This window comes from Sessilibacter sp. MAH1 (genome assembly GCF_054658315.1).
Genome location: NZ_BAAGIC010000007.1, coordinates 115672 through 208135, shown reverse-complemented (window position 1 = coordinate 208135; position 92464 = coordinate 115672). Strand labels below are relative to the sequence as shown.

Sequence of the window (92464 nt, the reverse complement as noted above, 5' to 3'; positions counted from 1 at the left end):
TTGTGAGGCGTTGAGCTAACCAGTACTAATTGCCCGTGAGGCTTGACCATATAACTGAAGACATTGGTTGAGCGACATGCTTAGGAAACTAAGCAAACGATACATCGACAGAGCTTAGACAACTGTCACCGATTCAGACTCAACCTTAATGCAAAGCATTAAGTTAAAGAGTCAAACAACAAAGCAACTTCTATTACTTAAATACTTCTACCACCCTATTGCGTGATTGTGTTGACACTTGAACGCTATGTACTCTTAAAAGTTTAAAAGAGTGAATAGCAATAAAAAGCTCAAGAGAACGGAAAAACACAGACACCTACAGAATTGCTTGACGACCATAGAGCATTGGAACCACCTGATCCCATCCCGAACTCAGTAGTGAAACGATGCATCGCCGATGGTAGTGTGGGGTCTCCCCATGTGAGAGTAGGTCATCGTCAAGCTCTTAACTCTAAAAGGGCCATCCTAACGGATGGCCCTTTTTTTATGTCTATTTTATGTCTATTCCACGCGTTGAAGCTTTGTTCATTGGGATCAATGCTTTCAATCCTCTTTAGCTTTTAACATCTACCTTTGTAGTTGAGCTTAAATTTATTCTTATTTCGTTTTCTTGTTTTTCCATTCCCTGCTTGCTGATAACCTATTACTCTACAAAGCATTAATTAAGTTTGAGTAAACAATGAAATACCTTTTTGATTTGGCGGCCAACCCGATTTTTGTCAGTGGAGGTTGTGAGCAACTGCCCGATCACCTTTCAGATTTCCACTTTTCTAAGTTGCCAATGTTGCTGAGGATATTTTTATCAACTGACGGCACTGTATCCAAAGCCATTGAGGCCGCTTTTAACGAATCACTAAACGTTTCGTTAATCTCTGAGAGTACGTTAACAGTGGCGCCCAACGCGGAATCATTACTTCACCGAGAAATTAATTTAATCGGAAAGAAAAGCGGCCAGATATATACCTATGCGAGTTCCTATTTAAACCTATCTTATGTTCCTGATAATTTGTTGGATGAATTAAAAAATTCCGGCCATGGAGTTGGTTGGCTGTTGAGGAAAATGAATAAAGAGCAATATCGGGAAATATTTGATTTAGGATATTCTGAAGATCTTCCCGAACAATTCCGTCCCAAAGGTTTTTCGAAGGGTGTTTATAGAATTTACTGTATTCGCGTTGGTGGTGAGCGGTTTATGGAAATAACTGAGCACTATCCTTTAGATTTTTATACGAATTCAAGAGTTGTGTGACCGATTTTGTACTCTTATCAACCTTTGCTTAATATCGATTTAAATGCCATCGCAAAAAATTGGCGTTATATTCAAAGCATCTCTCACGGCGCTGAAGTATCCGCTGTTGTAAAAGCTGACGCTTATGGCTTGGGGGCTATACCTATTGCTTCGGAGCTAGAAAAGCATGGGTGTCGATCTTTTTTTGTCGCAACCTTAGACGAAGCAATAGAATTAAGTTCTGAGCTTCGTAAAAGCTCGGATATTTTTGTCTTTGATGGTTACCATAAGAATTTTGTAGGTGAATATAGCCATCACAATTTCATTCCTGTCTTGAACTCGATTGAGCAGATGCATCATTGGGTGGATTCCATTCGCTCAAACAGGTGCGCAGTCATGATCGATACGGGCATGAATCGACTCGGGTTGTCTACGTCTCAGGTATTAACCGCATTAACTAAGTATGCGGTTAAACCACGGTATTTTTTAAGCCATCTTGCTTGCGCCGACCAACCTGAAAATCCTATGAACCGCCAGCAGTTAAGTACCTTTAGCTCTCTGCTTAAAGAAGTTCCTCGGGATTATCCTTTGAAAATTAGTTTATCCAGTTCCTCAGGCGTTTTTCTTGGTAAATCATACTGTATGGACATGGTTCGTCCGGGTATAGCCCTTTATGGCTCTCAGACCTTTGCGGCAGAAAATTCACGGCTAATCAATCCGGTAGTCGAATTAAATGCACCAATTATCCAGTTGAGGGAGCTTGAAGAAGATGTCCCGGTGGGTTATGGAGCGACTGAAACGGTAGCTAAGGGGTCGTTATTGGCGACGGTCAGGATTGGTTATGCAGATGGTATCTGGAGACATCTACAGGGAAGATTGAAAGGGTATATTCAAGGAGTTGCTGTTTCTTTGGTGGGGCGTGTTTCCATGGATTATTGTACTTTCGATCTAACGCCACTGAAAATTCAATATCCTCATTTCCCAGTTAGGGTGGGCGATTTTCTTTCGATTTTAAATAATCAACAAACAATAGATGATGTTGCAGCTATGGCGAATACCATTCCATATGAGGTTCTGACAAGTTTAGGAAACCGGTGTCGAAGAATCTACGCATCTGAGTCTGCAGAAGGTTGTTTATAAAATGTCTAGTGATCACACGATAGAACATTTAATTCCTGTGCTTAACCTCTTGAGCGATGGGGAATACCACTCAGGTGAAGAAATTGGATCTATTCTTGGAGTTAGTCGCGCTGCAGTCTGGAAACAATTGAAAAAACTCGAGACGTTCGGCTGTAATATCGAATCCAATAAGGGCGTAGGTTATCGAATTAAACATCCAATATTTTGTTTGGACGTAGAAAAACTTAAATCTTTAGCAGACCGTCATCCGTTGGTTTCCAGTGTAGAAGTGATGAGCTCTATCGAATCCACCAACTCTTACCTTTTGAGCCAAAAAGCCTCTAGCCTGTTTGCAGGAAAAATTGTGATAGCCGAAATGCAAACCTCTGGGAAGGGCCGTCGTGGACGTACCTGGCAGAGTCCATTTGGTCGCAATATTTATTTGTCGTTGGGTTGGAGAGTCACCGAGGGTATTTCTGCCCTTGAAGGCCTAAGTTTGGCGGTAGGCGTTGTTATTGTGCAGATTTTGAATAATTTAGCCGTTCGTGATATTGAGCTTAAGTGGCCTAATGATCTGATTTGGCGGGGAAGAAAGCTTGGCGGAATATTGATAGAGCTGGACGGAGATTTATCGGGTGATTGTAATGTGGTGGTTGGCGTTGGGCTAAATGTCGACATGTCAGACCAAGATTATCAAGCAATTGATCAACCCTGGGTGGATTTAAAAGAAATCGCTCTGGAGTCCGGGTGTAATCCACTTGATCGTACTGACTTGGCGAACCAATTAATTGTGGCGTTGGTAGATGCAGTGTCTACCTACTCAGAAAAGGGCTTTGAAGAATATCAGGATGCATGGAATGCGCATAATTATTCAAAGAACAAAGAAATAACTATAACAAGTGGGCAATCTTCCGTTTCCGGTATTCATAGAGGTGTGTCAGAGACTGGCGCGTTAATTCTAGAGACTAAAGGCCAGATTACTTTGCATAATGGTGGAGAGCTATCTTTGAGGCTTGTAGATGCTGCTACTCATTGATCAAGGAAACACTCGGGCGAAATTTCAGTTGCGCGATAAGAAAGGTGCTATTGCTGCTTCATTTAATTTGAATAACCTAGAGATCCCAGAGGCACGTTTTAGCGATAATCTGAAAAATATATCTCGCATCGTGATTGCCAGTGTCGCGAACACAGCCAATAAGTTATGGTTAACTTCCTTCTTACAGACTTTCATTCCCGACGTAAAAATCGATTTCGCGGTAACAGGTAAATCATTTGATCTGGTCCATAAGGTTGTAACAAACAGCTACACTGAAGTTAGTCAAATGGGAGTTGATCGCTGGTTGGCAACAATTGCTGCAGCGGATTACTGTCGTGCAGAAAATTGTGTAGTTGTAGATCTAGGTAGTGCAATTACCGTAGAGTTAATTAACGCAAACGGCGCACACGAAGGCGGATATATTATTCCCGGAATGCAAATGATGTTGAAAAGCTTATTTGCTGATACTGCGCAAGTTAAAGTACCAAACTTAACTGCTCAGCAAAATTTAAATCCCGGTAAAAACACGGCGTCTTGCGTTAGTAGCGGGATTTTGAATGCAGTCGTGGGAATTATTCATCGATCAGTAGCACAATTAGTTGAACTAAGCCCAAACAGTCCAACCCGGGTACTATTGACGGGTGGTGATGTAGCTTTAATAGAGAGCAATATCGATATCGCCGAGAAAGAAGAAAATCTGGTTTTCGATGGGCTTTATTTGTGGCAAAACTCCGCGATTAATGGTCGGGGAGTTTAATAGAATCGACCGGTAAATATTCAGCTCACGACAAGCTGGAGTGACTATGAAAGCAATTTTTATTTTGCTATTGATTATCAATGCAGTTTTTCTTTCTTTAAATGTCTTAGCTGCCTACGGAAATAAAAACAATTCCACGGCTACTACACCTATAGGTAAGGTTCATGGCAGTGATTTGCCTCGACTGAAATTGCTTAATGAATTGTCAACGGTAAATGATGACGATAACTCTCCTGTTGTGAGTCAAATTCAAAAAACATCTCAACCTCAAAATACGAATGCAGATTTATGTTCTCTTATTGGCCCTTATAAAAATTTGGCACGGGCAGATATTTTGGTTGAAAAGTTAGCCGCTCTGGATGTGAGTGCTAGTCTCAGAGAAGTTCTTGTCCCAGGAAAGACCTCGTATTGGGTTTACTTACCGTCATTGGGCTCTAGTGATGCCGCTTTCAGGAAGTTGAAAGAGCTACAGGCGAAATCGATAGACAGCTATGTAATTCCAAACGGAAATCTGCAGTATGGAATTTCATTAGGGTTGTTCAATGAAAAAAATGGCGCTGAGATTAAGCAAAAAGAGCTCGCAGCCAAAGGCTACGAAGTAAAAATCCACGAGGAAGTTAGAAAAATATCTCAAAATTGGGTCGTGGCATCCGCACAAAATGCATCCAAAATCAGTTCTGAGCGATGGAATAGTTTAATTGGTGACCAAGAAGGCATTGTTTATCAACAAAATTTCTGTCCAGATGTTGCATCTCGCGAATAGTTTCTCTAGAATCGCGCCTCCACTGACACAGGTAGTAATAATTACCTGTAATCGTAAAGCTGGCGTAGCTCAGTAGGTAGAGCAGCTGACTTGTAATCAGCCGGTCGGGGGTTCAATTCCTCTCGCCAGCTCCATATTTACAGTAAAGTTAGTGGTTTTGATTGACATTAAATTATTTGAGGTGGAAAATACGCGCCTCAAAATTAGGGCAGGGGTTCCCGAGTGGCCAAAGGGATCAGACTGTAAATCTGACGCGCAAGCTTCGGTGGTTCGAATCCACCCCCCTGCACCATGCTCTCGACAATGTTTGTCTGAAGAGAAAAATTCTGATGTCTTGATTGTGTTGTCATCAAGGTATCTGGGCGTGACTCAAGCTTCTCTGGTGAGTAATTAGTCTCACTAACCTCGCTATAGAATAGGTGGTTTGCTGTATTGAGTTATAGCCTGTTTTTGCGGGCATAGTTCAATGGTAGAACCTCAGCCTTCCAAGCTGATGATGCGGGTTCGATTCCCGCTGCCCGCTCCATGTTTATTTCGCTCAAGTAGCTCAGTTGGTAGAGCACACCCTTGGTAAGGGTGAGGTCGGCAGTTCAAGTCTGCTCTTGAGCTCCATTTTTTTGGCCTCTATTTAGTAGAGGTTGTATTTGAGATCTAAGTAATTGTACTTGGGGCTCGTTAATGCGGTAGGTGTCAAGGTTGTTACCTTGAAATGATCTGTCCCACGTCCCTGTTTAGGAGAGTTTGCAATGGCAAAGGCGACATTTGAACGTAGTAAACCCCACGTAAACGTGGGCACCATCGGTCACGTTGACCATGGTAAAACCACTTTGACAGCAGCTTTGACACGCGTATGTGCAGAAGTATGGGGCGGTACCGCTGTTGCTTTCGACGGTATCGATAACGCTCCAGAAGAACGTGAGCGCGGTATCACCATCGCAACTTCACACGTTGAGTACGATTCTCCAAACCGTCACTACGCGCACGTTGACTGCCCAGGGCACGCCGACTACGTTAAAAACATGATTACCGGTGCGGCACAAATGGATGGCGCTATCCTTGTTTGTGGCGCAACCGACGGTCCAATGCCACAAACTCGTGAGCACATCTTGTTGTCACGCCAAGTAGGTGTACCTTACATCGTCGTATTCCTAAACAAAGCAGACCTTCTTGCAGAAGACTGTGGCGGCTTCGGTACCGAAGAATACAACGAAATGTTGGAATTGGTTGAAATGGAATTGCGTGAGCTTCTAGACACTTACGAATTCCCAGGCGACGACACCCCAATCATTGCCGGTTCTGCATTGATGGCTCTTAATGGCGTTGACACCGACGGTCTTGGTACTTCAGCTGTTAAGAAATTGGTTGAAACTCTAGACTCATACATCCCTGAGCCAGAGCGTGCAATCGACGGCGCATTCATTATGCCAATCGAAGACGTATTCTCAATTCAAGGCCGTGGTACCGTTGTTACCGGTCGTGTTGAGCGCGGTATCGTGAAAGTGGGTGAAGAAGTTGCCATTATTGGTATCAAAGACACCATCAAAACCACCTGTACCGGTGTAGAAATGTTCCGTAAGCTTCTAGACGAAGGTCGTGCAGGTGAGAACGTTGGTGTTCTTCTACGTGGTACCAAGCGTGAAGAAGTAGAGCGTGGTCAAGTATTGGCGAAACCAGGTTCAATCACTCCGCACACCAAGTTCGAAGGCGAAGTGTACGTATTGTCAAAAGACGAAGGTGGTCGTCACACACCATTCTTCAAAGGCTACCGTCCACAATTCTACTTCCGCACTACCGACGTAACTGGCGCTTGTGAGCTTCCAGAAGGCGTAGAAATGGTAATGCCAGGTGACAACATTCAAATGACCGTTACCCTAATCTGCCCAATCGCGATGGACGAAGGTCTACGCTTCGCAATCCGCGAAGGTGGCCGTACCGTTGGTGCCGGTGTTGTTGCTAAAATTATCGAGTAATTTGTAATTTTTTGTAGTGCGCCTCGCTGTTGCGAGGCGTTTGTGTTTATCTCTCCAGATTTAGGCCAGTAGTTCAATTGGTAGAGCATCGGTCTCCAAAACCGAAAGTTGGGGGTTCGAGTCCCTCCTGGCCTGCCATTATTCTCTCAATTAGAGCAAGGCGTGTTTATGAGCAGCAAGGCGGAAGCGCAAGAACCTCGTTTTGATGCGCTCAAGTGGATAGTTGTTATAGCTATCGTTGCTCTTTGTGTGGTAGGAAATTCTTACTATTCAGAAGCTTCCCTATTATTAAGGGTCGTAGCTATTTCTGTTGCGGCTGCTATTGCAGTATTTGTTGCCGTACAGACTGAAAAGGGAGCTGCGATTTGGGGTTTATTGAAAGACGCTCAAACAGAAGTTAAGAAAGTTGTCTGGCCGACACCAAAAGAGACAAATCAGACGACTTTGATCGTAGTTGCAGTGGTGCTAATCATGTCTCTTGTATTATGGGGATTGGATTCATTATTTGGTTGGATTGCATCTCTAATAATTGGCTAGGGGTCAAGCATGGCTAAGCGATGGTATGTTGTACATGCCTATTCTGGTTATGAAAAGAAGGTTGCTAACTCTCTAAGAGAGCGAGTTGAGCTTCACCAGATGCAAGATTTGTTCGGTGAGATCTTGGTTCCAACTGAAGAAGTTGTTGAAATGAGAGCCGGGCAAAAACGTAAGAGTGAAAGAAAATTTTTCCCAGGTTACGTTCTGGTTCAAATGGAACTTAATGACGATACTTGGCACTTGGTTAAAGACACACCTCGTGTGATGGGCTTTATCGGAGGCAAGGCAGATAAGCCGGCCCCAATTACAGAGAAAGAAGCTCAAGCTATTTTACAGCGAGTTGATGATTCAACTGAAAAACCGAAACCAAAAACAGTGTTTGAGCCAGGTGAAATGGTTCGAGTTGTGGACGGTCCATTCAATGACTTTAATGGTGTCGTTGAGTCAGTTGATTACGATAAGAATCGTCTTCAGGTCGCAGTGTTGATTTTTGGTCGTTCTACTCCGGTTGAGTTAGAGTTCGGTCAAGTCGAAAAGATTTAATCTTTAACGTCATACAGACATTAAAGTTTTACGAAACCGGCTTTGTTTGCTCATCGCCGGTTTCTACTTATATACCCGTTAGTGTTTCTAACAAATAGTAATCTCGGGGAGCCTGTGATCGCATATGTGCGTGAGGCGTTTGTACCCATAATCGGAGTCAATCATGGCTAAGAAAATAGAAGCTTATGTAAAGCTACAGGTTTCTGCCGGTCAGGCAAACCCAAGTCCTCCAGTTGGTCCAGCTTTGGGTCAACGTGGTGTTAACATCATGGAATTCTGTAAAGCGTTTAATGCCCAAACTCAGGGTATGGAGCCAGGTTCACCGGTACCAGTTGTGATTTCTGTATACAGTGACCGTAGCTTTACTTTCACGATGAAAACTCCTCCAGCTTCTTTCTTGTTGAAGAAAGCTGCGAAAATCAAGTCTGGTAGTGCGCGTCCAAATACTCAAAAGGTTGGTAAATTGACTCGTGAGCAATTAGAAGAAATTGCGACAGTTAAAATGCCAGACTTAACAGCGGCCGATATGGATGCTGCGGTTAGAACAATTGCGGGCTCTGCTCGAGCAATGGGACTTGAGACGGAGATCTAAGGCAATGGCAAAATTATCTAAGCGTCAAAAATTAATTCGTGAAAAAGTAGATAGCACAAAAGCATACTCAATTGATGAAGCTATTGCTTTGTTGAAAGAATTGTCTACTGTTAAGTTTCCAGAGACTGTAGATGCTGCTATTAACTTAGGTATCGATCCTCGTAAATCTGATCAAGCGGTTCGTGGTGCTTCAAGTTTGCCCCATGGTACTGGTAAAGATGTACGCGTCGCAGTATTTACACAAGGTGCTGCTGCAGAAGCGGCTAAAGAAGCCGGTGCAGATATCGTTGGTATGGAAGATCTAGCCGCTGAAGTAAAAGCTGGCAAGATGGACTTCGATGTAGTTATTGCAGATCCTGCAGCAATGCGCGTTGTTGGCCAATTGGGTCAAATTCTTGGTCCACGTGGTCTTATGCCAAACCCTAAGACTGGTACTGTGACTCCAGACGTTGCAACTGCCGTTCGCAATGCTAAAGCTGGTCAGGTTCGTTACCGTGCCGACAAAGGCGGTATCATTCATGGCGGCATCGGTCGTATTTCTTTTGAACCAAATGCAATTAAAGAGAACCTAGAAGCATTAGTGGCTGACCTTAAAAAGGCCAAACCATCTACTTCTAAAGGTGTTTACTTGAAGAAAATTTCTTTGAGCACCACTATGGGTCCTGGTATTACTTTGGATCAGTCTACTCTAGACATTTAATTCCTTTTATTGGGTGCTGATTTTAGTACCCAATAAAAAACTTTGGAGTCTTGGGTAAAACCTTGGCTATCAAAGACCGTAGGTACTTTGTCGTTTCAGGATGACGGGTTTAATTTCAGAGTTAGATATTAATTTAATTCTGAGACCTACGCAGATGGTGACTCCTGAATCGCTTATTTAACTTCGTGTTAGGCAAGCCTGGTTCGGTCACCGAAAAGTTTTCGGAATTTCTTCACCTCGGTGATTAATCCGAAAATATCGAAACCAAGAAAGTTGAGTTCGCTCTCTTTCTAATCCAGGAGATATATCGTGGCATTAGGACTCGAAGACAAAAAGGCTATTGTTGCCGATGTTAACGAGACCGCTATGAGCGCCCTGTCTTTGGTTGTTGCAGATGCACGTGGTGTAGATGTAGCGAGCATGACAGCTTTGCGTAAATTGGCCCGCGAAAATAATGTCAGCCTGAGAGTTGTTCGAAACACCTTAGCTCGTCGTGCCTTTCAAGGTACTGAGTATGAGTGTGTTAACGATTCGCTTGTTGGTCCTTCTTTGTTTGGATTTTCTATGGAAGATCCAGGCGCAGCAGCACGAATCTTCAAAGATTTTGCTAAGGCAAATGATAAATTTGAAGTGAAAGTGCTGTCTGTAGGTGGAAAACAGCTTGCTGCTTCTCAGTTAGACGTATTGGCGAAATTGCCAACTCGCGACCAAGCATTGGCGACTTTGGCGGCAACTCTTATCGCACCTGTTACCAAGTTGGCTCGTACTTTCAACGAGATTCCGACAAAAGTTACTCGTGTGGTTGCTGCAGTTCGCGATCAAAAGCAAGACGCAGCTTAATATTAAGCTCGTTCTTAGCTGCGTAATTAGTGGTTTTTTAAAGATTTATTTTATTGGAGATTTGAGTCATGGCTCTGTCTAACGAAGACATTTTAAATGCAATCGCAGAAATGAGTGTAATGGATGTTGTTGCACTTGTTGAAGCAATGGAAGAAAAATTTGGCGTTTCTGCCGCTGCTGCAGTAGCTGTTGCTGCTCCTGCTGGCGATGCAGGCCCAGCTGCTGAAGAGAAAACTGATTTCGACGTTATCTTAAGCAGTGCTGGCGACAAGAAAGTTAACGTAATCAAGGTTGTTCGTGCAATCACTGGTCTTGGCTTGAAAGAAGCTAAAGAATTGGTTGAAAGCGCTCCTAAAGCAATCAAAGAAGGCGTTGCTAAAGACGAAGCTGAAGATCTTAAGAAGCAGCTTGAAGAAGCTGGTGCTATTGTCGAAGTTAAGTAATTACTTACTTGCAAAACTTCGCAATCAACTAGCAATAGTTGATGCAAGGCTGGCGGGTTTAACTCGCCGGCCTTTTTCCGTTTTCGGTTGACGGAACAATATCTGCTTGTGCGAGTCGTTATTCGCACAGTTGTATCTACAAGGCTGGCAGAGGCCGCTCTGATAAAACCGACCCGATCGATGGGTGAAACGAAATTTCGTGAACCACACGCAAGAGCGCGTCCCGTGCGTAAAGGCTGAGACTGCCCTCTCCGAAGACAAGCTGGGGTATATAGATGGCTTACTCATATACTGAGAAAAAACGCATCCGTAAGGATTTTAGCAAGCTGCCGCAGGTAATGGATGTACCTTATCTTCTAGCAATCCAACTAGATTCCTATCAGAAGTTTACACAAGCGAATAAATCGCCAGAAGACCGTTTGGATATGGGCCTTCATGCGGCATTTAAATCGGTATTTCCGATTGTAAGCTACTCTGGAAACGCAGCTTTAGAGTACGTGAGCTACCAATTAGGTAAAGCTGTATTTGATGTAAATGAATGTATTCTGCGTGGTGTTACCTATGCGGTACCCCTACGTGTGAAAGTTCGGTTGATTATTTACGATAAAGAATCATCGAACAAAACGATTAAAGATATTAAAGAACAAGAAGTTTACATGGGCGAAATTCCGCTCATGACCGACAACGGTACATTTGTTATCAACGGTACCGAGCGGGTTATCGTGTCTCAGTTACACCGTTCACCTGGTGTGTTCTTTGATCATGACAAAGGTAAAACGCACTCTTCCGGTAAGCTACTTTATTCTGCTCGAGTTATTCCTTACCGTGGTTCATGGTTGGATTTCGAATTCGATCCAAAAGACTTGGTATACGTACGTATCGATCGTCGTCGTAAATTACCTGCGACCATTTTGCTTCGCGCGTTAGGCTATAGCTCACAAGAAATGTTGTCGATGTTCTTTGACACCGACATGTTCTCCATGCTTTACGATGGTCAGTACAAGCTGAAGCTGATCCCTTCACGTCTGCGTGGTGATATTTCTTCATTCGACATTAAAGACGCTAGCGGCAAAGTTATTGTTGAAGAAGGTCGTCGTATTACCGCTCGTCACATTCGACAATTGGAAAAAGCTAACGTTGAAGAGTTGACCGTTCCAGCAGAATATTTAATGGGACGTTCGTTAGCGACTGATATTGTTAATGAGATCACCGGCGAAATCATTTTTGAATGTAATACCGAGATTACAGCTGAAGTTTTAACCAAGTTAGCTGAGAACAAAATCTCTGATTTCACGACGCTTTACACCAACGAACTAGACTGTGGTGCATTCGTTTCTGACACTCTACGTGCCGATCCAACTCGCACCGAACTTGAGGCGCTTGTTGAAATTTATCGCATGATGCGTCCTGGTGAACCGCCAACCAAAGAGTCTGCGGAAGGTCTATTCCAGAACTTGTTCTTCAGCCAAGAACGTTACGATCTTTCTGCAGTTGGCCGCATGAAGTTCAACCGTCGTTTAGGTCGTGATGAAGATACTGGCGAAGGCACTCTTTCTCCAGAAGATATCGTTGATGTATTAAAAACATTGATTGATATTCGAAACGGTAATGGTGTCGTCGATGATATCGACCACTTGGGTAACCGCCGTATTCGTTCCGTGGGTGAAATGGCAGAAAACCAATTCCGTGTGGGCTTGGTTCGTGTTGAGCGTGCAGTAAAAGAACGCCTATCGATGGCAGAAAGTGAAGGTTTGATGCCTCAAGACTTGATTAACGCTAAGCCTGTTGCGGCGGCGGTTAAAGAGTTCTTCGGTTCATCTCAGCTTTCTCAGTTTATGGATCAAAACAACCCGCTTTCTGAGGTAACTCACAAGCGTCGTGTTTCTGCATTAGGCCCAGGCGGTTTAACCCGTGAGCGTGCAGGTTTCGAGGTTCGAGACGTGCATCCGACACATTACGGTCGCGTATGTCCTATCGAAACGCCTGAAGGTCCAAACATTGGTTTGATTAACTCACTAGCAACCTACGCTCGTACTAACAGCTACGGTTTCCTAGAGAGCCCATATCGAAGAGTTATCGACGGTAAGGTTACTGATCAAATCGAATACTTGTCTGCAATTAATGAATCGCAACACATCATTGCACAGGCAGCGGCCAAAGTAGGTGACAACGGTGAGTTAACCGAAGATCTAGTTTCGGTTCGAGCCGGTGGCGACTTTACATTGAAGCCAAAAGAAGACGTTCAGTACATGGACGTTTCGCCTCGCCAAGTTGTATCGGTTGCAGCTTCTTTGATTCCATTCCTTGAGCACGATGACGCTAACCGTGCATTGATGGGATCGAACATGCAACGACAGGCCGTACCAACCTTGCGTGCTCAAAAGCCGCTCGTAGGTACTGGTATGGAGCGTTTTGTTGCGCGCGACTCCGGCGTGTGTGTGGTTGCTACCCGCGGTGGTGTTGTTGATCGCGTTGACGCAGGCCGCATCGTTGTTAAAGTCAGTAACGATGAAGTGGTTGCTGGTGAAGCTGGTGTGGATATTTACAACCTCATCAAATACACCCGTTCTAACCAAAATACCTGTATTAACCAGCGTCCAATTGTGACTCCTGGAGCAAAAATTCAACGTGGTGATATCCTAGCGGATGGCCCATCGGTTGATTTGGGCGAACTTGCGCTTGGTCAAAATATGCGCATCGCCTTTATGCCTTGGAATGGTTATAACTTCGAAGACTCGATCCTTGTTTCTGAACGTGTTGTACAAGAAGACCGTTTCACCACCATCCACATTCAAGAGCTAACCTGCATCGCTCGTGATACTAAGTTAGGTAGCGAAGAAATCAGTGCGGACATCCCGAACGTAGGTGAAAGTGCTCTTTCTAAATTGGATGAGTCGGGCATTGTGTACATTGGCGCCGAAGTTGGTCCCGGTGACATTCTGGTTGGTAAGGTAACTCCGAAAGGTGAAACCCAATTAACTCCAGAAGAAAAATTGCTTCGCGCTATCTTTGGTGAAAAAGCGTCTGACGTTAAAGATACTTCTTTACGCGTACCGACCAGCACCAAGGGGACGGTTATCGACGTTCAGGTGTTCACTCGCGATGGTCTTGAAAAAGATCAACGTTCACGTGAAATTGAAACTGAACAACTTAACCAAGTTCGTAAAGACCTTAACGAAGAGTTCCGTATCGTTGAAACCGCTACCTTCGAGCGTTTACGTCATGCGTTGGTTGGTCAAGTTGTTTCGGGTGGCAAGGCCGTTAAGAAAGGCGAGGTAATTACCAACGAGATTCTGGACGAGCTCGACAAGGGCGATTGGTTCAAAATTCGTATGGATATCGATGCCCTTAACGAACAGATCGACGCCGCTGAAACTCAATTGATTGAACGTCGTAAAGAGCTTGATGAGCGCTTTGAAGACAAAAAACGCAAGTTACAAACTGGCGACGATTTGGCTCCTGGTGTTCTTAAGATTGTTAAGGTCTATCTAGCGATCAAACGTCGTATCCAGCCAGGTGACAAGATGGCGGGTCGTCACGGTAACAAGGGTGTAATTTCCGTAATTATGCCTGTTGAAGATATGCCATACGACGACAACGGCGAGCCTGTAGATATCGTACTAAACCCATTGGGCGTACCTTCGCGGATGAACGTAGGTCAGATCCTTGAAATGCACTTGGGTATGGCTGCGAAAGGTCTTGGCGACAAGATCGACGCAATGATGAAACAGCAAAAAGCCGTTGCAGAATTGCGTAACTTCCTTGAAGAAGTCTACAACGTTACCGGTGAGTCTTATAACAAAGAAGCACTTGATACTTTCTCTGATCAAGAAATCATCGATCTCGCTAACAATCTTCGCGATGGTGTGCCTATGGCAACACAGGTATTCGACGGTGCGAAAGAAAGTGAAATCAAGGCGCTATTAAGACTTGCTGATCTCGACGACTCTGGTCAAAGAACTTTACATGACGGCCGTACCGGTGATGCCTTCCAGCGTCCTGTGACTGTTGGTTACATGTACATGCTCAAACTCAACCACTTGGTTGATGACAAAATGCATGCTCGTTCGACCGGTTCTTACAGTCTAGTTACGCAACAGCCGCTGGGTGGTAAAGCTCAGTTCGGTGGTCAGCGATTCGGTGAGATGGAGGTGTGGGCACTTGAAGCATACGGTGCTGCATACACACTTCAAGAAATGCTTACCGTTAAATCCGATGACGTTGCCGGTCGTACCAAACTGTATAAAAACATCGTTGACGGTGACCACCGTATGGAGCCGGGAATGCCAGAATCCTTTAACGTATTGTTAAAAGAGATTCGCTCACTCGGTATCAATATGGAATTGGATCACGACGCCTAGTAACTGGGTTCCCAGGTGGAGGTTCGCCTCCACCACGAGCGACAAGCATCAGCTTGTAACAGGTGCAAAAAGCGTAACTCGCGGACGCGCTGGAGGAAAACTTGAAAGACTTACTCAATTTACTTAAGTCCCAGGGTCAAAGTGAAGAATTTGACTCGATTCGCATCGGTTTGGCGTCGCCAGACATGATCCGGTCTTGGTCGTTTGGCGAAGTGAAAAAGCCAGAGACCATCAACTACCGAACTTTCAAACCAGAACGCGAAGGCTTGTTCTGTGCGAAGATTTTCGGCCCAGTAAAAGATTACGAATGCTTGTGTGGCAAATACAAGCGCATGAAACACCGCGGCATTATCTGCGAAAAATGCGGCGTTGAAGTTACCTTGGCAAAAGTTCGTCGTGAGCGTATGGGTCACATCGAGCTTGCCAGTCCTGTTGCGCATATTTGGTTCTTAAAATCGCTACCAAGTCGTATCGGTTTGTTGCTTGATATGACTTTGCGTAACATCGAGCGCGTTTTGTACTTTGAATCATATGTCGTAACCGATCCAGGTATGACCACCCTTGAGCGTGGTCAGCTGTTGACCGACGAGCAATACTTCGAAGCGATGGAAGAGTTCGGTGACGAGTTCGACGCGAAGATGGGTGCTGAAGCAATTCAGGAACTCATGCGCGATATCGACATCGAGCAAGAAGTGCAAACGTTGCGTGAAGAGATTCCAACCACCAACTCTGAAACCAAAGTTAAGAAGCTTTCTAAGCGCTTGAAATTGTTAGAGGCTTTCTACAACTCAGGTAACAAGCCTGAGTGGATGGTGTTGGAAGCTCTACCAGTATTGCCGCCAGATTTGCGTCCTTTGGTGCCACTTGAAGGTGGTCGCTTCGCAACGTCTGACCTCAACGATTTATACCGTCGCGTTATCAACCGTAACAACCGTTTGAAGCGTCTTCTCGACTTAAATGCGCCAGATATTATTGTGCGTAATGAGAAGCGTATGCTTCAAGAATCTGTTGATGCGTTACTTGATAACGGTCGTCGTGGTCGTGCGATTACCGGTTCTAACAAGCGTCCTCTAAAATCTTTGGCAGATATGATCAAAGGTAAGCAAGGTCGTTTCCGTCAAAACCTTTTGGGTAAGCGCGTTGACTACTCGGGTCGTTCGGTGATTGTGACCGGTCCAACGTTAAAACTGCATCAATGTGGTTTGCCTAAGAAAATGGCGTTGGAACTGTTCAAACCGTTTATTTTCAGCAAGCTTGAATTGCGTGGTTTAGCGACCACCATTAAAGCCGCTAAAAAAATGGTCGAGCGTGAAGAACCAGTGGTTTGGGATATCCTAGACGACGTTATTCGCGAGCATCCCGTTTTACTTAACCGTGCTCCAACCCTTCACCGTTTGGGTATTCAAGCGTTTGAACCTGTATTGATTGAAGGTAAGGCCATTCAGCTTCACCCGTTGGTTTGTGCGGCGTACAACGCCGACTTCGACGGTGACCAGATGGCGGTGCACGTTCCATTGACTATCGAAGCTCAGCTTGAAGCTCGTGCTTTAATGATGTCAACCAACAACATCTTATCGCCTGCCTCTGGTGAGCCGATCATCGTTCCATCTCAGGACGTGGTATTGGGTCTTTACTGGATGTCGCGTGAGCGTATTAACGCCGAAGGTGAAGGCATGATCTTCGCCGATGCTTCAGAAGTGAACCGTGCTTACAACGCTGGCAAAGTAGATTTGCAAGCGCGCATTAAGTGCCGTATCACAGAAGCGTCCATTCGCGAAGATGGCGAAAAGGAATACACAACATTCATCGCTGATACCACCGTTGGTCGTGTACTTCTTTGGGAAATCGTTCCAGAAGGTATGCCATTTGAGTCTGTTAACCGCTCAATGGTTAAAAAAGCCATTTCTGGTTTGATTAACCACTGTTACCGCGCTGTTGGTTTGAAAGCGAGTGTTATTTTCGCCGACAAATTGATGTACACCGGTTATGCGTACTCAACGCGTTCAGGTTCATCTATCGGTGTAAACGATTTCGAAATTCCTGCTGAGAAGGCCATCATTGTAGGTAAGGCCGAATCTGAAGTTGCTGAAATTGAAGCGCAATACGCTTCTGGTTTGGTAACTCAAGGTGAGAAATACAACAAGGTTATCGATATTTGGTCTCGCGCCAACGACTTGGTTGCGAAATCGATGATGGAAGGTATTTCTAAAGAAACCGTTATCAACCGCGATGGTGTTGAAGAACAACAAGCGTCATTTAACTCAGTTTACATGTACGCCGATTCCGGTGCTCGTGGTAGCCCGGCGCAGATTCGCCAGCTTGCGGGTATGCGTGGTTTGATGGCCAAGCCTGACGGCTCGATCATCGAGACGCCGATTACCGCAAACTTCCGTGAAGGTTTGAACGTTGGTCAGTACTTCATCTCAACCCACGGTGCGCGTAAAGGTCTTGCGGACACCGCATTGAAAACTGCGAACTCGGGTTATCTAACTCGTCGTTTGGTGGACGTTGCGCAAGACGTGGTAATTACCGAGGTCGACTGTGGTACAGACAATGGCTTGACCATGTCTCCGGTGATCGAAGGTGGTGACATTATTGAATCTCTGGGTGATCGTATTCTCGGTCGTGTAGTTGCGCAGGATGTATTGCGTGAAGGCGCCGACGAGATATTGATTCCAGCGGGTACCATGATGGACGAAGCGTGGATCGTTCGCATCGAAGAGCTTGGTATCGACGAAATTTTGGTTCGCTCGCCAATTACCTGTGAAACTCGTCATGGTATTTGTGCTCAGTGTTACGGCCGTGATTTGGCTCGTGGTCACCGTGCTAACAAAGGCGAATCCGTGGGTGTTATTGCGGCACAGTCTATTGGTGAGCCTGGTACTCAGCTTACCATGCGTACTTTCCACATCGGTGGTGCGGCGAGCCGTGCGTCTGCGGCCGACAGTATTCAAGTTAAGCAAGAAGGTACTGTTCGTCTACACAATGTGAAGGTGGTTGAGCGTGAAGACGGCGTACTGGTAGCGGCTTCTCGTTCCGGTGAACTTGCTGTTGCAGATGCCAATGGCCGTGAGCGTGAGCGCTATAAGATTCCATACGGCGCCAACATTACTGTATCTGATGGCAATAAAGTTAATGGCGGTCAGATCGTAGCGAAATGGGATCCGCATACGCACCCAATTATTACTGAAGTGGGTGGTACAGCAAGATTTTCGGGCATGGAAGATGGTCTTTCAATCCGTCGCCAAACAGACGATCTTACTGGTTTGACTTCTATCGAAGTTCTAGACCCAGCAGAGCGTCCTGCGGCAGGTAAAGATTTGAAACCAGCCATTACGCTTTACGACGCACAAGGTAACGAAGTTTTATTACCGAACTCTAATCAGCCAGCTCATTACATGTTGCCACCAAAGGCCTTGTTGAGCATGAATGATAATGAGGTCGTTAAAGCGGGTGATGTAATCGCGCGTATTCCTCAAGAATCTGGTGGTACTAAGGATATTACCGGTGGTCTTCCACGAGTTGCTGACTTGTTCGAAGCCCGTAAGCCAAAAGAGCCGTCAATTCTTGCAGAAATCAGCGGTACGATTTCGTTTGGTAAAGAAACAAAAGGCAAGCGTCGCCTGATCATCACACCAAAAGATGGTCAAGTTCTGCCAAATGGTGAGACACACTACGAAGAGTTGATTCCAAAACACCGTCAATTGACTGTGTTCGAAGGTGAGAGTGTGGCTAAGGGTGAGGTTGTTTCCGACGGCCCAAGTAACCCGCACGACATTCTTCGTCTTCAAGGTGTGGAGATGTTAGCTCGCTACATCACCGCAGAGATTCAAGACGTTTACCGTTTACAAGGTGTAAAAATCAACGATAAGCACATTGAGACCATTGTTCGTCAAATGTTGCGTAAAGTTGAAATTCTCGAAATGGGCGACTCTTCATTCGTGAAGGGCGAACAAGTCGAATACACCGCGGTGCTTGAAGAGAACGAGCGTTTACGTGCCGAAGGTTTGCAGCCTGCAACCTACGAGCGTCAATTGCTGGGTATCACTAAAGCATCATTGGCTACTGAATCGTTTATTTCAGCTGCGTCGTTCCAGGAAACCACTCGTGTTCTTACCGAAGCGGCGGTTACTGGTAAAGTCGATACTTTACGTGGTCTGAAAGAAAACGTTGTTGTGGGTCGTTTGATCCCAGCCGGTACCGGCCTTGCTTATCACGATGATCGTCGTCGTAAGCGCGCCAAAGAAACCGTTGAAGTAGAAGGGCCAAGTGCAGCAGAAGTTGAAGCGGCACTTACCGAAGCTCTTAAATCTAGCGCAAGCTAAGATTAATTACTTCAAGAAAAAAGCCTCCCTTGGGAGGCTTTTTTTATGCTTGCCGTTTGCTCAATAGCAGGTTTGATCCGCGAATGAGTTAGGCCTTTTGTAGGTTTGCCTCTTCAGTGTGACGAGACGAAGGTTTTTTTAAGTACAAGGCGAGAGCGAAAGTTGTAATAAAAACGAGTATAGAACCAAAGACAACGCCTTCCCAGAACCGCCATTCCCAGAAATAACTCAAATAAATACCGCCGGTACTGGCCCCAACATAATAGAACAGCAAATATAAAGAGCTGGCCGCACCTTTGGAATGTTGTGCATTGCGACTTACCCAACTGCTGGCACTTGAATGTGCCAAGAAGAATCCGAAAGCATTTATAAAAAAGCCCAATACGATCAGTATTAAAGAGTCGAACAAGGTAACCAAAGTGCCAAAAATAAGAATGATTGATCCTGCCATCATGCATTGTGGCTGACCAAATTTTTTACCGAATTTCCCAGAAAACGTAGAGCCTAATGTTCCGGTTAAATAGGTTAAAAACAGCAAACCAAGAAACTTAGGGGTGAGCGAATAAGGTTCAGCTTCTAATACAAAGGTGATATAGCTGTATTGATTAACGAAGGCGAAAAAATTCAAACCACCCAAAAGATAGGCCGGAATTAATTTGCGATTACCAAGATGGCCGACCATGCTTTTGGCAATTTCGTTAAAGTTGAGACTTCTGGGTAGAAAGTATTGTTGTTTTGGCAGCAGTACAAACACAACCAAAGTGAGTACGGCGCTTAATATCGCCACCACCAGAAACGATTTTTCCCAGCCGAGTTGCTCGGCGGTAATTCCGCTAATCAAGCGACCAGAGATTCCCCCTAAAGAGTTGGCGGCAATATACAAACCTACCGCAGACATCAGTGCTTCGGGCGTAAATTCGTCTGCCATATAGGCAACTGCAATGGCAGGAAGGCCAGCTAATAAAATACCCTGCAAAGCTCTTAAAATAAGCAGCGTGCTGTAGTCGCTCACAAACGACAAGGCAAAACCAACGGCTACAACACCACACATGCTCAGAAGAATGAGTGCGCGTCGTCCAATCGCGTCAGAAATCGAGCCATAAAAAATTAACGCAATTCCTAGGGTCAAGGTGCTGATGGTTAATGTGTAGCTGGCCTGAAGTGGGCTGACCGAAAATTCAGCAGCGAGGGTAGGTAACAGAGGCTGGGTGACATAAAGATTTGAGAAAATCATAAACGAACCCAAGCACAGCGCTAGAGTGATTTTCCACCAACTTGCAGAGCCATAAGAAATCATAATCAACTCGATACGTACAGATATAAAACAATGCTAAATCCAGGCTATGAATAATAAAAATATATATGTAGTATCTAACTCATAATTTTTATTGATGCTAAGAAGCACCATTTGGACGTTGTTGTGGATTACAAAGCTCTTAAATATTTTCACGAAGTTGCCAAGCTGCAAAGCTTCACCCGCGCAGCTGAATCCTTGAAGATTGCCCAGCCAGCGGTGAGTATGGCCATTAAGCGTCTAGAGCAAGACTTAGGATTAATGCTGTTTCACCGTCGAGATCGACAAATCACGCTTACCGATGAAGGTAGTCGTTTGTACGAGCAAGCCCAGAAGATTCTGCAAACTATGGCCGACGCCGAATTGGAAATGGCAGAGTTACGTGGTTTAGAAAAAGGCGTTGTACAGTTGGGAACACCAAGCATGCTGGGCTCTTATCACTTCCCACCACTGATCATGGCCTTTAAACATCGCTACCCCAGTTTGAATCTGTCGGTTCACGAAGGTGGTGCCTGGCAGCTTCAACAAATGCTAGAGCGTGGCGAGTTAGATCTTGCGATCATTGAGTCTGGAGATATTCCCTCAAGCTTAGAGGCAAGACCCATTCTAAGAGAAGAAATGCTCGTTGTGGTGGGGTCAGAGCATCCCTTTGCGGAAAAACCCACTGTTAACGCCGAAGAGTTTTTTTCAGAAGAACTGGTGATTTTCAGACCCGGTTATTTTCACCGCAGGATATTGGATCAAATCGCCGAGCGTGCTGGTATCGAACCTAAAATAAGCTTTGAGACCAACTTGTTGCCGTTGATTCGCGCAATTGTGAAGCAAGGATTTGGTATTTCGACGCTACTGAAGATGGCGGTTGAAAACGATCCCGATCTAAGAACTCTATCATTCGAACCGCCTATCATGCTGGAGTTGTGTATTGCCTGGCGTAAAGACGGTTATCTCTCAAAAGCCAATCAAGCGTTTGTAGACTTTATTCTGGAAAATTCTACGCTGTAATAAAAAGTATTTATCAGTGTTGTTGCCTCATCTCGCTAAAATAACCAATTGGCCGTGTTGTTTTAACATCACTCGCTATAGAATTAACGCATTAATTTTAACCATTTTTTGCTTAAACGCCGACGTGGATTTTCGATTTTGTTGATTAAGTTAAAAAAAATAATCGCTTTTTTGTGTTTTAGCTGTTTTTGTTTTTCGAACTTTTCCTACTCTGAAACCGAGTTGGCAATGTTGCATTCTCCCGAGGTTGCTCAAAAGCATTTATGGCCATCGGCGGTTATCGATTTATCCGAGCGAGATAAATACATACTGGTTGCTGCGCTAACCGACGGTACCCTACAGTTGTTCGAAAACACCGGTAACTCTCTAGATTTAGTACTCGAATTTCCGATGTCTATTGGTAAAGCGGGTTTTGGTAAACAAATCGAAGGCGACAAAAAGACACCAGTTGGTGTGTACCGAATTACGAGTTTCTTAAATGACAACCAGCTCGATGCCTTTTACGGTCGAGCAGCTTATCCGGTGGATTACCCCAACGTTTGGGATCGGTTGCAAAACCGTACCGGCAGTGGAATATGGCTGCACGCCATGCCCGAAGGTGTAACCAGTCGACCGCCACTTGACAGCGATGGTTGCCTAGTAATTAACAACGAACAAATCGACGTATTAAAACCCTATTTGGACGTCGGTCGAACACGCATAGTTATGACCGATAGTAACCAACGTGTTGATCCTTCCGTGATTTCTCAAAAGCGTGAATTATTAACAAATCAGTTGATGGCTTGGAAAAGTTCTTGGGAATCGCTCAGTCATAAACAATATCTCGATTTTTACAGCACCGAATTTAATAATTTCGATTACGACAAAGCTGCTTGGGACACCTATAAAAAACGCGTTAATGGTAAAAAGAAATTCATTAATATCGGAATTTCTGACCTCGCAATTTTTGAATATCCCGGTGTTGATAACCTAGTGATGGTTGAGTTTTACCAAAGCTACAAAAGTAATGATTACAAATCCAACGGCTGGAAAAAACAGCTGTGGAAAGAAGAGCAAAATGGCTGGAAAATTATTTATGAAGCCGGTGGTTAAACATAATTCGTGATTTATCTACGGCCACTTCTACTGCTGTTAACCTTTGTGGTGCTAGCGCCAATAACCTGCGCGCTGGTGTTAGCCTCAATTTTCAACGGTTTTGAATGGTTGATAAGACTGAGCGACGTATTCGCCGGGGGCGACTTTTTTTCTGTTTTAAATAGCGATTTTCTTCTACTTTTATCCGCAAACGTTGCGTCTATTTACACAGTGTTTTATCTCTGGGCGATGGTAATTAAAACGCTTAATAAACAAGTGATTTGTCTTTCTGCCAAATTTTATTACGCAATTGGCCTTGGCATATACTGCGTGTGTGTATTATTACTTTTTACGAAAAATTCAAACGGTATTGAATTCATACCTATTATCGGAATTGTTCTTTGCTTTGTGATTTGTGCGCGATTGCAGCTTAGTTTTGGCGCACGATTAGAATTGGGTCATTCGATGACTCGTACTGCAATTCATGCCATCGAAAATCAATCCGACTCTTAATAATCTTTAAGCGTCTCCAATATTTCTTAATGCCCGTTCTTTTTGATGGAATCTCAGTATTGGCCTTATTGAGATTCTTCACTTCTCGCCAAGCGTTGTTTTGGCACTTCGGTTTTTAACCACTGAACCAAGTCGGTCCACATCGCCGATATTTCCGAATCCGAAGGCATAATTCCGGCGGAGGCCAGTTCGATGGTAACCACGGGAATATTTTTGCTGACACCGGCGTAATTACCGAGAGATCCGGGGTAGATTCCCAACTCCTGAAAATACAGCTTGCCCAATTTATGCGGTGGTTTTTGTGGGCCGTCGTAATCGACCAATCGATGTGGCGCGTGAACCGCAACAATCGCGTCTGGATTTATTAATTCGATCTGCTCCATAAACCAGCGTGTTTCGGGTTCACTTGCTGCTTCGGGGCCGGGATAACGTCTGGGATTTTCGTAGGTGCGATTGCGCCAATAATCGTGCGCATCCGACGACCAATCGGGAGTGGGAAAATTTCGATTCAAATCCACACCGGCGCTGTTTTGGCGTTGCGATTGCGCCATTAACAATCCGTCTGGATTTAACAAGGGGACTACCGTCCACTCAAACAGTCCTGAATGATGTTTATCTAGCGTTGAAAGCCATTTAAAGACAATTGATACCGATGAGTATTCATCGCCATGAATGCCCCCCATCAAGAGAACCTTTCCTAAAGAGGTTTGCTCGGGAATTGAGTCAAAGTTTTTGAAGACAATCGCACGATTTTCCCGTGAACGACCGCCAGAATCGATAAGGCCGACGTCTAGGCAGTCCCCTATGCTGACACTGCCGAGCTTTTTACCGATCTCTTCACAGAGAAATTCCACCGAACCATTTGAGGTTGGCTTTGTAACTTCTTGTTCATGCTCCGTATTCAAAGAATTGTTGAGTACCGCAGAGGTTGAATCTTGCGCTTGGCTTGCAATGCCTGTGTTACCGGTTTTTATGTCGCTTTCTTCGATACTCGAAACATCATCAACAGGCTCAATTGCCTTGCTCTGCTCGCTAGTGAGAGGGGCTGATTGGTTAGCCGCATGATCCGATTCTTCTATTGCAGATACCTCGGAGTCTTCAAAATTCGCCGTGTCTAAGTGAGCTTGGATTTCCGTTGGATTACTGGATTCAGAGGATTTTTCATCAACTGTTGGATTGGTGATAACACCTACATCGGTGTCTTCGACGGGCGGTTGAGCGTGTTTATTAGGTTCAATTTGTGGTTCGGTGCTGAAACAAGCCGTCAAAGCAAGAAGAGCCGAAAGGGCGGCGACACGTCTTAGTGGTCGTAACAGTGAGCGAGTAACAGATGTTTTAGTGAGATTTATCTTCGAGAGCATTTGAACAAGCTTAATGAATCGTGAGCGGTAGTCACAGCAATTAATCGGAATGATTGACAGTTTAAACTCAGATCCAATGACTTTGAAAAGCATTCCTGCAAAGTGGAACACCTTTGATGAAAATTTGCGAGCGCACTGTGTGTTTTTTCGAAGAAAGCAGTTCGATTAGCCGATGCCAAGAGAAGGGCTTGGCTCATTAATATTCGGTATTCAAAGGCATCTAGAAATATTTTAGAAATATCTCGTTGCTTTGCTTGAAATGCGAACAGTAGATCAATATAATTGCGCACCCATTTTTTGTGGGCCTTACAAAAAGGTCAATAAATACAAAAAATTGGGCCTAAAGACTATACGCTTCTAATCAAAGCGTTCATTTATTTGGAGTTATTTTTCATGGCAACGATCAACCAGTTGGTTCGTAAGCCGAGAAAACGTAAAGCAGTTGCAAGCGACGTTCGTGCGCTAGAAGCCTGTCCACAACGGCGTGGCGTTTGTACTCGCGTTTATACGACTACCCCGAAAAAACCTAACTCAGCACTTCGTAAAGTGTGCCGTGTTCGTTTAACCAACGGTTTTGAGGTTTCCTCATACATCGGCGGTGAAGGCCATAACCTTCAAGAGCATAGCGTGGTTTTGATTCGTGGTGGACGTGTAAAAGATTTGCCGGGTGTGCGTTACCACACCGTTCGCGGCGCACTTGATACATCAGGTGTTAATAATCGTAAGCAAGGCCGTTCTAAGTACGGTACCAAGCGACCTAAGTAATTGCTTGAGTGGAAACACTCTGTTTTTTCGGTTGAACCGAGTAAGGCTAAGCGCGCTCATAGTGTACGTCGGCGAATGCAGAAATAAGTTGTGAGAGCGTTGTCTTAGAAATCCCTGAAGAGAGGCTAAAAATGCCAAGAAGACGCGTAGTCGCCAAGCGTGAAGTATTGCCAGATCCTAAGTACGGCAATGTTACTTTGGCGAAATTTATGAATATCGTGATGGTCAGCGGCAAAAAAGCTGTTGCAGAGCGAATCGTATACGGTGCGTTGGATATCGTTGAGCAAAAGCTTAACAAGAATCCGCTAGAAATTTTCGAAGAAGCACTCGAAAATGTTGCACCGTTGGTAGAAGTTAAGTCACGCCGTGTTGGTGGTGCTACTTACCAAGTCCCTGTTGATGTTCGTCCAGCTCGTCGTAATGCGTTAGCAATGCGTTGGTTGGTTGAATACGCTCGTGGTCGTGGTGAGAAGTCAATGGTTCAGCGTTTAGCTGGTGAAATCGTTGACGCATCACAAAGCAAAGGCTCTGCGGTTAAGAAGCGTGAAGACGTTCACCGTATGGCCGAAGCGAACAAAGCGTTCTCGCACTACCGCTTCTAAGTTTAATGTCATTGTTAAACTAGAGCTAAAAAAGGCAGCGTTAAGCTGCCTTTTTTTTATGCTTCACTGATCGATTGCATGGTGTTTCCTCATCCATTCACAAAGCGATTTCTTAGAAAATATTCATCGCTTGTTTTGACGTTTTCTTTTTATTGAAAAGAATTAGTTCAGACCTTTTCAGAACCTACCGGTTAACAACTATTTTCCTATATTGCGTCGAGCTAAACGTATTCGGAACCCTGAGTAAGCTGGCGGTAGGGAGGCAAATTAAGTATTAGGATGAGTGCTCAGTAAAATTGTTGATCAACACCTGAGCCAAAACATGCTAAAGGCTGACAACTTGGCGCGACAATCGTTGAGTTTCAGTGAGCAGATTTTGTATTTGTAAGAACTTGTTTTTTTCACGCTAAGTGATCCTGTAATTTTCCATCAAATTACGCCAAACCCGTGTCAGACTTGAAATTCCTCTTAGAATATGGCTTGACGCTCTATGGACGAGTGCTTAAAATTTCGCACCCTTTAGTTTTGGTTAGTATTCAGCTCGTCAAGCATCGCGAAGTTCAGGCTTCGCATATATCTATGATTCTTTCTAGCCTGAGAAAGTTTGGCGAGAACACCTGTGACGGTATTAAGTAGTGAAAGCAGTTTAATGGCTGCGTATAAATGACATAAGTACTTTTTGCGTAATTAATACGCCTTCTTAATGACTCCACGTTCACATGGTTTTAGAAAAGGCAGCGATACTCGCTGCCTTTTGTGGTTTATAAGAACATAAATATTTTAGAGGAGGTAGCCAGTGGCTCGTAAAACGCCGATTGCACGCTATCGTAATATAGGAATTTGTGCCCATGTGGATGCAGGTAAGACTACAACCACAGAACGCGTACTCTTCTATACAGGTATGTCTCATAAGATTGGTGAGGTGCACGATGGTGCAGCCACCATGGACTGGATGGAACAGGAGCAGGAGCGAGGTATCACCATTACTTCAGCTGCGACAACTTGTTTCTGGGCTGGAATGCAGCAACAGTTCGATCAGCACCGAATTAATATTATTGATACACCCGGACACGTTGATTTCACCATCGAAGTAGAACGCTCTTTACGAGTATTAGATGGGGCCGTTGTGGTTTTGTGTGGCTCTTCGGGTGTGCAACCACAAACTGAAACTGTTTGGCGTCAAGCCAACAAATACGAAGTTCCGCGCATTGTCTTTGTGAATAAAATGGATCGCGCCGGTGCTAACTTCCGAAGTGTGGTTGATCAATTAAAATCGCGTTTGGGGGCGACTCCAGTGCCCTTGCAAATGACCATCGGCGCCGAGGACGAATTCAAAGGCGTTGTTGACCTCGTTAAAATGAAGTCCATTCTCTGGAACGAAGCAGATATGGGCATGACCTTCGAGTACGGTGAAATCCCGGAAGAAATACTCGATGAATGTCAGTCTATGCGCGAAGAATTGGTTGAAGCTGCCGCTGAATCCAACGATGCGTTAATGAATAAATACTTAGAAGGCGAAGAGCTTTCGGAAGAAGAAATTAAAGCCGGAATTCGTGCTCGTACTTTGGCGAATGAAATTGTACCGGTTATTGGTGGCTCGGCGTTTAAAAACAAAGGTGTGCAAGCCATGCTTGACGCCGTTGTAGAGTACTTGCCGTCACCCACAGAAGTTAAAGCCATTGAAGGTCATCGCGAAGATAGCGAAGACGTTGAAACTCGCGAAGCCGACGACAACGCACCCTTTGCAGCACTTGCTTTTAAAATTGCTACCGACCCGTTTGTTGGTACCTTAACGTTCTTCCGAGTGTACTCGGGTAAGTTAGAAAGCGGCTCTGCGGTTTACAATTCTGTAAAAGGCAAGCGCGAGCGCATTGGTCGTATGGTGCAAATGCATGCGAACTCACGCGAAGAAATCAAAGAAGTATTAGCCGGTGATATTGCCGCTGCAATTGGTCTTAAAGACGTAACTACCGGTGATACCCTTTGTGCCGAGAACAGCAAAATTGTTCTTGAGCGTATGGAGTTCCCAGAACCCGTAATTTCTGTTGCTGTTGAGCCAAGAACCAAAGCCGACCAAGAAAAAATGGGTGTGGCATTGGGCAAACTTGCTCAAGAAGATCCTTCATTCCGTGTTAACACTGATGAAGAAACCGGACAAACCATCATTTCTGGTATGGGTGAATTACATCTCGATATCATTGTTGATCGTATGCGCCGTGAATTCAGTGTTGAAGCAAATATTGGTAAACCTCAGGTAGCGTATCGCGAGCGTATTACCAATACTTGTGAAATTGAAGGCAAGTTTGTTCGTCAATCTGGCGGTCGTGGTCAGTTTGGTCACGTTTGGATTCGATTCGAACCGGCTGAAGACGAAGGTGCAGAAGGTCTAGAATTTGTTAACGAAATTGTTGGTGGTGTGGTTCCTAAAGAATACATCCCGGCAGTTGAAAAAGGTATTTCCGAACAGATTCGCAACGGTGTACTTGCTGGCTATCCATTGTTGGGGTTAAAAGCAACTGTGTACGACGGTTCTTACCACGATGTCGATTCCAGCGAAATGGCGTTTAAAATCGCTGCATCTATGGCGACCAAAGATCTCGCTAAATTTGGTGGCGCAGTGCTTCTTGAGCCCATCATGGACGTAGAAGTTGTTACACCGGAAGAAAACATGGGTGACGTAGTCGGTGACCTTAACCGACGTCGCGGCATGATTTTAAGTATGGAAGAAAATCCCTCAGGTAAAGTTGTAAAAGCTGAAGTGCCACTGGCAGAAATGTTTGGCTATGCGACTGACCTGCGTTCGGCAACTCAAGGTCGTGCGACATTTACTATGGAATTCTCGAAGTATGCAGAAGCTCCAAAAAATGTCTCTGACGAAATTGTTGCTAAAAACACAACTGGCTGATTAAAGCCACACATTTTTAAATTAACTAGCTAAAAGATAGAGGATATTCCCAGTGGCTAAGGCGACATTTGAACGTAGTAAACCCCACGTAAACGTGGGCACCATCGGTCACGTTGACCATGGTAAAACCACTTTGACAGCAGCTTTGACACGCGTATGTGCAGAAGTATGGGGCGGTACCGCTGTTGCTTTCGACGGTATCGATAATGCTCCAGAAGAACGTGAGCGCGGTATCACCATCGCAACTTCACACGTTGAATACGATTCTCCAAACCGTCACTACGCGCACGTTGACTGCCCAGGGCACGCCGACTACGTTAAAAACATGATTACCGGTGCGGCACAAATGGATGGCGCTATCCTTGTTTGTGGCGCAACCGACGGTCCAATGCCACAAACTCGTGAGCACATCTTGTTGTCTCGCCAAGTAGGTGTACCTTACATCGTGGTATTCCTAAACAAAGCAGACCTTCTTGCAGAAGACTGTGGCGGCTTCGGTACCGAAGAATACAACGAAATGTTGGAATTGGTTGAAATGGAATTGCGTGAGCTTCTAGACACTTACGAATTCCCAGGCGACGACACCCCAATCATTGCCGGTTCTGCATTGATGGCTCTTAATGGCGAAGACACCGACAGCCTTGGTACCTCAGCCGTTAAGAAACTGGTTGAAACTCTAGACTCATACATTCCTGAGCCAGAGCGTGCGATCGACGGCGCATTCATTATGCCAATCGAAGACGTATTCTCAATCCAAGGCCGTGGTACCGTTGTTACCGGTCGTGTTGAGCGCGGCATCGTGAAAGTGGGTGAAGAAGTTGCCATTATTGGTATCAAAGACACCATCAAAACCACCTGTACCGGTGTAGAGATGTTCCGCAAGCTGCTAGACGAAGGTCGTGCAGGTGAGAACGTTGGTGTTCTTCTACGTGGTACCAAGCGTGAAGAAGTTGAGCGTGGCCAAGTATTGGCGAAACCAGGTTCAATCACTCCGCACACCAAGTTCGAAGGCGAAGTGTACGTATTGTCAAAAGATGAAGGTGGTCGTCACACGCCATTCTTCAAAGGCTACCGTCCACAATTCTACTTCCGTACTACCGACGTAACGGGCGCTTGCGAGCTTCCAGAAGGCGTAGAAATGGTAATGCCAGGTGACAACATTCAAATGACCGTTACCCTAATCTGCCCAATCGCGATGGACGAAGGTCTACGCTTCGCAATCCGCGAAGGTGGCCGTACCGTTGGTGCCGGTGTTGTTGCTAAAATTATCGAGTAATTTGACTGGATCAAATTAGAGCAGCCGGAGGCTGACCCCGAAGGGGTGAAGGGCAGGATGCCCGAAATTGTAATCGACATAGCTGCTACAACGTCATTAGTACGGCCATCTGAGCGGATTGCTCTCCGTGACAAAATTGCAGGAGCAATTTTGAACACCCGTAAGGGTGCCCAAAGGGCGGAGGGCATGGATGCCCGGAGTTAACGTGGCCGTACCGACAGGTTTTTGCTTCTGGCAAAACCTGGACTTCCACCATTCATGATGGTCGTTAATGCCGGTGTTGTTGCTAAAATTATCGAGTAATAGTTACAACTCTCAATGATTCAAAAAGCCCGCATATGCGGGCTTTTTTGCTCTGATTACAAACCTTTTGTTAATTTACTCAGGTTTCCGCTCTCGGTTTATGCATCGATCTTAATAACACTTCTCTGTTAAGCTTATCCACAATCTAATAAACGAAAGCTTCGATTAAAGGCGGTTTAAGAGTTGTGGTTATGTTGAAAAAGATTGTTAGAAAGCTTGCGTTTAAAACCGGAAAACTCCGTTCTTGGTATTTAAAGCTCTGTAAACCCGATAGCTTAGAGTACGCTGAGTTTCTTAAAAAATGGGGTGGTTTTTATCATATTGGTGAAAATTGCTCGATTCCTACCTATGCCAATATTTCTGACCCTGCCTATGTGAGTATGGGGAATAATGTGCGTTTATCGAATTGTTGTGTGTTCGGTCACGATGGTTCGGTCAATATGATTAATCGCGCCTTTGGTTTAAAGCTTGATAAAGTGGGTAAGGTTGAGTTTAAAGATAATGTGTTTGTCGGTCACGGCGCTATTATTTTACCGGGGGTTACCATTGGGCCAAATGCGATTATTGCTGCCGGTGCAGTGGTTTCCAGAGATGTTCCGCCCGATACGATAGTCGCTGGCTCGCCAGCAAAACCTGTTGCTAAGCTCTCTGAATACGTAGAGAAATTAAAAGAGAAAAATTCCGAATACCCTTGGCATTATTTAATTGAACAGCGTCAGTCGGATTTTGATCCGGAGATGGAAAAAGAGCTTGTTAAACTTAGAGTAAAATATTTTTACTCTGGCAGGTAATGCTAAATCTTTAAGTAAAGAGCGATAAATAAAGAGTTTTAATTAAAGGAAACTCTGATTAACCCAGAGTTTCCAGCGGCACATGGATGTGTTGCCAATTTCAAGAACGGTAAGTGATTGAAATTGTGAAGAAATTGGAAATCGTATTTTCAATTTCTTCCGTCTGATTAAATCATGGATGAGTTAATCAAGGATTCCTAAAGTATTTCTCTAATTTAATCGAAAGGATATCGATGAAATCATTTCTAAATTTTTGGCTAAAACCTCGATATTTGCCTTTGCCTTCCTTCGCGACAATGTTGTTGTCGCTTATCGTACTTACAGTAATTTGTTTTCTTATCGGCAAAAATCTCGCAATATTTTTAAGTCCTAATGATTTAAAAGACGCGCGTATAGCCGTTGTCGAAGGTTGGCTCCAGCCCGCCATGCTAAGCAAGGTTACCGCTGATATTAAGCGAAAAAATTATGAGCTAATTGTCACTACCGGAGGTGGCATAGAAGAAAGCTTTTATAATATCGATGAAAAGTCATTTGCCGAGCGTACTAAGCAGTATTTGATTGCATCCGGAATTGACGCGAAACATGTTGTAGCGCTGCCAGCGCCTTATGCGAAGGTTGATCGTACTTATTATTCAGCGGTTTTAGTGCGAGACTGGCTAGTTAGAAATAATTACGATTTTTCAGTAGTTAATGTGTATTCTGGCTACGCTCATGGATATCGAACGCGGTATTTATATCAAACAGCATTTAAATACGCGTCAAATCATACAGAAAAAAATACACAGTTTGGCGTCTATTCGGCACTTGGTGTGCAAAGTAAATTAGAGGGTTGGTGGCAGGAAAGCCAATCGGCGAAGATCGTTGTAGGAGAATTAGCCGGTTTATTAAAAGCGTGGTTATGGTTTGATCCTGAAAAAATAGAAAATAATAAGAGCTTTGAGTTTAATTATTATCGTCACATAAATTCAGATTTTTATAGTAATTCTAACTTGCCAGCTGGTTAGAAAGTTGAGTGTGAATTCGCTCTCTGTTTAACCAAAATGGACTGCTTAACCAGCGCTGTTCGCTACGATATAAGTTCTTACGTAGTTCTATAAAGTTATCAAATGCAACATTCAGCGTTGATTCGTAGAGAGATAAATCCCTGGTTTCGCCGTTAATATTTTTAGCGATTGCCTTCGCTGCTAAACTGCCCGACAACAAACCTTTCATGATACCTTGCGATGTGATTGTGTCGAAGGTCATCGCCGCGTCGCCAACCGCAAGCCAATTATTGCCCGATATTTTCGCGAGTTTAAAAGACGGTGTGGCGTAAGCTTGTAAAGATTTTAAATCGAACTCAAAGTGTTTTAATTGCTGTGATAAATGTTTGGTTTGATTGAGTTGTTTTATCCAGGTATCTGGGTTTTTAAAGTCGGACAGCTTGAGTGTTTCTGCATCGGTTGTCACTGAAGCGATTATTGAGTTATTTGGTAATTTAGCAGCATACCACCAACCTTGAGGTTGCGATTCTAAGAGCGTTAACTGTGAAAATTGACTATTGTTAATGGGTTGAAATCTTCCGGCGATGGTAACTAATCGATCAACATAGTGGGATTTAATGTTGAAGGTTTTGGCTAAGAGTGACCTTTTACCGGAAGCATCAATTGCATAGCGAGTGTTAATCGTCTTTAACTCACCATTTGTGTTTTTGTATTTAACAACAAGGTAATTTTTTTCTTGATAAGCATTGATAAACTGGCTGTCAAGTAAGCACCGAGCGCCTATTTTTTGGGCCTCATTTAAAATAAAAGAGTCAAAACGATTTCTATCTAGATGCCAGCCAGTGCCAGAGATGTTAAAAAAGCCATCGTTAAACCCTAGCTGATCACTTCCCCAAGCAGAGCAGTTACCCAAACAGGGTGAGTGATGTTCTTGCAAAAAGTTATTTAAAATTCCCAGCTTTTCAAACACTATTTTAGCTTCAGCCGGTAAGCTTTCGCCCATGCGAATCGTGCTGTAGTTTGTCGATTCTAAGAGTAAAACGTTTTCAACACCCAGCTGTTTTAACTTTATTGCCGCGCTAGTACCTGCCGGTCCGCCGCCAATAATAACAACATCTAATGTTTTATTTTTCATAATAAATAATTTAATGGTGTGCGGTGTTTTAATGTAGGTGCTGTAATTACAGCACCTAAAAAGTTGATCAATTAAAAGCAAAGAGAAAAAATCAATCTTTATCGCTAATAACTTGTACTTGATCAGTGAGTTGCTGCGGCCAAGTTGCGACCTTATTACCGGAGTTATCCAATTGGCTCGCAACTTCTAAGAAAATATCTTTCGGTTTGTCAGATTCATAGCCGTTGATATTTTTAGATTGCACAACAGTACCTATTTCTGGCCATTTGCGCACAATATTAACTCTTTCTTGATAACGACCAACGCTTTGTACCGGAGAAATTGATCCATCGGGACCGGCAATGGCTTGTGTGCCTTCACCTCTAACGGAATATCGTTGATTAATGCGCGCTAAGTTGTAGCCATTATTTTTGAAGTCGTCGTAATTATAAATAGATACCGGACGCTGCGCGGGCCACGACCAAAATGTGGTGATATTGATGTTAGTCAGCATATCGTCTTCGGTTAAGGTATCGTAATTACTGCCGGGATTGGGTGAGGGTAAATGTGTTGCGCATGAGTTGTAATCGGTATGCCAAGGTAGCGACATAAATTTACAGAGATCGCCGGGTTCCACATTGTGATGGTTTGAATTTAGGGGTACATAACCAATGCTTAAAAATGGATTTGTTTTACTGGCTTGGCTGTAATTTAAGGGTGTGTAATTAATTCGAAATGGGCCTATATCCGCCTGAGTCCAGTTGGTGTTATACAGATTCACGTCTCGAACAATAAATGTTAAATCGATTCCGGGACTGAATCGGCCCCCTAAACAATTGGCAAGAACATTTTTATCGATTTGCTCTCCAGCTGTTAAGGGTTTTTCTACGTTGGCGCTGTAATTTTTATTAAACCATTGATTCATAAAAAAGAACTGCGTACGTGTTAGTGTTAAAAAAGAGGCTCCTGTATCGCCTAATGCCAATGGCATTCTTGGTGCACCAATATCCAATTCATCGTCGCTGGCGTAGGGGCTTCTAATAAAGGTTTGTACCTGTAAATAATCCGATGGATTATCGTCTGCACTTACATTATTTAATCGAGCATGAGCACCGATTGCGGTTTGATTTAATGCACCAATAAACTGTGACAAATGTGCGGCACTAAACAGCGGTAAAATATCGTCATCGAAAGATGGTTTGTAACTGGTGACAAAATTAGTTGGTGCTGATTCGTTTTCTGTGCCGTTGTAGATGTTGGTATCCAGTCCTAATTTTCTGATCCAAGTATCGTAAACTTCGTCCCATACGGTAATTACATTTCTAATTTGCGGCGCGTATGAGGGATCGGTCGATACTGCCCAAGCGGTATTTTCCAAAACAATTTCATCGCCATTTTCAAGCAAAATAATAGCTTGTACCGGACCATCGGCGGTGTCGTCAAACCAACCATCGTTGTCGATATCATTGCCAAGTGGGTACGGTGTTTTGTCGTCTTTGAATAGTCCGCATGCGGCACCTTGTCCGCCGATGACGATTAAGCGACCTTGGCAGTCGGTTTCTAAAGCGCCCAATTGTGTAACATCGGTGCCTGAGGGAATATTGAGTTTATTAAAATGCATATTCGGAAAAGAGACCGGATAATTGGGCAGAGCCACAATAGATCCTGCACAAGTGCCGGACGCCGGTTGGTAGAACGATGGTGTTGTGCTTGCATCAAAATTTATGCGTGCACTATCGGTACCTTTAATGGTTCTTGGACCAGCATCAACAACCAGTTCGGTAAGGCGTTTATTGTCTGATAGAACATTCAAGCATTCTTGAGCGGGAATTGTTGAAGGCCAAGTATTACTGGATGTGTTATCTGGGCCTTCAGAAGGCTTCTGGCTGCCGAAATCGGGATTGCGTGGATAGGGCATGCCGCCATTGCCATAGGCGTTTAAACCGCTGGTTTCACCGGTGGGTTTACCTTGTTTGGTGGTTGGCCCCTGTTCTGGAATAATACACCAGTTGGCCTTTTTATTGGCTAAATGCACCTGCCAGACAATGTCTTTTACCACGGAATTGTTCAGTGCGCTGCCAATAACAATTTCAGCAACTTCACCTTGATACGGATAAGATTGCGCGCTCTCGGGTGATAGATACTGATAAATTCGGTAACGTTGAGCTTGTCTTTTTAAAGCACCGTTTGCGTCGCGTAGGTCGGTGTCATTAATCAACGCATTGGTTGTGGGATTAATTGCGAGTCCGCCGGTTTGGCCGTTCACATCGGTTACACCAGCTGCCGTCTCTGGCGATAATATATATTCGTCACTGTTACCAACCCGAGACATACCAATGGCTGGATGAATACGTAATACTGTGTTGGACATAATAGTCTCCTGATTTTTAAATCAAAGTGTCTGTATCGCCATGGATTAATCTTTGGTGGTTTTTGGTTGGTTCGCTATATAAGCTTCTTTAATTAAATGACTAACACTCAATCGACTTGCTTGCATGGGTTTAATGCGTGGATCTTCAGGCTGGAATTGTGTGGTGTTGTGACACGAAAAACAGTTATTTAGGCTCTGTACGTTCTGCGTGAAGGTTTCTATGGTCGCGTTTGATAATAGCGGTGAGCCTAGAATGTTTGTTTGCAAGGTACTGTTCAGCGGTAAAGGGTTTTGATCTAAAAACTCTGAATTTGAAGTTTGCCAAATAGCGCCAACTTCAAAATAATTCTGAACCATGTCGGTGGCTTGAGCTTGCTGCCAAACTGACGTATTTAATGTGTTAATCGCCGTAACATTATCGGAGGTTGATCCTGCTACTTCGCCAGAAGGATATTGTCGGCACACTTGAGTAATGGGCGATAAGATCTGGGTTTTTTCATTTAGCGTTAAGCTGTCTACCGAGTTTTGGTTGCAATCTTGTGGTGTGGTGTTGGCGGTATAAAAGGTGAAGTTTTGATTGCTAACAGCCGATTTGTAACCTTGGTTGACTTGATAATCTGGTGCGTTTTTAACATGTTCAAAGCTTGCCCAGACGGCTTCGGTGTGACCCTCAATCCAACCAACAACGTGCAAGCCTACCAACGCCACTGTTACTTTTTCTGTTCGGTTTGACGTTATTATTTTGCCATTTCTATTTTTTAATTTTTGTATGGTGGCGGGCTGAGTAAAAAATCCAGCAGTGTCTTCTCCAGGAGCAACAATTTTCCAGGCAGCTTTTAATTCTATGTCTCCTTCACGAAAAATATTAATTAATCGACCGTTATGATCGACGGCATTCGGATCAAGACTGTTAAGTTCTTCTGGAGAATTCCAATCTGAGGCAATAATTCTTGCTGTCATTTGCGGGTTGAAATGTTGAGAGAAATAAATCGCTCGACCATTGTGATCAACTAAAACTCCGCCGGTACCTGCTTGATTTATTTCATTTAAAGGTGTTTCAGTTTCAATGCCGGTAGACTTGGCGGTACGAACCTTTAAATTCAAACCTGTGCTATTGCTAAGGTCATCGTTAAATACAGCTTCTTTTGTTGGGAAGTTAACAAATCTCAATAATCCATTTTCTTCTACTTCTGTTAACCATAAAAAAGCCTGCCAAGACCATAAGTGAAAGGCGCAATTGCTATTAAAATTACCTTGGGGGGAAGGTTCGGTCGTTTCTGTTACCGGAAACCAGGAGCTGGGTGCAAAGCAATCAGAGCCTTTAATGCTTTTTTGATTGGTATCGGATAGGCTGGGTGTGGAGAATAATGCACTGATTGCAATGCAAGTTATTGCACTGCTTCGTGATAAATTCATCTTGCTCTCCTGAGAGTATTGTTATTTACCTTGGTTGGTAGTGTATTTATTCATTTTTACAGATGTTGTTTAAAATCTGGTTTTGGACGAAGCCTTGCAAGCGGCAACGTGTTTTTAATACGGTGTCTCTGAATTTCTAATTCAGCTGGCGATAATTCTCAGGCCTTAGAAATTAAATAGGTAAGTTCATATTTTTCGAAAATTCAATATATTGTTTTTATTGGGTTAGTGAGTGCTGAATTTTTGAAGCTGTTTAATGAATTAATTTTCTGAAAAATGCGTTGTAAATTTCAAATAGAATTTGGATCAGTAGTTATTGTTATTTTATAAGTTATTGTTGTTTTAGAGTACGGCGTGTTCTGAATTGTGTTTTCAGTATGGTAGTAATTTTGGTATTGGTAAATTACAGTTGATTACATTGCTAAAGGTAAGATTCAGCGAGCGAGCTTGGAAATTTTTCGAATTATTTTTCTACATAAAAACAGTTTTGCTTACTCTGGAAGTGAATAATTTTCTTGATAATAAGTCCTTTTTAAGACAACTTTGATGAAAGTATGAAGTGATAAAGTTGTTTTAGAGTTATTTTTAGAATTAAGTGTTTCCTCGATATTTATAAGTGATCTAGTAACCTGATAGATTTAGTGGGTTGGTCTTTGAAGAATATTTTTCGCTAATCAGAGGTGCCAATAGTCTTTTGAGCTCGTAGGTTTTTGTGACGTTAAATGTTCTTAGTTATTTAAACTTTATAGGAACCTCTGATTAACTCATCCATGATTTAATCAGAGGGAAGAAATTGAAAATGTGATTTCCAATTTCTTCACAATTTCCATCACTTACAGTTCTTGAAATTGGCGACACATCCTTGTGTCGCGAGAAACTCTAGGTTAATCAGAGCTTCTTATAATTTACGAGTTGCTCAAAAGTACGTTGTTTTGATCGCTAGAAATGTTTTAAATGGTGAGATATCGAATCGAATAATCGTCGAGATTTTTTTGTGCGGCAAATAATGCGTATTAATAAATGTTTCGCGACTATTACGCTGTAGAGTTGTTGTTGAAGTGGGATGATATTTATCTATTGGTTGTCATAAACAACGATTAAGTCTGGTTGATAATAAGTTTTTACGTATCCAATAGAGATAAAAAAAGCCACCCGAAGGTGGCTTTTTTTGCGTAAAAGAAAGCAAGTAACTACTTGGCTTCTTTTTTCGCTTTTGCTTCTGCAATGACTTTTTCTGCTACTTGTGAAGGACATGGCAAGTAGTGAGAGAATTCCATTGAGAACTGACCACGACCAGAAGTCATGGTACGTAGCTGGCCGATGTAACCAAACATTTCTGAAAGAGGAACGTCTGCTTTAATACGTACTCCGGTAGCGCCAGGCTCTTGGTCTTTAATCATACCGCGACGACGGTTAAGGTCACCAATAACATCACCTACGTGATCTTCTGGGGTAAACACGTCAACCTTCATGATTGGTTCAATCAACTGAGGCGCAGCCTTAGGAATTGATTGACGGAATGCACCTTTCGCTGCGATTTCGAACGCGATTGCTGACGAGTCAACGGCGTGGAAGCCACCGTCAAATAGCTCAACTTCAACGTCTAACACAGGGAAACCGGCAAGAGTACCTTGACCCATCATGCCTTTGAAACCTTTCTCAATGGCAGGGAAGTATTCTTTAGGTACGTTACCACCAACAACACTGGATATGAACTTGAAGCCGGTACCAACTTCGGCAGGACGAATGCGGTAATCGATCTTACCGTATTGACCAGAACCACCCGATTGTTTCTTATGGGTGTAGCTGTCTTCAACTTCACGAGTGATGGTTTCACGGTAAGCTACCTGAGGTTGACCTACAATAAGCTCAACACCGTAAGTACGCTTCAAGATATCCACTTTAATATCTAAGTGAAGTTCACCCATACCTTTAAGGATGGTTTCACCGGATTCTTCATCGGTTTCAACTTGGAAAGATGGATCTTCTGCAACCAGTTTACCAATCGCGATACCCATTTTCTCAGAGCCGCCTTTGTCTTTTGGCTTAACAGCAATAGAAATTACTGGCTCTGGGAAGATCATTGGTTCAAGAGTACATTCATGGTCTGGATCACAAAGAGTGTGACCGGTTTGAACGTTCTTCATACCAACAACCGCGATGATGTCACCCGCTTGCGCGCGATCGATCTCGGTACGCTCGTCTGCGTGCATCTCAACCATACGGCCGATACGCTCGGTTTTACCGGTGTATGAGTTCAATACGGTCATACCTTTTTCCATAACACCTGAGTAGATACGGATAAAGGTTAGTGCACCGAAACGGTCATCCATGATTTTGAACGCAAGCGCGCGTAGCGGTTCTTCGGCAGAAACGGTTGCAACTTGACCCGTTGGCTCACCGGTTTCTTTGTCGGTCAAATCTTGAGGAGTAACTTCGGTTGGTGCTGGTAGGTAATCAACAACCGCATCCAATACTAATTGGATACCTTTGTTTTTGAACGCAGAACCACAGTAAGTTGGGAAGAATACTAGGTCGCGAGTACCTTTACGGATACAACGCTTGATGTCTTCGATAGAAGGTTCTTCGCCTTCCATGTACGCCATCATTAGATCGTCGTCTTGCTCAACCGCACTTTCGATGAGCTTTTCACGGTACTCGGCTGCTTTTTCAACCAAATCTTCTGGAATATCAACGACTTCGTAGTTTTCTGGAAGGCCAGAGTCGTCCCAGATGTAGGCTTTTTGAGTAAGAACATCAACGACGCCTTTAAATTCGTCTTCGATACCGATTGGCAAAGTCATAACCAATGGATTTGCACCAAGTACTTTTTTCACCTGCTCAACAACGCGGTAGAAGTCAGCACCCATACGGTCTAGCTTGTTGATGAAAATGATGCGAGAAACTTCTGATTCGTTCGCGTAACGCCAGTTGGTTTCTGATTGTGGCTCAACACCACCAGAACCACAGAAAACACCAATACCACCATCAAGTACTTTTAGTGAACGGTATACTTCAACAGTAAAGTCAACGTGTCCAGGGGTGTCAATGATGTTTAAACGGTGGTTATTCCAAAAGCAAGTAGTAGCAGCTGACTGAATGGTAATACCACGCTCAGCTTCTTGTACCATGAAGTCAGTGGTCGCGGCACCATCGTGTACTTCACCGGTTTTATGAATTTTACCGGTAAGTTTGAGAATACGTTCGGTACTGGTGGTTTTACCCGCGTCCACGTGGGCAAAAATACCAATATTTCGATATAAAGCTAAATCTGTCATTGGGTTACTCATTTCATAATTACAGGGCCACCGGTCTGCGACTACAGACCGGTTTCCGGGTGATCACATTGCTCAATGACTAGAGTGTCGCAGTCAGCGTATGCTGTCTGCGTCCTCCTTCAAGCAAGAGCGAAATTGTGCCGCTAGTTTGTTACACGCCCGTTGTCGCGCGGCTGTTCGATGATTTCCTGAGACTGCAGAGTTCTGAGCCCAGTCAGATGCAGTTCGCCAAGTCGGGAGTGAAAATCGCGCGCAGTATACAGGATTTGCAGGCGGCTGTTGAACAAAATTTTAACAAATACGGCTGTATGCAAACATTCGTTGAATACAACCGCGCTTTGGTCAAAATTCGTAGCGAATATCTAGGGTTAAGCTAGCTTCTTGATACGATCGGGCATCGTCTTCGGCGTCTCTATCTCGGTAGAGAGCGCTCACGCCGGTGCTTAGTTTCTCACTGTGGTAATACTCGGCCGAGAGGATATAGATATCTTCATCATACTCAAGCGTTGGCTGAGGTATCTCGCGAGACTGAGTTTGGTAGCCAACTTCGAACTCAACCGACAGCTTGGAGGTAAGTTCGTAGCCTAGACTTCCCGAGATATCCAGCTGTTGCAGGCTTTCGGTATCGTCGACACTGTAATCTTCATCGGCAAAGCCAACTTCAAACTCCGCCAAACACCGGCGACACCAGCGGTTAGAGACTTTCAGCTGTCCAGAAAGCAATTCGTAGGAGTCGATAATCGAGGTATCACCATTACCGAGCTGTTGATTGTTTGATTCTGAGAGCGAACCGGTAATGCCGTTTTGATTACCGCGTGAAGTATCGGTAATGAGGTAGTTGGCAAAGAAGTTAATTTGCGTTGGACCAGATTGATAGAGTGCTTGAATTAATGCGCTTGGTGACTCCAAATCTTGTGTCGACGAAGAGCTTGATCGGTTGTAACCAACCAGCACGGTGTAATTCAGTTTGCGTAGCTGCGCCGCATAGCCGAGCTGTATGTTTTGATAATCTAAGGTATCAACGCCGTTTTGGTCGTATTCGGTTTCGCTGTTTTCGATCTGCGCAATAAAGTTATCAACAGAGCTGACTTTGCGAGTCCATCCTAAACGTAATCCTTTGGTCTCACTGCCAATGGAACGTGTTTGCAGAAAATCGTCATCAAAGCGAATTTTGTGGAAAAACCCCGTTAGTGAAAGATTGTCGGCATCGTTACGATAAAAATTTAACGTCGGTTCAAAAACAAAAGTGTCGCGAGCGGTAATGTTATTTTGAACCGAAAGCTCAGCGGGATCGGTAAGTAAGTTTTCGCGACGATAGCTGGTGCGCAGTCCTAATCTTTGACGAAAAAACAAGCCATCAAAACCAGTGGTGCCTTCGTATTCTTCGGTATCTTCTTCGGGAATTTGAGCGTTACTGTCGAAGTTAACCTTTTCAAATTGGTAATCAAAATTGAACAGCCAATTTTGCGCTTGATGGGTATATTCGACTTCTAAACCGGTGCGATCTTCGCGCTCGCTGGGCTCGTCGGTATCGGATAAATCGGCGTTGTTGGTAAATTCACTGGAGTGAAAAACGGCGGCTTTAAATTCGGCGTTAGTATGAATTGCTGTGAAAGCGCATAGACCGATTATCGATCTTACAAGATTGGTGCGCATGATTCTTCCCGGGTGTGAACAATTGACTGGCGATTCAAAGTTTGATGGGCCAGAGGAGTAAAATATTTAGGTATTTTTTACTCTTGAATGATAATGCCTGCAACCTTGTTTTCGCCAAGTAGCTCAATTGACTCGAAGATTTGACTTTGGGTGGTTTGTTTAGATGGCACCACAAGCACAACCATATCAGCGATATCTGCCAAAATCGATGCTTCCGAATAATGCAGTACCGGTGGTGTATGAATAAAGATAAATACGTGCGGCAGCGAATATTTAATTTCGTTGAAGATTCCACCCAATCTTGGATGGTTAAAATATTCGGCGGCGGTGTCTTTTTGGCCGCCGGTTGGAATAATTTTTAAATGCTCAACGCCGGAAGGATAGGTCGCGTCAACTAACGATATTTGTGGATCGTGGAGGTGGTCTGTTAAGCCAAAACCAAATTCGCGAATGGATAGATCTTGTCGGTCATCGGTATAGGGATCGCAATCGACGTAAATGGACGATTTGCTGGTGTCCATCGCAAAGCTGGTGGCCAGGTTGAAAGCCACTTCAGAATTATGGTGAGTTTTGTAACCGGCACTTGTTACTAAAATAATGGCACTTGAACCGCCACTTTTACGCAGCAGCTTTGTTCTTAATTCCCTGTAAGCATTGAGCACGTCAACGTTATCCATTCCTTGGTAGATGATATGTTTTTCAGCTCTAGTTTCCGGCGACCATAACAGCGCTCGTTCTTCGTCAGACAACACCATGTCACCAGCGATAAAACGGTTCACAAGGTCGTGACTGTTTGGAGTTTGTTCCTCTAGGGAAACAGTACTCTGAGTTGAAGTGCGTTTCTGAGTGATAATTTGCTTAAGTTTGTCCACGCTGATTCGTTATTTGGCGCTCAGCCACTCCAATGCTAAAAATCCGTAAGCTAAGTAACCATAAAGTACAGCAGACAGCAAAACAACTGCAATTAACACCCAGGTGGTTTTTGATTGCTTTTCCGCTATAGGTTCTGGCGTATAGGAAGGAATGTTAACAATGATGTCGATACCTTCCGGTAATTTGGACTTGGGAACCATTCCGTAACGCAATCTTGGATCCAAGAAAACGTACGCGAAGCTCAGGCCCAGCAAAGTGAAAATACCCAAAAATGGAGCCGCAGCCACGAATATTACCGGCGGTGGGCCTTCCGAAGAAGTTGGGATTGACGGCATTTCTCGAAACTTATAACTCATGCCTTGTCCGGCTTCATCAATAGTTAGCGATATGCTGGCGTTTTCGCGGCGCTGTAATAACTCTTCGTAAATTTGCTTGGTTTTGTCGTAGTCACGGGTTAGCTCGGCCAGTTCGGTTTGATGCACCGCTAAACTGTCTGCTTTCGAATTTTCACGCTCTAAGATTTTTTCTAGCGAAGCCTTGCGGCGTTGCATGCTTTCGGTTTGTAGTTCGATGTTTGACAGATTCGAGCGAAGCTCTTCAAACAAAGAAACTTCATCACCAGACACTTCCGCTGGTAGCGAAGGGTTAGCAGCTTGTACTTCTGCAATTTCTTGGCTGACGATGCTAATTTGATTTTTGGCCGAAACAACATCGGGATAATCATCTTGGAATGCTAACTGAAGACCTTGTAGGCGACTCTCCAGCTCTCGTTTTTGAGTTTGCAGCGTGTTGAGTTTGTTTCTGGCTTGCTGAATTTTACCTTCAACATCGATTTGAGTTTTTAAGCTTGAGGCTTTTGCTAAATTCTCGTCGATGTTTAGCTCTAGGTTTTCAATTTCGCCACGCAATTCTAAGATCCGATCTAGCGCCTCGGTCTCGGTGCCGTCCATATTATTAATTTTATAGTCGGATAATCGCTTTTCGGCATCAGATAACTGTTGCTTGTATTTTTCAACCTGGGTGCTAATGAATTCGTAAGCTTCGCTGCTCTCGTCACGCTGTTGTTGATTGGCATCTTTGCGAAACGCCGAAATTATGGCATTGAGATTAGTGAATGATTCTTCGGCTGAAGATGCGGTGTAAAACAGACGCACCACATTATCGTCGCGAATTTGGTGATACAGTTCACGACTTAATTTGCGAATGGCATTGCCCACAGCTTCGTCGTCAGACGATTCACTAATAATGCCTAACTCTAATGCAGCGTGAACCAGTAAGCGTTCTGAGCGAATGGTTTCTATAACCAAGCTAACCGGTGTGATTTCGGTTACCTGCGCGCGGCCGCGTAATAATAAGGGTTCGATTATGTTTTTACGCTCAGCCTGTATAAGGGCGGTAGCGGTGTAATTTTGTGGCAGGCTTACACCTACCAATAAAACTGCAAAGGCAATAAAAATGAACAACAGGGTAGCTGGAATCCGCCGAGCCATTAGTTCCTTCAACGCGTAGCGAATCATCGCGAAGATTGCTTTTAAATCCATGCGCAATACTCTTCATAAATCTGTTGGCGACGGTTACTGACCATATCACACTAAAAAAGTTACACAGTATAAAGGTTAGAACAGACGTTCTGGTACTGATAATACGTCAGAAGGTTGCAAGAAATAATTAGTTTCAAGCTTACCCTTAAATAATAGGTCATCTAAGTTAACTGGGTAGGTTTGTACGCCTTGTTCTGTTCGTCGATACAACTTAGCTTTTTTCGGTGCGGCAAAGTCATTCAAACCATTAGCTAATAATACAATATCAAGAACTGTCATGCCGTCCCGGTAAGGAATCGACAAGGGTGAGTTCACCGCGCCCGTTATGCGAACACGGCGTTGGAAATCAACCGAACTTGGGTCAGAGACTATGACGGTTACTTGAGGATTTTTCAGATAATTTGTCAATTGATCGGTGATGTCTTGGGCGAGTTGTGACGGAGTTTTATCTGAGGCTACTAAATCCCCTGCCAGTGGAACTGAAATTTTTCCATCTGGACGTACGGGTACCGAAACAGAAAGATCTGGGTTTCGCCATACACTGACAGACAGTTGATCGCCGATACCGATTTGATAATCGACCAGTGTTTTTGTTGTTTCACTGATTGGGGGCGTAGGAAATTCTGATTTACTTGCGCAGGCGCTAATGAGTATCGCAGAGGCAATGACCAAAAAGCTCATTAAACGTGAGTGCAAGGTAGAAATTTTGATGGTTTTAATAGAGCAGGTAAACATAAGTGATTCAACTTCGTTAGGGTTGGCTTCAACATTGGCAATCTGGTTTTTATTACCGAGATCTGGGCAAGCATAAAAACCTTCGATTTTCGGTAAGACTTTTGCAGATCAAAATAAACGATTACAACAATTTGTACGATGTTAGTGAGGTTGTTAGTAAAAACTTCTCATAATCGAGCGTGTTAGGTTGGTGAAAATCGGTTCATGAGATAAACCCTAGCATTCAAGATTTTATCGGCAATCGATCATTATTTGATGAACATAATTAACTCACCGCCGGGTTACAATCAAGTCAAATGCGTGAAAAAGAATGTTAATGTGCATCGGGCGTTATTTCTTGAATAGATAGTGTAGCGGACGTACAAAATGCTTGTAAAAACCGCATCGTTTGAATTGCATTTGAGTAATTCTGGCAAGTAATAATTGGTGTGGGTTTGTGGTAGATTTATAAAATTAACAATGCACAATGTCATTGTTTAACAAAGTAATTAGCTTGTATTAATGTTAATTCATTTATTGGCTTAGCGTTGAATTAATTGCAAAGCACAAGGAAAGCAGGGATGTTGGTGTTTGTCGTTTGACTTGCAAGGTAAAAGTCTTGCTTAATTACGAGTATTCTAAGCCCTCCTCGTTGTCAGTAGCACCAGTGATGTGTGTTGTTTGATATCCTTGATGTCTCGTCACGTTTTTTTAAAATAAGCTCAGTTAAAGATGCGAGTTATTAACGAAACGATAACTAGAATCAGCTGTGTTGGTCTCTAAACCGATGATTTTGCATTTTTCAATTTTTTTACAGTTTATTGATTTGATGAAATATAAATTGAATATTCAATGAAAAACCTGTTTTAGTTAAAAGAAACTCTGATTAATTTAGAGCGTCCCGCGGCACTGAGGATGTGTCGCCAACGTCAAGAACGGTAAGTGATTGAAATTGTGTAGAAATTAGAAATCGCATAGTCAATTTCTATCTTCTGAATAAATCATGGAAGAGTTAATCAGAGACTTCTAAAGTCTTATTAAATATTTTAAACGTTAAGGCGTATCACTTGAGTTTGTTCGAGCAAATCAAAGAAGATTGGCAGGCCCATGGTCGAGATTGGACGAAACCAGGTTTTCGCGCCGTTGCCGTGCACCGTTTTGGTGTTTGGAGAATGACGATCCAACCAAAATTACTGCGTGCTCCCATGACGATTATTTATGGTTTTTTGTACCGTCATTGCCGTAACGTCTATGGAATTGAACTTCCCTATACTGTAAAGCTTGGCCGCCGAGTCATTATTGAGCATCAAGGTGGCATTGTTATTCACGGCTATAGTGAAATTGGCGACGACAGCATCATTCGCCAAGGCGTCACATTGGGGAATCGTCATTTAGCGAAACCCTTTGATGCACCTTGTTTAGGGCAGCGAGTTAACGTTGGTGCAGGTGCTGCGATCATGGGTAAGGTTCGCCTCGGCGATGACTCATCAGTGGGTGCTAATGCTGTGGTGTTGGCCGATGTTGATGCAGGCGATACCGTGGTCGGTATTCCGGCGAAATCTATTCGTAACACTCATTAATGGTGGGCTAAAACTTTGTAGGTTTGCCGCCTAGTCGAGAAAAGAGATTTCATACAAACAGTAGACGCGCGATCTTTCCGCGTATTGGTCACACAGTATTAACAAGGACAAGCCACGATGTTTGAGAGATAACTTGAATGTCGGGTTGCGAAGCCGACCTTTGGGTGAGCGCTTGCGCATTGGGTAAACAGTAATTCGTGTAGCAAAATAAAGGGAAATCCTGAATGGTTAAATTAGCTTTGATCGGGGCGGGTAAAATGGGGCTTTCCCATTTTGCAATCAGCTCCGCCCACCCAGATGTGGAAATTGTGGGTGTGTGTGATAACGCGACCTATCTCACCTCTGTTATCAGCAAGCATCTTGGTTTCAGCACTTACAGTGACTACAAAAAGATGTTCAAAGAGGCCCGCCCAGATGCGGTAATCATCTCTACTCCCAACTCTACACACTTTGATCTCGCTAAATTTGCGTTGGAGCAGGGCGCTCACGTATTCCTAGAGAAACCATTGTGCTTAGATCCCGCTCAAGGTCGAACCCTATTTGAAATCGCCTCTGCCAAGAATCTGGTAAACCAAGTTGGTTATCACAACCGATTCATTGGTACCTTCCAAGAGATGAAGCGTTTAATCGCCGCTGGCGCCATTGGCGAGGTTTATCACTTAGAAGGTAAGGCTTATGGACAGGTGGTTATTCGTCCTTCAAAAAGTGCGTCAACTTGGCGCTCTAAAAAATCCGAAGGTGGCGGCTGCTTACACGATTACGCCTGTCACGTTGTGGATTTAATGAACTACATTGGCGAAACACCAAGCAAGGTTCGCTCTGCACAGTTGCAGTCTATTTTTTCTGCCGATATTGAAGACGCGGTTTTTGCGAATTTTGAATACGCCTCAGGCGCGACTGGTTATTTAGAAGCAAACTGGAGTGATCAATCGGTTCGTAAGATGAGTACCACCATCACCGCTTACGGTAAGCAAGGTAAGATCATTACCGATCGGCAAGAAATGCGTGTGTATTTAACCCCCGGTACCACCTTCGAAGATTACGAAGATGGCTGGAAATCAAAATACATTACCGAGCTTCAAGCGCCGGTAAATTTTTATATGCGTGGCGAAGAGTATTCGGCTCAAATCGATCAATTCATTGACAACATTCTCGGGCGAGACGTGAAGGTCGAATCGACTTTCCAAACCGCCACCGCGACCGATGAAGTTATCGAACAAATTGCAAATTTAGGGAAAGGTTGATTATGAGCTTACAAAGGGTTTTGTTTGGAGATAACCAATTTTTTGGTGTTAACCACATGTCCGAGGATAAAGCTCGTGCGCAATCTATGCGTTTTCGCGATGCTCAATCCATTATGAAAGTGCTTGATGATGCCTACGACGCAGGCATTAAAGTTTTTATGTGTACCACCTACGACCGCGTGGGTGAGATTGCCGAAATCGTAAAAGCGAATCCAACGCGCTATCCCGATTTTGAGTTTTATCCGTGTATGCCTTACGCGCACAAGTACGCAAACTCCGTGGGTGAAGTGGGTATTCTTGAAACCTTAAAACGCTTCTCACCACAAGGTGTCATGAGCACCTTGTTAACCGGTGCTATGTCTGCCATTACCCAAGACGTAAATAAGATGTTACGCATGTTGGTTGATGCCGAAATGAAGCGCTTTGAAGGTGTAAAAACGCCCATCATCTTTTTGCAGAACGTTATTACCGATTTAATTTTGGGTTTAAAAGGCTACAAATTCCTCGGTGAATTCCATAAGTACGTGAAAGAAAAATACAACGCCGAAGCGGGATTTATCACCATGAACCTGCCGTTGTTGATTGATGTGTTACACGAGCAAGGTATCGAAAACCCAATCGTCTGTGCAAACGTTAACAAAATTGGTTTCCGTATGTGTGGTGGCGTTGATAAGTACGTGGAAACCATCGCTCGTAACGATGCTCGCGTTATTGCTATGTCGGTATTGGCTTCTGGTGCAATTCCACCCAAAGAAGCTATCGAGTGGGTTTGTGGATTAGAAGGTTTGGATTCGATCGTTTTTGGCGCGTCTTCCAAAAGCAATATTGTTCAAACCAAAACGCTAATCGACGAACTCTGGAATCTGTAATTATGGCGAAGCGGTCGCTAAAACTGTGTGTTGGCGCCTCTTCGGGCGGACACATGACCGAACTCTTGGGTTTGTTGACCACGGTAACTCGCTGGCCGATTCAACCCTCGGTTTATGTCACAACCCGTGAAATTTGGGCAAAAAAACTCGAAGAAAAAGGCCCAACTTACATAGTGGGTGAATGCGACCGCAACAAACCTCTCAAGCTGCTGATTACCATTTGGAAGTCGTTCTGGTTTGTTATGAAAGAAAAGCCGGACGTTGTGGTGACTACCGGCAGCTTGCCCATCGCGATTGTTTGCGTGTTGGCTAAAAAACTGTGCAAGGCAAAAATCGTCTGGATCGACAGCGTCGCGCAACTCGAAGATTTATCCATGAGTGGTCGCCTAATGTTGAAATACGCAGATTTATTGCTGACCCAGTGGCCGGAGGTCGCCGCGAAATATCCCAAGGCAGAATACGTTGGAGAGTTGCAATGATCTTTGTAACCTCCGGCAGTATGCTGCCGTTCGATCGATTATTTAAAACCATCGATAAAGCTGTAGCCGATGGCATCATAACCGATACCGTGTTCGGTCAAATTGGCGAAGGCAAGTACACGCCCCAGCATTTTAAATACGAACGTTTTGTCGATAAAAATGATTTCGACCGTTACGTGTTAGAGGCAAACTTAGTGATTGGTCATGCCGGAATTGGTGTTATTACCCAAGCGCTAGATTCAAAAACGCCCTTGTTGGTAATGGCTCGCTTAAGCGAATTTGGTGAGCACGTTAATGATCATCAGGTTTCTACGGCCAATAAATTCGAAGAGCTTGGTCACGTACTCTCGTTTGACGAAAATAACCTCACAGAAAAACTTCAAAAAGTAACCTCGTTCATACCTAAGCCTCGCAATCCTAATGTCGATGGTGTGGGTGATCGTGTTGCTCAATTTCTAGGTTCTCTGTAACACGCAGTAAAAGCCCAGCTGGATAACTCATTATATTTCTCTGAAATGTAATCTTTATTGAAGATTAACGCGCTATTTTCGGTGTATCGATAGGTAAGACAGGCAGTCGCGGATATGAATTTCGACACAGACTTAATAGGTGCCGTGGTAATTGGCAGAAATGAAGGTGAGCGCTTAAAGGCCTGTCTCAATTCACTCAAATCCAAAATTACCAAAATTGTTTATGTGGATTCTGGCTCTACCGACGACAGCGTTGCTTTTTCCAAAAGTATTAACGTTGATGTCGTTGACCTAGATACCAGCATTCCCTTTAGTGCTGCGCGTGCGCGTAATGAAGGTTTGCAACAACTGACGTCTTTGTATCCCGAAATTAAATTCGTGCAGTTTGTTGATGGCGACTGCCAAGTCGCCGACAACTGGATCGAATTCGCTTATCAATCTTTGGTTGAAAATCCCGAGCGAGCCATTGTTTGCGGCCAGCGTATGGAGAAGTTTCCAAACGCGAGTCTTTATAATCTTTTTTGCGATATCGAGTGGAATACTCCCGTCGGTGAAGCCGGTGCTTGTGGCGGTGATTTTTTAGGGCGTGTAGAAGCCTTACAAGCTGTCGGCGGTTTTAATCCTTCAGTCATTGCCGGTGAAGAGCCTGAAATGTGTTTTCGCTTGCGTGAGCAAGGCTGGAAAGTTTTTCGTCTCGACCACGCAATGACACACCACGATGCACAAATGCATCGCTTCAAACAGTGGTGGATGCGTGCCAAACGTTGCGGTCATGCTTATGCACAGGGTGCAGATATGCATGGCGATAGCCCAGAACAGTATTATCGTCGAGAAGTAAAAAGCGCAATTGTTTGGGGCGGCGTTATTCCCGCGCTATTGCTAGTTAGCCTTGTGAGTACTTTGTTGGTACCTTTTTGGTGGGTGTTGGGCGTTTGGCTATTGCCCTGCCTGTTGTTTTTAAAAGTTTTAAAATACGCATGGCGCGGTAAGCGTTTGCCTTTTTCACAGGCTCTGCCTTATGCGGCGTCTCTGGTTATCGCAAAGCTCCCTGAGTTTTCAGGGGTTTTAGAGTATTACTCGCGTAAACGCAAAAAAACCGCGTTCAGTATTATTGAATACAAATAATATCGAGGCCTGCACGACTACTATCTGCATGACTAATCTTCATGACTAATCTTCATGACTAATTAAGTAGATCGTGAGCTTTTGAATTAGGCAATTTACTCGTAAAAGGTTGTTAGCTTACCAATGAATTCAGGATTATTTTGGGTAATTGCCACCTACGGAAGCTTGGTTGGAATTCGAGTTATTGGCAACTTGATATTAACCCGTCTTCTTCATCCCGAAATGTTCGGGACCATCGCTTTGGTGAATGCCGTTATTCTCGGCATTAATATGTTCGCCGACGTCGGTGTACGCGACGCGGTAATAAACAGTCATCGCCACCAAGACAAAAACTTTGTTAATACCGCGTGGACGCTCAGCGTTATTCGCGGTTTTATCGTTTTTGCAGTGGTGCTAATTCTTGCTTATCCCTTTGAAATATTACTGGGCGTTGAAGGTATTTGGCCGGTGATTGCTGTGTCGGGCTTATCGCTGATTGCCTATTCGTGCATGAGCACCAAGGTGTTCAGTGCCGAAAGAGACATCGATTTAAAGATGATTTCTCTGTTGGAGATTGGCGCTCAGTTTATCGGCATGATCATTATGATCGGCCTTGCCTGGTGGTGGCAAAGTGTGTGGGCGCTCGCCGTGGGAACCATCATTACAACTTCTATATTAATGAGCTCCTACATGTTTTTGTTGCCGGGGCCGCGCAACAAATTCCACTGGGACAAAGACGCCGTTTGGGAAGTATTTAAGCTTGGTCGTTGGATTTTAATTTCCACTGCGGGCACGTTTTTAGTGTTGCAGGGTGATCGATTTGTTGCCCGGTATTTCACCAGTGTAGAACTGCTCGGTATATACAGCATAGCTATCGCCTTATCATCCATGGTGATAGAGGCGGCTGAAAAAGTCGGTAAAAAGTTGTTGTATCCCAAATATCGGCGAGTGGTAGCAGAAGGTGGCGAGCTGGATGGTGTTACCAAAAAAATGCGCTTTTTCGGTGTGGTTGGCAGCGTATTGATTTGTTTGCCGGTCGTGGGTTTTGGTGATTGGCTGGTACAGCTGCTTTATGATCCCAGATACGACGCAGCCGGTTGGATGCTGCAGTTACTCATTGTTGCCTCTATGTATCGGGCCATGGATTCAACGTTAAAACCGGTGTTTATTGCCAATAATGATTCGTTTACCGGCATGATTTACGAATTTGGCAAGGGTATTACCTATATCATCGCCATGATTATCGGAGGTATTTATGCCGGTTTAGTCGGAATTATTCTGGCGATTGTGGTCTCTCCTATGGTTAATCAAGTTGTGTTGACCTTTTACGTGCGCAAGTATGGAATTAGAACCACGCTCTTTGATATTGCACTGATGATTGGCGCTGGCGCCTGTGTTGCACTCATGTGGTGGGCGGTCGATTTTAATCCGTTTGCGGTGGAAAATCCGGTGTTCGTTCCAGAGTTGTCTGCTCCCGATGCACAGCACCTTGCTCATTAACACAACAAAAAGTTTTCAAGTGGAAATGGATATGAATCGAAGAAGTTTTATTGGTAGAGGCGTTGGCTTAGGTCTTGGCTCTGTGTTTAGTTTAGGCACGGCTTCTGTTCAGGCTGATTCGAAACAATCACCACTTGCTGTAAAAGCAAAATTTGTTCGCAAGGGTTATTACACCGTTGATGGCTGGTTGGTTTCCGAGCAGGAGCTGATTAAGCTCAAGGAGGCTGGGCATGTTGATTGATTTATCCGGTCTAAGCTCTTTTCCTTTTGTTGATAAGAACTACGATGTAGCCATTGCTGGTGCAGGTCCGGCTGGAATTACTCTGGCGCTGGAATTTGCCAAAGCTGGGAAAAAAGTCGCCCTGTTTGAAGGCGGTGGCTTAACCTACGATCAAAAGTCACAGGGTTTGTATACCCTCGTCGACGATACCGACAATTATTTCTCTTACACGCGCTTACGTTATTTTGGTGGTACCTCAAACCACTGGGCGGGTCGTTGTCGCCTTCCCGAGCCAATTGATTTTGAAGAACGCTCAGAAATCTACGAAGAAAGTGGCTGGCCGATCTCTTTAGAAGAGCTGAATCAATACCTTGATCCCGCCAAGGAGCTTTTAGAGCTAAATGGCACCTTTGCCGGAAAACCCGGCACCCAGGATCTACCCGAAAGTTTTTATCCCGACCCCGAGCAGTTGAGTTCACCGACGCGTTTTGGACAGAAATATCTCGAAACGATCAAGGCATCTGATGCCATCGATTTGTACATCAACGCTAACCTGGTTGATATTCGTCTCGACGACGACTTAAAAACAATTTCGGGGTTTGTCATTCGCAATTACGAAGGTGTGCAAGCAAATGCTTCGGCCCAGCAATTTATTGTTGCCCTTGGTGCCGTAGAAAATGCGCGTGTCTTACTCAATTGCGATTCACAGGTTAGCGGTGGTTTGGGCAACGGTGGTGATATGCTTGGCCGATGTTTTATGGAGCACTTTAATGTGCGTCTGGGCAAGTTTATCCCGCTGGGTGATGCATGGGATGGCGTTGATTCCATGGCGTTTTATACGTCTGAAGAGTTTGTGCGCGAATCTAAAATTGGCTCTTCAAATGTCACCATGCATTTTTCTGCATCGGCAGAGGTTGATGGCCGAGGTAAAGCCGTTAAAAATTTCTTGGTTGAGCGAGCTTGTTCTTGGGGTATGGAAGATCAATTGTCGAAGTTGTTTCAATTTAAATGTCCCGATGAGGGCCGTTTAAGTTCGCTAACTGAGCAAGATCCTGCCAAGCGTAATCGTATTTATTTGTCCCAAGAAGTTGACGATATTGGTCTTCGTAAAGCACAGATCGACTGGTATTTATCAGACTTTGATAAGAAAACCATCAAGGCCGTGGCCGAAGAGTTTGCTGTGCAATGTTTAGATGGCGACCTTGCCCGAGTAAAAGTACCTGATTTTCTCTTTGAAGAAAGTGTTAAGTTACCGTTTTATGGCAATGGCTACCAAGTGCACGGGCACGCTCACCACATGGGTGGTACTCGTATGGCTCTTACTGAAAAAGACGGCGTTGTCGATACCAATTGCAAAGTGTTTGGTACCGAAAATTTATTCGTTGCGGGCTCTAGTATTTTTCCACGAGGCGGAGCTCACAATCCAACCTTGCCATTGTTGCAACTTGCGTTGCGCTTATCAGAGCATATGCTTAACAAGGTTTAAGAGCCTCTGCCGCTAAACTCTTGTCATGATGCAAGGGTAAGGTGGTAAGTACCTAAGGCTTGTGTTGCTTTAAGTAGGCTCTGAGAACATGATCAAAACATTCGCTAGGGTTGGCGATTAATTTGTAACCTTTAGCAGTCGCGCTGCTGGCGTATTCTTTTTGTGGTGTATAGGTTGTTGGGCAATAAATAAAGCATGATCTACTTTATCAAGATATTTATTGTCCTCGGCGCCACTATCATTGCTGGCTCTTATTTATTTCATGCCATCGTCCGTGATCCGCGAGCCATTACTTGGGGAAAATGTTCCCTAATTTTAATTGGTGTTATTGCCGTCTTCGGCAATATTTGGATTATTTATCTCGCCACAGCTTTTGTTTGTATAAAGCTCGTTGAACAAGAGCGCGAAGACCGTATTTTGGCGTTTTTTGCCTTATTTTCAGCGCTTCCATTACTCGAATTTTGGGTGCCTTTTCCGGGTATTAATAACCTAATTCGCCTCGATCAGCCGACAGTCTTGGCAATTTTCTTATTGCTGCCCATTTATATTGCCCAGCGAAAAAACAAACCCAAGACAATTCTGTTAGATCGTCTGGTCATCACCTACTGCATTATTTCCACCGTACTCGGCTTCCGTTACGACATATCAGTTACCTTCTGGGGTAAGTCGGTTCTTCAAACCTTACTGTACGTGTGGCTGCCTTATTACGTGGTGAGCAACTCGCCGGGCAACATAAAGAATTACCTGATTGCGTTGTCGTTTGGCGGAATTATTCTGGCCCTCGGTGGTATCGCTGAATGGTTTTTCAGTTGGAAAATGTACGGCCCGTTGGCGCGCCATACGGACGGCATTTATGTTTCGCCCATTGCTACGGCGTACTATTTTCGCGGATTAGGATTGCGTATTTCTACCTCCTGGTTTGACCCAATCGCCTTCGGTTCCTTTATGGCGCTGAATCTGTTTATTGTCAGCCAAATTGGCCGTCTGGGGGTGAAAGCTGGCTGGCGCAGTTATCTGATTTGTGCGTGTTTATTTGCAGCATTATTGTTTACCGATTCTCGCGGTGCTTACTTAGTATTTATTGTCGGCATGATGGTGGTTGTGTATTACTGGATAAAACCCGGTGGCATGCGTTCATTTTATAAATACACAACACTAACTGCGGTCGTTATTTTGTTTTTAAATTTAGGCACCTTGGTTCAGCACGATACTTCTGGCTCTTGGCTTTATCGCTACAATCTGGTGATTAATTCCGAACATGCGTTTAAGGCTAACCCCTTATTGGGGTCGCCGTTTTTCCGCGATGATCCCGTTTTGCGAGCCACCATGCTGCAAGGACAAGGTATCGTTGATATCGTCAACTCTTATCTGGCCGTGGTGTTGCGGTATGGGTTGGTCGGTTTTGTTATTTACTTATGGATTTGGTGGGAAGCTATTAACGGTATTGCTAAGCGAGTTAGCGAACTTGAGCGCCGTAAAGATCCAAGGTATGAAGCCGGTATTGTTTTACTAGGGTCGGTTTTGGGCATGGCAGTCTTTATCATTACCACCAGCTCTTTTAGCTTTTTAGGCAAGCTGTTGTGGTTATTGGTTGCCTTGGCTTCGGCGTATATCAAAAATACCGAAATTCCCAAAAAGGCCCGAGCCGGTGTATCTACAGCATAAGTATATTGATGGTAGTCATCGAATGAATGTTCGAAAGAATAGGATTCGGCGATTAACAAAATACTCAAGCGACTTTTTAAAATTTCAGTGAATGGTTATTGTGATTAATGTCACATCCTTGTGCGCAAGCATTTTCTGTCACTGAAACGCTTTTATAAAACAGAGGAAAAACCTTCAAATTTGGGTGGGCCTAAATACAGGTCTCGATTTCCTGCGCCTGCATTGGCGTGTGCCTTACGAAAGGCTTCCGATTTCGTCCAGTCGATAAAAGCTTGCTCGTCTTCCCAAATCGAATGTGATGCAAATAAAGTGTGATCCAGTTGAGTGATACCTTGCAGCAGGTTAAACGATTTAAATCCCGGCACCGTTTCTAAAAAAGTTTCTCGGGATTTCCATACATCTATAAATTCCTGCTCTTTGCCCAGCGCAATTTTAAAACGGTTCATGGCAACGTACATGGTTGGTCTCCTATTAAATTCGAATTTTGTGATAATTCAGCAACAATCTTTCTCTAGAATGATTCGTTTTGCGAGTATATCTTTGCTCAAACTACCATTTTAGGATGGTTGATTGTTTATTCTAGGCGAGCCTTATCGAAGTGAATGAACAAATAACCAGAGAGTTTGTCCATAGGCCTCGTCTTTGAATTGGCTCTAGCGCGCGAATTGATTGCTCGTTTTCTGAGCTTTTTTCAGTGTTGTGCGTCAATTCGCATGAGTTTTCACCAATCTCGCCAGTCGCGCATAACTCAGGTAAGATTACCGGTTTGTATGTGACATTGAAAAATCCTGAATTGCCCAACATCTAGAACTTGCATTAAGTTTGTCAGCTGTCGGTTATATTGTTGGTATTCGACAAGATTTTCAGTGCGTTATTTTTATTGTTAGGTTTTAGTTGAATCGCCAAATGAGTACAGACACTTCAGGTTCCAATCCGATTAGCGCTGCAGACCAAGGCAACCAGCCTTTTGTATCGCCAGGCATGCCACCATTAACTTTTTCTAAGAACAAGGTTTCTTTTTTTGAGTTTTGGCCAACTTGGTTAATGTATTTGCCGGTTGTGTGCCAGTGGCTGTTGTTGAGCATCCGCCACAGATCATTAACACTGCCTTTGGTTGCAAATCCTAATTTAAAACTTTCCGGTATGGTTGGCGTTCCTAAAAGTGAATTGCTAGCCCAGGCTACCGGCCAATGTGCACAATCCATACTGACGTGGTTTGTTCATAAAATTGATACTCGTCCGCTGTCGGAACAAGCCGAAGATATTCTGAAAGAAATGTCACAATTAGGTTTGGATTTTCCGGTTGTGTGCAAGCCAGATATTGGCTGTAGAGGCTCTGGCGTTAAATTGGTTAAATCCCCAGAACAGTTAATTAACTATTTGTCGGCTTATCCAAAAGATGCCGGTGTTATGGTGCAAAAACTTGCCAGTCATGAGGCAGAAGCTGGGGTGTTTTTCGTTCGTGAACCAAAAGACCAGTACGGCAAAATAGTTTCGCTTGCACTTAAATACATGCCCTATGTGGTTGGTAATGGCAAAGATTCTTTGGCAACGTTAATTGCTCAAGACGAGCGCGCTAATCAACTACAACATTTATACCTTGAGCGGCACAAAGATCGTTTAAATGACATTATTCCAAATGGCGAACCTTATCGTTTGGTATTTTCGGCCAGCCACTGCCGCGGCGCAGTGTTTAAAGATGCTAACAAATACGTTACGCCAGAATTAAATGCACGTATTAACGAAATCATGTCTGACTTGCCCGAATTTTATTACGGACGTCTTGATATTAAATTCCCTTCCTTAGAAGAGCTGCAAGCCGGTAAAGGCATTGAAATTGTAGAAATTAACACGGCAAGCTCCGAGTCACTCCATATTTGGGACAGTGATACTTCCTTTTCGTATGCGTTAAAATCTCTGCTTTATCAATACAAAACATTGTTCACGCTGGGTAGCCAAAATCGTAAGCGTGGTTACCGAACACCGGGTGTTGGCGAATTCTATAAGCATTGGTTGAAAGAGCGTCGTTTGAAGGAATTCTATCCAGAAACTGACTAATGTTGACGCTTTCTGTTCTTGACGGCTTTTGGGCTAAAGCATTATTTCTAGCTTAAAAGTCAGATAAATATTCATAGAACTTTGATCGAGATTTTAAAGTTCACAAAACTATAGAATTTCCATGACAAGTTTTGATTTGTACATGGTTTCGCACGCCTTCAAATGGTAAGGTTGCACCCGCTAAAAAGCTGATGACTGATTTTTGTTCAGCTAGGGAAGTAAGTTCAAAGGTTTATCGTATGAAATCCGAATTCAATCCATTCAGGGTGCCTGTAAAAAACCGTTTTTTAGCGGGCTCGGTGGAAAGCATGCTCGGCCTGAAAAAATTGATTCGCGGGTACGATAATCGCCCCAGCGACGCGACCGGCGCCGAAAATTACGAACGTTTTTTAAAGTACACACTTGAAGTTCTTGGAATGGGGTTAACCCCGGTTGGCGGTGATCACCTCAACGAAATTCCAAAAGAAGGTCCGGTAATTTTTGTTGCTAACCATCCCTTAGGTGGACTGGAAGGTGTTGCCATGACGGATCTTTTGCTGAAGGTTCGTCCCGACTTAAAAGTGTTAACAAATCAATTGCTCACTCGAATTCCTGAGTTGAGTGGGCTATTTATTGGTGTTGATGTACTTTCAAAAAATGCGGCTGCAGCAAATGCAAAAGGTATTCGTGCCGCCTGTAAACAGCTCAGCCAGGGCGGTGCCTTGCTGATTTATCCAGCCGGTACCGTATCTGCCATTGACACCGGCACTTGGCAGATTCGTGATTCAGAATGGGATAATTTGGTTGGGCGTTTGGCGAAAAAATATAAAGCGACCTGTGTGCCGTTCTTTGTTGATGGCAAAAATAGTAAGGCGTTTTATACCGCAGGTTTAATCCATAAACGTCTGCGAACACTGATGCTGCCCCGTGAGTTGGCTAACAAAGAAGGCAAGAACTTTGACCTTTATGTGGGTAAGCCAATTTCCCCGGATGAGCTAACAAGTCTTGAAACCGAACAGGCGATTACGAATTATTTACGAATTGCGACGGATTTGTTACCAAATTCACGAAACCAAAGTAGTAAAGAATCCGTCATTATCTCAGGTGCAACAATCGCTGAGTCATCTAAGAGTGACGAGATCGAAGAACAGCTCGAAAAGATCCAAGATTGTTTGATGGTCGAGAGTGGCGAGTTTGAAGTTTATTGTGCACCCTATGATCGCCTCGGCAAAATCATGGATGCCATCGCGACTTCTAGAGAGGTAACTTTTAGGGCTGCGGGCGAAGGTACTGGTCGCGAGAAAGACTTCGATCACTATGATCCGCACTACCTACATTTATTTTTGTGGGATCGTGATGCCAAAGCGCTAGTGGGTGGTTACCGAATTGGTCGAACCGACGAGATCGTTGCCAAGCACGGTCTTAAGGGTTTGTACAGCCGCTCGCATTATCATTACGATGAACGTTACTTGCAGCGAGTGGGTAGTGCGCTAGAAATGGGTCGATCCTTTGTGACACCGGCTTATCAGCGTCATCCTCGTGCACTGGATTTACTTTGGAAGGGTATAGGCGCCTACATCGCTCGCCACCCGGAGTATCACACGCTATTTGGTTGTGTAAGTATTTCCAAAGAACATTCGATTTTAGCGCGGGCGTTTTTATCGGATTCTATGTTGGCCGGTTTTCGTGCTGAACAAGAGTTTTTAATGGATATTCGTCCGGTTGTGCCACTTAAAGTGCGCGGAAAAGTGTGGACTTTAGAAGCTCTTGCGTCTATTTCCAATATTTCTGCCATCAATAAGCTTTTGGGGCGCTGCGATCCGGGTAAGTCGGTACCAATCCTGCTTCGACATTATTTGGCGTTAAACGGTAAGTTTGTATGTTTCTCTGTAAACACCGGATTTAACGATTCTCTCGATGGTTTGATCTTGGTTGACTTACGAAAATCTCCAGACAAGTACATTAAGCGCTACCTCGGTAAAGATGGTGCTGAGAAATTTTTGCAATTATGGAATCAACATGAAACAGCTGCTTGACGCAACTATTGAAACTTTAGAACAGCTAAAGTCCCTGGTATTGATCTGTCAGGGTGAGTCTTACAACATTCCTTGTGAACATTCGCTTTCTGGTGTTGGTCGTCACGTAAGACATATTTTGGATCATTTTGTAACCGTTCGCGAAGGTATGGAAGCGCGTACGATCAATTACAACAAACGCTCTCGCAACAGTCGTTTAGAAGACGAGCCAGCCGAAGCGGTTGCTTTAATTGATGACTTGATCGATTGGATGAATAACTCAAATATTCAAAACGAGAAGGTTTGGGTAGAAACAGAAGTATCTGTGAGCCATACCCAAAATATGGTGGTTACATCTTCGCTAAGCCGTGAGTTCTGTTACTTAATTAATCACACGGTTCACCATTTGGCATACGCTAAAATGGTCGCCGGTCAACTTGGTTTTGACGTTGACAGAACCGTTGGTCTTGCGCCAAGTACGGCAACCTACCTTCGACAAACCGCTTACAGTTAATTGCGATGCGGCTCGGTCTTAGCGATTAGAGCCGCCTCTCCTTATCTCTTCCAATTACACTCCCATCTTCAATAATTCTTTTGATAAATTCGCGCTCTATTTTGACTATGGCGTTCTTCTAAGCTGCAATTTACCCAGTTAACTGTAGTTTTGCTGAGCAGTTTCAATCGCTTTCTAGAGTTATTCCACTGCGAAATTTCCTGTTATTTCTGTGATTAGAGTGCTCATTTAATTTCGTTATTTTCAGTTCAATTATTGTTTAAATGCTATTTTTGTTGTGTTCGAGCTAAAGATTTTTGAAAATAAAAACCCCCGTAATTTAAGATTTTGCAAACATGATTGTAAAACCCCCCAGTATCAACCAACTTCACCAAATTCTGCCCGATGAACCTTTGCTGATGATGGGCGCAGGCCCTGTACCTATTCCTGAAGCGGTTTCTGCGGCAAACGGTATCGTTATTAACCACCTTGGTTCGACCATGGCGAAAGTTGTCGAACAGGTTAAATCGATGGCCGGTTATATTTTTCAAACTCAGTCACCATGGATACTTGGGGTCGCGGGGCCAGGTTCTGCGGCAATGGAAATGGCTGTAGTTAATTTGATTTGGCCGGGCACTCGCGTTCTAAACATTTGCAATGGTTTCTTTTCTGCTCGACTTGCTGAGATGTCACTAAGAACTTCTGCCGAATGTGAACGTTTATATGTTCCCGACGGACAGAGCGTTGATCCCGATGCGGTTCGTGAGGTTATGGCTCGGTTCAAACCGCAAGTGGTCACGATGGTTCAGGGGGAAACCTCAAACACCACCTTTAACCGACAGCTTCCCGAAGTTGCAAAGATTGCCCGCGAGCACGACTGTTTGGTGATCGTTGATGCCGTTTGCACCTTGAGTACCATGGCGCTGCCGATGGATGAGTGGGGCGTTGATGCGGTGATCACTGGCGGTCAGAAGGGATTAAGCTCTATTCCTGGTGTATCGTTAATTGCTTTTTCGGAAAAGGCCTGGGCTCGGGTGCAAAACCGTAAGGCTCCGATGAGTCATTGGACGTTAGACGCTAATCTAGCGACTAACTTTTGGCACAAAGCCTCTTATCACTACACAGCTCCTGTTTCTGGGCTGCTCGCCCTTCACGAAGCCATGCGCTTGGTTATTGACGAAACTTTAGAAAAGCGTTTTCACCGCCACGAGGTTTGCTCCAAGGCGTTGCAAGCGGGTATTGAGACAATGGGGCTAGAGCTTTTCGTAGAACCTGATAGCCGACTAAACTCGGTAATTGGCATCCGACTGCCTGCCCAGCTTACTTCCTCGCAGATTTGCGCCCACATCTCTGCTCATTATCGCGTCGAAATTGCTGGCTCTTTTGGCCCGCCAATCGTAAGGATTGGTCAGATGGGCGAACAGTGTCGTACCCATAACCTATTCAGAGCGCTACACGCCTTCGGCTCTACCTTTAAAGATTTGGGTGTCGCTGTTGACGTTCCGGGGGCCATGGCCGAGCTGGAAAATCAACTGCAAAAATCTCGTAACGTCTAGTTGCTGCTGTGATCAAGGAAGATCCAGTCAAGCAAGCGATTACAAAACAGACTTTTCCCGGAAAGTCGGAGCTTTTTATTCCACTGTGATTCTAGCGTTTAACTAGACTGCATGCAGGGCTGGGGCTGATAACGGATTGTTCAACAGTTTAGGCGAGTTCAATGTTAGACGCCTACCTAACCCTGACTTATATCCACTCGTTCGGCTAGAAAATCCAGAAAAACCCGTACTCGCAGCGGCAGGTGGCCACCTTGCCCCACGTAGACTGCGTGGATCTCCTCGATATCACCGGGATTAGCATCTTCGAGTACCGGCTGCAGCCGTCCGTCCGCGATGTCTTCACGAACCTGAAAGGCAGCTAACCGCGCCAAGCCAAGACCGGCCAGAGCCAGTCGGCGCAACGCTTCGCCATCGCTGGCTTGGGCGTTGCCAGTCACCGGAAGCACCATATCTTCCCCAGCATATCGTAATGGCCATCCGGGTTGTGCACGCACATAGTTAGCGCCCAGACGGTTGTGAGCCAACAGTTCTTCCGGTGTAGTCGGTATGCCACAGCGCGCCAAATAGTTGGGTGCGCCAACGATCACCATCCGTGTACCTCCGAGTCTGCGCGCGACCAGATTCGAGCTTTTCAATGGGCCGGTACGTACGGCAACATCGGTACGTTGCTCTAGGATGTCGATGACGTCATCGGTCAGAGTTATGTCTAGTGTCACATCGGGGTAACGATCGAGAAACTCTGAGGCCAGTGGTAACAGAAAGTGGTGCCCGAATGGCACATTGGCATTCACCCGCAATCGACCGCGCGGTGCGGTGTGCTCGCTGGCACAGCGTTCGGCTTCTTCTAGATCGGCCAAAATCCTCACGCCGCGTTCGTAAAAGGCACAGCCTTCGGCGGTGAGCTGCAGTTGGCGGGTGGAGCGGTTGATCAGCCGCGTACCAAGACGCTGTTCTAGACGAGCGACCAGTTTGCTGACGGCCGAGGGAGTCATACCGCAGGCACGAGCAGCCGCAGAGAATCCACCCAGTTCGATGACTCGGACAAAAACTTCCAGTTCGCCGGATCGATTGACTTCCAGACGGGCCATGATCACCTCTTTGGTGAGTTCAACTCACAAATGATATTCCTTTGGGCAGTCTATTTCAAAATAGTCTTTGAACTCATAATTATTTCATCAAAAGACTTTGAAATCATCGAGAGGAGCAATCCATGAAATCACTCCACAAAACATTGGCTTCGGCCATGCTGACCTTGTTGCTTGCCGTTGGAGGTGTTGTCGCTATCGGACCTACGGTGGCGGCTGCGCCAACCTGGGTGGCGACTTGGCAGGCCAGTCCGCAACCCGTTTGGAGTTCAGACTTTCTGTTCCCTACCAACGTACCACCGGTAATGCATGATCAGACAGTGCGCCAGGTAGCGCGTATCAGTTTGGGTGGCCAGCGTTTACGCATCGTGCTGTCTAACACCTATGGCCGTGAGCCAGTCGTTGTGGGTAAGGCCACTCTTGCACGGCCGGCCGCTGACGGCATGCTGGTCGCCGACAGCCTGCGTCCGGTGACGTTTGGAGGACTGGCAATGGCGACAATTCTTCCCGGTGCTTCGTTAGTCAGTGACCCGGTTAAACTGATGGCGCCGGATCTTTCGCAGGTAGTTGTTAGCTTCCATTTACCGGACGTCACTCCTGTGAGCACGTTTCATTGGGATGGACGCCAGACCGCCTGGATTGCTCCGGGTGATCAGACGGTGAGCGTAACACTGAAGAATACCGATCGCGTCGTACAAAGCACTGCGGCCCGACCGCTGTTGACCGGAATTCAAGTCGAAACAGAACAGTCTGCGCGTACAGTAGTGGTGATGGGAGATTCGATTACCGACGGTGCCAGTGCCAGTTTGGATGCAGACAGTCGCTGGCCCGATTTCTTGGCTGCCCGATTGGCACACCAGGGTGTTGCTGTCGTTAATGCTGGTATTTCTGGCGCACGTCTGTTGACGAATGGCATGGATGTCAACGCGCTCGCACGGCTGGAGCGCGATGTGTTAGCTCAGCCCGGTGTGCAGAGTGTCATCGTGATGTTGGGTATCAACGATATCGCCTGGCCGGGTACAGCGTTCGCACCTGAGGCACAGCGGCCGACATTAGACTCGCTGATAGCAGGTTATCGGCAGTTAGTTACTCAGGCCCACAGTCGTGGTATTCGTGTGATCGGCACTACGCTGACGCCGTTCGAGGGCGCCTTGCCCGGCACGCCGCTAGACGATTACTACCAACCCTATAAAGATGACCTGCGTCGACAAGTGAATGGCTGGATTCGCGACAGCGACGTGTTCGACGCGGTGATCGATTTCGATGCTGTCCTGCGCGATCCGGCGCATCCGTCCAAAATAGCTGAACGCTACGACTCCGGTGACCATCTGCACCCCGGTGATGAAGGCAATCGCGCGATGGCTGAAGCCGTCGATCTCGATGCTCTGCTATCGGGACTGGGTACCGTTTCGGATGATGTTGCAGCTAAGACCCTACAGGAGCGTTGAATCATGCTTTTTACACCGTACCGTTTAGGAAGCTTGGAGCTGCCTAATCGCATCATCATGCCGCCGATGACCCGTGCACGCGCTGGAGCCGACAATGTGCCCACGACTTTGATGGCCGAATATTACGCCCAACGCGCTTCGGCGGGTCTGATCGTCAGCGAAGGTACACAGATCAGCCAGCAAGGCCAAGGTTACGCTTGGACACCCGGCATCCACACACCCGAGCAAGTCTCAGGTTGGCGTGGTGTCACCATCGCCGTGCATGCGGCAGGGGGACGCATTTTTGCGCAGCTCTGGCATGTAGGGCGCGTCTCTCATGTCTCTTTGCAACCCGGTGGTGCTGCACCGGTTTCGTCATCGCCGCTTATTGCTAACGGCGTCAAGGTCTTCATTGATCCCGAAGGGAAAGGGCCGAGATTGGGAGTCGGTGAGATGGTGCAGCACTCGGCGCCACGAGCCCTGACCAAAGCAGAAATCGCTTGGGTGGTGCAAGATTTTGCTGCGGCCGCTCGCAATGCGCTGGAGGCAGGTTTTGATGGTGTAGAGCTGCATGGCGCTAACGGCTACCTAATCAACCAATTCATCGACTCACAAGCCAATACGCGGACTGATGCTTATGGTGGCTCGTTACACAACCGACTGCGCTTGCTGCGCGAAGTGGTCGAGGCAATTATTAACGTCACCGGGTCGCAGCGCCTGGGCGTACGATTGGCACCTCTCACGACACTCCAAGGAGCTGTAGATGACACCCCCCAAGCGAGCTATCTCGGCGCAGCCAAGGTGCTCGACGACCTAGATGTGGCCTACATTCACATCGCCGAGGCCGACTGGGAGGATGCTCCCAATATGCCCGTCGCCTTCAAGGAGGCGTTGCGGATGATTTACGGGGGTACGCTGATCTATGCTGGAAAATACACGCTGGAGCGTGCAGAGGCCGCGTTGCGTGACGGCTGGGCCGATTTGATTGGTTTTGGTCGTCCGTTTGTCGCCAACCCCGATCTGCCCGCGCGTCTACTCCACGGTTGGCCACTCGCGGTGCCCGATTCGGCCCGTTTCTTTGGTGGTGCAGCGGCAGGTTACATCGATTATCCGAAAGCAGTACATCGTGGCAATACTGCCGAAGAGGCCGAGAAAAAGGGATGAACGAGCGAGAGCTCGTTTTGCAGGAATTGGTTGTGCTGGGCGGTCTATCAAAACTCCGGCAGCAGATATTTTTCAAGACTAACCCTATAACAGTCGCCTAAATGATGTGATCAGAAGCTTAATTGAGCTCATCTTCGGGAACAGCAACAAAAATTTCTGATGCGTTCAAGTATTGCCCGATGTACGCTAAGCGTGATGTCATATCAGTAATAATGATGGTGTGAATGTACTTTTTGTATCGGGTAAATTGATGCTATGAAAAAGCAAAGTTTGAATTCCAGGCTGACCTTAAAACACAGTTTACGCGCCGGTTTGGGAATATTGACTCTAACCATTGCGGCATGCGGCGGCGGAGGTTCTGGCTCCTCAAGTGCAAACAATACTGTGGCCAGCGCTTCAACACCTATGTTTGAAGCTGGTGTTTTTCCAAATTCAGACAATTTTAAATCTCAGTGCGAAAATCCCCGCTCTGGCTCCAGTGCTGTGACCGGTATTGTGTTTGATGACCGTGACGGCTCGACTCTGGATGAGAATTTTTGGCTGCGCTCTTGGACCAATGAGACCTACTATTGGTATGAAGAGGTAGTCGATCTTGATCCCGGATTATTCACTACGCCAGAATATTTTGAATTACTGAGAACCGAAGAGATAACCGCCTCCGGTAAAGACAAAGATGAGTTCCATTTCACGGTTCCCACCGATGAGTGGGAGGCCCTGTCTCAAACGGGAATTTCCGTCAGCTACGGCGCACAATTGGCGGTTTTGTCGCCACGAGTACCCAGAGAAATCGTTGTTGCTTTTACTGACCCCCAGACTCCCGCCAGCTTTGCGGGATTAGCGCGAGGTGATCGCGTCTTATCTATTGATGGTGTTGATATCAACACGAACAGCAGTGCGGGCATTGCTACCTTGAATGCAGGATTAGCTCCCAATGATATTGGTGAGCAGCATGTTTTTGTGTTGCAATCACTCGATGGTCGACAATACACCGCAGAACTAACGGCCGAGACCATCAATAATGTTTCGGTACAGAATGTGTCGGTTCATCAAACCGAGCAGGGTGCTGTAGGTTATTTCTTATTTAACGATCACATAGCCACCTCCGAGGCGGAGCTGGTGGCCGCTTTTAATCAGCTTAGCAGTCAAAATGTCGATGATCTGGTTCTTGATCTTAGATACAACGGCGGTGGTTTCTTGGCCATTGCCAGTCAGGTGGCTTACATGATTGCGGGCCCGAGAACGACCACAAACAGAACATTCGAGCGACTTCAATTTAACGATAAGCATCCGACGTTTAACCCAGTCACCGGGGAGCTTAATGAGCCGCTGCCGTTCTTTGATGAAACCGTAGGTTTTTCGCTTTCACCTGGGCAGCCTTTGCCGTCTTTGAATTTGTCACGAGTGTTTGTGTTAACAACCGATAGCACTTGTTCTGCTAGTGAATCCATTTTGAACAGCTTGCGCGGAATAGGCGTTGAAGTTATTCAAATCGGCACCACAACCTGTGGTAAACCCTATGGGTTTTATGCAACGGATAACTGCGGCACTACCTATTTTTCAGTGCAATTTCAGTCGGTCAATGCTCTAGGGTTTGGCGACTATGCCGACGGCTTTGCCCCGCTAGATTCACAAACCCTTGGTGCAGTGTTATTGCCGGGATGTGTGGTAAATGATGACTTTGATCATGCTCTTGGCGATCCAGAAGAAGCGATGTTTGCTCAAGCACTTCAATATCAGCAGTTTGGTCGCTGTGCGACTGTCGCTGCCGGAACCAGCTCTAAAAGCACCGATAAGATCGAAAAAAGTACGCCTCTGGTTAAAAATCCTTGGCAGGAAAATCGCATACTTAATAATCCGAATAGGCTGTCTTTTTAAGATGCGCGGCGGTATATACGGTCATATCATTGCAATCTAATTGCAGCAAATATCCGTTATAAAAGGGCGCAGATTGGCGCCCTTTTCATTAATCTGGCTGGTCTAATTACTAGGTTAAAACTTCCAAGATCTCAGGCTAAATGTTGAATTATTTGACGAAGTTATGTCTATATTATGTTTGGTTTGACCGTTCAATAAGATGTTATTCCTGTAAAGCTTAACTCTTAGCTAACAAAAGTTTGTAATCTTTTGTGGCACTGCGCGTCGATGCAGTGCACTTAGTTGTTTAGGCTCATAATTCAAAAGTTTTAAAAATCCATTTTTGTATAAAACTATTGATTTGATAAGTTATACGTATAGTTACGATTCTCAGTTCGATTAATGGAGTAGGTGGAATGAACAAGTTGTTTAAGCTGAGTAGTGCTGGTGTCTTTTCAGCGGTTTTAGCGTCTTGCGGCTCCTCTGAGAAAGTATCGACCGTAGAGTTTCAATTGATCTATGGATCACAACCGCTTGATTGCAGTAGAGCATTCGAGATGGATGGCCGGGAGTGGGTTCTTGATGCTCTGCAAATGTACGTATCCCAGATTCGCTTTGCCGATAAAGAGGCGAGTTTGATTAACCAGTCCGACAAAGAAACCCAAGCGGCAATGTTAGGTACTCGCTGTAAAGGATCAGGTCGTTGGGTGGTTAATATGAAGCCAGTTAGCTTAGAAAGTGAAACTAACTTGAGCTTTCTTCTAGGACTTCCATTTGAGTTGAATCACGGAAATCCATTGTTGGCCGAAGAACCTTTGAACCATTCCGACATGTTTTGGACTTGGCAGCTAGGCCACAAATTTATTCGAATGGATGTTCGGTCGGAAGTTAGCGAAGAAAAAACCGAACATTGGGCCTTTCATTTAGGCTCTATTGGTTGTGACTCTGCGTCTTCGATGCGTGCCCCAGCCGAGAGCTGCGCACATGCAAATACGTTTGAGGTCATGATCAATGACTTTAAACCCAATGCGCCTGTGTATATTCATGTAGATCGGTTAATCGAGAACGCTCAGTTAACCAAAGATAATTGTATGGGTAATCCCGACGATGAGGCCTGTATTCCATTGCTCAAGAATTTGGCTGCGGAATCACAGGGAGGTCGTATTTTTTCTCAAACGATGTAAATCATCATGCGCAAGATATTTTTAACCGCTGTTGCAGTGTTAGTCGCTGGCTGTGGAGAAAAGCAGCCTAAAAGTGATTTTGTTTGGGATTTGCCTAAGGGTTATCCGGCACCCACAGTTCCACATGATAACCCTATGACCAATGCGCGCGTGGAGCTGGGCCGACATTTATTTTACGACGTCAAACTGTCGGCAAATCAAACACAAAGTTGCGCATCATGCCATATTCAAGCGCTTGCGTTTGCAGAGCCTGTATCCGTTTCTATTGGCTCTACCGGCCATTCGTTGCGCAGAAATGCGTCTTCATTGGTGAATGTTGGTTATAACCGCAGTTTGACGTGGGCTCATCCGTACATTCGCTCAATAGAGCGTCAAGTTTTGATTCCCATGTTCAATGAAGACCCAGAGGAACTGGGTATCACCGGTCGCGAACAAGAAATTATGCAGCGTTTTAATTCCGAGCTGTATAACCCGCTGTTCACTGATGCCTTTGGTGATTCCGAAGTCACTATGGATCGTATCGCCAAGTCGTTATCGGCGTTTGTGCGAAGTTTGGTTTCTTTCAACAGTCGCTTTGATCGTTATACCAATGCCGGTGATGACTCTGCGTTAAATGAAAGCGAAATTCGCGGTATGGATTTGTTTTTCTCAGAAGAGGTTGATTGCCACCATTGCCATGGCGGTTTTAACTTTACACAGTCAATTAACGAAGATGAGGAAATCGACGAACATTTACCTTTCCATAATATTGGTATGTTCAATATTGACGGCAAAGGTGGATATCCCGAGGAAGACATGGGTGTTTATGAAATCACCCGCAAAAAACAAGATATGGGTGCATTCCGAGCACCAACTCTACGTAACGTAGCTGTTTCGGCGCCCTACATGCACGATGGCAGCATGAAAACCTTGGAAGAGGTCGTTGATTTTTACGCCGAAGGCGGTCGCGACATTAAAGAAGGTCCGCATAAGGGCGATGGAAGAGAAAACCCCTTCAAGAGTCAATTTGTGAAGCAAGTAGAGTTGTCTGAGCAAGATCGAAAAGACTTGGTGGCTTTTCTTAAGGCTTTAACCGACGAGGAATTTTTAACCAACCCTAAATTCGGTAATCCATTCTTTCAACAAAAAGTACCCGAAAATGGGGACGCTTTAGAGCCTGAAGAGATCACTGAGTCGGCCGAACAGTAATAAATTCTTAGGCGTGCAGTAAGTGGTAGCGTTTCTATATAAAAAAAGCGAGGTTATTACCTCGCTTTTTTATTGTTTATTGAGAATGACTTTAACAAAAAGGCTTCGGGCATCTATGTCCAAGCTTCTCTTTCAAACAGATAACCGCCTTCGACCGTACGAATCTTTTTGGGGGCTTTTTTATCGTCACGTAAAATTTTACGTAATCGAGCGATATGCCAATCAATAGCGTCTTTATCTAATTTGGATTCTTTAAAGTAATTAACCAGTTCATCGGTATTCATTACACAATTAGCGTTAATTACCAAGTAAATAAGTAGATTATATTCTTGCTCGTTTAAAGCAATGGACTTGTCGCCCAGCCAAACTTCTTTGGTGTATCGATTGATCTTCAAGCTGCCGACGGAAATGTTTCTAAGATAACTTTTCACTACCTTAGGCTTTGGCAGAGGGAATCGAGTAATCAGATCCTGTATGTGTTGGTCAAGCTTGTCAAAATCTGACACAGAGATAATAAGATCTGACTGAATACCCAGTTTATCATTTGAGGTAGATGGTGCAGATTCTGAAGGACGAATTTCTAGAATAGGTGCCGGATGTACGGATTTCAGCCGATGAAAAACCGAATAATCCGAAGCTTTCGAAAATTCCTCGTCACAGATAATAATTTCGGGCCTGAATGAAAGCACTGCGCCAAGTGCTTGAGCGTGGTCAGTTTGTTGAAATAAGTGTATGTCTAAGGTCGCAAGCTGAGCGTTAACCGCCACAATAATATGCGGGTTAGAAATCAACAGTAAAACGTTTGGTAAAGCAAAACTCACTTCCGATTCTCCAATACTCTGCTTTTTTCTAAACGTTTAGATAGCAATGGTGGTGTACAAGCAGGATGTCATTTTCTCATAGGTTTACATGGAAAAAGAAATGATTTGAACGCCAATTACATGGATCGCTGAATAATATAAGAAAATCTCTTATGAGCTTAAAACTATAGTTTATCTTAGCTCTTAAATTGCTCTCATTTTTATTAGAACAATTTTTTATTTCGCCGATCGGCTAAATATCTTTAGTGTAGATTAGGTTGGTGAAATCGCACCGATTAATAAGATATTTACTCAATTTGTTTTCAGATTCGTTGAGTCGAGTCAAATTTCGAACATGAATGACAAAAAAGATGTAAATTTTTAGAGAGGGGTGTTTAAAAAGCAGAGTCAGAAGATATCTGCTTTAAAAGTAATGGCACCTTAACGGGTGCCAAATACAACCATGGTCTTACCTTTGACGGAAACTAAACCCTGATCTTCTAGAGTTTTGAGTACTCGTCCGACCATTTCTCGCGAGCAACCAACAATTCTGCCGATTTCTTGACGGGTGATTTTAATCTGCATGCCATCTGGATGGGTCATGGCGTCGGGTTCATTGCACAAGTCCAACAGAGTTCTAGCAACCCGACCGGTTACGTCTAAGAATGCCAAGTCACCCACTTTTCGGGTGGTATTGCGCAGACGTTTTGCCATTTGGGTTCCCAAAGCGAATAGGAACTCCGGATGGCTTGCTGTTAATTCTTGAAATTTCGCGTAACTAATTTCAGCAACTTCACACTCGGTTTTTGCTCTGACCCACGCACTTCGGGAATCATGCTGGTCAAATAAACCCATTTCACCGAAGAAGTCGCCGTCGTTTAGGTAAGCAACAATCATTTCATGGCCTTCGTCGTCCTCAATAACGACGGTTACCGAGCCTTGAATGATGTAGTAAAGAGAATCGCTCTTATCACCTGCGTAGATAAGCGTACTTTTGGCAGGATAACGTCTGCGATGACAATGACTTAAAAATTGCTCTACATTATTAATATGTGGAGTGAGAGATACGGCTACCAAACTTTCCCCCTGGCTTTCGGCCTTTAGATCCTGAACTTCCCAGGCCCTTTTTGATCAGCGCCCCAAGACGTCAATCCACTTAATTCAACAAATTGATGACACCAATAACTCGTGCACCCAAATTGACATTATGGCTCTCCAATTGCGATTGCACCAGCATTTCGCAAAAGCTTGGCCGATTTTGTGAAGTGCTTATCTGACAATTAGATTCTATTAAAAGGTTTTGTTATTTTGCGTCGTTTTTCAGAAGCTTAGACGCATGTGTTAAGCTATCTCGCAGATATATTTCGCAATCATTCAGGAGTCTTTTCGATGCAAGCCACGGTCAAATGGGTAGACGGTGTTCAGTTTTTGGGCGAAGCAGGTAGCGGCCACAGTGTCGTTATGGATGGAGCTGCCGACCACGGTGGAAGAAACTCTGGTTTTCGACCCATGGAAATGATTTTGGTGGGTATTGGCGGTTGCGCTTCTTTTGATGTGATTACCATTTTGAATAAAGCTCGCCAGCCGGTGCAAGATTGTCGATGTGAATTAACCGCTGAGCGCGCCGATACAGTTCCTTCGGTATTTACCAAAATTCATATGCATTTCGTTGTTACAGGTTCTGGTCTTAAAGAAGCTCAGGTTGCACGTGCGGTGGAGTTATCTGCGACGAAATATTGTTCGGCATCTAAGATGATGACCAATGCAGGTGTTGAAGTGTCTCACGACTACGAAGTAGTAGAATCGTAGATAAATTGTTGTAAGTGGTTTTTGTAAGTTCGGAAAAGCGAAAACTGGTTTGCCAATTTTGGAATATGAGCAAGCCAGTTATGTGTTAATAAATTTACCAGTCGTGAGTTGATAAATTTAAAAATCAGACGCGGTAAGTCGTTTTGGTCATGACCTTACTGACGGCAGTCATGGCAAGTTTTACCGGCATTGGAAATTTAGAGCCCCCCGCATCGATCGCTCGATCGGCGTGTTCTTGCTCGTCTTCTATCATTTGCTCAACAATCTTGCGGCTTTTAGTATCTTCTAGCGGTAACTTTTTAAGATGATCGTTGAGATGTTTGCAAACTTGATCTTCTGTGGCTGCCACAAATCCTAACGATATTTTATCGCTGACCAGTCCTGCCGCGGCGCCTAAGCCAAACGACATAGCGTACCAAACCGGATTAAGCGCACTGGTTCTACCACCTAATTCTTTAATGCGTTCCTCGCACCAAGCTAAGTGATCGAGTTCTTCCAAAGCGGCCTTGTCCATTTCTTCGCGGACGTTCGGCAGTTTTGCGGTTGTCGCCTGGCCCTGATACAAACCCTGCGCGCAAACTTCGCCACAATGATTAATTCGCATTAAGGCTGCGGCATGCTTACGGTCGCGCTCGTTCATTTCAACATCTTCGGTTGTGCTGGCCGGTGAAGCATGAAAAACCGGCTTATTACCGGGAGTTAGGGTGCGAATTGCACGATCTGCTTGAGTTATTAAGTGATCGATTGGGTTAAGTCTACGAAACGGCATAGTATTTCTCTAATGCTAAAATCTAAAGGAAACACGGATTAGCCTAGAGTTTCCCGCGACACAAAGATGTGTCGCCAATTTCAAGAACGGTAAGTAATTGAAATTGTGAAGAAATTGGAAATCGCATTGTCAATTTCCGTCCACTGATTAAATCATGGGAAAGCTAATCGGGGTTACCAAAGCTAAATGCTACGACAAACAGCCGTAATGTTGTAGTTTTACATCAAAACTCTACGGCGTGACTTCATATTTGGATGGGAGATAAACATGGATGATCTAATGGCGGTGCTTACGGCAAACATTCCGCTGGCGGTGATCGAAACCGATGACGAAAAGCGAGCGTGTGAGCAATTGCAGGATATTGCCCGAGGTTTGCGTAGACCTTGCTACAAATGGACCTTCAGCGATGGCTTGAAAGAGTTTGATCATAAATTTCAGATCGTTAAGGCGCCGGAGTACACCAAACCCAATCATGTGCTGGAGAAAATTAAACAAGAACCGACGCCTTCGGTTTTTATTCTGTGTGATTTTCATCCGTTTATCGACGGTGAACCATTGCACATTCGCCTGATTAAAGACATCGCTCTCAATTACGATTTAACGGCTCATACGCTGGTATTTATCAGCCATAAATTTGAAATTCCCCCCGAGTTAAGATCCTTTTCGCAGCGTGTTTGTCTGGCCATGCCCACCGAAAATGACATCACCAAAATCGTCCGCGAAGAGGCCAATCGCTGGACCTCACAGCGTGGTGGCAGAATTAGTGTTGATCGTGAAGCTCTGCGGATGTTGGTTAACACTGTCAAAGGCGTTGGGCATCAAGATGTTCGCCATCTGGTTAGAACCGCTATTTTCGACGACGGCGTTATAGACCACAGCGATGTTCCTGCCATTAACAAAGCGAAATTTGAACTGCTCGCGATGGATGGCATCTTGAGTTACGAATTCGGCGTTGAGCAAATGGATAAGGTTGGCGGCCTCGACAATTTAAAATCGTGGCTTGGGCAGCGAAAAGCCGCGTTTTTAAATCCTGAAGAAATCGATGCACCGAAAGGTGTGTTGATGGTGGGTGTGCAGGGTGCTGGCAAAAGTTTAGCGGCAAAAGCCGTTGCGGGGCTGTGGAATCTGCCATTATTACGCTTGGACTTTGGTGCTCTGTACAACAAATTCTTTGGTGAAACCGAGCGTAATTTGCGCCAGTCGTTGAATCAAGCCGAAGTGATGGAACCATGCGTACTGTGGATCGATGAGATTGAAAAAGGTCTCGCCACCGGCGATAGTGACAATGGCACCTCGAAACGAGTTTTAGGAACCCTGCTTACTTGGATGGCAGAACGCAAACAAAAAGTCTTCTTGGTGGCAACCAGCAACGATATCTCGCAATTACCGCCGGAATTGTTACGAAAGGGTCGGTTTGATGAGATCTTTTTCGTTGACCTTCCGGATTCTGCGGCGCGACGAGCCATTTTTGTGATTCATTTAAACCGACGTAACATCGCTGCTATCGATTTCGATCTCGATCTTTTGGTGCAAACCAGTGCTGGCTTTAGTGGAGCCGAAATCGAACAGGCGATTATCTCCGCCATCTTTGCTGCAAACGCCCAAGAAACCCAAGTGGATGATCAGCTCATTTTGCAGCAGTTACACGCAACCAAGCCTTTATCCGTGGTTATGGCCGAAAAAATAGCCAGTCTGAGAATTTGGGCAAGCGAAAGAACGATAAAAGCCTAAAAAGGGGTTTGTTGTTGAAGGACTTTTGATCTGAAAACAAACGGAAAAAGCAGTTTTTTAGGTGTGCAGTTTAGCGAGAAGGTTATCAAGAACCTCCGCCTAATCTTTCAGGATGTAGGCAGAGGTTCTTGATAGGCGAAGTTTCTTAACAGACAGAGCTTCTTAACAGACAGAGCTTTTTGATAGGTACGAGTTTATCAACAGATGAATTCGTTACTTACCTGATTCACGTGCAATAGCGCGATAGCCGATATCTTTACGGAAAAATCGACCGGTCCAATCGATGGCTTCGGCCGCTTGATAAGCATTTTCGCAGGCTTCTTTTACGGTGTTACCCAAGGCGGTTGCACACAATACGCGGCCGCCGGAGGTAACCACATCGCCGTTATCGTTGAATGTGGTTCCCGCATGAAAGACTTTGCTGTTCTCGTTAAACTCAATATCAAGCCCAGAAATTACGTCGCCTTTAGCATAATCAGCAGGATAACCACCGGCCGCTAAAACAACGCCAACGGATGGGCGGTCATCCCATTTTGCTTCGGTTTTATCCAAGTCACCGGCCAGTGCTGCGTTACATAACTCAACCAGATCAGATTGTAAGCGCATCATGATCGGTTGGGTTTCTGGATCACCGAATCGACAGTTGTATTCGATAACTTTGGGTTCGCCTTGCGGAGAAATCATCAAGCCTGCGTACAAGAAACCGGTGTAGGTATTGCCTTCGGCGGCCATGCCGGCAACGGTTGGTTCGATGACTTCTGCCATGATTCGCTCGAAAACTTCGGCCGTTACCACGGGTGCTGGCGAATAGGCACCCATACCGCCGGTGTTTGGCCCTGTATCGCCTTCGCCGACGCGTTTATGATCTTGGCTGGTTGCCATTGGCAAAATGTTTTTACCGTCAACCATAACGATAAAACTGGCTTCTTCGCCTTCGAGGAAGTCTTCGATAACTACACGAGCACCAGCTTCGCCAAAGGCATTACCAGAAAGCATGTCTTCGACTGCTTCGATAGCTTCATCAAGAGTCAGCGCAACAATAACACCTTTACCTGCGGCTAGGCCGTCAGCCTTAACAACAATCGGTGCACCGCGTTCTTTTAGATAAGCGATGGCCGGTTCTACTTCGGTGAAGGTTTGGTATTGCGCGGTTGGAATTTGGTGTCTGGCTAGAAAGTCTTTGGTAAAAGATTTAGAGCCTTCTAACTGCGCGGCACCTCTGCTCGGACCAAAGCAGGCAAGGCCTTGCTCGCGGAAATAATCGACAATGCCGTCAACCAGTGGTGCTTCTGGGCCAACAATGGTTAAACCAACGTTGTTGTTTTTGGCAAACTGAGCGAGCTTTTCGAATTCAGAAACACCAATAGCGATATTTTCGAGCTTTGCTTCGCGAGCGGTGCCTGCGTTGCCGGGGGCAACAAAAACGATGTCTACTTGGTTGGATTGAGCGGCTTTCCAAGCTAAAGCGTGTTCACGACCGCCACTGCCAATGACTAAAACATTCATGAATTAGTTTCTCCTGAGACATTGGGCAGTTCGAGACCGCCCAATGAGAGTTTGGAATTAAACGGTGTTATTTAGTGGCGGAAGTGACGCATGCCGGTAAACACCATGGCGATGTTGTGCTCATCGGCTGCGGCGATAACTTCGTCGTCACGAATTGAGCCACCCGGCTGAATAACACAGCTAATACCTACGGAGGCAGCATTATCAAGACCATCACGGAATGGGAAGAAGGCGTCGCTGGCCATGCAACTGCCAGAAACTTCAAGGCCTGCATGCTCCGCTTTGATAGCGGCAATGCGTGCCGAGTTAACGCGACTCATTTGGCCTGCACCAACTCCAATGGTGCGCTGATCTTTAGCGTAAACAATGGCGTTTGACTTAACCATTTTGGCGACTTTCCATGTGAATAGTAGGTCGCGAATTTCAGCGTCTGTTGGTTGACGTTGGGTAACCACTTTCAGGTCAGTGGCTGTAATTAAGCCAAGATCACGTTCTTGCACCAAAAGTCCGCCGTTCACGCGTTTGAAGTCGAAGCTTGGTTGATCGGCACTTAAATCGCCACACACGAGCAAGCGAATGTTTTTCTTGGCGGCGATAATTTCAGAAACACCCGCAGCGACACTTGGCGCGATAATGACTTCAACGAATTGTTTATCAACAATTGATTGTGCAGTGGTTGCGTCTAACTCGCGGTTAAAGGCGATGATGCCACCGAAGGCAGATTCTGGATCGGTAGCAAAGGCTTTGTTGTAGGCTTCAAGTAGATTGTCGCTAGACGCTACACCACAAGGGTTGGCGTGCTTGACGATAACGCAGGTCGGTGCATCGAAGAGTTTTACGGTCTCAAGTGCTGCATCGGTATCGGCGATATTATTGTAAGAAAGCTCTTTACCTTGCAGTTGTTTGGCAGAGCTTATTGAACCTTCAACGGCAGTGCCTTCTACGTAAAAAGCGCTCTTTTGATGAGGGTTTTCACCGTAACGCATGTCTTGCTGCTTGTTGAATTGCAAGTTAAAGGTACGCGGGAAGTCTTTGTTGCCGCCTTCGACTAAGCGACCAAAATAGTTGGCAATGGCACCATCGTATTTTGCGGTATGTTCGTAGGCTTTGATGGCAAGGTTAAAGCGCGTTGCTTTACAGGTTGCGCCATTGTTTGCTTTCATTTCAGCAAGTACTGATTCGTAATCGCTGGCGTTAACCACGATGTTTACGAAGGCGTGGTTCTTCGCCGCAGCGCGTACCATAGTCGGGCCGCCGATATCGATGTTTTCAATTGCGTCTTCTAGTGAGCAATCTGGGTTGGCAACGGTCTTTTCGAACGGATATAGGTTGACTACAACCATATCAATGGCGGCAATGTCATGTTCAGCCATGACTTGATCGTCTTGACCGCGACGAGCGAGGATGCCACCGTGGATTTTGGGATGCAGAGTTTTCACTCGACCGTCCATCATTTCAGGGAATCCGGTGTGTTCGGAAACCTCGATTACATCCAAGCCTGATTCTTTCAATAGCTTAAACGTACCACCTGTGGATAGTAGTTCAATGCCGTAAGTCCGTAATTCGCGAGCGAATTCCACGATTCCGGATTTATCGGAGACACTGATTAAGGCACGTTTAATCGGTAGGAAATCCTCTGATGATGACATTCGGTGTTCTCTCCCAAAAGATATGTTGCAGAAATACTTGTCCGTCAACAAAGTTGATCGAACTAGAAAAAGAATAGAATAACTACCGCCTCTTCTCGTGCGTTTGTTGGTTTAATTATCGATATGAGAAGTAAGGGTAGGGTGTGTTCGAAAACGAAAATTACGGAGTCTGTTAGTACAGAAAATAACGCCCGGATTTAAACCGGGCGTCATGATTAAAGCTGGCCGTACTGCTTAAGCTTTTTACGTAGGGTGCCACGATTTAAACCTAAAAGCTCGGCGGCTTTGGTTTGGTTGTGGCGAGTGTATTTCATAACTACTTCAAGTAGCGGGGCTTCTACTTCAGCCATCACAAGCTCATAAACGTTAGAAACGTTTTGACCGTCTAAGTGCTGGAAGTAGTTATCAATCGATTGCTTTACACAGTCACGTAGTGAGCTGCTGGTAGCTTCGATGTTGGTGGTACGGAAACGATCACCGGTAACTTCTGGTGCAGTCGCTGTGTTTGTGTTGTTGGTCAGTTCAGCTAGTGCTGTTTCAATTTGACTCATGCCGCTTTTTCCCCATCACGTATCAAGGCACTAAAATTTTCTTCAATGCACTCAATTTGTTTTTGCGCACTTACTAATTGGTTGAATGTTGTTCGAAGGTTTTCGCCGTTGGTGAAACCTTTCAGGTACCACCCCGCATGTTTACGAGCGATGCGTACCCCTAAGTAGTCCCCATAAAATGAATGCAGCTCTTTTAGGTGACTAATTAAAATGGTTTTGATCTCATCACTACTGGGTTCAGAAACGGCATTGCCGGTTTTGAGGTAGTGATTGATCTCCCTGAAAATCCAGGGTCGACCCTGAGCTGCTCGACCAATCATGATCGCGGCTGCTCCGGTATGGTCTAGTACTTCTTTAGCTTTAACGGCATTGGTAATATCGCCGTTAGCAATAACCGGAATCGATACTGCTTGGCATACTTCAGCTATGGTGTCGTATTCGGCTTCGTCATTGAACCGGCAGGCACGGGTTCTACCGTGAATGGTTAGAGCCTGTACACCGATGCTTTCGGCCATTTGTGCAATGGTTAGTGCGTTCCTTTGGGTTTTATCCCAACCGGTACGAATCTTCAAAGTCACAGGAATCTTGACCGAACCGACCACTGCTGTGAGTATTTTTTCAACTAAGGGTTCATCGCGTAAGAGCGCAGAACCCGCCGCCTTGTTGCAGACCTTCTTAGCCGGACAACCCATGTTGATATCAATAATATCAGCGCCGAGTTGTTCGTTGGCGACTGCTGCGTCAGCCAAAGCAATTGGGCAGGTGCCCGCTATTTGCACTGACTTAACACCCGTTTCGCCATTGTGATTCAGTCGAGAGGCTGATTTCCTGCTATTCCATAATTTGGTGTCGCTGGTAACCATCTCGGAAACTGCCAGTGCCGCTCCATAAGCTTTGCATAACCGTCGAAATGGCAAATCACTGATCCCGGCCATAGGTGCCAGAACCGTGCGACCATCGATGTAATGATTACCTATGTTAAACGCCAAAATTCTGATCCGTCGCTTGTGAAATTAAAGTTCGCTCAAAATCGAAAGATTCACGATAAGTCTAAAGTGAAGTCTTACGACCCGAATTACAGTAAATTCTTCAATTGATCACAAATGCATCGCTGGTCAAAAAAGGGCGCCCATCATACCCGCATCTTGAGAAAATGGGAAAGCAGAAATTAACCGTATTGTGGAAATTTTGCGCCTGATTAAATATCTAGCTTGGCGCCTGATTTCGCTTCATTTTCAAAGCCTCTAACGAGGCGCCGGATTATAGGGATTTCGACGTGATTGGCAATCGATAGCGTTAATTTGATCAGTCTTTGAGTTTGAATAAATGCCGCAAAAATTTTCAGGTGTACTTTCCCATAGAATCAGTTCGGCCCTTTTAACGAGCACGGCAATACTCACCGTTCAAGCGAGCTCGATCGGTGAGTAGAGGTAAATATTTTTAGAATAAAAAAAGTGTCTTTAAAGCGGTTTTTATTATCTACCTTAAAGATTCAGATTAGAGTCGGGTATGAATGCTCGATAATTCACCGCGGCTTCACCCGGATCAGCGATCTCTAGGCTGATGTGAATGGGTTGTTTAACCGGCATGATGGTTTCCCCAGCAAGCTCACCGCGAAGATACTCTCTGGGATTAAATACGCGCTCAGCAAGAGGATTGTCGTTGAGGTCACTAAAACGCAGGGCAAGGCTCGGATAAGGTTGTTCAAAGCCTGCGGTATTTAGCAAGACCGCGTCGGCAATCAGGGCGTTGGTGAGTGTAGGATGGGTTCTTACCACCAAAGTAATTCGGATTTTGTTGTAGTCGTATCGCGTTGGTAAGGTGCAGCCAAACACCGGGCAAGCCATTGAATACCATTGGCGGTAGGGCTCAACACGACTCCATGTATCAAACTTCAGGTAACCAATTTGAATGATTACAGCAAGCAAAAGAACTACATTGCCCAAAATTAACGCACTTTTAATCCAAATTCGATTACTCTTTTTGGGCTTAACCGTCATTTCTACAGGTTCGCGAGCTAGCGCGTGTAAAAACTCTTGGCGGTCGCCGGGCTCCGGAATCATCTGATCCTCATCTGGATCGTCAAATCCCTCTAACTCACGCTTAAGCTTGGCCAGTTCGTCGTCTTCGATGGCAAAACTGTCGCTGGTTTTGGAAGATTTTTGCGGCGGTTCATCAAAATCAGAAAAATTATCGTAGTTATCTAGATCGTCGAAATCGTCGCCAATAGCGTCAAAACTGCCGGTTCTGCTGCCATCAAAGCGGCTGGTGTCTTCATCTAAATCATCTTCAAGAGGATCATCAAAACGCAGAGTTTTTAACTCATCGTCCTCAGATGGTTGCGATTCATCAACATCGAAACGAAAGACTTCGTCGTCATCATCTTCGCTACTTTCGGTCGAAAAATCTTGCGTCGTGTCTTTTTTAAACTCGGCCGATGGAGTTTGTTTGACGGGCTTGCTAGGCGTATGGCTTTCTTCCTCAAGCATTTTAAGCGCCCAGCTCTCGTCGGCTTGGTCCTCATCTTCGTCTTCATCGACGAGGTGAAAAGACGATTGCTTGGGTGATGCGTCAAACAATGAACTGCCGTCATCTAACCAATTCTGCTTGGTCGGATTGAGCTGAAACTCGGCGAGATCGTCCATGGTGCCTTGATACTTGGCACTGTCCGATTCTCCGCTTTCCATATCGTCGCTGATGAGTATGTCATCGAGCTCCGATTCGGCATCAATTGCACTTTGATCGAAGGCGAGCTGCTGTGGCGCGGGCGCCGTGTTTACTTTAGGTTTTGGTTTTGCGGGCGCAGTCTGGATCTGTGCTTTGGGTGTCGCTGCTTTCTGTGCTGCAGGTTTTACCGTTACGAAGTTTTCTTCAGCATTAAAGATGTGTAGACAAGATCCGCAACGCACGGCACCTTTGGCGGATTTGAGCTGCAAGGGCGTAACTCGAAACGAGGTGCTGCACTTTGGACAGCGCGTTATTGAGCTTGTCATAGTTTAGGGACCTGTTTGGACCAAACTGAAGGGTAGTCGGTAACGACGTTACGCCGAGCTTGGGAATATTTCCAGGCTCGGTGTCCGAAAGTCAGCTTCTAGATTAACCTGTTTTGTTAAGCTTTGTATGTAAGCTGCTGTAATGACAAGAATTTTAGTGGTTTCGAGATTGTTCGTAAATTATTCTGTGCGTTTTTATCAAGACTTAGGCCACAAAATTTAAGGGTTCAAGGCTTTTTGGCCGGTAAGTCTTACCCACTGTTCTTTCTCACAGACCGGATCGAAGGTTATTTCAGGGTAGGCAGCCATTACAGCTTCTGCTTGTGTGGCCAGTATTCCTGACAAACACAATAAGCCGCCGGGCTTGACCAGCGCGTTAATTTGGCCAGCCAGCTCTACTAAAGGTCCGGCTAAAATATTGGCGATAGTGATATCAACTTGCTGAGGCTTGAAGTCTTTAGGCAGGTATACCGGAAAAGATTCTTTCGGGAGTCCATTTTTTTCAGTGTTATCTGCAGTGGCAATTAATGCTTGCGGATCTATATCGATACCTTGGGCTGAATTTGCACCAAGCAATAAAGCGGCGATACCTAAAATGCCAGACCCGCAGCCAAAATCTATGACGCTTTTGTCGGTACAATCCACCTGATCGAGCCATTGGACACATAAGAATGTGGTTGGATGTGTGCCCGTACCGAATGCTAAACCTGGGTCTAGCTTTAAATTAATGGCATTAGGTTCCGGCGGTTCACACCAGCTTGGACAAATCCAGAGGCGATCACCACAGCGAATGGGCTTGAAGTCTTCCATCCAACTTCTTATCCAATCTTTATCTTCTAGTTGTTCCCACTTTGCAGAACTTCCGGTGCTTGCGACGAACTTGTCGATTGCTTCACTGATCGCAACTGTATCGACATCGGCTTCATAAAGAGCCATAAGCTGAGTTTTATTCCACAGCGGAGTCTCGCCTAAGGCTGGCTCTAAAATTGGCTGGTCGGCGTTATCGCGTAACGTAATACTTAACGCTCCGTGATCTAGAAGTGCATCTTCGAAGGATTCAACGTGTTCTTTTTCGGTGGCAATTAACAATTGAAGCCAAGGCATGATGGGCGCTCAGTAAAATAAGATGGGCGGATATCAAAAATGTTTTAGACAAGCCATACATCCGTAGTAATCACCGATGTATGGCAAGTGTGATCAGATTTCTGTTCGTTCTATTTAGATTAACGAATCATCAATCTTACGAGCTCAGCTTTTTCTCTAGGTAGTGAATATTGACACAACCCTTACGGAAGCCTTGGTCTCTCACTAGATCTTGCTGAAGTGCGATATTGGTGCGAATTCCTTCGACAACCAATTCATCAAGTGCAACACGCATCTTGTTCAAAGCGGATTCACGATCTTCGGCGTGAGTAATTACCTTGGCGATCATGGAATCATAGTTGGCGGGAACTGTGTAGCCACTGTAAAGATGAGAGTCAACACGCACACCCAAACCACCCGGAGAATGGAAGTTAACCACTTTACCTGGGCTTGGTAAGAAGGTTCTGGCGTCTTCAGCGTTAATGCGACACTCAAAAGCATGGCCGTTGAGCTTTACGTCTTCCTGTTTAATAGAAAGCTTCTCGCCAGCACAAACTCGGATTTGTTCTTTGATTAGATCGATACCCGTTACCATTTCAGAAACAGGATGCTCAACCTGAATACGAGTGTTCATTTCAATGAAATAGAAATTACCGTCTTCGTATAAGAATTCAAAGGTACCTGCGCCGCGGTAGCCAATCTCAACACAGGCGCGAGTACATGCATCGTAAACGGCTTGGCGGGCGTCATCGGGAATTCCTGGAGCTGGCGCCTCTTCAAGTACTTTTTGATGGCGACGTTGCAATGAGCAGTCGCGGTCAAACAAGTGAATAGCACTACCTTGACCATCGGCCAGAATTTGTACTTCTACGTGACGTGGGTTTTCAAGGAATTTCTCCATGTACACCGTATCGTCACCAAAGGCGGCACCTGCTTCACTTTTAGTTACATGAATAGAGTTGAGCAGTGCAGACTCAGTGTGTACTACACGCATACCGCGACCACCACCACCAGCCGCAGCTTTGATGATAACCGGGTAACCAATATCGCGAGCGATTTTTAGGCAGCCTTCTTTGTCTTCCGGTAACGGGCCGTCAGAGCCGGGTACAGTTGGTACGCCTGCTTTTTTCATGGCCTGAATAGCGGAAACCTTGTCGCCCATTAGACGAATCACATCAGCACTTGGGCCGATAAAAACGAAGCCGCTTTTTTGTACTTGTTCCGCAAAGTCAGCGTTTTCTGCCAGAAATCCGTAGCCTGGATGAACACCGGTTGCATCGGTGATTTCCATCGCTGCAATAATTGATGGAATGTTTAAATAACTTTGGTTCGACGGATTTGGACCGATGCACACAGACTCGTCTGCCAAGCGAACGTGTTTGAGGTCTTTGTCGACGGTAGAATGCACGGCGACCGTGTGGATGCCCAGTTCTTTACAGGCGCGCAAGATGCGCAGGGCAATTTCACCGCGATTTGCGATAAGAATTTTATTGATCATGTGTCTTTAGCTCCCGTTGGGCTGTAGTACAGAACGCGTATGCGGGGCTTATTCAATAATTATCAAAGGTTGATCAAATTCGACCGCTTGACCATCGTCAACAAGAATAGCTTTGATGACTCCGGATTTATCGGTTTCGATTTGATTCATCATTTTCATCGCTTCAACGATACAAATGGTATCGCCAGCAGAAACCGATTGACCAACAGCTATGAAGGGTGATGATCCTGGGCTTGGTGCTGCGTAGAAGGTGCCTACCATCGGGGACTTAATAACATGGCCACTGATTTCTGGGGCTGATGCTGGCGCAGCTTCAGGGGCAGGTGCGTAGGTTGGCTGAGGTGCAGACATTGGCGCATGTTGAACGGGCATAGGCGCGTTAACAAAAACCGGTTGCGCATGAGCGCCACTGCTACCACGGCTGATTCGAACCGATTCTTCGCCTTCCTTAATTTCGATCTCGCCGATATCAGATTCTTCTAGGATTTCTATAAGCTTTTTAATTTTGCGAATATCCATTAACTTTTCTCTATTTTTGGCGGTATTTTCCGCTAAAAGTGTAGTTGGTGTAAGGTTGCGGGTAGTTTTGGTTTAGGCTGTCTTGCTGGCTAAATGTTCCACAGCATAGTGCAACGCTAGAGAGTAACCTTTAGCTCCTAAACCGCAGATAACCCCTACGGCGATATCCGAAAAGTACGAGTGTTTTCGGAAGGGCTCGCGGCTATATACGTTCGATAAATGAACTTCAATAAATGGTAGGCCTACACCGAGTATGGCATCGCGAAGCGCAACGCTGGTGTGAGTAAAGGCGCCCGGATTAAAGATCAAAAATTCAACACCATTGTGTTTTGATTGATGTATGCAGTTGATCAACTCGAATTCAGCGTTCGATTGAAAGTGCATCAAATCAATGTCGCAAGCGCTCGCTTTTTCGACGAGGTCTTGGTTGATGGCGTCTAACGTCAAGCTGCCGTAGATTTCTGGTTCGCGGGTACCTAACAAATTTAGGTTCGGGCCGTGTAAAACCAGAATTTTGGGTTGAGGCATGTCTCTAAAAAACCTGCTTTTTGATGATCGAGTGTTAAAAACGTCGATATATGTATGTAAACGGTGCAGGAGTTTGCCTGAATCTAATACCTATGTCTATGGCTTGGTTTTGTTTTTAGTTATTTCACGGAAGATCGCTACAAGATAGGCGAAATTTGGCCGAGTTTTCGCGTTTTAAATACCGTTAAAGAATCGTGATCGGATATTTTCGTGCTATATAAAGAAAAATAGCCGCACATTTGAGGTCAATGGCGGCTATTTAGCGAAAAAAGCAAGAAGTTGTTGGTAACTTGCTTTATAAGTGCAGTAACTTCGGCGAAATGTTGTTAACTTTTATTACAGCTCTGCTACTTCTGATTCTTGGCTTGATGTAATGGCCTGTAAAACAATATCTGTTGTTAGTAACTGCGGAAGAATAATGGCTTCCGCTTGTTTATCTGCTGGGTAATACAAGTAGAGCGGAACACCAGAACGACCGTATTGTTTTAGCAAATCCGTAATTTGTGGATCAGCATTAGTCCAATCACCCTTTAAGCCTTGTACGCCATTTTCAGCCATAGCACCGCGAACCGCGTCGGTTCCAAGTGCAACACGCTCATTCGCCAAACAAGTAATACACCATGATGCCGTCAAGTTCACAAATACAGGTTTGTCTTGATCGCGAAGTTCGCTTAGGCGCTCTGGAGAATAGGCTAACCAAAGCTCATCTTGTTTTGCCGGGGTGAAGTTCAAGCCAATAAATATGGCAAAGGCGACGCTTGCTACGGCAGTAAATCGATTAAACCACTTGGCAAAACCTTTTGATGGCGTAAGTTTCGCCAGCCAAAGTGCGAATGCGATCGCTACCAAGCCGCAAATTACCAACGCTAAGTGGTTATTGTTCGTTTGATTGGCTAAAACCCACAGTAACCAAACGCAAGACAGGTAAAGAGGGAATGCTAAGAATTGCTTAAGCGTATCCATCCAAGCGCCAGGGCGCGGCAACAAGGACGCGGCTTTTGGCAGATAGGTTAGTAGTAGGAAGGGTAATGCCATACCAAAACCTAGGGCAGCGAAAATTGAAAGTGCCACGTACGCAGGTTGTGTGATGGCGTAACCAAGGGCGGCTCCCATCATGGGCGCGGTACAAGGACTTGCCACTACAGAAGCGAGCGCCCCAGTCATCCATGAATGATGTAGCTTGTTTCCTTGAGTAGAGTTTTGACCCACACCCATTAAGCTACTGCCAAGATTGATAACGCCAGAGAAGCTCAGGCCCATCAAGAAGAATACGTATAAAAGTGCAGTGATAACTGCTGGAGACTGAAGCTGGAAGCCCCAGCCTACCGCTTCGCCACTGGCACGCAAAGCCAGCATAATAGAAGCAATGACTACGAATGTGAAAACACAACCCACGCTGTAGGCCCAGCCATGCAAATGCATTTTGTGTTGGCTTTCTTTGGAGTTGGCAAGACTGAGGACTTTGATCGACAAAACCGGGAATACGCAAGGCATTAGGTTTAGAATCATGCCGCCAATTAAGGCAAAGATAATACTGGTTAGCCAGGTTGTTATGTTAAAAGGCGTTTGTTGGTCAAAGCTGGTATTTAGGCTTTCGGTCTCGTCAGCAACAGAAAGAGAGCCATCAGTCGGTGGGCCTACTTCTGTGGCGGTCTTGTTGATTGGGTCAATTTCGAAATACTGGTGATAGGGCGGATAACAAAGTCCGGCATCAGCACAGCCTTGAGAGGTAACTTTTAGGTTATACGGTTTGTCGGCTGCATTATTAACTTTTACAAGCGTAGAGTCGTAGAAAACCTCGACATATTCTTGAAAGTATTCATCGTACTTAACCTTACCTTTTTCAAATTCCGCCGGTAATGTTTGTCCATCGGTTCTGAATTTGAACTTTGATTGATAAAGGTAGTAATTTGGCTCAATGTACCAAGCCAGTTCTAGGTGATCATCAAGGACATGAACTTGCACTTGGTAGGCTTCTTCTACGCGCAAAAATGCCGGGGCACTCTCATCGCCTAATGTCGATAGACCGTTGCCGTTATTGGCAAATGGATCTTGTGCCTGTGCCGCCGCTGAGAATACGGGGCTCAACAACAGAAAAAAACAAGTCAGCAATAGTGACTTGTGGCTAAAAAAGCGGTTTTTAAACACGGTAAATGCTCTAAATGTATGTGTTTCGCAAATTATCGATTAATTTTGGCAAGTCCGATTTGCTTGGTTATTGAACTATCCGTAAGGTTAGTGCTGCACAATAATCAAGTCTCGCAGGCGCGACACTTAGTTTAGAGAAATTTATGGTAAATTGGATGACGATTGCCGGAATTAGTAACCGTTAGTCGTCACAATAAACTCTCTGGCACAAGACGAGTCTGTGGTAAGACTCAAAGCTTTTAGAAGGGTTCCTGTATTAGTAAATACGGTAACCCAATAAATAATCTTGTGAGTTTATGGTTGTTATTGAGTTGTAGAATCTTTGAGTGTTATTAGCTCACAATAATTTAGGCTAGCGCAACGAAAAAAAGCTGCTAAAAACATATTCGTCTAAGGTTTTAAAAAAACCTTTTTTTTTAGTGTAAAAACGCCTTTCTATGTTCAGGTTTTGATATGTTTTTGAACAATTCAGAAAAATATAAGCGATCAAAATTCTGCTAACTCGGTAGGCAGGTTGAGGCTGAGTAGAGAACTTAGCATCGGCAAAACTGTTTAGAATAGAAGAAAAGCATAGGTTTACGATTCTTTAATTTCAGTTAAAACCTAGATATCGTAATTGCGTAAAAAAAGTAACTTTAAGTAATAAGTGTTGAATTAATCTTTCGATACAGTGATTTTGTTCATCAATGTTGAATGGAAAATAACGCTGTAAAAGTGGTTGGTGTGTGAGGTTGCGTCAGAATTTTTAAGACAAATAAATACCTGATCGTGAGCCTTGGTTTTAAATTTTTAAATAATCATTTTAAACGATATGTTGTTTATTCTTAATTTACGAAAATTAACCGTGACTTCCTTATCCATCGCAATTGTTGGTTTACTCTCGGCATGCGGTGGTAATAGTAAGCCGCAGTCGGCGTCACCTTCTAAACCTGATGATAAAACCGCTCTTGCTCAGAAAGTGGTGGTTGAAGCAGAGACCGCTCCTGCAATATCTCAGGCATCGAAAAAATTGACCAAACTAGACCTAACTAATCAACTTCTGTACGAAGCTGAGGTTGCACTGTCTAAGGATCAGCTAACCACGCCCGCCTATGAAAATGCGTACGATAAATACCAAGCGGCGCTGTTGGTCGATCCAAGTAACTCGGAAGCTAAATCGGGCATACAAAAAGTAGTAAATCGCTATTGCCAGCTGGCTAATCAGTCTGCCGATGCCTACCACTTTGAACAAGCCAGTGTGTTCTTGGCAAAAGCTCGACAAATATTGCCAAACTCTTTATCTGTGAGGGAATCCCAAGATTATCTCGCTAAAGCCAAGCGGGTTTCGAAGCAGGTCGAACCAGAACCTAACGTTCAGGTTGTCGTTACTCAAGATAATGAAATTGATTTGCCAAGACAAAGTCTGCGCACTAGATCCGACGTATTATCCCAACAGCTTGCCGAACTTGCTCAAAAAGTTAAGAAGAACGACCAGTTTGTTTTAATTGTAACACCTACCGATGCAGAAGGCCGTTGGGTCTATGCACAAATGAAAGAAGCGTTGCCAGGTTATCGATTACGCGGCGATATTCGCTTAGGAAAAGAGCCTAAAATTATCTTACAAGCTCCCATTAATTAAGCGATCGAATTAAGCGCCGTCTGCCAACAATATACCATTACCAGAAATACCCCATGCAACCCTGAGTTGAGTTTGGCCGTCAGAACTTGTTGATGCGGTGGTGACGTAAACTCCCGAAAATACGCGAATTATTATGGCAGTTAATTTTATTACAAAACCGTTTATCAGCTTGCGTGGAAAAATGAAACGCTTTTTTCAGCAACGCACAGAGAGCAAATCATTAGTAACGTGGTTGGCCGTTATTGTCGGCATTTACTTAGCCATTGCTTGTGGTATGGGAATTTATTGGAGTTACGCTCCAGAGCAATTCGATGTTGAAAACAGAGCCCGCGAACGTATCAGTACCATTGCTGGGGCAAATAACGCCTCCGATCTCGTTACCGGTGCAGTAACCACATCTACGCTAATGGCTCTGACTGAAACCCTACTGGATAAACCGGGCGGTTTTTTAACAAACGATATTTCGCCACCGGGAATTTGGTTAGATAACCAACCCAGCTGGGAATATGGTGCATTGATTCAAATTCGGGATATGTCGAAAGCGATGCGAGAGTCCTTCAGTCGCTCGCAATCCCAGTCTACAGAAGATGTTGATCTCGCCAAGGCAGAGCCTAGATTTAATGTCGATAATAAAAGCTGGATTTTACCGGCGGCAGAATCTGAATATCGCGATGCGCTTAAATATCTTAATAATTATATTGAGCGCCTGTCAGACAATAAGCAGACCAATACACAATTCTACGCACGGGCAGATAACTTACGCTATTGGTTAACCACCGTAGAAACTCGCCTTGGTAGTTTGTCCCAGCGCCTTAGTGCAAGTGTAGGACAACGACGCGTCAATACCGATTTAGCGGGAGATGCCGACGCACGTCAATCGACGCAGACTGCAAAAGAGGTTGAGGTTAAAACTCCTTGGTTAGAAATTGATAACGTATTTTTTGAGGCGCGTGGTAGTACTTGGGCGTTGCTGCATTTGTTGCGTGCAATTGAAGTGGATTTTGCGGATGTATTAGAGAGAAAAAATGCGCGCGTGAGTTTGCAGCAAATTATTCGTGAATTAGAAGCCACCCAAGAAGTCATATACAGCCCAATTATTTTAAACGGCAGCGGCTTTGGTCTTTGGGCAAATCATTCATTGGTTATGGCGTCGTACGTTTCCAGAGCCAATGCTGGAATAATTGATTTGCGCGAATTGCTTGCGCAAGGGTAGTTGAAGTAATCGTTTGTGGATCAGCGCTGGCACAGTGATCGTGGTTTTATTCTTACGCGTCAATGGCATGATCTTGACGATGGAATCTGTTTAGAACTTTGGCTAGTTACCGATGCCGGTCCTTTGCAATTGTTAATCGAAGGCCAAGAATCGGTTTTTTTTATCGCCCAAGAAGACGTGCCGCGTCTTGCACCTTTATTAGGAATTCAACGTGGCTGGCGAGTAAAGTCTTTACCGCTTACAAGCTTTCAAAACCAACCCGTCGCCGCGGTATATTTTCAAAGCCATAAGCGCTCTCGCGATGCGTTAAATCTTCTACAGCGACATATTAAGGTTTGGGAAGCCGATATTCGCCCGCCTGAACGCTTTTTAATGGAGCGTTTTATTAACTCCGGTGTGGAGTTTTTTTATCAAAATGAGAGTCTGCAAGAATGTCGCTTTGTGCAAGCCGAGGCGTCACAAAACAATAGCACCGTTGCGATTTCTGAAGCGCCGAATTATCGATCGGTAAAAACCAATACCGTAAAACCCGTTCTCTACGAACCAGCTTTTAAAGTTGCGTCTGTGGATATTGAAACAACCATGGATGCAAACACGCTCTATTCCATTGGTGTTTATGCCAGTGATCAGCGCATTGTCTTTATGGTGGGTGATATAGCCGAGGTAAACGCCAAAGAATTGCGTGATCTTAATTTTGAATTAATTCTTTGCGCCGACGAAAAGGCGTGTTTTATCGCATTTTTAGATTGGGTAGAAAGTTACGATCCCGACATTTTAATTGGTTGGAGTTTTATCAACTTCGATTTATGGGTGCTTTCGAATATTTCGAAAAAATTAAATATTCCTTTTAGTTTAGGTCGTAACCGAACGAGACCCACATGGCGAATTGATCCAGAAGATAACGATAAACGCTATATTTCGATTAACGGTCGTATTGCACTCGACGGAATTGAGCTGTTACGCACGGCTTTTTACACCTTTGCCAGTTTTTCTCTAGAATTTGTTGCTCGTGAATTATTGGGTGAAGGAAAATTATTGAAAGGCGCCGGTCGCGGCGAAGAAATTACCGAACTCTTTTATCAAGATAAAATACAACTCGCTTTATACAATTTAAAAGACTGTGAGTTGGTTTGGGATATCTTCGAGAAAACCCAGCTCATAAAATTTGCGGCTACAAAAAGTCGCATGACTGGAATGCCGCTCGACCGAATTGGTGGTTCTGCGGCCAGCTTTGAATACGCCTATTTACCGGTATTGCATCGTCAAGGTTATATTGCGCCGAACTTGGCTGAATTATCTGTGGATTTGCTCAGTCCCGGTGGTTACGTTCTTGATTCTGAGCCAGGACTTTACGAAAACGTACTTTTATTGGATTTTAAAAGTCTGTACCCAAGTATTATTCGAACCTTCAAAATTGATCCCTACGCGTTTTGGGTTGCCGAACACGAACACCTAAGCGAAGACGCGGTTGTTCCCGGATTTAATGGTGCGCGATTTTCTAGAGAGAAATCGTTGTTGCCCGACATAGTCGCGCGATTGTGGCAAGAACGTGATATCGCCAAAAAGAACGGTGACAGCGTGTTATCGTTTGCCATAAAAATTATTATGAATTCTCTCTACGGTGTTTTAGGTTCGCCGGGTTGTCGGTTTTACGATCCTAGAATTTCCAGCTCAATTACATTGCGCGGCCACGAAATTATTACCACCACGCAAGCGTGGATAGAACAACAAGGGTTACGCGTTATCTATGGCGACACCGATTCGGTGTTTGTTTTATTGGGGCCTCAGCAAGATGAAGCCGACATCGGCACAATTGGTAAAGGTTTGGCAAAAAAATTAAATCAATTGTGGTCTGAGAAAATAAAATCAGACTTTAATTTAGAGTCTTATTTAGAAATTCAATTCGAAACTCACTTCACCAAGTTCTTTATGCCAAGCGTTCGCGGTGCCGATGTTGGTAGTAAAAAACGTTATGCAGGTGTTGTAAAAAAAGGCGATACCACTGAGGTGTTGTTTCGCGGCTTAGAATCGGTACGCAGTGATTGGACGCCTTTAGCGAGACATTTTCAAGAAACACTTTACACAAAAATCTTTAACGAAGAGCCTTTTGAAGAGTTTATTAAAGCGTTGGTAAAAGATGTTTACGACGGCAATAAAGATTCCGAACTGATTTATCGAAAACGCCTTAGACGCAAACTTGAAGAATACGATAAATCGAGTCCACCGCATGTGCAGGCGGCCAGAAAACTTGCCAGTCGCGGCGAAGTATTAAAAAAGGGCGATTGGGTTGATTATGTCATTAGCGTCAATGGCCCCGAGCCTTTACATAATTACAATTCAGAAACCGATACGCAGCTGCAAAAAATTACCATCGATTACGATC

At 44.8% G+C, this 92464-nt stretch carries 72 protein-coding genes, 5 tRNA genes and 1 rRNA gene (1 of these 78 cut by a window edge); 53 read left to right on the top strand and 25 right to left on the bottom strand.

Going from position 1 to position 92464, the window contains the following annotated elements; translation table 11 throughout:
• Positions 1–327 precede the first annotated feature (327 nt).
• The 20 genes from rrf (at position 328) to rpoC (ending at position 19214) form a co-directional block, all read left to right on the top strand.
• A 5S ribosomal RNA gene (gene rrf / locus ACYQ28_RS09520) occupies positions 328–443 on the top strand.
• Positions 444–679: 236 nt separating this feature from the next.
• Complete coding sequence (locus ACYQ28_RS09515; RefSeq protein WP_460049485.1) at positions 680–1249, top strand: chorismate pyruvate-lyase family protein; 570 nt, start codon at positions 680–682, stop codon at positions 1247–1249.
• A 6-nt stretch (positions 1250–1255) separates the two neighbouring features.
• Positions 1256–2368: an alanine racemase gene (gene alr / locus ACYQ28_RS09510; protein ID WP_460049486.1), complete on the top strand. Its 1113-nt coding sequence runs from the start codon at positions 1256–1258 to the stop codon at positions 2366–2368.
• Position 2369: 1 nt separating this feature from the next.
• Positions 2370–3383: a bifunctional biotin--[acetyl-CoA-carboxylase] ligase/biotin operon repressor BirA gene (birA, locus tag ACYQ28_RS09505; protein ID WP_460049487.1), complete on the top strand. Its 1014-nt coding sequence runs from the start codon at positions 2370–2372 to the stop codon at positions 3381–3383.
• Positions 3367–4140, top strand: coding sequence for a type III pantothenate kinase (locus ACYQ28_RS09500; RefSeq protein WP_460049488.1), 774 nt, complete (start codon positions 3367–3369; stop codon positions 4138–4140). The genes birA and ACYQ28_RS09500 overlap by 17 nt, the downstream gene beginning before the upstream one ends.
• Positions 4141–4186: 46 nt before the next feature.
• On the top strand, positions 4187–4903 hold the full coding sequence (locus ACYQ28_RS09495) for an SPOR domain-containing protein (protein ID WP_460049489.1): 717 nt from the start codon (positions 4187–4189) through the stop codon (positions 4901–4903).
• A 58-nt stretch (positions 4904–4961) separates the two neighbouring features.
• Positions 4962–5037, top strand: a tRNA-Thr gene (locus ACYQ28_RS09490).
• 74 nt (positions 5038–5111) lie between these two features.
• A tRNA-Tyr gene (locus tag ACYQ28_RS09485) sits at positions 5112–5195 on the top strand.
• A gap of 160 nt (positions 5196–5355) precedes the next feature.
• Positions 5356–5429, top strand: a tRNA-Gly gene (locus tag ACYQ28_RS09480).
• A gap of 10 nt (positions 5430–5439) precedes the next feature.
• A tRNA-Thr gene (locus ACYQ28_RS09475) sits at positions 5440–5515 on the top strand.
• Between the two features lie 134 nt (positions 5516–5649).
• The gene (tuf, locus tag ACYQ28_RS09470; protein WP_460049490.1) at positions 5650–6873 is read left to right on the top strand and encodes an elongation factor Tu; all 1224 of its coding nucleotides are present in this window, start codon (positions 5650–5652) and stop codon (positions 6871–6873) included.
• Positions 6874–6935: 62 nt separating this feature from the next.
• A tRNA-Trp gene (locus ACYQ28_RS09465) sits at positions 6936–7011 on the top strand.
• Positions 7012–7041: 30 nt separating this feature from the next.
• Positions 7042–7410 carry a preprotein translocase subunit SecE gene (gene secE, locus ACYQ28_RS09460; protein WP_460049491.1) on the top strand — a complete coding sequence of 123 codons (369 nt, stop codon included), beginning with the start codon at positions 7042–7044 and terminating at the stop codon, positions 7408–7410.
• A 9-nt stretch (positions 7411–7419) separates the two neighbouring features.
• The gene (nusG, locus tag ACYQ28_RS09455) at positions 7420–7953 is read left to right on the top strand and encodes a transcription termination/antitermination protein NusG (protein WP_460049492.1); all 534 of its coding nucleotides are present in this window, start codon (positions 7420–7422) and stop codon (positions 7951–7953) included.
• A 163-nt stretch (positions 7954–8116) separates the two neighbouring features.
• Positions 8117–8545: a 50S ribosomal protein L11 gene (gene rplK / locus ACYQ28_RS09450; protein WP_460049493.1), complete on the top strand. Its 429-nt coding sequence runs from the start codon at positions 8117–8119 to the stop codon at positions 8543–8545.
• 4 nt (positions 8546–8549) lie between these two features.
• Positions 8550–9245, top strand: a complete 696-nt coding sequence (gene rplA, locus ACYQ28_RS09445; protein ID WP_460049494.1) for a 50S ribosomal protein L1 — start codon at positions 8550–8552, stop codon at positions 9243–9245.
• Between the two features lie 309 nt (positions 9246–9554).
• The gene (gene rplJ, locus ACYQ28_RS09440; protein ID WP_460049495.1) at positions 9555–10085 is read left to right on the top strand and encodes a 50S ribosomal protein L10; all 531 of its coding nucleotides are present in this window, start codon (positions 9555–9557) and stop codon (positions 10083–10085) included.
• A 68-nt stretch (positions 10086–10153) separates the two neighbouring features.
• On the top strand, positions 10154–10528 hold the full coding sequence (gene rplL, locus ACYQ28_RS09435; RefSeq protein WP_460049496.1) for a 50S ribosomal protein L7/L12: 375 nt from the start codon (positions 10154–10156) through the stop codon (positions 10526–10528).
• Positions 10529–10803: 275 nt separating this feature from the next.
• Positions 10804–14889, top strand: a complete 4086-nt coding sequence (gene rpoB, locus ACYQ28_RS09430; protein ID WP_460049497.1) for a DNA-directed RNA polymerase subunit beta — start codon at positions 10804–10806, stop codon at positions 14887–14889.
• A gap of 101 nt (positions 14890–14990) precedes the next feature.
• A complete protein-coding gene (gene rpoC, locus ACYQ28_RS09425; protein WP_460049498.1) occupies positions 14991–19214 on the top strand; it encodes a DNA-directed RNA polymerase subunit beta' in 4224 nt (1407 codons plus the stop codon).
• An 88-nt stretch (positions 19215–19302) separates the two neighbouring features.
• Here rpoC and ACYQ28_RS09420 read toward each other — a convergent pair whose 3' ends face one another.
• On the bottom strand, positions 19303–20511 hold the full coding sequence (locus tag ACYQ28_RS09420) for an MFS transporter (protein WP_460049499.1): 1209 nt from the start codon (positions 20509–20511) through the stop codon (positions 19303–19305).
• Between the two features lie 123 nt (positions 20512–20634).
• Here ACYQ28_RS09420 and ACYQ28_RS09415 point away from each other — a divergent pair, with 123 nt between their 5' ends.
• The 3 genes from ACYQ28_RS09415 to ACYQ28_RS09405 all read left to right on the top strand — a co-directional run bounded on the left by ACYQ28_RS09415 (position 20635) and on the right by ACYQ28_RS09405 (position 23097).
• Positions 20635–21510, top strand: a complete 876-nt coding sequence (locus ACYQ28_RS09415; RefSeq protein ID WP_460049500.1) for a LysR family transcriptional regulator — start codon at positions 20635–20637, stop codon at positions 21508–21510.
• Between the two features lie 228 nt (positions 21511–21738).
• A complete protein-coding gene (locus ACYQ28_RS09410; protein ID WP_460049501.1) occupies positions 21739–22602 on the top strand; it encodes a L,D-transpeptidase family protein in 864 nt (287 codons plus the stop codon).
• A 9-nt stretch (positions 22603–22611) separates the two neighbouring features.
• A complete protein-coding gene (locus ACYQ28_RS09405; protein ID WP_460049502.1) occupies positions 22612–23097 on the top strand; it encodes a hypothetical protein in 486 nt (161 codons plus the stop codon).
• Between the two features lie 65 nt (positions 23098–23162).
• On the opposite strand, the gene ACYQ28_RS09400 is transcribed toward ACYQ28_RS09405, so the two are convergent.
• Complete coding sequence (locus ACYQ28_RS09400; RefSeq protein ID WP_460049503.1) at positions 23163–24458, bottom strand: M14 family zinc carboxypeptidase; 1296 nt, start codon at positions 24456–24458, stop codon at positions 23163–23165.
• A 393-nt stretch (positions 24459–24851) separates the two neighbouring features.
• Here ACYQ28_RS09400 and rpsL point away from each other — a divergent pair, with 393 nt between their 5' ends.
• From rpsL to ACYQ28_RS09370, 6 genes are all read left to right on the top strand, one after another.
• A complete protein-coding gene (rpsL, locus tag ACYQ28_RS09395; RefSeq protein ID WP_460049504.1) occupies positions 24852–25223 on the top strand; it encodes a 30S ribosomal protein S12 in 372 nt (123 codons plus the stop codon).
• Positions 25224–25354: 131 nt separating this feature from the next.
• Complete coding sequence (rpsG, locus tag ACYQ28_RS09390) at positions 25355–25825, top strand: 30S ribosomal protein S7 (RefSeq protein WP_460049505.1); 471 nt, start codon at positions 25355–25357, stop codon at positions 25823–25825.
• A gap of 796 nt (positions 25826–26621) precedes the next feature.
• Positions 26622–28730: an elongation factor G gene (gene fusA, locus ACYQ28_RS09385; protein ID WP_460049506.1), complete on the top strand. Its 2109-nt coding sequence runs from the start codon at positions 26622–26624 to the stop codon at positions 28728–28730.
• A 52-nt stretch (positions 28731–28782) separates the two neighbouring features.
• Positions 28783–30006, top strand: coding sequence for an elongation factor Tu (gene tuf / locus ACYQ28_RS09380; protein ID WP_460049507.1), 1224 nt, complete (start codon positions 28783–28785; stop codon positions 30004–30006).
• Positions 30007–30500: 494 nt separating this feature from the next.
• Complete coding sequence (locus ACYQ28_RS09375; protein WP_460049508.1) at positions 30501–31100, top strand: hypothetical protein; 600 nt, start codon at positions 30501–30503, stop codon at positions 31098–31100.
• 233 nt (positions 31101–31333) lie between these two features.
• Positions 31334–32104, top strand: a complete 771-nt coding sequence (locus ACYQ28_RS09370) for a hypothetical protein (protein WP_460049509.1) — start codon at positions 31334–31336, stop codon at positions 32102–32104.
• Here the strand turns inward: ACYQ28_RS09370 and ACYQ28_RS09365 are convergent.
• The 8 genes from ACYQ28_RS09365 to ACYQ28_RS09330 all read right to left on the bottom strand — a co-directional run bounded on the left by ACYQ28_RS09365 (position 32085) and on the right by ACYQ28_RS09330 (position 45067).
• Complete coding sequence (locus tag ACYQ28_RS09365; RefSeq protein WP_460049510.1) at positions 32085–33218, bottom strand: tryptophan 7-halogenase; 1134 nt, start codon at positions 33216–33218, stop codon at positions 32085–32087. The two genes, ACYQ28_RS09370 and ACYQ28_RS09365, sit on opposite strands and share 20 nt — an antisense overlap.
• 91 nt (positions 33219–33309) lie before the next feature.
• Entirely contained in the window at positions 33310–35568 is a 2259-nt protein-coding gene (locus tag ACYQ28_RS09360) for a LodA/GoxA family CTQ-dependent oxidase (protein WP_460049511.1), read from the bottom strand.
• Positions 35569–35613: 45 nt separating this feature from the next.
• Positions 35614–36984 carry a hypothetical protein gene (locus tag ACYQ28_RS09355; protein ID WP_460049512.1) on the bottom strand — a complete coding sequence of 457 codons (1371 nt, stop codon included), beginning with the start codon at positions 36982–36984 and terminating at the stop codon, positions 35614–35616.
• A 1190-nt stretch (positions 36985–38174) separates the two neighbouring features.
• Positions 38175–40262 (bottom strand): elongation factor G, encoded by a 2088-nt coding sequence (gene fusA, locus ACYQ28_RS09350; RefSeq protein ID WP_460049513.1) that lies wholly within the window; start codon positions 40260–40262, stop codon positions 38175–38177.
• Between the two features lie 342 nt (positions 40263–40604).
• Positions 40605–41918: a hypothetical protein gene (locus ACYQ28_RS09345; RefSeq protein WP_460049514.1), complete on the bottom strand. Its 1314-nt coding sequence runs from the start codon at positions 41916–41918 to the stop codon at positions 40605–40607.
• Positions 41919–41995: 77 nt separating this feature from the next.
• Positions 41996–42790: a P-loop NTPase family protein gene (locus tag ACYQ28_RS09340; RefSeq protein ID WP_460049515.1), complete on the bottom strand. Its 795-nt coding sequence runs from the start codon at positions 42788–42790 to the stop codon at positions 41996–41998.
• Positions 42791–42799: 9 nt separating this feature from the next.
• On the bottom strand, positions 42800–44332 hold the full coding sequence (locus ACYQ28_RS09335; RefSeq protein ID WP_460049516.1) for a hypothetical protein: 1533 nt from the start codon (positions 44330–44332) through the stop codon (positions 42800–42802).
• 75 nt (positions 44333–44407) lie between these two features.
• The gene (locus ACYQ28_RS09330) at positions 44408–45067 is read right to left on the bottom strand and encodes an XrtA/PEP-CTERM system exopolysaccharide export protein (RefSeq protein WP_460049517.1); all 660 of its coding nucleotides are present in this window, start codon (positions 45065–45067) and stop codon (positions 44408–44410) included.
• A 1046-nt stretch (positions 45068–46113) separates the two neighbouring features.
• Between ACYQ28_RS09330 and ACYQ28_RS09325 the strand changes: the two genes are divergently transcribed.
• The 10 genes from ACYQ28_RS09325 to ACYQ28_RS09280 all read left to right on the top strand — a co-directional run bounded on the left by ACYQ28_RS09325 (position 46114) and on the right by ACYQ28_RS09280 (position 55663).
• Positions 46114–46626 carry a serine O-acetyltransferase gene (locus ACYQ28_RS09325; RefSeq protein ID WP_460049518.1) on the top strand — a complete coding sequence of 171 codons (513 nt, stop codon included), beginning with the start codon at positions 46114–46116 and terminating at the stop codon, positions 46624–46626.
• A gap of 224 nt (positions 46627–46850) precedes the next feature.
• Positions 46851–47870: a Gfo/Idh/MocA family protein gene (locus ACYQ28_RS09320; protein WP_460049519.1), complete on the top strand. Its 1020-nt coding sequence runs from the start codon at positions 46851–46853 to the stop codon at positions 47868–47870.
• Between the two features lie 56 nt (positions 47871–47926).
• Positions 47927–48739, top strand: a complete 813-nt coding sequence (locus ACYQ28_RS09315) for a hypothetical protein (protein WP_460049520.1) — start codon at positions 47927–47929, stop codon at positions 48737–48739.
• A 2-nt stretch (positions 48740–48741) separates the two neighbouring features.
• Positions 48742–49218 (top strand): hypothetical protein, encoded by a 477-nt coding sequence (locus ACYQ28_RS09310; RefSeq protein ID WP_460049521.1) that lies wholly within the window; start codon positions 48742–48744, stop codon positions 49216–49218.
• A complete protein-coding gene (locus ACYQ28_RS09305; protein ID WP_460049522.1) occupies positions 49215–49688 on the top strand; it encodes a glycosyltransferase in 474 nt (157 codons plus the stop codon). Before ACYQ28_RS09310 ends, ACYQ28_RS09305 begins: the two co-directional genes overlap by 4 nt.
• Positions 49689–49802: 114 nt before the next feature.
• Complete coding sequence (locus ACYQ28_RS09300) at positions 49803–50813, top strand: glycosyltransferase family 2 protein (RefSeq protein ID WP_460049523.1); 1011 nt, start codon at positions 49803–49805, stop codon at positions 50811–50813.
• A gap of 123 nt (positions 50814–50936) precedes the next feature.
• Positions 50937–52292 (top strand): oligosaccharide flippase family protein, encoded by a 1356-nt coding sequence (locus tag ACYQ28_RS09295; RefSeq protein WP_460049524.1) that lies wholly within the window; start codon positions 50937–50939, stop codon positions 52290–52292.
• Positions 52293–52323: 31 nt separating this feature from the next.
• Complete coding sequence (locus ACYQ28_RS09290) at positions 52324–52533, top strand: hypothetical protein (RefSeq protein ID WP_460049525.1); 210 nt, start codon at positions 52324–52326, stop codon at positions 52531–52533.
• On the top strand, positions 52523–53998 hold the full coding sequence (locus tag ACYQ28_RS09285) for a GMC oxidoreductase (RefSeq protein WP_460049526.1): 1476 nt from the start codon (positions 52523–52525) through the stop codon (positions 53996–53998). The genes ACYQ28_RS09290 and ACYQ28_RS09285 overlap by 11 nt, the downstream gene beginning before the upstream one ends.
• Before the next feature lie 195 nt (positions 53999–54193).
• A complete protein-coding gene (locus ACYQ28_RS09280) occupies positions 54194–55663 on the top strand; it encodes an O-antigen ligase family protein (protein ID WP_460049527.1) in 1470 nt (489 codons plus the stop codon).
• Between the two features lie 152 nt (positions 55664–55815).
• Here the strand turns inward: ACYQ28_RS09280 and ACYQ28_RS09275 are convergent, their stop codons facing one another.
• A complete protein-coding gene (locus ACYQ28_RS09275) occupies positions 55816–56121 on the bottom strand; it encodes an antibiotic biosynthesis monooxygenase family protein (RefSeq protein WP_460049528.1) in 306 nt (101 codons plus the stop codon).
• Positions 56122–56569: 448 nt separating this feature from the next.
• On the opposite strand from ACYQ28_RS09275, the gene ACYQ28_RS09270 reads away from it, so the two are divergent.
• The 4 genes from ACYQ28_RS09270 (at position 56570) to ACYQ28_RS09255 (ending at position 61764) form a co-directional block, all read left to right on the top strand.
• Complete coding sequence (locus ACYQ28_RS09270; protein WP_460049529.1) at positions 56570–57721, top strand: D-alanine--D-alanine ligase; 1152 nt, start codon at positions 56570–56572, stop codon at positions 57719–57721.
• 239 nt (positions 57722–57960) lie between these two features.
• Positions 57961–59736, top strand: coding sequence for a lysophospholipid acyltransferase family protein (locus tag ACYQ28_RS09265; RefSeq protein ID WP_460049530.1), 1776 nt, complete (start codon positions 57961–57963; stop codon positions 59734–59736).
• A complete protein-coding gene (locus tag ACYQ28_RS09260) occupies positions 59720–60229 on the top strand; it encodes a DinB family protein (RefSeq protein ID WP_460049531.1) in 510 nt (169 codons plus the stop codon). The genes ACYQ28_RS09265 and ACYQ28_RS09260 overlap by 17 nt, the downstream gene beginning before the upstream one ends.
• A 335-nt stretch (positions 60230–60564) precedes the next feature.
• Positions 60565–61764, top strand: coding sequence for a pyridoxal-phosphate-dependent aminotransferase family protein (locus ACYQ28_RS09255; RefSeq protein ID WP_460049532.1), 1200 nt, complete (start codon positions 60565–60567; stop codon positions 61762–61764).
• Positions 61765–61940: 176 nt separating this feature from the next.
• Here the strand turns inward: ACYQ28_RS09255 and ACYQ28_RS09250 are convergent, their stop codons facing one another.
• Positions 61941–62852, bottom strand: coding sequence for a LysR family transcriptional regulator (locus ACYQ28_RS09250; RefSeq protein WP_460049533.1), 912 nt, complete (start codon positions 62850–62852; stop codon positions 61941–61943).
• 122 nt (positions 62853–62974) lie between these two features.
• Between ACYQ28_RS09250 and ACYQ28_RS09245 the strand changes: the two genes are divergently transcribed.
• The 5 genes from ACYQ28_RS09245 (at position 62975) to ACYQ28_RS09225 (ending at position 69666) form a co-directional block, all read left to right on the top strand.
• A complete protein-coding gene (locus ACYQ28_RS09245; RefSeq protein WP_460049534.1) occupies positions 62975–64297 on the top strand; it encodes an SGNH/GDSL hydrolase family protein in 1323 nt (440 codons plus the stop codon).
• Between the two features lie 3 nt (positions 64298–64300).
• Positions 64301–65440 (top strand): alkene reductase, encoded by a 1140-nt coding sequence (locus tag ACYQ28_RS09240; RefSeq protein ID WP_460049535.1) that lies wholly within the window; start codon positions 64301–64303, stop codon positions 65438–65440.
• Between the two features lie 255 nt (positions 65441–65695).
• A complete protein-coding gene (locus ACYQ28_RS09235; protein ID WP_460049536.1) occupies positions 65696–67315 on the top strand; it encodes a S41 family peptidase in 1620 nt (539 codons plus the stop codon).
• A gap of 395 nt (positions 67316–67710) precedes the next feature.
• Positions 67711–68478 (top strand): MbnP family copper-binding protein, encoded by a 768-nt coding sequence (locus ACYQ28_RS09230; RefSeq protein ID WP_460049537.1) that lies wholly within the window; start codon positions 67711–67713, stop codon positions 68476–68478.
• A 6-nt stretch (positions 68479–68484) separates the two neighbouring features.
• Positions 68485–69666, top strand: a complete 1182-nt coding sequence (locus tag ACYQ28_RS09225) for an MbnH family di-heme enzyme (RefSeq protein ID WP_460049538.1) — start codon at positions 68485–68487, stop codon at positions 69664–69666.
• A gap of 113 nt (positions 69667–69779) precedes the next feature.
• Here ACYQ28_RS09225 and ACYQ28_RS09220 read toward each other — a convergent pair whose 3' ends face one another.
• Together ACYQ28_RS09220 and crp are read right to left on the bottom strand one after the other, a co-directional pair.
• Positions 69780–70487 carry a response regulator transcription factor gene (locus ACYQ28_RS09220; protein WP_460049539.1) on the bottom strand — a complete coding sequence of 236 codons (708 nt, stop codon included), beginning with the start codon at positions 70485–70487 and terminating at the stop codon, positions 69780–69782.
• A 420-nt stretch (positions 70488–70907) separates the two neighbouring features.
• Positions 70908–71543, bottom strand: coding sequence for a cAMP-activated global transcriptional regulator CRP (gene crp, locus ACYQ28_RS09215; RefSeq protein WP_460049540.1), 636 nt, complete (start codon positions 71541–71543; stop codon positions 70908–70910).
• A 312-nt stretch (positions 71544–71855) separates the two neighbouring features.
• On the opposite strand from crp, the gene ACYQ28_RS09210 reads away from it, so the two are divergent.
• Complete coding sequence (locus ACYQ28_RS09210) at positions 71856–72275, top strand: OsmC family protein (RefSeq protein WP_460049541.1); 420 nt, start codon at positions 71856–71858, stop codon at positions 72273–72275.
• 124 nt (positions 72276–72399) lie between these two features.
• On the opposite strand, the gene coq7 is transcribed toward ACYQ28_RS09210, so the two are convergent.
• Positions 72400–73044, bottom strand: a complete 645-nt coding sequence (gene coq7 / locus ACYQ28_RS09205) for a 2-polyprenyl-3-methyl-6-methoxy-1,4-benzoquinone monooxygenase (RefSeq protein WP_460049542.1) — start codon at positions 73042–73044, stop codon at positions 72400–72402.
• A gap of 267 nt (positions 73045–73311) precedes the next feature.
• Here coq7 and ACYQ28_RS09200 point away from each other — a divergent pair, with 267 nt between their 5' ends.
• Positions 73312–74775 (top strand): AAA family ATPase, encoded by a 1464-nt coding sequence (locus ACYQ28_RS09200; RefSeq protein WP_460049543.1) that lies wholly within the window; start codon positions 73312–73314, stop codon positions 74773–74775.
• A 213-nt stretch (positions 74776–74988) separates the two neighbouring features.
• On the opposite strand, the gene purD is transcribed toward ACYQ28_RS09200, so the two are convergent.
• From purD to ACYQ28_RS09150, 10 genes are all read right to left on the bottom strand, one after another.
• A complete protein-coding gene (gene purD / locus ACYQ28_RS09195; RefSeq protein ID WP_460049544.1) occupies positions 74989–76281 on the bottom strand; it encodes a phosphoribosylamine--glycine ligase in 1293 nt (430 codons plus the stop codon).
• 71 nt (positions 76282–76352) lie between these two features.
• A complete protein-coding gene (gene purH, locus ACYQ28_RS09190) occupies positions 76353–77930 on the bottom strand; it encodes a bifunctional phosphoribosylaminoimidazolecarboxamide formyltransferase/IMP cyclohydrolase (protein WP_460049545.1) in 1578 nt (525 codons plus the stop codon).
• Between the two features lie 215 nt (positions 77931–78145).
• Positions 78146–78481, bottom strand: a complete 336-nt coding sequence (gene fis / locus ACYQ28_RS09185; RefSeq protein ID WP_460049546.1) for a DNA-binding transcriptional regulator Fis — start codon at positions 78479–78481, stop codon at positions 78146–78148.
• Positions 78478–79470, bottom strand: a complete 993-nt coding sequence (gene dusB, locus ACYQ28_RS09180) for a tRNA dihydrouridine synthase DusB (protein WP_460049547.1) — start codon at positions 79468–79470, stop codon at positions 78478–78480. The genes fis and dusB overlap by 4 nt, the downstream gene beginning before the upstream one ends.
• Positions 79471–79965: 495 nt before the next feature.
• On the bottom strand, positions 79966–81474 hold the full coding sequence (locus tag ACYQ28_RS09175) for a zinc-ribbon and DUF3426 domain-containing protein (RefSeq protein ID WP_460049548.1): 1509 nt from the start codon (positions 81472–81474) through the stop codon (positions 79966–79968).
• Positions 81475–81693: 219 nt separating this feature from the next.
• Positions 81694–82578 carry a 50S ribosomal protein L11 methyltransferase gene (gene prmA / locus ACYQ28_RS09170; RefSeq protein ID WP_460049549.1) on the bottom strand — a complete coding sequence of 295 codons (885 nt, stop codon included), beginning with the start codon at positions 82576–82578 and terminating at the stop codon, positions 81694–81696.
• A gap of 136 nt (positions 82579–82714) precedes the next feature.
• Positions 82715–84055, bottom strand: a complete 1341-nt coding sequence (accC, locus tag ACYQ28_RS09165) for an acetyl-CoA carboxylase biotin carboxylase subunit (RefSeq protein WP_460049550.1) — start codon at positions 84053–84055, stop codon at positions 82715–82717.
• A 48-nt stretch (positions 84056–84103) separates the two neighbouring features.
• On the bottom strand, positions 84104–84574 hold the full coding sequence (accB, locus tag ACYQ28_RS09160) for an acetyl-CoA carboxylase biotin carboxyl carrier protein (protein WP_460049551.1): 471 nt from the start codon (positions 84572–84574) through the stop codon (positions 84104–84106).
• A gap of 72 nt (positions 84575–84646) precedes the next feature.
• On the bottom strand, positions 84647–85102 hold the full coding sequence (gene aroQ, locus ACYQ28_RS09155; RefSeq protein WP_460049552.1) for a type II 3-dehydroquinate dehydratase: 456 nt from the start codon (positions 85100–85102) through the stop codon (positions 84647–84649).
• A 336-nt stretch (positions 85103–85438) separates the two neighbouring features.
• Positions 85439–87250 carry a protein-disulfide reductase DsbD family protein gene (locus ACYQ28_RS09150; protein ID WP_460049553.1) on the bottom strand — a complete coding sequence of 604 codons (1812 nt, stop codon included), beginning with the start codon at positions 87248–87250 and terminating at the stop codon, positions 85439–85441.
• Positions 87251–88094: 844 nt separating this feature from the next.
• Between ACYQ28_RS09150 and ACYQ28_RS09145 the strand changes: the two genes are divergently transcribed.
• The 3 genes from ACYQ28_RS09145 to ACYQ28_RS09135 form a co-directional block, all read left to right on the top strand.
• The gene (locus tag ACYQ28_RS09145; protein ID WP_460049554.1) at positions 88095–88868 is read left to right on the top strand and encodes a hypothetical protein; all 774 of its coding nucleotides are present in this window, start codon (positions 88095–88097) and stop codon (positions 88866–88868) included.
• A 181-nt stretch (positions 88869–89049) separates the two neighbouring features.
• Entirely contained in the window at positions 89050–90081 is a 1032-nt protein-coding gene (locus ACYQ28_RS09140; RefSeq protein ID WP_460049648.1) for a DUF2333 family protein, read from the top strand.
• A 15-nt stretch (positions 90082–90096) separates the two neighbouring features.
• Positions 90097–92464: the 5' portion of a DNA polymerase II gene (locus tag ACYQ28_RS09135; protein WP_460049555.1), read on the top strand. The gene runs 101 nt beyond the window's last position; 2368 of the gene's 2469 nt are visible here — the first part of the coding sequence; the start codon lies at positions 90097–90099; the stop codon falls past the right edge of the window.

What these genes read in the sequence shown, in the direction of transcription:
- accC (WP_460049550.1), bottom strand. Translation starts at nt 84,055, where the DNA reads ATGATCAATAAAATTCTTATCGCAAATCGCGGTGAAATTGCCCTGCGC.
- purH (WP_460049545.1), bottom strand. Translation starts at nt 77,930, where the DNA reads ATGTCATCATCAGAGGATTTCCTACCGATTAAACGTGCCTTAATCAGT.
- birA (WP_460049487.1), top strand. Translation starts at nt 2,370, where the DNA reads ATGTCTAGTGATCACACGATAGAACATTTAATTCCTGTGCTTAACCTC.
- ACYQ28_RS09235 (WP_460049536.1), top strand. Translation starts at nt 65,696, where the DNA reads ATGAAAAAGCAAAGTTTGAATTCCAGGCTGACCTTAAAACACAGTTTA.
- ACYQ28_RS09515 (WP_460049485.1), top strand. Translation starts at nt 680, where the DNA reads ATGAAATACCTTTTTGATTTGGCGGCCAACCCGATTTTTGTCAGTGGA.
- ACYQ28_RS09300 (WP_460049523.1), top strand. Translation starts at nt 49,803, where the DNA reads ATGAATTTCGACACAGACTTAATAGGTGCCGTGGTAATTGGCAGAAAT.
- prmA (WP_460049549.1), bottom strand. Translation starts at nt 82,578, where the DNA reads ATGCCTTGGCTTCAATTGTTAATTGCCACCGAAAAAGAACACGTTGAA.
- ACYQ28_RS09370 (WP_460049509.1), top strand. Translation starts at nt 31,334, where the DNA reads ATGAAATCATTTCTAAATTTTTGGCTAAAACCTCGATATTTGCCTTTG.
- ACYQ28_RS09355 (WP_460049512.1), bottom strand. Translation starts at nt 36,984, where the DNA reads ATGAATTTATCACGAAGCAGTGCAATAACTTGCATTGCAATCAGTGCA.
- ACYQ28_RS09360 (WP_460049511.1), bottom strand. Translation starts at nt 35,568, where the DNA reads ATGTCCAACACAGTATTACGTATTCATCCAGCCATTGGTATGTCTCGG.
- ACYQ28_RS09230 (WP_460049537.1), top strand. Translation starts at nt 67,711, where the DNA reads ATGAACAAGTTGTTTAAGCTGAGTAGTGCTGGTGTCTTTTCAGCGGTT.
- ACYQ28_RS09335 (WP_460049516.1), bottom strand. Translation starts at nt 44,332, where the DNA reads ATGGATTTAAAAGCAATCTTCGCGATGATTCGCTACGCGTTGAAGGAA.
- aroQ (WP_460049552.1), bottom strand. Translation starts at nt 85,102, where the DNA reads ATGCCTCAACCCAAAATTCTGGTTTTACACGGCCCGAACCTAAATTTG.
- ACYQ28_RS09375 (WP_460049508.1), top strand. Translation starts at nt 30,501, where the DNA reads ATGTTGAAAAAGATTGTTAGAAAGCTTGCGTTTAAAACCGGAAAACTC.
- nusG (WP_460049492.1), top strand. Translation starts at nt 7,420, where the DNA reads ATGGCTAAGCGATGGTATGTTGTACATGCCTATTCTGGTTATGAAAAG.
- ACYQ28_RS09400 (WP_460049503.1), bottom strand. Translation starts at nt 24,458, where the DNA reads ATGCTCTCGAAGATAAATCTCACTAAAACATCTGTTACTCGCTCACTG.
- rplA (WP_460049494.1), top strand. Translation starts at nt 8,550, where the DNA reads ATGGCAAAATTATCTAAGCGTCAAAAATTAATTCGTGAAAAAGTAGAT.
- ACYQ28_RS09500 (WP_460049488.1), top strand. Translation starts at nt 3,367, where the DNA reads ATGCTGCTACTCATTGATCAAGGAAACACTCGGGCGAAATTTCAGTTG.
- ACYQ28_RS09295 (WP_460049524.1), top strand. Translation starts at nt 50,937, where the DNA reads ATGAATTCAGGATTATTTTGGGTAATTGCCACCTACGGAAGCTTGGTT.
- ACYQ28_RS09330 (WP_460049517.1), bottom strand. Translation starts at nt 45,067, where the DNA reads ATGTTTACCTGCTCTATTAAAACCATCAAAATTTCTACCTTGCACTCA.
- rpsG (WP_460049505.1), top strand. Translation starts at nt 25,355, where the DNA reads ATGCCAAGAAGACGCGTAGTCGCCAAGCGTGAAGTATTGCCAGATCCT.
- ACYQ28_RS09265 (WP_460049530.1), top strand. Translation starts at nt 57,961, where the DNA reads ATGAAATCCGAATTCAATCCATTCAGGGTGCCTGTAAAAAACCGTTTT.
- ACYQ28_RS09290 (WP_460049525.1), top strand. Translation starts at nt 52,324, where the DNA reads ATGAATCGAAGAAGTTTTATTGGTAGAGGCGTTGGCTTAGGTCTTGGC.
- ACYQ28_RS09305 (WP_460049522.1), top strand. Translation starts at nt 49,215, where the DNA reads ATGATCTTTGTAACCTCCGGCAGTATGCTGCCGTTCGATCGATTATTT.
- ACYQ28_RS09270 (WP_460049529.1), top strand. Translation starts at nt 56,570, where the DNA reads ATGAGTACAGACACTTCAGGTTCCAATCCGATTAGCGCTGCAGACCAA.
- ACYQ28_RS09240 (WP_460049535.1), top strand. Translation starts at nt 64,301, where the DNA reads ATGCTTTTTACACCGTACCGTTTAGGAAGCTTGGAGCTGCCTAATCGC.
- ACYQ28_RS09200 (WP_460049543.1), top strand. Translation starts at nt 73,312, where the DNA reads ATGGATGATCTAATGGCGGTGCTTACGGCAAACATTCCGCTGGCGGTG.
- ACYQ28_RS09275 (WP_460049528.1), bottom strand. Translation starts at nt 56,121, where the DNA reads ATGTACGTTGCCATGAACCGTTTTAAAATTGCGCTGGGCAAAGAGCAG.
- rpsL (WP_460049504.1), top strand. Translation starts at nt 24,852, where the DNA reads ATGGCAACGATCAACCAGTTGGTTCGTAAGCCGAGAAAACGTAAAGCA.
- ACYQ28_RS09245 (WP_460049534.1), top strand. Translation starts at nt 62,975, where the DNA reads ATGAAATCACTCCACAAAACATTGGCTTCGGCCATGCTGACCTTGTTG.
- ACYQ28_RS09495 (WP_460049489.1), top strand. Translation starts at nt 4,187, where the DNA reads ATGAAAGCAATTTTTATTTTGCTATTGATTATCAATGCAGTTTTTCTT.
- ACYQ28_RS09280 (WP_460049527.1), top strand. Translation starts at nt 54,194, where the DNA reads ATGATCTACTTTATCAAGATATTTATTGTCCTCGGCGCCACTATCATT.
- rpoB (WP_460049497.1), top strand. Translation starts at nt 10,804, where the DNA reads ATGGCTTACTCATATACTGAGAAAAAACGCATCCGTAAGGATTTTAGC.
- ACYQ28_RS09175 (WP_460049548.1), bottom strand. Translation starts at nt 81,474, where the DNA reads ATGACAAGCTCAATAACGCGCTGTCCAAAGTGCAGCACCTCGTTTCGA.
- rplK (WP_460049493.1), top strand. Translation starts at nt 8,117, where the DNA reads ATGGCTAAGAAAATAGAAGCTTATGTAAAGCTACAGGTTTCTGCCGGT.
- rplL (WP_460049496.1), top strand. Translation starts at nt 10,154, where the DNA reads ATGGCTCTGTCTAACGAAGACATTTTAAATGCAATCGCAGAAATGAGT.
- ACYQ28_RS09140 (WP_460049648.1), top strand. Translation starts at nt 89,050, where the DNA reads ATGAAACGCTTTTTTCAGCAACGCACAGAGAGCAAATCATTAGTAACG.
- tuf (WP_460049490.1), top strand. Translation starts at nt 5,650, where the DNA reads ATGGCAAAGGCGACATTTGAACGTAGTAAACCCCACGTAAACGTGGGC.
- ACYQ28_RS09225 (WP_460049538.1), top strand. Translation starts at nt 68,485, where the DNA reads ATGCGCAAGATATTTTTAACCGCTGTTGCAGTGTTAGTCGCTGGCTGT.
- ACYQ28_RS09315 (WP_460049520.1), top strand. Translation starts at nt 47,927, where the DNA reads ATGTCCGAGGATAAAGCTCGTGCGCAATCTATGCGTTTTCGCGATGCT.
- ACYQ28_RS09345 (WP_460049514.1), bottom strand. Translation starts at nt 41,918, where the DNA reads ATGCGCACCAATCTTGTAAGATCGATAATCGGTCTATGCGCTTTCACA.
- ACYQ28_RS09365 (WP_460049510.1), bottom strand. Translation starts at nt 33,218, where the DNA reads ATGAAAAATAAAACATTAGATGTTGTTATTATTGGCGGCGGACCGGCA.
- ACYQ28_RS09285 (WP_460049526.1), top strand. Translation starts at nt 52,523, where the DNA reads ATGTTGATTGATTTATCCGGTCTAAGCTCTTTTCCTTTTGTTGATAAG.
- fusA (WP_460049513.1), bottom strand. Translation starts at nt 40,262, where the DNA reads ATGACAGATTTAGCTTTATATCGAAATATTGGTATTTTTGCCCACGTG.
- ACYQ28_RS09255 (WP_460049532.1), top strand. Translation starts at nt 60,565, where the DNA reads ATGATTGTAAAACCCCCCAGTATCAACCAACTTCACCAAATTCTGCCC.
- accB (WP_460049551.1), bottom strand. Translation starts at nt 84,574, where the DNA reads ATGGATATTCGCAAAATTAAAAAGCTTATAGAAATCCTAGAAGAATCT.
- coq7 (WP_460049542.1), bottom strand. Translation starts at nt 73,044, where the DNA reads ATGCCGTTTCGTAGACTTAACCCAATCGATCACTTAATAACTCAAGCA.
- ACYQ28_RS09210 (WP_460049541.1), top strand. Translation starts at nt 71,856, where the DNA reads ATGCAAGCCACGGTCAAATGGGTAGACGGTGTTCAGTTTTTGGGCGAA.
- ACYQ28_RS09420 (WP_460049499.1), bottom strand. Translation starts at nt 20,511, where the DNA reads ATGATTTCTTATGGCTCTGCAAGTTGGTGGAAAATCACTCTAGCGCTG.
- ACYQ28_RS09260 (WP_460049531.1), top strand. Translation starts at nt 59,720, where the DNA reads ATGAAACAGCTGCTTGACGCAACTATTGAAACTTTAGAACAGCTAAAG.
- ACYQ28_RS09410 (WP_460049501.1), top strand. Translation starts at nt 21,739, where the DNA reads ATGTTGCATTCTCCCGAGGTTGCTCAAAAGCATTTATGGCCATCGGCG.
- fis (WP_460049546.1), bottom strand. Translation starts at nt 78,481, where the DNA reads ATGAGTCAAATTGAAACAGCACTAGCTGAACTGACCAACAACACAAAC.
- ACYQ28_RS09250 (WP_460049533.1), bottom strand. Translation starts at nt 62,852, where the DNA reads ATGGCCCGTCTGGAAGTCAATCGATCCGGCGAACTGGAAGTTTTTGTC.
- ACYQ28_RS09310 (WP_460049521.1), top strand. Translation starts at nt 48,742, where the DNA reads ATGGCGAAGCGGTCGCTAAAACTGTGTGTTGGCGCCTCTTCGGGCGGA.
- ACYQ28_RS09320 (WP_460049519.1), top strand. Translation starts at nt 46,851, where the DNA reads ATGGTTAAATTAGCTTTGATCGGGGCGGGTAAAATGGGGCTTTCCCAT.
- purD (WP_460049544.1), bottom strand. Translation starts at nt 76,281, where the DNA reads ATGAATGTTTTAGTCATTGGCAGTGGCGGTCGTGAACACGCTTTAGCT.
- secE (WP_460049491.1), top strand. Translation starts at nt 7,042, where the DNA reads ATGAGCAGCAAGGCGGAAGCGCAAGAACCTCGTTTTGATGCGCTCAAG.